Source organism: Aeromicrobium sp. SORGH_AS_0981 (genome assembly GCF_031453195.1).
GTDB lineage: Bacteria > Actinomycetota > Actinomycetes > Propionibacteriales > Nocardioidaceae > Aeromicrobium.
On the sequence record NZ_JAVIZD010000001.1, the window covers coordinates 501,775 to 615,133 of the forward strand.

Annotated in this window: 107 protein-coding genes, 3 pseudogenes and 5 riboswitches (2 of these 115 running past the window's edge); of the genes and pseudogenes, 52 read left to right on the top strand and 58 right to left on the bottom strand. The window is 73.8% G+C overall.

Annotated elements, in window-relative coordinates:
* The 6 genes and pseudogenes from QE370_RS02720 to QE370_RS02740 form a co-directional block, all read right to left on the bottom strand.
* On the bottom strand, positions 1-104 hold the start of the coding sequence (locus QE370_RS02720) for a histidine phosphatase family protein (protein WP_309633334.1). The gene continues 328 nt to the left of window position 1, outside the view; the window shows 104 of its 432 coding nt (coding positions 1-104); its start codon is at positions 102-104; its stop codon lies off the left edge, out of view.
* Positions 101-880, bottom strand: coding sequence for a uroporphyrinogen-III C-methyltransferase (gene cobA / locus QE370_RS02725; protein WP_309635224.1), 780 nt, complete (start codon positions 878-880; stop codon positions 101-103). Before cobA ends, QE370_RS02720 begins: the two co-directional genes overlap by 4 nt.
* 3 nt (positions 881-883) lie before the next feature.
* Positions 884-1,081: pseudogene (locus QE370_RS18130) on the bottom strand (NAD(P)-dependent oxidoreductase); the annotation flags it as partial.
* The gene (locus QE370_RS02730) at positions 1,078-3,561 is read right to left on the bottom strand and encodes a cobyrinate a,c-diamide synthase (protein ID WP_309633335.1); all 2,484 of its coding nucleotides are present in this window, start codon (positions 3,559-3,561) and stop codon (positions 1,078-1,080) included. The gene QE370_RS02730 and the pseudogene QE370_RS18130, both read right to left, overlap by 4 nt.
* A 79-nt stretch (positions 3,562-3,640) precedes the next feature.
* Positions 3,641-4,255, bottom strand: a complete 615-nt coding sequence (cobO, locus tag QE370_RS02735) for a cob(I)yrinic acid a,c-diamide adenosyltransferase (protein ID WP_253027303.1) — start codon at positions 4,253-4,255, stop codon at positions 3,641-3,643.
* Positions 4,255-6,309: a VWA domain-containing protein gene (locus QE370_RS02740; protein WP_309633336.1), complete on the bottom strand. Its 2,055-nt coding sequence runs from the start codon at positions 6,307-6,309 to the stop codon at positions 4,255-4,257. The genes cobO and QE370_RS02740 overlap by 1 nt, the downstream gene beginning before the upstream one ends.
* 21 nt (positions 6,310-6,330) lie before the next feature.
* Positions 6,331-6,464: riboswitch (cobalamin riboswitch) on the bottom strand.
* A 58-nt stretch (positions 6,465-6,522) separates the two neighbouring features.
* On the opposite strand from QE370_RS02740, the gene cbiE reads away from it, so the two are divergent.
* A complete protein-coding gene (cbiE, locus tag QE370_RS02745; protein WP_309633337.1) occupies positions 6,523-7,782 on the top strand; it encodes a precorrin-6y C5,15-methyltransferase (decarboxylating) subunit CbiE in 1,260 nt (419 codons plus the stop codon).
* Positions 7,779-8,531, top strand: coding sequence for an SAM-dependent methyltransferase (locus QE370_RS02750; protein ID WP_309633338.1), 753 nt, complete (start codon positions 7,779-7,781; stop codon positions 8,529-8,531). Before cbiE ends, QE370_RS02750 begins: the two co-directional genes overlap by 4 nt.
* An 88-nt stretch (positions 8,532-8,619) precedes the next feature.
* On the opposite strand, the gene QE370_RS02755 is transcribed toward QE370_RS02750, so the two are convergent.
* The 8 genes from QE370_RS02755 to QE370_RS02790 form a co-directional block, all read right to left on the bottom strand.
* Entirely contained in the window at positions 8,620-9,627 is a 1,008-nt protein-coding gene (locus QE370_RS02755; RefSeq protein ID WP_309633339.1) for a hemolysin family protein, read from the bottom strand.
* Positions 9,624-11,036 carry a hemolysin family protein gene (locus QE370_RS02760; RefSeq protein ID WP_309633340.1) on the bottom strand — a complete coding sequence of 471 codons (1,413 nt, stop codon included), beginning with the start codon at positions 11,034-11,036 and terminating at the stop codon, positions 9,624-9,626. Before QE370_RS02760 ends, QE370_RS02755 begins: the two co-directional genes overlap by 4 nt.
* 234 nt (positions 11,037-11,270) lie before the next feature.
* Positions 11,271-12,836: a precorrin-2 C(20)-methyltransferase gene (locus tag QE370_RS02765; RefSeq protein WP_309633341.1), complete on the bottom strand. Its 1,566-nt coding sequence runs from the start codon at positions 12,834-12,836 to the stop codon at positions 11,271-11,273.
* Complete coding sequence (locus QE370_RS02770; RefSeq protein ID WP_253024334.1) at positions 12,833-13,489, bottom strand: precorrin-8X methylmutase; 657 nt, start codon at positions 13,487-13,489, stop codon at positions 12,833-12,835. Before QE370_RS02770 ends, QE370_RS02765 begins: the two co-directional genes overlap by 4 nt.
* Positions 13,486-14,382: a nitrite reductase gene (locus QE370_RS02775; RefSeq protein ID WP_309633342.1), complete on the bottom strand. Its 897-nt coding sequence runs from the start codon at positions 14,380-14,382 to the stop codon at positions 13,486-13,488. Before QE370_RS02775 ends, QE370_RS02770 begins: the two co-directional genes overlap by 4 nt.
* Positions 14,383-14,506: 124 nt before the next feature.
* Positions 14,507-15,271: an ABC transporter ATP-binding protein gene (locus tag QE370_RS02780; protein ID WP_253024330.1), complete on the bottom strand. Its 765-nt coding sequence runs from the start codon at positions 15,269-15,271 to the stop codon at positions 14,507-14,509.
* A 12-nt stretch (positions 15,272-15,283) separates the two neighbouring features.
* Positions 15,284-16,363, bottom strand: a complete 1,080-nt coding sequence (locus tag QE370_RS02785; protein ID WP_253024328.1) for an iron ABC transporter permease — start codon at positions 16,361-16,363, stop codon at positions 15,284-15,286.
* A complete protein-coding gene (locus QE370_RS02790; protein ID WP_309633343.1) occupies positions 16,360-17,394 on the bottom strand; it encodes an ABC transporter substrate-binding protein in 1,035 nt (344 codons plus the stop codon). Before QE370_RS02790 ends, QE370_RS02785 begins: the two co-directional genes overlap by 4 nt.
* A gap of 75 nt (positions 17,395-17,469) precedes the next feature.
* Positions 17,470-17,533, bottom strand: a riboswitch (cobalamin riboswitch).
* Between the two features lie 200 nt (positions 17,534-17,733).
* Positions 17,734-17,916, top strand: a riboswitch (cobalamin riboswitch).
* A 60-nt stretch (positions 17,917-17,976) separates the two neighbouring features.
* On the opposite strand from QE370_RS02790, the gene QE370_RS02795 reads away from it, so the two are divergent.
* Entirely contained in the window at positions 17,977-19,017 is a 1,041-nt protein-coding gene (locus QE370_RS02795) for an ABC transporter substrate-binding protein (protein WP_309633344.1), read from the top strand.
* Here QE370_RS02795 and cobT read toward each other — a convergent pair.
* Positions 19,014-20,066, bottom strand: coding sequence for a nicotinate-nucleotide--dimethylbenzimidazole phosphoribosyltransferase (cobT, locus tag QE370_RS02800; protein ID WP_309633345.1), 1,053 nt, complete (start codon positions 20,064-20,066; stop codon positions 19,014-19,016). The genes QE370_RS02795 and cobT overlap by 4 nt on opposite strands.
* Positions 20,067-20,331: 265 nt before the next feature.
* Between cobT and QE370_RS02805 the strand changes: the two genes are divergently transcribed.
* From QE370_RS02805 to cobF, 9 genes are all read left to right on the top strand, one after another.
* Positions 20,332-20,550, top strand: coding sequence for a CbtB domain-containing protein (locus tag QE370_RS02805; protein ID WP_253024320.1), 219 nt, complete (start codon positions 20,332-20,334; stop codon positions 20,548-20,550).
* Between the two features lie 180 nt (positions 20,551-20,730).
* Positions 20,731-21,561, top strand: a complete 831-nt coding sequence (locus QE370_RS02810) for a CbtA family protein (protein ID WP_253024318.1) — start codon at positions 20,731-20,733, stop codon at positions 21,559-21,561.
* Between the two features lie 94 nt (positions 21,562-21,655).
* Positions 21,656-21,875: riboswitch (cobalamin riboswitch) on the top strand.
* A 129-nt stretch (positions 21,876-22,004) separates the two neighbouring features.
* The gene (locus tag QE370_RS02815) at positions 22,005-24,557 is read left to right on the top strand and encodes a ribonucleoside-diphosphate reductase subunit alpha (RefSeq protein WP_309633346.1); all 2,553 of its coding nucleotides are present in this window, start codon (positions 22,005-22,007) and stop codon (positions 24,555-24,557) included.
* Between the two features lie 140 nt (positions 24,558-24,697).
* Positions 24,698-25,681 carry a ribonucleotide-diphosphate reductase subunit beta gene (locus tag QE370_RS02820; RefSeq protein ID WP_253024314.1) on the top strand — a complete coding sequence of 328 codons (984 nt, stop codon included), beginning with the start codon at positions 24,698-24,700 and terminating at the stop codon, positions 25,679-25,681.
* Positions 25,682-25,705: 24 nt separating this feature from the next.
* Positions 25,706-26,119 (top strand): HEAT repeat domain-containing protein, encoded by a 414-nt coding sequence (locus tag QE370_RS02825; protein WP_309633347.1) that lies wholly within the window; start codon positions 25,706-25,708, stop codon positions 26,117-26,119.
* An 89-nt stretch (positions 26,120-26,208) separates the two neighbouring features.
* Entirely contained in the window at positions 26,209-26,754 is a 546-nt protein-coding gene (locus QE370_RS02830; RefSeq protein ID WP_253024310.1) for an SRPBCC family protein, read from the top strand.
* A gap of 9 nt (positions 26,755-26,763) precedes the next feature.
* Positions 26,764-27,426, top strand: coding sequence for a (2Fe-2S)-binding protein (locus tag QE370_RS02835; RefSeq protein ID WP_309633348.1), 663 nt, complete (start codon positions 26,764-26,766; stop codon positions 27,424-27,426).
* Between the two features lie 167 nt (positions 27,427-27,593).
* Positions 27,594-27,663, top strand: a riboswitch (cobalamin riboswitch).
* Positions 27,664-27,713: 50 nt separating this feature from the next.
* Positions 27,714-31,334, top strand: a complete 3,621-nt coding sequence (cobN, locus tag QE370_RS02840; protein WP_309633349.1) for a cobaltochelatase subunit CobN — start codon at positions 27,714-27,716, stop codon at positions 31,332-31,334.
* Positions 31,331-32,131, top strand: coding sequence for a precorrin-6A synthase (deacetylating) (gene cobF, locus QE370_RS02845; protein ID WP_309633350.1), 801 nt, complete (start codon positions 31,331-31,333; stop codon positions 32,129-32,131). Before cobN ends, cobF begins: the two co-directional genes overlap by 4 nt.
* A 72-nt stretch (positions 32,132-32,203) precedes the next feature.
* Here the strand turns inward: cobF and QE370_RS02850 are convergent, their stop codons facing one another.
* On the bottom strand, positions 32,204-33,655 hold the full coding sequence (locus QE370_RS02850) for an MFS transporter (RefSeq protein ID WP_309633351.1): 1,452 nt from the start codon (positions 33,653-33,655) through the stop codon (positions 32,204-32,206).
* A gap of 83 nt (positions 33,656-33,738) precedes the next feature.
* Between QE370_RS02850 and QE370_RS02855 the strand changes: the two genes are divergently transcribed.
* Genes QE370_RS02855 through QE370_RS02865 form a run of 3 tightly spaced genes read left to right on the top strand, consistent with a single transcriptional unit; the run spans position 33,739 to position 35,626 of the window.
* Positions 33,739-34,500, top strand: a complete 762-nt coding sequence (locus QE370_RS02855; RefSeq protein WP_309633352.1) for a TetR/AcrR family transcriptional regulator — start codon at positions 33,739-33,741, stop codon at positions 34,498-34,500.
* A gap of 50 nt (positions 34,501-34,550) precedes the next feature.
* Entirely contained in the window at positions 34,551-35,108 is a 558-nt protein-coding gene (locus QE370_RS02860) for a hypothetical protein (protein WP_309633353.1), read from the top strand.
* Positions 35,105-35,626 (top strand): hypothetical protein, encoded by a 522-nt coding sequence (locus tag QE370_RS02865; protein ID WP_309633354.1) that lies wholly within the window; start codon positions 35,105-35,107, stop codon positions 35,624-35,626. The genes QE370_RS02860 and QE370_RS02865 overlap by 4 nt, the downstream gene beginning before the upstream one ends.
* A 15-nt stretch (positions 35,627-35,641) precedes the next feature.
* Here QE370_RS02865 and QE370_RS02870 read toward each other — a convergent pair whose 3' ends face one another.
* On the bottom strand, positions 35,642-36,073 hold the full coding sequence (locus QE370_RS02870) for an Rrf2 family transcriptional regulator (protein WP_253024297.1): 432 nt from the start codon (positions 36,071-36,073) through the stop codon (positions 35,642-35,644).
* A gap of 80 nt (positions 36,074-36,153) precedes the next feature.
* Here QE370_RS02870 and QE370_RS02875 point away from each other — a divergent pair, with 80 nt between their 5' ends.
* Positions 36,154-36,993, top strand: coding sequence for an NAD(P)H-binding protein (locus tag QE370_RS02875; protein WP_309633355.1), 840 nt, complete (start codon positions 36,154-36,156; stop codon positions 36,991-36,993).
* Between the two features lie 54 nt (positions 36,994-37,047).
* On the opposite strand, the gene QE370_RS02880 is transcribed toward QE370_RS02875, so the two are convergent.
* Positions 37,048-37,629 (bottom strand): M23 family metallopeptidase, encoded by a 582-nt coding sequence (locus QE370_RS02880; RefSeq protein ID WP_309633356.1) that lies wholly within the window; start codon positions 37,627-37,629, stop codon positions 37,048-37,050.
* Positions 37,630-37,799: 170 nt separating this feature from the next.
* Between QE370_RS02880 and QE370_RS02885 the strand changes: the two genes are divergently transcribed.
* Positions 37,800-38,465, top strand: a complete 666-nt coding sequence (locus QE370_RS02885; protein WP_309633357.1) for a CHAP domain-containing protein — start codon at positions 37,800-37,802, stop codon at positions 38,463-38,465.
* On the opposite strand, the gene QE370_RS02890 is transcribed toward QE370_RS02885, so the two are convergent.
* Complete coding sequence (locus QE370_RS02890) at positions 38,449-41,487, bottom strand: BTAD domain-containing putative transcriptional regulator (protein ID WP_309633358.1); 3,039 nt, start codon at positions 41,485-41,487, stop codon at positions 38,449-38,451. The genes QE370_RS02885 and QE370_RS02890 overlap by 17 nt on opposite strands.
* 135 nt (positions 41,488-41,622) lie before the next feature.
* Here QE370_RS02890 and QE370_RS02895 point away from each other — a divergent pair, with 135 nt between their 5' ends.
* Positions 41,623-42,201, top strand: coding sequence for a TetR/AcrR family transcriptional regulator (locus QE370_RS02895; protein WP_253026804.1), 579 nt, complete (start codon positions 41,623-41,625; stop codon positions 42,199-42,201).
* A 104-nt stretch (positions 42,202-42,305) separates the two neighbouring features.
* Here QE370_RS02895 and QE370_RS02900 read toward each other — a convergent pair whose 3' ends face one another.
* Complete coding sequence (locus tag QE370_RS02900; RefSeq protein ID WP_309633359.1) at positions 42,306-42,974, bottom strand: hypothetical protein; 669 nt, start codon at positions 42,972-42,974, stop codon at positions 42,306-42,308.
* A 64-nt stretch (positions 42,975-43,038) separates the two neighbouring features.
* Between QE370_RS02900 and QE370_RS02905 the strand changes: the two genes are divergently transcribed.
* Positions 43,039-43,674, top strand: coding sequence for a TetR/AcrR family transcriptional regulator (locus QE370_RS02905; RefSeq protein WP_253026808.1), 636 nt, complete (start codon positions 43,039-43,041; stop codon positions 43,672-43,674).
* A gap of 16 nt (positions 43,675-43,690) precedes the next feature.
* Here QE370_RS02905 and QE370_RS02910 read toward each other — a convergent pair whose 3' ends face one another.
* The 3 genes from QE370_RS02910 to QE370_RS02920 are packed head-to-tail and all read right to left on the bottom strand — an operon-like array spanning position 43,691 to position 46,406.
* Positions 43,691-44,458 (bottom strand): enoyl-CoA hydratase-related protein, encoded by a 768-nt coding sequence (locus QE370_RS02910; RefSeq protein WP_309633360.1) that lies wholly within the window; start codon positions 44,456-44,458, stop codon positions 43,691-43,693.
* A gap of 33 nt (positions 44,459-44,491) precedes the next feature.
* Complete coding sequence (locus QE370_RS02915) at positions 44,492-45,253, bottom strand: SDR family NAD(P)-dependent oxidoreductase (RefSeq protein WP_253026822.1); 762 nt, start codon at positions 45,251-45,253, stop codon at positions 44,492-44,494.
* A gap of 13 nt (positions 45,254-45,266) precedes the next feature.
* Positions 45,267-46,406 carry an acyl-CoA dehydrogenase family protein gene (locus QE370_RS02920; RefSeq protein WP_309633361.1) on the bottom strand — a complete coding sequence of 380 codons (1,140 nt, stop codon included), beginning with the start codon at positions 46,404-46,406 and terminating at the stop codon, positions 45,267-45,269.
* 125 nt (positions 46,407-46,531) lie between these two features.
* Between QE370_RS02920 and QE370_RS02925 the strand changes: the two genes are divergently transcribed.
* The 4 genes from QE370_RS02925 (at position 46,532) to QE370_RS02940 (ending at position 49,943) form a co-directional block, all read left to right on the top strand.
* Positions 46,532-47,497 (top strand): sensor domain-containing diguanylate cyclase, encoded by a 966-nt coding sequence (locus QE370_RS02925; protein ID WP_309633362.1) that lies wholly within the window; start codon positions 46,532-46,534, stop codon positions 47,495-47,497.
* A 12-nt stretch (positions 47,498-47,509) separates the two neighbouring features.
* Positions 47,510-48,214 carry a lysoplasmalogenase family protein gene (locus QE370_RS02930; protein WP_309633363.1) on the top strand — a complete coding sequence of 235 codons (705 nt, stop codon included), beginning with the start codon at positions 47,510-47,512 and terminating at the stop codon, positions 48,212-48,214.
* Entirely contained in the window at positions 48,211-49,023 is an 813-nt protein-coding gene (locus QE370_RS02935; RefSeq protein WP_253026830.1) for a 1-acyl-sn-glycerol-3-phosphate acyltransferase, read from the top strand. Before QE370_RS02930 ends, QE370_RS02935 begins: the two co-directional genes overlap by 4 nt.
* Before the next feature lie 71 nt (positions 49,024-49,094).
* The gene (locus QE370_RS02940; protein WP_309633364.1) at positions 49,095-49,943 is read left to right on the top strand and encodes an alpha/beta hydrolase; all 849 of its coding nucleotides are present in this window, start codon (positions 49,095-49,097) and stop codon (positions 49,941-49,943) included.
* Positions 49,944-49,973: 30 nt separating this feature from the next.
* Here the strand turns inward: QE370_RS02940 and QE370_RS02945 are convergent, their stop codons facing one another.
* From QE370_RS02945 to dacB, 7 genes are all read right to left on the bottom strand, one after another.
* Positions 49,974-50,789 (bottom strand): exonuclease domain-containing protein, encoded by an 816-nt coding sequence (locus QE370_RS02945; RefSeq protein ID WP_309633365.1) that lies wholly within the window; start codon positions 50,787-50,789, stop codon positions 49,974-49,976.
* 41 nt (positions 50,790-50,830) lie between these two features.
* The gene (locus tag QE370_RS02950; protein ID WP_309633366.1) at positions 50,831-51,736 is read right to left on the bottom strand and encodes a sucrase ferredoxin; all 906 of its coding nucleotides are present in this window, start codon (positions 51,734-51,736) and stop codon (positions 50,831-50,833) included.
* A gap of 7 nt (positions 51,737-51,743) precedes the next feature.
* Positions 51,744-52,982, bottom strand: coding sequence for a JmjC domain-containing protein (locus QE370_RS02955; RefSeq protein ID WP_309633367.1), 1,239 nt, complete (start codon positions 52,980-52,982; stop codon positions 51,744-51,746).
* 3 nt (positions 52,983-52,985) lie between these two features.
* Complete coding sequence (locus QE370_RS02960) at positions 52,986-53,228, bottom strand: BatC protein (RefSeq protein WP_067860303.1); 243 nt, start codon at positions 53,226-53,228, stop codon at positions 52,986-52,988.
* Positions 53,229-53,308: 80 nt separating this feature from the next.
* A complete protein-coding gene (locus QE370_RS02965) occupies positions 53,309-53,926 on the bottom strand; it encodes a hypothetical protein (protein WP_309633368.1) in 618 nt (205 codons plus the stop codon).
* 62 nt (positions 53,927-53,988) lie between these two features.
* Positions 53,989-55,200, bottom strand: a complete 1,212-nt coding sequence (locus QE370_RS02970) for a peptidoglycan-binding domain-containing protein (RefSeq protein WP_309633369.1) — start codon at positions 55,198-55,200, stop codon at positions 53,989-53,991.
* A 42-nt stretch (positions 55,201-55,242) separates the two neighbouring features.
* Positions 55,243-56,646, bottom strand: a complete 1,404-nt coding sequence (dacB, locus tag QE370_RS02975; protein WP_309633370.1) for a D-alanyl-D-alanine carboxypeptidase/D-alanyl-D-alanine-endopeptidase — start codon at positions 56,644-56,646, stop codon at positions 55,243-55,245.
* 98 nt (positions 56,647-56,744) lie between these two features.
* Between dacB and QE370_RS02980 the strand changes: the two genes are divergently transcribed.
* Complete coding sequence (locus tag QE370_RS02980) at positions 56,745-57,236, top strand: inorganic diphosphatase (protein WP_067860312.1); 492 nt, start codon at positions 56,745-56,747, stop codon at positions 57,234-57,236.
* A 299-nt stretch (positions 57,237-57,535) separates the two neighbouring features.
* On the opposite strand, the gene QE370_RS02985 is transcribed toward QE370_RS02980, so the two are convergent.
* Positions 57,536-58,150, bottom strand: a complete 615-nt coding sequence (locus QE370_RS02985; RefSeq protein WP_253026231.1) for a TetR/AcrR family transcriptional regulator — start codon at positions 58,148-58,150, stop codon at positions 57,536-57,538.
* 67 nt (positions 58,151-58,217) lie between these two features.
* Between QE370_RS02985 and QE370_RS02990 the strand changes: the two genes are divergently transcribed.
* The 4 genes from QE370_RS02990 to QE370_RS03005 all read left to right on the top strand — a co-directional run bounded on the left by QE370_RS02990 (position 58,218) and on the right by QE370_RS03005 (position 62,801).
* The gene (locus QE370_RS02990) at positions 58,218-59,684 is read left to right on the top strand and encodes an NAD(P)/FAD-dependent oxidoreductase (RefSeq protein WP_309633371.1); all 1,467 of its coding nucleotides are present in this window, start codon (positions 58,218-58,220) and stop codon (positions 59,682-59,684) included.
* 1 nt (position 59,685) lies between these two features.
* Entirely contained in the window at positions 59,686-61,065 is a 1,380-nt protein-coding gene (locus QE370_RS02995) for a cytochrome P450 (RefSeq protein WP_309633372.1), read from the top strand.
* 174 nt (positions 61,066-61,239) lie between these two features.
* A complete protein-coding gene (locus QE370_RS03000) occupies positions 61,240-62,199 on the top strand; it encodes an NADPH:quinone oxidoreductase family protein (RefSeq protein WP_253026228.1) in 960 nt (319 codons plus the stop codon).
* Positions 62,196-62,801, top strand: a complete 606-nt coding sequence (locus QE370_RS03005; RefSeq protein ID WP_309633373.1) for a hypothetical protein — start codon at positions 62,196-62,198, stop codon at positions 62,799-62,801. Before QE370_RS03000 ends, QE370_RS03005 begins: the two co-directional genes overlap by 4 nt.
* A 104-nt stretch (positions 62,802-62,905) precedes the next feature.
* Here QE370_RS03005 and QE370_RS03010 read toward each other — a convergent pair whose 3' ends face one another.
* The 6 genes from QE370_RS03010 to QE370_RS03035 all read right to left on the bottom strand — a co-directional run bounded on the left by QE370_RS03010 (position 62,906) and on the right by QE370_RS03035 (position 70,576).
* The gene (locus QE370_RS03010; RefSeq protein WP_309633374.1) at positions 62,906-63,424 is read right to left on the bottom strand and encodes a GNAT family N-acetyltransferase; all 519 of its coding nucleotides are present in this window, start codon (positions 63,422-63,424) and stop codon (positions 62,906-62,908) included.
* Positions 63,421-65,223 carry a penicillin acylase family protein gene (locus QE370_RS03015; protein ID WP_309633375.1) on the bottom strand — a complete coding sequence of 601 codons (1,803 nt, stop codon included), beginning with the start codon at positions 65,221-65,223 and terminating at the stop codon, positions 63,421-63,423. Before QE370_RS03015 ends, QE370_RS03010 begins: the two co-directional genes overlap by 4 nt.
* Positions 65,224-65,314: 91 nt before the next feature.
* Complete coding sequence (locus QE370_RS03020) at positions 65,315-67,144, bottom strand: IucA/IucC family protein (protein WP_309633376.1); 1,830 nt, start codon at positions 67,142-67,144, stop codon at positions 65,315-65,317.
* A complete protein-coding gene (locus tag QE370_RS03025; protein WP_309633377.1) occupies positions 67,141-67,755 on the bottom strand; it encodes a GNAT family N-acetyltransferase in 615 nt (204 codons plus the stop codon). Before QE370_RS03025 ends, QE370_RS03020 begins: the two co-directional genes overlap by 4 nt.
* On the bottom strand, positions 67,752-69,116 hold the full coding sequence (locus QE370_RS03030; RefSeq protein WP_309633378.1) for a SidA/IucD/PvdA family monooxygenase: 1,365 nt from the start codon (positions 69,114-69,116) through the stop codon (positions 67,752-67,754). Before QE370_RS03030 ends, QE370_RS03025 begins: the two co-directional genes overlap by 4 nt.
* Entirely contained in the window at positions 69,113-70,576 is a 1,464-nt protein-coding gene (locus QE370_RS03035) for an aspartate aminotransferase family protein (protein ID WP_309633379.1), read from the bottom strand. Before QE370_RS03035 ends, QE370_RS03030 begins: the two co-directional genes overlap by 4 nt.
* Before the next feature lie 180 nt (positions 70,577-70,756).
* Here QE370_RS03035 and QE370_RS03040 point away from each other — a divergent pair, with 180 nt between their 5' ends.
* Entirely contained in the window at positions 70,757-71,593 is an 837-nt protein-coding gene (locus QE370_RS03040) for an SCO6745 family protein (protein ID WP_309633380.1), read from the top strand.
* 89 nt (positions 71,594-71,682) lie between these two features.
* Here the strand turns inward: QE370_RS03040 and eccCa are convergent, their stop codons facing one another.
* Positions 71,683-75,651, bottom strand: a complete 3,969-nt coding sequence (gene eccCa, locus QE370_RS03045; RefSeq protein WP_309633381.1) for a type VII secretion protein EccCa — start codon at positions 75,649-75,651, stop codon at positions 71,683-71,685.
* Between the two features lie 115 nt (positions 75,652-75,766).
* Between eccCa and QE370_RS03050 the strand changes: the two genes are divergently transcribed.
* The 12 genes from QE370_RS03050 (at position 75,767) to QE370_RS03105 (ending at position 86,850) form a co-directional block, all read left to right on the top strand.
* Positions 75,767-77,209, top strand: coding sequence for a hypothetical protein (locus QE370_RS03050; protein WP_309633382.1), 1,443 nt, complete (start codon positions 75,767-75,769; stop codon positions 77,207-77,209).
* A gap of 147 nt (positions 77,210-77,356) precedes the next feature.
* Positions 77,357-77,665, top strand: coding sequence for a WXG100 family type VII secretion target (locus QE370_RS03055; protein ID WP_067860351.1), 309 nt, complete (start codon positions 77,357-77,359; stop codon positions 77,663-77,665).
* A 41-nt stretch (positions 77,666-77,706) separates the two neighbouring features.
* Entirely contained in the window at positions 77,707-78,006 is a 300-nt protein-coding gene (locus QE370_RS03060) for a WXG100 family type VII secretion target (RefSeq protein ID WP_253027290.1), read from the top strand.
* Positions 78,006-78,569 (top strand): hypothetical protein, encoded by a 564-nt coding sequence (locus QE370_RS03065; protein ID WP_253027289.1) that lies wholly within the window; start codon positions 78,006-78,008, stop codon positions 78,567-78,569. The genes QE370_RS03060 and QE370_RS03065 overlap by 1 nt, the downstream gene beginning before the upstream one ends.
* Positions 78,566-79,825: a S8 family serine peptidase gene (locus QE370_RS03070; RefSeq protein ID WP_309633383.1), complete on the top strand. Its 1,260-nt coding sequence runs from the start codon at positions 78,566-78,568 to the stop codon at positions 79,823-79,825. The genes QE370_RS03065 and QE370_RS03070 overlap by 4 nt, the downstream gene beginning before the upstream one ends.
* A gap of 3 nt (positions 79,826-79,828) precedes the next feature.
* Complete coding sequence (locus tag QE370_RS03075) at positions 79,829-81,259, top strand: hypothetical protein (RefSeq protein WP_309633384.1); 1,431 nt, start codon at positions 79,829-79,831, stop codon at positions 81,257-81,259.
* A gap of 200 nt (positions 81,260-81,459) precedes the next feature.
* Positions 81,460-81,768 (top strand): WXG100 family type VII secretion target, encoded by a 309-nt coding sequence (locus QE370_RS03080; protein ID WP_067860351.1) that lies wholly within the window; start codon positions 81,460-81,462, stop codon positions 81,766-81,768.
* Between the two features lie 41 nt (positions 81,769-81,809).
* Positions 81,810-82,109: a WXG100 family type VII secretion target gene (locus QE370_RS03085; RefSeq protein WP_253027290.1), complete on the top strand. Its 300-nt coding sequence runs from the start codon at positions 81,810-81,812 to the stop codon at positions 82,107-82,109.
* A 109-nt stretch (positions 82,110-82,218) separates the two neighbouring features.
* Entirely contained in the window at positions 82,219-83,568 is a 1,350-nt protein-coding gene (gene eccD / locus QE370_RS03090; protein ID WP_309633385.1) for a type VII secretion integral membrane protein EccD, read from the top strand.
* 19 nt (positions 83,569-83,587) lie between these two features.
* Positions 83,588-84,289 carry an LPXTG cell wall anchor domain-containing protein gene (locus QE370_RS03095; RefSeq protein WP_309633386.1) on the top strand — a complete coding sequence of 234 codons (702 nt, stop codon included), beginning with the start codon at positions 83,588-83,590 and terminating at the stop codon, positions 84,287-84,289.
* A 3-nt stretch (positions 84,290-84,292) separates the two neighbouring features.
* A complete protein-coding gene (eccB, locus tag QE370_RS03100) occupies positions 84,293-85,654 on the top strand; it encodes a type VII secretion protein EccB (protein ID WP_309633387.1) in 1,362 nt (453 codons plus the stop codon).
* Entirely contained in the window at positions 85,651-86,850 is a 1,200-nt protein-coding gene (locus tag QE370_RS03105; protein ID WP_309633388.1) for a S8 family serine peptidase, read from the top strand. The genes eccB and QE370_RS03105 overlap by 4 nt, the downstream gene beginning before the upstream one ends.
* On the opposite strand, the gene QE370_RS03110 is transcribed toward QE370_RS03105, so the two are convergent.
* The 4 genes from QE370_RS03110 to QE370_RS03125 all read right to left on the bottom strand — a co-directional run bounded on the left by QE370_RS03110 (position 86,837) and on the right by QE370_RS03125 (position 90,811).
* Positions 86,837-88,303, bottom strand: a complete 1,467-nt coding sequence (locus QE370_RS03110; protein ID WP_309633389.1) for an MFS transporter — start codon at positions 88,301-88,303, stop codon at positions 86,837-86,839. The genes QE370_RS03105 and QE370_RS03110 overlap by 14 nt on opposite strands.
* 1 nt (position 88,304) lies before the next feature.
* On the bottom strand, positions 88,305-89,657 hold the full coding sequence (locus QE370_RS03115; RefSeq protein WP_309633390.1) for a M20/M25/M40 family metallo-hydrolase: 1,353 nt from the start codon (positions 89,655-89,657) through the stop codon (positions 88,305-88,307).
* Positions 89,658-89,799: 142 nt separating this feature from the next.
* Positions 89,800-90,348 carry a bifunctional adenosylcobinamide kinase/adenosylcobinamide-phosphate guanylyltransferase gene (gene cobU, locus QE370_RS03120; RefSeq protein ID WP_309633391.1) on the bottom strand — a complete coding sequence of 183 codons (549 nt, stop codon included), beginning with the start codon at positions 90,346-90,348 and terminating at the stop codon, positions 89,800-89,802.
* Positions 90,349-90,433: 85 nt separating this feature from the next.
* Complete coding sequence (locus QE370_RS03125; protein ID WP_253026276.1) at positions 90,434-90,811, bottom strand: hypothetical protein; 378 nt, start codon at positions 90,809-90,811, stop codon at positions 90,434-90,436.
* 338 nt (positions 90,812-91,149) lie between these two features.
* Between QE370_RS03125 and QE370_RS03130 the strand changes: the two are divergent.
* The 6 genes and pseudogenes from QE370_RS03130 to QE370_RS03155 form a co-directional block, all read left to right on the top strand.
* A pseudogene (locus QE370_RS03130) lies at positions 91,150-92,652 on the top strand (carbon starvation CstA family protein); the annotation flags it as partial.
* Between the two features lie 106 nt (positions 92,653-92,758).
* Positions 92,759-93,352: a carbon starvation CstA family protein gene (locus tag QE370_RS03135; protein WP_309635225.1), complete on the top strand. Its 594-nt coding sequence runs from the start codon at positions 92,759-92,761 to the stop codon at positions 93,350-93,352.
* Positions 93,349-93,522, top strand: coding sequence for a CstA-like transporter-associated (seleno)protein (locus tag QE370_RS03140; RefSeq protein WP_253026280.1), 174 nt, complete (start codon positions 93,349-93,351; stop codon positions 93,520-93,522). Before QE370_RS03135 ends, QE370_RS03140 begins: the two co-directional genes overlap by 4 nt.
* 175 nt (positions 93,523-93,697) lie before the next feature.
* A complete protein-coding gene (locus QE370_RS03145) occupies positions 93,698-94,189 on the top strand; it encodes an SRPBCC family protein (RefSeq protein ID WP_309633392.1) in 492 nt (163 codons plus the stop codon).
* A gap of 80 nt (positions 94,190-94,269) precedes the next feature.
* Positions 94,270-95,649, top strand: a complete 1,380-nt coding sequence (locus tag QE370_RS03150; protein ID WP_253026284.1) for an APC family permease — start codon at positions 94,270-94,272, stop codon at positions 95,647-95,649.
* A gap of 33 nt (positions 95,650-95,682) precedes the next feature.
* Positions 95,683-96,156, top strand: a complete 474-nt coding sequence (locus tag QE370_RS03155; RefSeq protein WP_309633393.1) for a universal stress protein — start codon at positions 95,683-95,685, stop codon at positions 96,154-96,156.
* A 29-nt stretch (positions 96,157-96,185) separates the two neighbouring features.
* Here QE370_RS03155 and QE370_RS03160 read toward each other — a convergent pair whose 3' ends face one another.
* The 3 genes from QE370_RS03160 to QE370_RS03170 form a co-directional block, all read right to left on the bottom strand.
* Positions 96,186-96,773, bottom strand: a complete 588-nt coding sequence (locus QE370_RS03160) for an antibiotic biosynthesis monooxygenase (protein WP_309633394.1) — start codon at positions 96,771-96,773, stop codon at positions 96,186-96,188.
* A gap of 9 nt (positions 96,774-96,782) precedes the next feature.
* Positions 96,783-97,553, bottom strand: a complete 771-nt coding sequence (locus QE370_RS03165) for a phosphatase PAP2 family protein (protein WP_309633395.1) — start codon at positions 97,551-97,553, stop codon at positions 96,783-96,785.
* Positions 97,554-97,679: 126 nt separating this feature from the next.
* Positions 97,680-99,464 (bottom strand): helicase HerA-like domain-containing protein, encoded by a 1,785-nt coding sequence (locus QE370_RS03170; protein ID WP_309633396.1) that lies wholly within the window; start codon positions 99,462-99,464, stop codon positions 97,680-97,682.
* Positions 99,465-99,513: 49 nt separating this feature from the next.
* On the opposite strand from QE370_RS03170, the gene QE370_RS03175 reads away from it, so the two are divergent.
* Both QE370_RS03175 and QE370_RS03180 read left to right on the top strand, forming a co-directional pair.
* Entirely contained in the window at positions 99,514-99,816 is a 303-nt protein-coding gene (locus tag QE370_RS03175) for a type II toxin-antitoxin system VapB family antitoxin (RefSeq protein WP_067861882.1), read from the top strand.
* Positions 99,813-100,337: a LytR C-terminal domain-containing protein gene (locus QE370_RS03180; protein ID WP_253025683.1), complete on the top strand. Its 525-nt coding sequence runs from the start codon at positions 99,813-99,815 to the stop codon at positions 100,335-100,337. Before QE370_RS03175 ends, QE370_RS03180 begins: the two co-directional genes overlap by 4 nt.
* Before the next feature lie 30 nt (positions 100,338-100,367).
* Here the strand turns inward: QE370_RS03180 and QE370_RS03185 are convergent, their stop codons facing one another.
* Positions 100,368-100,694: a TrkA C-terminal domain-containing protein gene (locus QE370_RS03185; protein WP_309635226.1), complete on the bottom strand. Its 327-nt coding sequence runs from the start codon at positions 100,692-100,694 to the stop codon at positions 100,368-100,370.
* A gap of 91 nt (positions 100,695-100,785) precedes the next feature.
* A pseudogene (locus QE370_RS03190) lies at positions 100,786-101,862 on the bottom strand (potassium/proton antiporter); the annotation flags it as partial.
* A 94-nt stretch (positions 101,863-101,956) separates the two neighbouring features.
* On the opposite strand from QE370_RS03190, the gene QE370_RS03195 reads away from it, so the two are divergent.
* A complete protein-coding gene (locus tag QE370_RS03195) occupies positions 101,957-102,781 on the top strand; it encodes an alpha/beta hydrolase (protein WP_309633397.1) in 825 nt (274 codons plus the stop codon).
* On the opposite strand, the gene QE370_RS03200 is transcribed toward QE370_RS03195, so the two are convergent.
* The 4 genes from QE370_RS03200 to QE370_RS03215 all read right to left on the bottom strand — a co-directional run bounded on the left by QE370_RS03200 (position 102,723) and on the right by QE370_RS03215 (position 105,708).
* Positions 102,723-103,319, bottom strand: coding sequence for a hypothetical protein (locus QE370_RS03200; protein ID WP_309633398.1), 597 nt, complete (start codon positions 103,317-103,319; stop codon positions 102,723-102,725). The two genes, QE370_RS03195 and QE370_RS03200, sit on opposite strands and share 59 nt — an antisense overlap.
* An 809-nt stretch (positions 103,320-104,128) precedes the next feature.
* Entirely contained in the window at positions 104,129-104,509 is a 381-nt protein-coding gene (locus tag QE370_RS03205; protein WP_309633399.1) for a hypothetical protein, read from the bottom strand.
* Positions 104,506-104,973 carry a type II 3-dehydroquinate dehydratase gene (gene aroQ / locus QE370_RS03210; RefSeq protein WP_309633400.1) on the bottom strand — a complete coding sequence of 156 codons (468 nt, stop codon included), beginning with the start codon at positions 104,971-104,973 and terminating at the stop codon, positions 104,506-104,508. The genes QE370_RS03205 and aroQ overlap by 4 nt, the downstream gene beginning before the upstream one ends.
* A gap of 66 nt (positions 104,974-105,039) precedes the next feature.
* Positions 105,040-105,708: a hypothetical protein gene (locus tag QE370_RS03215; protein WP_309633401.1), complete on the bottom strand. Its 669-nt coding sequence runs from the start codon at positions 105,706-105,708 to the stop codon at positions 105,040-105,042.
* Positions 105,709-105,759: 51 nt separating this feature from the next.
* Here QE370_RS03215 and QE370_RS03220 point away from each other — a divergent pair, with 51 nt between their 5' ends.
* Complete coding sequence (locus tag QE370_RS03220) at positions 105,760-106,911, top strand: hypothetical protein (protein WP_309633402.1); 1,152 nt, start codon at positions 105,760-105,762, stop codon at positions 106,909-106,911.
* Positions 106,912-106,919: 8 nt separating this feature from the next.
* On the opposite strand, the gene QE370_RS03225 is transcribed toward QE370_RS03220, so the two are convergent.
* Positions 106,920-108,353 carry a family 16 glycosylhydrolase gene (locus QE370_RS03225; protein ID WP_309633403.1) on the bottom strand — a complete coding sequence of 478 codons (1,434 nt, stop codon included), beginning with the start codon at positions 108,351-108,353 and terminating at the stop codon, positions 106,920-106,922.
* A 249-nt stretch (positions 108,354-108,602) separates the two neighbouring features.
* Here QE370_RS03225 and QE370_RS03230 point away from each other — a divergent pair, with 249 nt between their 5' ends.
* Positions 108,603-108,989, top strand: a complete 387-nt coding sequence (locus QE370_RS03230; protein ID WP_253027277.1) for a universal stress protein — start codon at positions 108,603-108,605, stop codon at positions 108,987-108,989.
* Between the two features lie 43 nt (positions 108,990-109,032).
* Here the strand turns inward: QE370_RS03230 and QE370_RS03235 are convergent, their stop codons facing one another.
* The 6 genes in view from QE370_RS03235 to QE370_RS03260 are tightly spaced (at most 53 nt apart) and all read right to left on the bottom strand, a layout consistent with a single transcriptional unit that may run on beyond the window.
* Positions 109,033-109,488 (bottom strand): DUF2231 domain-containing protein, encoded by a 456-nt coding sequence (locus tag QE370_RS03235; protein WP_253027276.1) that lies wholly within the window; start codon positions 109,486-109,488, stop codon positions 109,033-109,035.
* Positions 109,489-109,541: 53 nt separating this feature from the next.
* On the bottom strand, positions 109,542-110,927 hold the full coding sequence (locus QE370_RS03240; protein ID WP_309633404.1) for a HAMP domain-containing sensor histidine kinase: 1,386 nt from the start codon (positions 110,925-110,927) through the stop codon (positions 109,542-109,544).
* On the bottom strand, positions 110,924-111,628 hold the full coding sequence (locus tag QE370_RS03245; RefSeq protein ID WP_309633405.1) for a response regulator transcription factor: 705 nt from the start codon (positions 111,626-111,628) through the stop codon (positions 110,924-110,926). Before QE370_RS03245 ends, QE370_RS03240 begins: the two co-directional genes overlap by 4 nt.
* A 50-nt stretch (positions 111,629-111,678) precedes the next feature.
* On the bottom strand, positions 111,679-111,888 hold the full coding sequence (locus QE370_RS03250; RefSeq protein WP_309633406.1) for a ferredoxin: 210 nt from the start codon (positions 111,886-111,888) through the stop codon (positions 111,679-111,681).
* Positions 111,885-113,120 (bottom strand): NADH-ubiquinone oxidoreductase-F iron-sulfur binding region domain-containing protein, encoded by a 1,236-nt coding sequence (locus tag QE370_RS03255; protein WP_309633407.1) that lies wholly within the window; start codon positions 113,118-113,120, stop codon positions 111,885-111,887. The genes QE370_RS03250 and QE370_RS03255 overlap by 4 nt, the downstream gene beginning before the upstream one ends.
* Positions 113,117-113,359 carry the final stretch of a hypothetical protein gene (locus QE370_RS03260; RefSeq protein ID WP_309633408.1) on the bottom strand. 360 nt of this gene lie beyond the right edge of the window, so the window shows 243 of its 603 coding nt (coding positions 361-603); its start codon lies beyond the right edge, outside the window; its stop codon occupies positions 113,117-113,119. The genes QE370_RS03255 and QE370_RS03260 overlap by 4 nt, the downstream gene beginning before the upstream one ends.

The window sequence follows — 113,359 nt, forward strand, 5'->3', positions numbered from 1 at the left end:
GCGCGGCCCCGCTCGGTGAGCGGCGGGTGCGCGGTCCGGCCCTGCTCGCGACCGGCGACGTTCCAGGTGGACTCGCCGTGACGCATCCAGAACAGGCGGATCACGAGAGGACGTCCACGACGTGGCCGACCACGGTGACGGCCGGCGCGCCGATGCCGCTCTCGGCCACGACGTCGGCGATGGTGGCGACGGTGCCGTCGACGCGACGCTGGCTCGGCAGGCCCGCGTCGGCCACGACCGCGGCCGGGGTGCGCGGGTCGAGGCCGCCCTGCACCAGCGCCTCGGCGATGGCGGGGAGCGTGCGCACCCCCATGAGCACCACGAGGGTCGTGCCGGTGGAGGCGAGCGCCTTCCAGTCGACGGTGCAGTCGGGGTGCCCGGGCGGCACGTGTCCCGAGACCACGGTGAACCCCTGGGTGGTGCCGCGGTGGGTCACGGGGATGTTGGCGAGCGCGGGCGCGGACACCGACGACGTGACACCGGGGAGCACCCGCACGGGCACGCCGGCCGCGGCGCAGGCCAGCGCCTCCTCGCCACCACGACCGAACACGAACGGGTCGCCGCCCTTGAGCCGGACCACGCGACGACCGGCCAGGGCGTGCTCGACCAGCAGGTCGTTGATGGTCTCCTGCGGCGTGGAGCGGCCGCCGGGCACCTTGGCCACGTCGATGACGAGCGCGTCGGCGCGGACGGCGTCGAGCGCCGCCAGGGGCACGAGCCGGTCGGTGACGACGACGTCGGCCTCGGCGAGCGCGCGCTGGCCGCCCACGGTCATGAGGTCGGGGTCGCCCGGGCCGGCGCCGACGAGCACGACCTCGCCCGGCTGCGGACGAGGGACACCCGTGGGCTCGGCGGCGGGGGTGTCCTCGCCGTCGGGCAGCCGGACCACCACGTCGGACTCGAGGACGTCGTCGAGGACGAGGTCGCGGGCGTGCCAGGACACCAGGCCCCGGTCGGCGAGGTCCTCGAGGGTGGCGACGAGCTCCTCGGCCACCACCGTGACGGTGTGGCCCTGCGCGAGGTGCGCGGAGACGGCCGCCGCGGCGCGCAGGCCACCGCCCACGACGAGCACACGACTCACGGGCGTGCCTCCTGCAGGACGACCTCGAGCGCCGCGAGGAAGCGGCGGGCGACGTCGGGCGCGCGGACGGCGAGGCGCACCCAGCGGTCGTCGAGGCCCGGGAACGTGTCGGCGCGGCGCACGGCCCAGCCGGCGGAGCGCAGCGCGCCGTGCACGCCCGTGCCGACCTCGGCGAGCACGAACGGCGCGGCGGACGGCAGGTGTCGCACCCCGAGGGCGTCGAGGCCGTCGGTGAGCACGGCGCGGTGCTGGGCGACCTGCGAGGCCCGACGGGCGGCCTCCGCGCGGGCGTCGTCGGAGGTGCAGGCGACGATCGCGGCGGTGGCGTGCGCCGACACCGACCACGGCGGCTGCTGCGCGCGCAGGTCGGCGACCAGGTCGGCGTCGCCGAGGACGTACCCGGCACGGACGCCGGGGATGCTCCACAGCTTCGTCAGGCTGCGCAGCACCAGCACGCCCGGCAGGCGCGCGTCGGCGAGCGACGCCGACTCCCCGGGCACGGCGTCCATGAACGCCTCGTCGACCACGACGACGCGTCCCGGACGCACCAGCGCACGCAGCGCCCAGGCCGGGTGCAGCACGCCGGTCGGGTTGGTCGGGTTGCCGACGACCACGATGTCGGCGGCGTCGGGAACGGCATCGGGCTCGAGCGCGAAGTCGTGCCCGAGGAGCACGTGGCGCGGCGTGTGCCCGGCCTGGCGCAGGGCGACGTCGGGCTCGGTGAACTGCGGGTGCACGACCACGGGGTGCTGCCAGGGTCGGGCCCGCGCGAGCAAGGTGAACGCCTCGGCGGCACCGGCCGTGGCCAGCACCTCCTCGACGGGCCGGGTGTGCCGGTGCGCCACGGCCGCCTCGGCCTCCCGCGCGTCGGGGTAGCGGCCGACGTGGTCGAGCGCGCCGCGCAGCGCGTCGTCGAGCCAGGCGGGCCGCGGGCCGTCGTGCACGTTGACGGCGAGGTCGACGAGCCCGTCCGTGGCCTCCACGTCGCCGTGGTGGCGGAGGGGGTCCACTGCACTGGTCGACACCTCGGGGCCCCTCCGGGCCGTCGCTGGGTGTCGGCGCTCACTGGGCCGTTGCCGGGTGGTCTCGACAGGCCCAGCGAGAGCCTCCACGCCACACGGGAGGGCGCGCACGGCGGCGGCGAAGCGGGCGGCCATGCGGGGGTGACCGGCCCAGTGCGTGTGCAGGTAGGAGGCGTGCAGCGTGGGGCTCGCGAAGCCGGCGGGACCGTGGGCGCTCGTCCACGCGACGGTGAGGCCGGCCTCGGGATGGGCGGGCGTCACGTGCGTGCGGTGGAACTCGTGACCCGTGACCCGGCCGCCGGTCGGCGCGAGGAGGTGCTCCTCGGGCGCGACGGCGGTGCGGTAGCCGAGCGTCAGCCGCGGCGTCATGGCGGCGTCCGCGGGCAGGGCACCGACCATCGGGGCGCCGTCGAGCGTGCGGCACAGGTACAGCAGGCCGGCGCACTCGGCGACCGTCGGCACGCCCGCGGCGACGGCGTCGGCGATGGCGTGCCGCAGCGGCTCGTTGGCCGAGATGGTGGCGGCGTGCACCTCGGGGAAACCTCCCCCGAGGTACAGGCCCGACGTGCCCTCCGGCAGCGTCTCGTCGTGCAGCGGGTCGAAGACCCGCACGTCGCAGCCGAGCGCGTCGAGCAGCTCGGCCGTCTCGGCGTACCGGAACGTGAACGACCGGCCGCCCGCCACCGCGACGACCCGGCGCTGCGCCGGCACGTCGGTCGTGTGCGGTGCCGTCTCGGCGACCGGGTCCCACGCCTCGCCGGTGAGCGGCGGCGCGGACTGCGCGATGCGCACGACCTCCTCGAGGTCGACGGCCTTGGCCACCCGCGCGGCGAGCCGGTCGAGCGCGGCCTTGGCGTCGTCGCGCTCCTCCGCCGGCACGAGGCCGAGGTGGCGCGAGGGTGCCACCACCCCGTCGTCGCGGTGCACGATGCCGAGCACCGGCACGCCCGTGCCCTCCAGGGCGCGGACGACCTCGTCGGCGTGGCGGGTGGAGCCCACCTTGTTGAGGATGACGCCGGCCACCCGCACCGACGTGTCGAAGGTGACCATGCCGTGCACGAGCGCGGCGATGGACCGCGACGCCGACGACACGTCGACCACCAGCACCACCGGGCTGTGCGTGACGCGGGCGACGTGCGCCGTCGACGCGTACCCGTCGGTGCCGAGCATGCCGTCGTGCAGCCCCATCACGCCCTCGACGACCGCGAGGTCGGAGCCGGCGGCGCCGTGCAGCAGCAGCGGCAGCAGCCGCTCCTCCCCCGCCAGGTGCGGGTCGAGGTTGCGGCCCGGCAGGCCCGTGGCCAGCTCGTGGTAGCCGGGGTCGATGTAGTCGGGGCCGACCTTGTGGCCCGACACGCGGTGGCCCGACCGCGACAGTGCGGCCATGAGGCCGGTCGCGATGGTCGTCTTCCCGTGGCCCGACGCCGGCGCGGCGACCACGAGGCGGGGCAGGTTCACCACTCGATGCCTCGCTCTGCCGTCTGCCGCCCGGAGCCCGGCACCCCCGCCGGACGTGGGGTCGATCGCTGCTGGATGCTCACCACTCGATGCCTCGCTGGCCCTTCTGGCCGACGTCCATGGGGTGCTTGACCTTCGTCATCTCGGTGACGAGGTCGGCGACCTCCAGGAGCCGGGGGGCGGCGTCGCGGCCGGTGATCACGACGTGCTGGCGGCCGGGGCGCGACGCGAGCGTGTCGGCGACGTCGTCGACGTCGACCCAGCCCCACGTCATCGGGTAGGTGAACTCGTCGAGCACGTACAGGTCGTGCGTCTCGGTGGCGAGGCGGCGCTTGATCTCGGCCCAGCCCTCGGCCGCGGCGACGGCGTGGTCGTCGTCGGTGCCCGACTTGCGCGACCACGACCAGCCGGAGCCCATCTTGTGCCACTCGACGGGCCCGCCGAGGCCCTCCGTCTCGTGCAGGCGACCGAGGTGCTCCAGCACGCTCTGCTCGCCGACGCGCCACTTGGCGGACTTGACGAACTGGAACACCCCGACCTTCCAGCCCTGGTTCCAGGCACGCATGGCCAGGCCGAACGCAGCGGTCGACTTCCCCTTGCCCGGCCCGGTGTGGACCATGACGAGCGGACGGTTGCGACGCTGGCGGGTGGTGAGGCCGTCGTCGGGGACGACCAGCGGCTGACCCTGGGGCATCAGGCGGCCTCCTTCACGGCACGGGTGAGGGACTCCGCGCTCACCTCGCCGAGCGGGAGGTGCTGGGCGCCGAGCCGGTCGGCCAGCACGGCGGCGAGGCCGAGCCGGAAGCCACCGGTCTCGCAGTCGACCACGACGGAGGCCACGCGGGTGGCGCGCACGTGGTCGGCGGCGCGGTGGGCGCGGGCGAGCGCGTCGGGGCCCGACGTCGCGCGGCCGTCGGTGACGACGACGAGGAGCGGTCGGCGCAGCGGGTCGCGGATGGCCTCGAGACGCAGGGCGTCGGCAGCCGTGGCCAGGCCCTCGGCGAGCGGCGTGCGGCCTCCGGCGGGCAGCTCCTCGAGCCGGCGCGCGGCGACGTCGACCGACGACGTCGGGGGGAGGTCGAGGGACGCGGACGCACCCCGGAACGTCACGAGCCCGACCTTGTCGCGACGCTGATAGGCGTCGAGCAGCAGCGACAGCACGGCCGTCTTGACCTGCTCCATCCGGCGCCGCGCGGCCATCGAGCCGGAGGCGTCGACGCACAGCAGCACGAGGTTGGACTCGCGTCCCTCGCGCACGGCCACGCGCAGGTCGGCGGGGCGCAGCAGCACCCGGCCGCCGTCGGCCCGGCCGCGGGCGTGCTGGTGCGGTGCCGCGGCGCGCACGGTCTCGACGAGGTGCAGCGAGCCCGACCGACCGGCGGGCGTGCGCGCGCCGATGCGGCGGCCGTCGTCGGTGATGGCGCGCGAGCGACGTCCGGAGACCCCGGCGCCGACGCCGTCGACCTGCAGCAGCCGCGCCCGCACGGGCTCGCCGGCGCCGACGGTCGACTCGGGCGCCGGGCCGGAGCCCTCGCCGTCGCCGGCGTCACTGCGGGACTCGCCGCCCGTCGGGGGCGTGGCGGGAGCGTCGGTGCTGCGGTCGGGCGCGCCGCCGGGGCCGCCGTCCGGTCCGCCGTCGGGTCCGTCGTCGGGCCCCCCGTCGTCAGGACCGCCCTCGGGACCACCGTCGCCGGGCCCGTCCTCGGGTCCACCGGCGGGCGGCTCGTCGGGGCCGAGCAGGTCGTCGAGCTGCGACTCGTCGAGGCCCGTCTCGTCGAAGGGGTTGCGCCGGCGCCGGTGCGGCAGTGCCAGTCGTGCGGCGGCGCGGACGTCGTCGCGCGTGATCGTGGTGCGACCGTGCCAGGCGGCGTGGGCGGCCGCGGTGCGGGCGGTGACGATGTCGGCGCGCAGCCCGTCGACCTCGAACGCCGCGCACAGCTCGGCGATCGACACGAGCGTCGCGTCGTCGAGCTCGACCTCGGCCACCAGCTCCTGCGCCCGGCGGATGCGCGTCGTCAGCGCGGCGTCCTGCTCGGCGAAGCGTGCGGCGAACCCGGCGGGGTCGGCGTCGAACGCGAGCCGGCGGCGCACCACCTCGGCACGGGCCTGCGGGTCGCGCGGTGCGGCCACCTCGACCGCGAGGCCGAAGCGGTCGAGCAGCTGCGGGCGCAGCTCCCCCTCCTCGGGGTTCATGGTGCCGATCAGCACGAACCGGGCGGCGTGCTCGACGGAGACGCCGTCGCGCTCGACCGTCGAGCGGCCCATCGCGGCGGCGTCGAGGAGGAGGTCGACGAGGTGGTCGTGGAGCAGGTTGACCTCGTCGACGTACAGCACGCCCCGGTGGGCGCGGGCGAGCAGACCGGGCTCGTAGCGGGTGACGCCGCTGCCGAGCGCCTGCTCGAGGTCGAGGGAGCCGAGCACACGGTCCTCGGTGGCACCGACGGGCAGCTCGACGAGCCGCACGGGCCGCGTCTCGGCCTCGGGGTCGGGACCGAACGGACCGTCGGGCGAGAGCGGCGCGGGGTCGGCCGGGTCGCTGGAGAACCGGTCGCCCTTCACCACGTCGATGGGGGGCAGCACCGCGGCGAGCGCCCGCACCAGCGTCGACTTCGCCGTGCCCTTCTCGCCGCGCACGAGGACCCCGCCGATCGCGGGCGAGATCGTCGTGAGGACGAGGGCGAGCGCCATGTCGTCGAGCTGGTCGGGCTCGGCGCCGACGACGGCGGTGAAGGGGTAGTGCTGTGGCATGAGGGCTCCCGCTCGATCGCCATGGCTGGTGCGGCGCGAGGCCGGTCTTCGGACTTCCACCTCCAGGTGGTCACCGCAGCGGACCCTGTGCCGGACTTCCACCGGCTTCCCGATTCTCCCCAACCGTCTGGGGCACCTCGCGCGTGTGCAGTTTGTCCGAGCCAGGCTACCGGGGCGCGCCGCGTCCGTGTGCAGGCACTAGCCTCGCCGGACATGAGCACCCCCCGTCGCGCCTCCGGCACCGTCGTCGTCGTGGGCGTCGGCGCCGACGGCTGGGCCGGCCTCGACGCCGCCCGACGCGCCGCGGTCGAGGCCGCCGACGTGCTCCTCGGCGGCGAGCGGCACCTCGCGCTCGTGCCCGCCGACGTCACCGCGACCCGCGTGCCGTGGCCGTCGCCGCTGCGCGAGGGGCTGCGCGCGCTCCTGGAGGAGCACGCGGGACGCCGGGTCGTGGCGCTGGCGTCGGGCGACCCGCTCGTGTCGGGCATCGGCACCACCCTCGTCTCGCTGCTCGGCGCCGACGCCGTGGAGGTGCTGCCGGGCCTCTCGTCGGTGTCGCTCGCGCGGGCGCGCATGCGCTGGTCGGCCGAGACGTCGGAGACGGTCACGCTGGTCGGGCGCGACGTGCACCGGCTCGTCACGCGCCTGCACCCCGGCGCACGGCTGCTGGTGCTCTGCTCGGACGCCTCCACCCCGGCACAGGTGGCGGCCCTGCTCGCTCTGCAGGGCTACGGCACCAGCACCCTCACCGCGCTCGGCGACCTCGGCTCCGACCACGAGAGTCGCGTCGACGGCGTGGCCGCCACGTGGTCGGCCGACGTCGGCCCGCTCACCGTGCTCGCGGTGCAGGTCGACGAGGGGGCGCGCGTGCTGCCGCTGGTCCCGGGCCTGCCCGACGACGCCTTCGAGCACGACGGGCAGGTGACCAAGCGCGACGTCCGCGCGAGCGCGCTCGCCCGCCTCGCACCCACGCCGGGAGCGCTGCTGTGGGACGTCGGAGCGGGCGCAGGGTCCGTCGCCGTCGAGTGGTCGCGCACGCACCCGTCGTGCCGGGCGGTCGCGGTCGAGCGCGACCCGGAGCGCGCCGAGCGGATCGACCGGAACGCACGGACGCTCGGCGTCCCCGACCTGCGCGTCGTCACCGGTCGCGCGCCCGAGGCGCTCGCCGGGCTCGACGCCCCCGACGCGGTGTTCGTCGGCGGTGGCGCCACGGTCGACGGCGTGCTCGACGCCTGCTGGGCGGCGCTGCGACCGGGCGGCCGGCTCGTCGTCCACGGCGTGACGCTGGAGACCGAGCAGCTGCTGGTCGCGTGGCGTGCCCGGGTCGGCGGCGAGCTGGTCCGCCTGCTCGTCGAGACCGCCGCGCCGCTCGGCACGTTCACGTCGTGGACGCCCGCGCGGGCGGTCACGCAGCTGTCCGTCGTCAAGGGGTCAGTCGTCGAGGGGTCCGTCGTCGAGGAGGCGCAGGCATGACCGTGCACGTGGTGGGCGCCGGACCGGGTGCCGCCGACCTGCTCACCGTCCGCGCGGCCCGGCTGCTGGAGCGGGCCGACGTCGTCGTCTACGCCGGCACCTACGTCGAGGCCGTGCTGGAGCACTGCCGGCCCGACGCGCGGCTCGTCGACACGCAGGACCTCGACCTCGACCAGATCACCGAGGTCGTGGTCGACGCCCACCGTGCGGGGCTGGAGGTCGTGCGGCTGTCGTCGGGCGACCCGTCGCTGTACTCGGCGCTGCACGAGCTGACCCGTCGTCTCGACGCGGCGCAGGTGCCGTGGGACGTGACGCCCGGGGTGCCCGCCTACGCCGCGGCGGCCGCGCGGCTCGGCGTCGAGCTGACCGTGCCCGAGGTGGTGCAGTCGGTCGTGCTGACGCGCAACCAGGCCCGCTCGACGGCGATGCCGTCGAGCGAGGAGCTGGAGGCGTTCGCCGCCACCGGCGCGACGCTGGCCCTGCACCTCGCGATCACCCGCACGCGCCCGCTGGCCGAGCGGCTCGCCGCCGTGCTCGGGGCCGACACCCCCGTCGCCGTGGTCGCGAACGCGTCGCAGGAGGCCGAGGTCGTGCTGCGCGGCACCCTCGCCGACGTCGCCGACCAGGTCGAGGCCGCCGGTCTGCGCCAGGCCGCCGTGATCCTCGTCGGCCCCGCCGTGGCCCGCCCCGACGGCGCGGAGTCCTACCTCTACTCCCCCACCCGCGACCGCTCCTCCAAGCGCCGCTGAGCTCCCCCCGGATTCGGAACGTCATCGCCTGTTCTGGCGACGAGAACGGGCGGTGACGTTCCGAAACGGGGGCTGACCGTGCGTGGGGTCAGGCGGGGACCTCGTCGAGGAGGCGGCGGAGGACGTCGGCGAGGGTCACGACGCCGATGCCGCGCTCGGTGCGGACGACGGCGAGGTGCTGGCTGGTCTCGCGCATGACCGCGAGGGCCTCGTGCACCGGCGTCGCCGGGTCGAGGTGGAACGGCTCGCGCACCAGGTCGGCCACGCCCTCCTCGGCGTCGCGCACCAGGGTCTCGCGCACGTGCACGACGCCGGAGACCTGCCCGCCGTCGACGACGAGGATCCGCAGGTGCCCGCTGCGCTCCGCCGCGGCCTGCACGTCGGCGACCGTGCTGCCGGGCGGGACCGAGGTGGGCACCGCGCCCGGCTTCAGCAGGTCCGCGACCGTCAGGTCGCGCAGGCCGAGCGCCCGCGACAGCGACGCCGAGTAGCCCGCGTCGAGCGCGCCCACCTCGGCGGAGTGCTTGACCAGGTGGCGCAGGTCGTCGGGCGTGGAGCCGCCCGCGACCGTCTCGACCGGCTGGACGCCGACGACGACGAGGCACCGGTTGGCGGCCTCGTTCAGCAGCGTCAGCACCGGGCGGGTGAACCACATGAAGCCCCGCATCGGGATGGCGAGCATCGTCGCCGACTTCTCCGGATGGGCGATCGCCCACGACTTGGGCATCATCTCGCCGACCACCAGGTGCAGGAAGGTCATGACGACCAGCGCGATGACGAACCCGGCGGCGTCGGCCACCCAGTACGGCATGCCCCAGCCCTCGAAGAGGGGCGTGAGCGCGTAGTGCACGGCGGGCTTGGCGGTCGCGCCGAGCGCCAGGACGCACAACGTGATGCCGAGCTGCGCGCCGGCGAGCAGCACCGTGAGCTCGGACGAGGAGCGCAGCGCTGCGCGGGCAGCGCGGCTGTGCGGGGCGGCGTCCTCGAGCCGGTGGCGCTTGGCCGCCAGCAGCGCGAACTCGATCGCGACGAAGAACGCGCTCGCCGCGATGATCACGACGGTGACCGCGAGGACCACCCAGGGGTTGCTCATCATCGGGACACCTCGGTCTCGTCGGCGGGCTGGGGCGCGACGTCGTCGGGGTCGTCGGACGGCTCCACGTAGGGCCGGACGACCCAGCTGACCCGCACCGACGACGGCACGTAGTGCTCGACCTCGAGCACGTCGAAGCGCAGGCGCGGCGCGGCGGGCTGGTCGTCGAGGACGAGGGTGGCGGCGTCGGGCGGCAGGTCGAGCTCGACGGCGTCGCCGGCCTCGGGCAGGGCACCGGCCTGCGCGATGACGAGGCCGGACACGGTCTCGACGTCGTCGAGCTCGGGCAGGTCGTGGTCGATGACCCGCTCGACCTCGTCGAGCGGGGCGTCGCCGGAGAACAGCCACGCGTCGTCGCCGTCGACCACCGCGAGGGGTCGCTCGTCGTCGTGCTCGTCGGTGATCTCGCCGACCAGCTCCTCCGCGAGGTCCTCGATCGTGAGCACGCCGGAGAGCCCGCCGTACTCGTCGATCACGCAGGCCAGCTGCTGCTTGGCGCGCTCGAGCGTGCGGCGCGCGACGGGCAGCAGCATGACCTCGGGCACGACGACGGGCTCGCGGGCGAGGTCGGCGGCGGTGCCCTCGCGGGCGGTCATGACGTCGACCAGGTGGACGACGCCGACGAGCCGGTCGTCGTCGTCGAGGACGGGGTAGCGCGAGTGGCCGGTCGACATCTGCTCGCGCACGGCGTCGACGGTGTCGTCGGGTCGCACGACGTCGACGCGCGAGCGCGGGATCATGGCGTGCTCGACGTCGCGGCGCGGGAAGTCGATCACGCGGTCGAGGAGCAGGGAGAGGTCGCGCGGGAGGTCGCCGCTCTCCCGGGACTCGGCGACGATGTGCTCGAGGTCGCGCGCGGTCGCGGTGCTGTCGACGTCGTGCACGGGCTCGATCCGCAGCGCCCGCAGGAGGACGTTCGAGGCCTGGTCGAAGAACCAGATCAGCCAGCCGAAGACCGCGAGGTAGAGGTTGGTGGAGCGCGCCAGCCAGCGGGCGACGGGCTCGGGTCGGGCGATCGCCAGGTTCTTCGGGAACAGCTCGCCGAAGAGCATCTGCACGAACGTCGCGAAGACCAGCGCCAGCACCGTGCCGATGCCGATGCCGACCGCGGTGGGCACGCCGACGCCGCCGAGGATGTCGCCGAACGCGCGGCCGATGAGCGGCTCGGCGACGTAGCCGACGAGCAGGCCCGTGACGGTGATGCCGAGCTGGGCGCCGGACAGCATGAACGAGGTGCGGTTCGTGACCGCGAGGGCGCGTTGGGCGCCCTTGTCGCCCTGCGCCGCGAGGGAGTTGAGCCGCGACCGGTCGACCGCCATGTAGGCGAACTCCTGGGCGACGAAGTAGCCCGTCGCGGCGGTGATGGCGAGCACGACCAGCAGGCCGAGCAGCAGGAGGAGGACCGTGATCACCGCACGCGCCTCTCCGGGTCGCGGGTGGTCACGGTCTGGGGACTTCGACTGGGGTCCATGGCTCTCTCTGTGGAGGGTCGGGATCAGTGGGGGAACGAGCCGACGGGCCGGCGAGTTCCCGACTCGCCGATCGTCTCAGCGCTCGACCTCCCGCGCACATCCATGCGTCGTGGACAGTTTTGGGGCACTGGCGGCGCCTGCGGCGCCCCGGACGTGTCCAGATGTCGGGGCTGGTCAGGCCTCGACCGACCGCGACGTCCAGACGGCGCCGGTGGGGCTGACGCGGGTGCGGGAGGAGCCGACGACGAGCAGGCACTTCATGTCGATGGACTCGGGGTCGAGGTCGGCGAGGGTGGTCACGTGCAGCGACTCCTCGGCGCGGCCGACGTCGCGGCCCACGACGACGACGGTGGACGGGTCGCGGTGCTCGAGCAGGATCCGCCGCATGTCGGCCACCTGCGTGGTGCGCGAGCGCGAGCGCGGGTTGTAGACGGCGAGGACGAGGTCGGCGTCGGCCACGGCGCGCAGCCGCCTCTCGACGACCGACCACGGCTTGAGCCGGTCCGACAGGCTCATGACCGCGAAGTCGCCGCCGATCGGCGCGCCGGCGCGGGCGGCGACAGCCTGCACCGCCGAGACGCCGGGCACCACGCGGACGGTGACGTCGTGCAGGTGCGGCTGAGCCTCCTGCGCCTCCAGCACCGCGGTGGCCATGCCGAAGACGCCGGCGTCGCCGCCGGACACGACGGCCACCCGCTCGCCCGACCTCGCCAGCTCGAGCGCGTGCGTGGCGCGGTCGATCTCGACCGTGTTGCCCGACGCGTGACGCTGCAGCCCCACCCGCTGCGGCACGCGGGCGACGTACGGCGCGTACCCGACGACGTGCCCGACCTGCGCCAGCTCGTCGGAGGCCTCGGGGGTGAGCCAGGCGTCGGGGCCCGGCCCGAGCCCGACGACCACCACCTCCCCCTGTTTCGGAACGTCATCGCCCGTTCCGGGCGAGGAAAGGGGCGATGACGTTCCGAATCGTGGGGACTGCTCGTCGTAGCGGGTGCCGTGGCCGTCGCCGGGGACCACGACGAGGGAGAAGTAGGGGACCGACGTCGGGTCGACGTCGGCGACCGGCAGCCAGCGCTGCTCGGGCATCGAGGCACGCTCGACGTAGAGCGCGGTGTCGAGCCGGCCGGCCTGCTCCAGGGCCGAGCGGACGGCCGGGAACGTGCGGCCGAGCTTCATGATGATGGCGCCGTCGGTGTCGGCGAGGCGTCGCGCCAGCTCCGCCTCCGGCAGCGTGCCCGGCAGCACCGTGAGCACGTCGGTCTGGCGCACCAGGGGCGTCGCGGCCAGTGCCGTGGCCGCCGCGAAGGCCGGCACCCCCGCCACGACCTCGGTCTCGAACTCCTCGGACAACCGGTCGTGCAGGTACATGAACGATCCGTAGAACATCGGGTCGCCCTCGGCCAGCACCACGACGTCGCGACCCGCCGCGAGGTGCTCGCGCAGGCGCTGCGCGCACTCCTCGTAGAAGTCGGCCATCGCCCCCGCGTAGCCGCCGGGGTGCTCCGCCGTGCCGGTGGTCACCGGGTACTGCAGCACCTCCTCCACGACGTCCGCCGGCACGAGGCCGTCGACGATGCGCCGCGCGTTCGAGCGCTTGCCGACGCCCTGGTGGTACGCCACGACGTCGGCCTCGCGGATGAGCCGCGCGGTCTTCAGCGTCACCAGCTCGGGGTCTCCGGGCCCGACGCCCACGCCCCACAGCCGGCCGGTGCTGTCCTGCCGCGGGCCCGCGCCGCTCACTCCTTCTCCTGCGCGAGCGCGTTGAGCGCCGACGCCGCCATGGCGGAGCCGCCGCGACGTCCGCGCACGGTCACGAACGGGACGTCGATGCCGTGCGTCTGCGCGAACGCGGCGAGCGCGTCCTTCGACTCGGCCGCACCGATGAACCCCACCGGCACGCCGACGACCGCGGCCGGGCGGGGCGCGCCGTCGGCGAGCAGCTCGAGCAGGTGGAACAGGGCGGTGGGCGCGTTGCCGATCGCGACGACGGCGCCGTCGAGCCGGTCGCCCCAGAGCGACACGGCGGCCGCGGAGCGGGTCGTGCGCCACTCCCGCGCGAGGTCGGGCACCCGCTCGTCGCGCAGCAGGCAGAGCACGTCGTTGTCCTTCGGCAGCCGTGCGCGCGTGACGCCCGACGCCACCATCGTCGCGTCGCACAGGATCGGCGCGCCGGCCTGCAACGCCTCGCGCGCCGCCGACACGAGCCGCGGGTGCACCACCATGTCGTCGACCAGGTCGGTCTGGCCCGTGCCGTGGATCATCCGCACGGCCACCTTCTCCGCATCGGCCGGGATGCCCGTCAGGTCGGTCTCGCGCCGGATGGTCGCGAAGGAGTCGACGTAGATGGCAGCGCCGCTGCCCTCGTACTCGAAGCGCCGGGTAGGGGGTCTCATGCGGTCTCCCTCGACAGGTCGGAGGTCACGGTCAGGTCGGGCACGACCACGCTGCGCCACGGGGTCACGAGCACCTCGCCCTCGGCCAGGGCGAGCAGCCGGTCGACGTCGGGCCGACGCAGCACGCCTCCCTCGACCGGCACGTGGACGAACCGACGTCCGTCGTCCTGCAGCCCGGGCCCCTCCGGCAGCGGGAGGGCCCGGACCTGGGTGCGCAGGTCGCGGGCGTGCAGGTCGCCCAGCACGGCCGCGCCCCCACGCGGCAGGTCGTCGACGTGCCACGTGCCCACGTCGGGACGCATGCGCCGGAAGCGGTGGGCCAGCGCGCCCAGCACCTCGGGCAGCGCCTCGAGCGGCACGACCTCGCCCCAGTGCCGACCAGCGCGCACCTGCGCATGACCGTCGTCGACCGCGACGGCGCCGACGTCGAGCGAGCGGTCGACGAGGTCGCCGCGCCCGTCGTCGAGGACCACGAGGAAGCGTGCCGAGAGATCGGCGAGGTCCGGGTCGGCACACACGAGCGCGTCGTAGCGCTCGGCCACGGGCCGCAGGTCGGCCCGACCGCCCAGCCGGCCCGAGAGCGGCGAGACCATCACGTTGCGCACGAGCTCGTGGCTGCGGCTCGGCAGCAGGCCGGTCGACGCGAGGTCGGCCACGACCGGCTCCGGCAGCCTGCCGTCGACCGAGGCGATGCCGCGCACCTGCAGGTTGGCGCGACGCGTGAGCCCGACCGTGCCGTCACCGTGCCGCTCCGCGACGTCGAGCAGACGCGCGAGGGCCACCGTGGGCAGCCGGCCGCCGACCAGACGCAGGCGCACCAGCGCACCGTCGTCGGCGATCCACGGCCGGCACACGCCGGGGCACCGGTCGGCGCGCTCACGTGAGCTCGTCACGCCGCCTCCTCACCTGTCCCTCGGGCACGGACGGGGGTCCGGCGGCCTGCCGGACCGCTCCAGGACGGCGTCGATCCTGTCACACCGCTCCCGCTTGACGGGGCCGCCGTCCAGGAGAGGAGGGTCACGCGAGCACCCCGGTGAACCTGACGTGCGGCGCACCGTCGACGCTCTGCACCTGCGCGGCGACGCCGTAGACGTCGGCGACGAGGTCGGTCGTGAGCACGTCCGCCGGGCGCCCCGCCGCCCGCACCCGCCCGTCCGCGAGCACCACCAGCGCGTCGCAGTAGCGCGCCGCCAGGTTCAGGTCGTGCAGCGCCATCACCGTCGTGGTCGAGGCGGCCCGCACCAGCTCCAGCAGCTCCAGCTGGTGCCGGACGTCGAGGTGGTTGGTCGGCTCGTCGAGCAGCAGCTCGGTCGGCTCCTGCGCGAGCGCGCGGGCGATCTGCACCCGCTGGCGCTCCCCGCCCGACAACGTCGAGTAGGGGCGCTCCAGCAGGTGCGCGGTGCGCGTGGTCGCCGCGGACGCCTCCACGACGGCGCGGTCGGTGGCGCTCAGCGGCGCCCACGACGGCCGGTGCGGGAGCCGGCCGAGGCCCACGACGTCGCGCACGGTCGGGTCGGTGTCGGTCACGACCTCCTGGTCGACCATCGCGAGCCGGCGCGCCACCTGGCGACGACCCAGGGCAGAGAGGTCGTCGTCGCCCAGCCGCACCACGCCCGACGACGCCGGGCGCAGCCCCGCGAGCAGCCGCAGCAGCGACGACTTGCCCGACCCGTTCGGGCCCAGCAGCCCCACCGTGCTGCCCGGCGCGACGTCGAGGCTCACGCCGTCGACCACGACCTTGCCGCGCACGCCCCACCGCACGTCGACCGCGAGGATGCTCATGCCCGTCCCGCCTCAGCCACGACGCCGCCTCCGCACCAGGATCACGACGAACGCCGGCACGCCCACGAGTGCCGTCGCGACGCCCACCGGCAGCTCCTGCGGTGCGATGACCGTCCGCGCGCCGACGTCGACCCACACCAGGAACACCGCGCCGAGCACCGCCGACACCGGCAGCAGCACACGGTGCCGCGAGCCGACCACCGCGCGGGCGGCGTGCGGCAGCACGAGCCCGACGAAGCCGATCGCCCCCGAGGTCGACACGATGACGGCCGTCATGAGCGCGGTGACCACCAGCAGCAGCAGCCGGGTGCGCTGCACGGAGACGCCCAGCGCCGAGGCGGCGTCCTCGCCGAACGTGAACGCGTCGAGCGAGCCCGCCGCGAGCCAGCACAGCAGCAGCCCGACGAGCACGACGCTCCCGCACACCACGACGTCGCGCCACGACGCCGTGCCGAGCGAGCCGAGCAGCCAGAACAGCACCCCGCGGGTCTGCTCCGCGTCGGCCGCGGTGAAGACGATGAACGACGTCAGCGCCGAGAACAGCTGCGTGGCTGCGACGCCTGCGAGGATCATCCGGTCGGTCGTGCCGCCGGCCAGCGTGCCGAGCAGCAGCACCAGGCCGAAGGCCAGCAGCGCCCCGACGAACGCACCGGAGGCGAGCGTCGCGGCCCCGGCACCCACCCCGAGCACCACGATCGCGACCGCACCGGCCGAGGCCCCCGAGGAGATCCCGAGCACGAACGGGTCGGCCAGCGGGTTGCGCAGCAGCGACTGCAGCACCACGCCGCAGAGCGCCAGCCCCGCACCACAGGCAGCCGCCAGCACGGCCCGCGGCAGGCGCAGGTCCCAGATGATCGCCTCCTGGATGCCCGTGAGGCCCGACGGCGCGACGCCCAGCCGCGACAGCGCGACCGCGAACGCGTCGCCCGGCCCGAGACCCGACGGCCCGATCGTCGTCGCGACCGCGATCGAGACCAGCAGGCCCACGAGCGCCGCCGACCACAGGACGGCCGCGCGTCCGGCACGCGCCGGACGCGCGGATCCTGAGGTCGAGGGCGCCGTCCTGCGCAGCGCCGGCGGCAGCAGGGTCACGACGGCTCGTACCCCAGGCCGCGCAGACCCTCGGCCACCGCCTCGACGGCGTCGACCGTGCGGATCGACGGGTTCAGGGCGGCGCCCGGCAGCAGCACGTAGCGCTTCTCCTGCACCGCGGTCATGCGCCGGGTGACGGGGTTGGACTCGAGGAACGCGATCTTCGCGCGCGCCGACTCCGCGGTCTGGCTCTTGCGCGTCAGGTCGCCGACCACCAGCACGTCGGGGTCGGCGGCGGCGATCGACTCCCAGCCGATCTGCGGCCACTCCGCCCGCTGGTCCTCGAAGACGTTGGTCAGGCCGAGCGCGCGCGTCACGATGCCGGGACCGCCGCAGCAGCCCGCACCATAGGGCGCCTCGGCGTTGGCGAACCAGTAGAAGACCGACACGCCGTCGAACTGCGTCCGCGACGCCGCCTCGAGCCGCTCCTGGAGCGACGACACGACCTCCTCGCCACGCTCCTCGGTGCCCGTCAGCGCGGCGAGGTCGCGCACCTCGGCGTAGATCGTCGACATCTCCAGCGGCCGGTCGCGCGCACCGTCGCCGCCACCGAAGTCGGACTTCTCGCACTCCGCGGCCGACAGGTACGCCGGCACGCCGACGTCGGCCAGCTGCTGCGGCGTCGCGACACCGCCCTCGCTCAGGGTGTTCGCGAACGACGCCGTCACGAGGTCGGGCTCGGTGGCCAGCAGCTCCTCGAACGACGGCGCCTGGTCGGCCAACCGGTCGACCTTCTCGTTCTCGTCGGCCAGCGACGGCAGGATCGGGTCGGTCCAGCCGGCGGCGCCCACCATCCGGTCGGCGAGGCCGAGGCTCAGCAGGATCTCCGTGCTGCCCTGGTTCAGCGACGCGATGCGCTGCGGCGGCGCGTCGACCGTGGTCCGACGGTCGCAGCGCTCGACGCTGGCGGGGAACCCGGCGGCCTCGGCGCCGCCGGCCGACGAGGCCGACGTCGAGGAGCCGCAGCCGGCGAGCAGCGGCGCCGCCAAGGCGGCCGACGCGAGGAGGGAGAGGGGGCGGCGTGGTCGCATCGCGATCCTTCGCTCAGGGGTCCGTGTCGCGAGACCCGTCGGGAGCCCCGCGGCGGACGCCGCGGGTCGCCACCGGGTGTCGGACTCGGGCCGTGGCCCCTACCGTTGCGCGTCAGTCCCGGACTTCGACCGGGTTCCCTCACGTGGCAGCCGCACCGTAGCACCCGGCCCGCCGGGGCCCCGGTCCTGTTCGCCGCGCTCCCTCCTGCCCGGGGCCCGGCACCCCCGCCGGGCCCGTTCGCCGCCCACGGCCCGGCACCCCCGCCGGGCCCGTTCGCCGCCCACGGCCCGGCACCCCCGCCGCGCCGCTCGCCGCCCACGGCCCGGCACCCCCGCCGCTGCTACGGTGAGCGCGCCAGTCACCCTCGCAGAGGGTCAGGGAACCCGGTGCGACTCCGGGACTGACGCGCAGCGGTGTGGGAGACGTGGCGGGCCACGACGCCACTGGGAGCTCGCTCCTGGGAAGGCGGTCCGTCACCGCGACCCCGAGTCCGAAGACCTGCTGGCCGCCACCCCGCCGGGGCGGCGTCACCCGACACGGGGCTCTCGCGCACGGGGCCCCCGGACCCGAGACGAGACCCCATGCCCTCCCCCGTCGGCGCACGCCTGCGTCGCCCCGCCGCCCTCCTGGCCACCCTCTGCCTCACCGCACCGCTCGCTGCCTGCGGCTCCCCGTCCTCGCGGCCCGCGAACGACGCCGCCGCGACAGCCGGCTTCCCCGTCACCGTCGAGAACTGCGGGCACGACGTCACCGAGGCGGCACCGCCCCAGCGCATCGTCGCCATCAACCAGCCCGCCACCGAGCTGCTGCTGAGCCTCGGCCTCGCCGACCGGATGGCCGGCTACGGCGTCAGCGACCACGACTTCCTGCCGGGGCTGGAGGCACAGGCCCGCAGGACGAAGGCCCTCGACGCCGAGTTCCCCGGCTTCGAGGCGATGCTCTCGCTCGAGCCCGACCTCGTCTACGCCACCTTCGCCTACGCCTTCACCGGCGAGGGCGTCGCGCCCCGCGCAAAGTTCGACGAGGTCGGCATCCCCACCTACCAGTCCCCCAGCGAGTGCGGCGGCCAGGACGCCCCGCACGAGGAGCCGCTCACCCTCGACGACCTGTACGCCGAGATCGGCGACGTGTCGCGCCTGACCGGTGTCGAGGAGCGCGGCGAGCAGCTCGTCGCCGAGCTGAGGGAGCGCGCGCGGACGGTGACGGTCGACCTCGACGCCGACGACGTGACGCTCGGCTGGTGGTACGCGTCGACGAAGAGCCCCTACATGGCCGGGTGCTGCGGCGCCCCGGGGCTGATGACGCGCGCCGTCGGCGCCACGAACGCGTTCGGCGACAACGAGCGGCTCTGGCCCGAGACGAGCTGGGAGTCGATCCTCGACGCCGACCCGACCGTCCTCGTGCTCGCCGACCTCGAGCGCGGTGGCGACGGCGACAGCGCGGAGGCCAAGATCCGCTTCCTCGAGTCCGACCCCGTCGCGCGTCAGCTCACCGCCGTCAAGAAGCGGCGCTACGTCGTCCTCGGCGGCACGACGATGGACCCGTCGATCCGCAACGTCGACGGGATCGAGCAGCTCGCCCAGGGTCTGCGCGACCTGGGCGTCGTGCCCGACGGGCGCTAGCCGAGGACCTCCGACAGCAGCGCGACGTCGCGCAGCAGGAGGGCGGCGGAGCGCACGAGCGGGACGGCCGCGAGCGCGCCGCTGCCCTCCCCGAGACGCAGGCCGAGGTCGAGCAGGGGCTCGAGGCCGAGCTTCTCCAGCGCGAGCGACTGTGCCGGCTCGGTCGAGCGGTGCCCGGCGGCGAACCACGCCGACGCGCCCGGCGCGAGGTCGTCGGCGGTGAGCGCGCACGCGACGGAGATCAACCCGTCGAGCAGCACCGGCACACCGGCCTCTGCCGCCGCGACCAGGAAGCCGACCGTCGCGGCGAGGTCGGCGCTGCCGAGCGCCGCGAGACGCTCCACGGGGTCGGCCACGCGGTCGCCCGCCCGGTCCAGGGCCGCCTGCACGACCTCGCCCTTGCGCACGAGCGACGCGTCGTCGATGCCCGTGCCGCGACCGACGACCTCCGACCCCGGCAGGCCGAGCGACGCGGCCACCAGCGCGGCCGTCGGCGTCGTGTTGCCGATGCCCATGTCGCCCGTGACGAGCAGCTGCGCACCGGCGGCGATCTCCTCCGCCGCGATCGTCCTGCCAGCGGCCAGCGCTCGAGCCGTCTCGTCGGCGGTCAGAGCGTCCTCGACGTCGATCGACCCGCTGCCCCGCCGCACCTTGTGGGCGCGCACCGCGTCGGGCAGGTCGGCGAGGTCGTCGTCGACGCCGAGGTCGAGCACGCGCAGGCTCACGCCGTGCTGGGCGGCGAGGACGCTCGCGCCGGCGCGGCCGGCGGCGAACGTGCGGACCATCGCGGGCGTGACGGCGCTCGGGAAGGCGGAGACGCCCGACGCGGTCACGCCGTGGTCGCCGGCGAGCACCACGGCGCGCACGTCATCGATCGGACGCGGCGGCACCTCGCCCTGCGTCGCCGCCACCCAGCAGGCGAGGTCGCCCAACCGACCCAGCGCCCCGGGAGGCGTGGCGAGGCTCGCGAGCCGCTCGCGTGCCGCGGCGTGCACCGCCGGGTCAGGAGGACGGACGGCGGACGGGGTGCTCACGGGCTCGACGGTCACGGGTGAACGGTACGACGTCGTCCCGACGAGCCGCCGGAGCAGGAGGCACCCGCGCTCGCACGATGAGACGCGCACCACACCCCGGTGGCGCGGACCGCCCCATGCCCTACGCTCGGCACGTCGACCACCACGGAAGCCGGTGGGAGTCCGGCGCAGTAGCGCTACTGTGACGTCACCCCAGCAGCACCGGGGCGACGGAGCCAGACCCTGGTCGTCGACAGCCCTCCATCCACGGGACGCACTCATCCCTCAGGAAAGGCCTGCCATGTCGCAGCTGAACCCCTCCGTCGACACCTCCGCGGTGCCGGTCGTCTCCATCCCGGTCCGCGAGCTCGCCCCCTGGGCGCTGTTCATCGCGCTCCTCGCCCTCGTGGCGCTCTACTTCGTCGGCGCCGAGCAGGGCGCGACCTCCCTCATCTCCGGCACCGGCGTGCACGAGTGGGTCCACGACGGACGCCACCTGCTGGGCTTCCCCTGCCACTGACGGGCACCGCGACCGACCGGGCCTGAGCCTGGCCGGCCCTGCCCGCGGGACCCGCCCTCCGGGTCACCGCCCCGAGCCCGCGACGACACCGCGGGCTCCCTGTCGTCGAACCGCGGCCCGAGCGACCCGTCACCACGACGGGCCGTGTCGCGCTGCTCCCGCTCGGGAAGGACCCGACCCATGAGCACCACCCGCACACCGCACCTCACCGCCCGCACCTTCCTCGTCCACGGCCTGCTCGCCGGGCTGCTCGGCGGCGTGCTGGCCTTCGCCGCCGCCTCCGTGGTCGGCGAGCCGCCCATCGACCGCGCGATCGCCCTCGAGGAGTCGGGCGGCGCCGCCGCCGACACGGGCCACTCCCACGAGGAGGGCGCGCACTCCCACGAGGAGTCCGGCGGTCACTCCCACGGCGACGACGACGCCGCGATCAGCCGCGGGGAGCAGGCCGGGCCCGGCCTCGCGACCGCCACGATCATCGTGGGCCTCGTCGCCGGCGGGGTCGTCGGCATCGCCTCCGCCTTCGCCGTCGGACGCCTGGGCGGTCTCGGCCCCGTGGCCTCCACCGCCGTCGTGGTGCTGCTCGCGTACCTGGCGTACACGGTCGTGCCCTGGCTGAAGTACCCGCCGAACCCGCCGGCGGTCGGCTCGGCCGACACGATCGGCGAGCGCACCGCCCTGTACTTCAGCTTCGTCGCCGTGTCGTTGCTGGCGGTGGTCGCCGCCGTCCTCCTCGCACGCGCCCTCCTGGCCCGCGGCCCGTGGGTCGCGGTCGTCGCCGGGGCCGCCCTGTACCTCGCCGTGGTCGGCGTCGCCGGCCTCGTCCTCGCCCCGATCGACGAGGTCCCGGACAGCTTCCCGGCCACCACCCTCTACGCCTTCCGCATCGGCTCGCTCGCCACGAGCACGGCCCTCTGGGCCGGCGTCGCCCTGGCCCTCACCGGGCTCACCGCCCGCACCTGGCGTGCCCACCAGGCCGACGTCGAGCGCCGGGCGGCCGCCGCCGCGCTCTGACCTCGTCCGCGAACGCCGCCTCCCCACGACCCCGGGGAGGCGGCGTTCTCATGAACCCAAGATGTAGGGGTTACATTCGTGTAGTTCCCCGTATATGGTGGCTCGTGCAGCTGGTTCGGCCCGTCAGCCAGACGGGTCGTCGCAAGAGGGAATCCGGTGAGAGACCGGAACTGCCCCGCAGCGGTGAGTGGGAACGAACGGTGTCATCAGCACTGGGTCCCTGCAGCGATGCAGGCCTGGGAAGCGACACCCAGTAGGCGGCAGCGATGCCTGGCCCGCGAGTCCGAAGACCTGCCAGTGCTCCACCGCCACCGGTGGAGGTCCGCGACCTCGTGGGAAGGTCCAAGGATCAGACGACGTCGTGGCACCTAGACGACCCGTCCTCCTCTCCCCGCGTGCCCGCGGACTGCGTCAGTCACGACGAGTTCACGAGGGGTGAACCGATGACCATCACCGTCATCAAGCGCGACGGCAGCCGAGCGGACTACGACGGCTACGAGATCGCGAAGTCCATCGAGGAGGCCGCCACCGGCCTGCCCGACCAGGTCTCCCGGGCGACGCAGCTGCGCGCCGAGCTGGAGATCACGCTGTTCGACGGGATCAGCAGCGAGCAGCTCGACGAGGCCGTCATCGGCGTCGCGCTGCAGAACGTCAAGGACGACCCGGCCTTCGACACGATCGCCTCGCGGCTGCTCGTCAAGACGCTCTACAAGAAGATCTTCGGCGAGGGCGTCACGCGCGAGGAGGTGTACGCCTTCCACGGGCCGGCGTTCGTCCGCGCGATCCTGCGCGGCGTCGAGCTGGGGCTGCTCGACGAGCGGCTCGCCGAGGTCTTCGACCTCGAGCGGCTCGGGTCCGCGCTCGACCCCGACCGCGACGACCTGCTGCGCTACGTCGGCGCGCAGACCATGCGCAACCGCTACATGATCACCGAGCCCGACGGCACGCCGCTGGAGGTGCCGCAGTTCTTCTGGATGCGCGTGGCGATGGGCCTCGCGCTGAACGAGGAGGACGCCACGTCGGCCGCGCTGTCGTTCTACGACAAGATGTCGCGGCTGGAGTACCTCGCCGCCGGCTCCACGCTGGTCAACGCGGGCACGTCGTACAGCCAGCTCTCCAACTGCTTCGTCATGCAGATGGAGGACGACATCGAGCACATCGCCAAGAGCGTCCGCGACGTCATGTGGCTGACGAAGGGCACCGGCGGGATCGGTCTCTCGGTCACGCAGCTGCGCGCCGAGGGCTCCCCCATCCGCTCGAACAACACGACCTCGACCGGTCCCATCCCGTTCATGCACACCATCGACTCGACGTTGCGCGCCGTGAGCCGGGGCGGCAAGAAGTTCGGCGCCCTGTGCTTCTACATGGAGAACTGGCACCTCGACTTCGGCCAGTTCCTCGACCTGCGGCAGAACTCCGGCGACCCCTACCGACGCACGCGCACGGCCAACACCGCCGTCTGGATCTCCGACGAGTTCATGAAGCGGGTCGAGGCCGACGCCGACTGGTACCTGTTCGACCCGCTCGAGGTCGGCGACCTGCCGGAGCTGTTCGGCCAGGCGTTCAGCCGCCGCTACGCCGAGTACGCGGCGCAGGCCGAGCGCGGCGAGATCCGGCACAAGAAGCTGAAGGCCCGCGAGCAGTTCCGCGCCATCCTCACGACGTTGCAGACGACGTCGCACCCGTGGCTCACCTGGAAGGACACGGTCAACACCCGTGCCCTCAACCAGAACACCGGCACGATCCACCTGTCGAACCTGTGCACCGAGATCTGCCTGCCGCAGGACCGCGAGAACATCAGCGTCTGCAACCTGGCGTCGATCAACCTCTCCCGGCACGTGGTCGGACGCCGCGGCGACGCACGCGTCGACTGGGACCGGCTCGCGGAGTCCACGCGGCTCGCCGTCCGCCAGCTCGACAACCTCATCGACATCACGATCAGCTCGGTGCCGGAGTCGGAGCGCTCGAACGAGGAGAACCGCGCCCTCGGTCTCGGCGTCATGGGCTTCACCGACGTCGTGGAGCGGTTCGGCTGGTCCTACGAGAGCGAGCGCGCCTACGACCTCATGGACGAGGTCATGGAGTTCGTCAGCTGGCACGCGATCGACGCCTCCGCCGACCTCGCCCGCGAGCGCGGCGCCTACCCGAACTTCGCCGGGTCGCGCTGGAGCCAGGGCATGGTGCCGTTCGACTCCCTCGACCTGCTCGAGGCCGACCGCGGCGTGCCCGTCGACGTCACGCGACGCTCCCGTCTGGACTGGGACGCGCTGCGCGCCAAGGTCGCGGGCGGGGTCCGCAACTCCACCCTGATGGCCATCGCGCCCACCGCCTCGATCGGCCTCGTCGCCGGCACCACCCCCGGGCTGGACCCGCAGTTCAGCCAGATCTTCAGCCGGGCGACCGCGGCGGGCAAGTTCCTCGAGGTCAACCGCAACCTCGTCGAGGACCTGCGCGAGCGGGGCCTGTGGGAGACGCTGCGCGAGGACCTGCTGCGCCACCAGGGCGACCTGTCCAAGGTCGAGGGGGCGCCCGCCGACCTGGTCGAGATCTACCGGACCAGCTTCCAGCTGTCGCCGTACGCGTTCCTCGAGGTGGCGGCCCGCGCGCAGAAGTGGATCGACCAGGCGATCAGCCGCAACATCTACCTCGCCAGCCGCGACGTCGGCGACATGGTCGACCTCTACGCGGCCGCGTGGCGCAGGGGCGTCAAGACGACCTACTACCTGCACATGATGCCGCGGCACACTGCCGAGCAGAGCACCGTCAAGGTCAACAAGGCCGAGGCCGTCGCCCCGCAGGGTGCGACGACGTCGGGCGGCCGGGGCTTCGGCGCCCGGCGCGGGTTCGGCGCCGCGACCGCCGCCCCGGCCCCGGCCACAGCCGTCGAGGAGCCGACGCCCGTCGTCCCCGACGCGGTCCAGGAGCTCGACGTCGTCGACGGGTCCGCCTGCCCGATCGACCCGCAGGAGCGCCTGCAGTGCGAGTCCTGCCAGTAACGACGGACCCGCTGGTCGAGTAGTCCGTCCCGTGAGGCACGAACAGGGACGGACGTATCGAGACCACTCGGCGGCCGTCGCGCGAGCCAGCTCCGCGACGGCCGCCTCACCACCCCGACCCCAGAGAGCGAGAACCCCCCATGCCCATCCTCGGCACCGGCATCCAGGAAGGCCTGCTGCTCAAGCCCGTCACCTACCCGTGGGCGATGGAGCTGTACGACCAGGCCGTCGCCAACACGTGGTTCCCCAACGAGGTCCAGCTCGGTGAGGACCTCGCCGACTTCGAGCGCATGAGCGACGACGAGCGCCACGCGCTCACCTTCCTCATGAGCTACTTCAACCCCAACGAGCTGCTCGTGAACAAGGCGCTCGCGTTCGGCGTGTACCCCTACGTCAACGCGGCCGAGTGCCACCTCTACCTCGCCAAGCAGATGTGGGAGGAGGCCAACCACTGCATGAGCTTCGAGTACGTGCTCGAGACGTTCCCCATCGACCGGGTCGCGGCCTACGAGTCGCACGTGAACGTCCCGTCGATGGCCGCCAAGGAGGCCTTCGAGGTGCGCTTCATCCAGCGGATGACCGAGCAGACCCTCGACATCACGACCACCACGGGCAAGCAGGACTTCGTCCGCAACCTCGTGGCGTACAACGTGATCCTCGAGGGGATCTGGTTCTACTCCGGCTTCATGGTGGCGCTGAGCTTCCGGCAGCGGAACCTGCTGCGCAACTTCGGCTCCCTCGTCGACTGGATCGTGCGCGACGAGAGCCTGCACCTGAAGTTCGGCATCAACCTGATCCTCACGGTGCTCGACGAGAACCCCGAGATCGCCACCGAGGAGTTCGCGGCGGAGATCCGGCAGATGGTCCTCGACGCGGTGGCCATGGAGGAGGCCTACAACCGCGACCTGCTGCCGCACGGGATCCTCGGGCTCAACGCCGACTACATCAACACCTACGTCCGCTACCTCGCCGACCGCCGCCTGGAGGAGCTCGGCTTCGAGCCGCACTACGGCGTGGCGAACCCGGCCAAGTGGATGGCGACGGCCAACGACACCCTGCAGCTCGTCAACTTCTTCGAGTCGATCAACACCTCCTACGAGGTCAACGCCCGCGCGGGCTCCTGAGCAGGGAGGGCGAGCATGTCGTGCGTGGGGTTCTTCACCGCCGAGCAGCTGGCACGGGTGCGCGCCGCGGGCGACGACCCCCGCCCGGTGTCGACGTTCCGGTCGCCCGAGGCGTCGGCGTCGAAGCGGCGGCGGGTGGCCGAGATGGCCACGTCGCCCGACCCGCTGGTGCGGGCCGCGGCGGCGGGTTCGTCGCTGGCGTCGACGGAGGTGCTGCAGCGGCTGTCGGTCGACCCCGACCTGGGCGTGCGCAGCGCCGTCGCGCGTCAGCCCGCGACGCCGCCGGACCTGCTCGACCGGCTCGCGACCGACGCGCACGAGACGGTCCGCGGATGGGTGGCCGCGAACCCGGCCGCCTCGCCCGACCTGCTCGCTCGGCTCTGCGACGACTCCTCCCCGACGGTGCGGTCGGTGGCGGCCTGGGCCCAGCACTGGTGAGGGTGGTGCGGGTGACGGTCGCGGCGACCCTGCTCCGTGGGCGCCCCTCGCGTCGGCGCGACCACGGCACCGCGGGTAGCCTCCCGTGCATGTCCCGAGCCCTCACCGTCAGCGACACCGTCGTGGTCGGCGTCGAGCCCGACGTCGTCTACGCCGCCCTCAGCGACGTGCGGCAGATGGGCCGCTGGAGCCCGGAGAACACGGGCGCGGAGCTGGCGGAGCCGGGCGCGCCGATCGGGGTCGGCACCGTGTTCGTGGGCACCAACCGCCGCGGCCGCGCCCGCTGGAGCACCCGCTGCGTCGTGACGGCGGCCGACCCGGGCCGACGCTTCGCGTTCGACGTGCGCGCCTGGGGTCCGGGCCGACGTCTGCTGCCGGTGCGGGTGGCGTCGTGGGAGTACACGTTCGAGCCCGCCGTGGGCGGCACGCTCGTGACCGAGACGTGGCTCGACGGTCGCACCGGCTGGCCCGACTGGACGGCGTCGGTGTTCGACCGGGTGGCCACGGGGCGCGACTCCTTCGCGACCTTCCAGCGGGGCAACATCCGTCGCACGCTCGACCGGCTCAAGCGTGAGCTCGAGTGGGAACGCGCCCGGGACCAGGCCCCCCAGGACCGCACCGACGACGCGTCATGAGCCGTCGCCATGCCTGAGCTCGACCGCCTCGGCGAGTTCTTCGCCGTCGAGCGGACCGTCGAGGGCGACGGCTGGCGGCCGCTGGCCGACCTCGTCGAGGGCACCTACCTGCACACCCGCGTGGTGGCGACGCACCTCGCGCTGGCGTCGCGGGTCGACGCCGCGACCCCGCCGGGGGTGCCGGACGACGGGCGGTCGACGGTGGAGCCGCGCGTGGCAGCCTCCGTCGCCTCGCTCGGTCTCTTCGCGCGCCTGCTGTCGCCGACCGTGGGTGCGATGCTCCTCGACGTCGACGCACCGGCCGACGTGCACTGGCGCGAGCAGCCGACCGGCACCCTCCCGCTCGCCGCCGGTGCGTGGTCGCCGCCCGACCTCGACACCGTGCTGTCCGAGGTCGTGGCGCCGCTCACCGCTCGCCTGCGCACGGAGCACTCGGTCTCGGAGCGGGTGCTGGCCGGCAACGCGGCCTCGGCCGTGTTCGGGGCGCTGCGCATGGCCACCCTCGCCCGGCCCGACCTCGCCGACCGGGCACTCGACGTCGGCGCCCAGGCGCTCGCTCACCCCTACCTCGTGGGCACGGGCGAGCCCGACCTGCCGTTCCGGCGCCGCTCCTGCTGCCTCTTCTACCGGATCCCCGGCGGCGGCACCTGCGGCGACTGCGTCCTCGCCTGACCCCCTCCCACCGCAGACCCCCATCGGTGGATCAGCAACCTCGGTGACGACGATCCCGGCGATCGGTGGATCATCAACCGCAGGGGGCGTCCTGAGGTTGCTGATCCACCGATAGGGGGTTCGGGCGGTCGGCCGACTAGGCTGACCGGGACCCGTCGCCGCGGGTCGGGGAAGCCGGTGCGAGTCCGGCGCGGTTCCGCCACTGTGACGCCTGCGCGCAGGTACAGCCAGACACCCTTCGCGGCGACTCCCGCCGTACGGGGCGAGAACCCCGAGGAGGAACCCCGATGACCCGCATCGCGCTGCTCTCGACGTCCGACACCGACCTGCTCTCGGCCCGCGCCAGCGGCGCCGACTACGTGTACGCGAACCCCGCCAAGCCGGGCCACACCGACATGGCCGCGGCCATCGAGGCGGCCGACCTCGTCGTCGCCCGCATCCTCGGATCGCCGCAGGACCTGTGCTCCGGCTTCGCGCGGATCCGCGCCACCGGCAAGCCGATGGTCGTGCTCGGTGGCGAGCAGTCGCCCAGCGCCGAGCTGATGGAGCAGTCGACCGTGCCGATCGGCGTGTGCGCCGACGCCCACGTGTACCTCGCGGAGGGCGGGCCGGAGAACCTCGCCCAGCTGCACGCCTTCCTCTCCGACACCGTCCTGCTGACGGGCGAGGGCTTCGAGCCGCCGAAGGTGCTGCCGGAGTGGGGCCTGGCGCCCCGCCCGCAGGGCGCCGACGCCGCGGAGAACGCGGGCAAGGCCCGCATCGGCGTCCTCTACTACCGCGCCCACGAGGCGAGCGGCAACAGCGGCTTCGCGCACGCGCTGGCCGACGCCGTCGACGCCACGGGCGACGCCGTCGGCGTCCCGATCTTCAGCTCGTCGCTGCGCGCCGCGCCCGACGCGCTCTTCGAGGAGATGGCGAGCCTCGACGCGCTGATCGTCACCGTCCTCGCAGCCGGCGGCACCAAGCCCGGCACCGTGAGCGCCGGCGGCGACGACGAGTCGTGGGACGTCGCGCGGCTCAAGGCCCTCGACATCCCGATCCTGCAGGGCCTCAGCCTCACGTCGAGCCGCGCCGAGTGGGAGGCCTCCGACGACGGCGTCTCGCCGCTGGACTCCGCCAACCAGATCGCGATCCCCGAGTTCGACGGGCGCATCATCACCGCCCCGTTCTCGTTCAAGGAGGTCGACGAGGACGGCCTGCCGCGCTACGTCGCCGACCCCGAGCGCAGCGCCCGCGTGGCCGGCATCGCCGCCGCCCACGCCCGCCTGCGCCACACGCCGCCCGCCGAGCGCAAGGTCGTGCTCATGCTGTCGGCGTACCCCACGAAGCACAGCCGGGTGGGCAATGCCGTCGGCCTCGACACCCCCGCATCGACCATCCGCCTGCTGCGCGCCATGCGCGACGCCGGCTACGACCTCGGCGCCCCGGGCGAGATCCCCGGCCTCGAGCACGACGACCTCACCGAGGCCGGCGACGCCCTCATCCACGCGCTCATCGACGCCGGCGGCCAGGACGAGGAGTGGCTCACCCACACGCAGCTCACCGAGAGCCACGTGCGCATCCCTGCCGCCCGCTACACCGAGTGGTTCGAGCGCTTCCACCCCGACCTGCGCGACGCGATGCTCGAGGCGTGGGGTCCCGCGCCCGGCAGGCTCTTCGTGAACGACGACAGCGAGATCGTCCTCGCCACCATCCGCGCCGGGAACGTCGTGCTGATGATCCAGCCGCCCCGCGGCTACGGCGAGAACCCCGTCGCGATCTACCACGACCCCGACATGGCGCCCTCGCACCACTACCTCGCCGCCTACCGCTGGGTGGAAGAGGAGTTCGGTGCACACGCCGTCGTCCACCTCGGCAAGCACGGCTCGATGGAGTGGCTGCCGGGCAAGAACGCGGCGCTGTCGGCGTCGTGCGGCACCGACGCCGCCATCGGCAACCTGCCGCTGATCTACCCGTTCCTCGTCAACGACCCGGGCGAGGGCGCGCAGGCCAAGCGTCGCGCGCACGCGACCATCGTCGACCACCTGATCCCGCCGATGGCGCGCGCCGAGAGCTACGGCGACATCGCCAAGCTCGAGCAGCTGCTCGACGAGTACGCGAACATCGGCGCGATGGACCCGGCCAAGCTGCCCGCGATCCGCGAGCAGATCTGGACCCACATGCGGGCCGCCGAGATGCACCGCGACCTCGGCCTCGACGACCAGCCCGACGACGAGGGCTTCGACGACTTCATCTTCCACGTCGACGGCTGGCTCTGCGAGATCAAGGACGCCCAGATCCGCGACGGCCTCCACGTGCTCGGGCAGGCGCCGGGCGGCGAGGCGCGCGTGAACCTCGTGCTCTCGATCCTGCGGGCCGCGCAGATCTGGGGCGGCGAGACCGGCGCCGTGCCCGGCCTGCGCGCCGCGCTCGGGCTCAAGGGCGACACCGACGACGGCGAGGACCGCGAGTCGCTGCAGCGCATCGACGCCGTCGAGGAGCAGGCCCGCGCCCTCGTGCAGGGCATGGAGGACGCCGGCTGGGACACCGCCGCCGTCGAGGGCCTGCACGACGACCCGGTGGTGCGCGACGTGCTGCGCTTCGCCGCCGAGCAGGTCGTGCCGCGCCTCGCGCAGACCACCGACGAGCTCGACCACGTGCTCCACGCGCTCGAGGGCGGGTTCATCCCCGCCGGCCCGTCGGGCTCGCCGCTGCGCGGCCTGGTCAACGTGCTGCCCACCGGCCGCAACTTCTACACCGTCGACCCGAAGGCCGTGCCGTCGCGGCTGGCCTGGGAGACCGGCCGCGCGATGGCCGACTCCCTGCTCGACAAGCACCTGTCCGACACCGGCGAGTACCCGCGCTCCGTCGGCCTGTCGGTGTGGGGCACCTCGGCCATGCGCACGTCGGGCGACGACGTCGCCGAGGTGCTGGCGCTCATCGGCGTCGAGCCCGAGTGGGACCCTGCCTCGCGCCGCGTCAACGGCCTGCGCGTCGTGCCGCTGGAGGAGCTCGGGCGCCCCCGCATCGACGTCACGGTCCGCATCTCCGGCTTCTTCCGCGACGCGTTCCCGCACGTCATCGGCATCCTCGACGACGCCATCCGCCAGGTGGCCGAGCTCGAGGAGCCCCTGGAGCAGAACTACGTCCGCGCGCACACCGAGGCCGACCTCGCCGAGCACGGCGACCAGCGTCGCGCCACCACCCGCATCTACGGCTCCAAGCCGGGCTCCTACGGCGCGGGCATCCTGCAGGTCATCGAGGCCGGCAACTGGAAGACCGACGACGACCTCGCCGAGGTCTACACGGCGTGGGGCGGCTTCGCCTACGGCCGCGACCTCGACGGCCGTCCGGCGGCGGAGGACATGCGCGCCAACTACCGGCGCATCGCGGTGGCGGCGAAGAACATCGACACCCGCGAGCACGACATCGCCGACTCCGACGACTACTTCCAGTACCACGGCGGCATGGTCGCGACGGTCCGTGCGCTCACCGGCGCCGAGCCGAAGGCCTACGTCGGCGACTCGACCACGCCCGACGCGGTGCGCACCCGCACGCTGCAGGAGGAGACGACGCGCGTCTTCCGCGCCCGCGTGGTGAACCCGCGCTGGATCTCGGCCATGCAGCGCCACGGCTACAAGGGCGCGTTCGAGCTGGCGGCCACCGTCGACTACCTGTTCGGCTTCGACGCGACCGCGGGCGTCGTGCACGACTGGATGTACGAGAAGCTCGCCACCGAGTACGTCCTCGACGAGACCAACCAGGAGTTCATGCGCACGTCGAACCCGTGGGCGCTGCGCGGCATCGTCGAGCGGCTCGGCGAGGCGGCCGAGCGTGGCCTGTGGGCCGAGCCCGACCCGGAGGTCGTCGCGGCCATGCAGCAGGTGTACCTCGACCTCGAGGGCGACCTGGAGGACCGGCACGCGTGACCCGGCGGCTGACCCCGGCGGGGGTGCCGGGCCGTGGGCGGCGATTGACGCTCGTCGGGATCGGCCTCGGCCATCCCGACCACCTGACGCTGGAGGCGGTCCACGCACTGCAGTCGGCGTCGGTGGCGCTGGTGACGGTGAAGCGGACGGGGGACCCGCTCGCCGCGCTGCGCCGCGAGCTGCTCGCGGTCCACGCCCCCGACCTGGAGGTCGTGGAGGTCGTCGACCCCGAGCGTGACCGGTCGGCAGCGTCGACGTCGACCACGTCGGGGTACGAGGGCGTCGTCGGCGACTGGCACGGGGCGCGGGCGCAGGCGTGGGAGCGGGCGCTGCTGGAGCACCCGGACGGAGACGTCGTGGTGCTCGTGTGGGGCGACCCGGCGTTCTACGACTCGACCATCCGGGTGGTGGAGCGGGTGCTCGCGCGGGGCGCGGTCGCGGTCGACTGGTCGGTGCTGCCGGGCATCTCGGCGCTGCAGCTGCTCGCCGCGCGGCACCGGGTCGTGCTGCACGAGGTCGGGCAGCCGGTGCACGTGACGACGGAGCGGCGTCTGCGCGAGGCGGTGGAGCAGGGGCAGCGCAACGTCGCCGTGTTCCTCACGTCCGGCACCGACCTGACCGGGCTCGACGACTGGCACGTCTGGTGGGGCGCCAACCTCGGCTCCCCGTCGGAACGGCTCGTCGCGGGCCGGGTCGGCGACGTCGCCGAGGAGGTCGCGTCGGCGCGTGCGGCCGCGAAGGCCGAGGCCGGCTGGGTCATGGACCTCTTCCTCCTCCGCCTCCCCCCTCCCCGCTGAGTGTGACGTTTGCGGGCCGGATCGCGTCGATCTGGCCCGCAAACGTCACACTCAGCGGGGAGGGGGGAGGGGTCAGGCCTCCTCGGTGTCGCGGGAGTCGGTGAGGGTGCTCGCGCCGTAGGCGGCGATCGACCCGGACACGACCGCGAGCACGAGGAAGACGATCCGCTCGCCGTGGAAGAACGAGGCGACGAGGTCCGGCGTCCAGGCTCCGGTCGGCAGCACCTGCACCACGAGCGTGGCGAGCAGCGTGCCCACGAGCGCCGTGCCGACGCTGGTGCCGAGCTCCTGCGCCGTGTCGTTCAGGGCTGCTCCGAGCGACGTCCGGTTGCCGGGCATCGCGCCGATCAGCGCGACCGCGCAGGTCATCATGACGGTGCGCAGGCCGACGACCATGACGACCATCGCGACGACGATCGCGGGGTACCCGTGCTCGACCGCGTACGCCATCGTGACCAGGCCGACCGCGAGCAGACCCGCGCCGACGAGGCAGGCGACGCGGTGCCCGAGGCGCGTGACCATCGACTCCGTGAGCGGGTTCGACAGCAGCATCGTGACGATCATCGGCAGGCTCGCCAGGCCAGCACGGACCGGGCTCCAGCCGTAGGCGTACTGGAAGTGCAGGACGAGCGAGAACATCACGCCGGTCATCGCGACGGACGTGCCGAGCTGCGCGATCGTGGCCCCGCGGACGGTGCCGCGCCTGAAGACGTCGAGGTCGAGCATGGGCGACGCGGTGCGGCGCTCGTGGCGGACGAAGAGGACCGCGGCGGCCACCGACCCGAGCACGCAGGCGAGGGTGACGGCCGACAGCCAGCCGCGCTCGACGCCGCTGGTGAGGGCGTACGCGCCGAGGCCGATGGCGGCGACGCTGAGCGCCGCTCCGGGCAGGTCGAGCGTGTCGTCGGTGAGGTCGTCGGCGTGGTCCGCGGCGACGCCGACGCGCACGCCGATCCAGGCCACCAGCGCGATCGGGGCGTTCACGGCGAGCAGCCACTCCCAGCCCACGTGCTCCAGCGCGGTGCCGCCGAGCACCGGTCCGAGCACGAAGCCCGCCATGCCGACCATCATCATGATCGGGAAGGCTCGACGTCGCAGGGCCTCGTCGTCGAAGAGGCGGAAGACGAGCGAGTTGGTGATGGGCGCCATCGCGGCGGCGCAGAGCCCGAGTGCGGCGCGCAGGGCGATGAGCTCGGCCGTCGAGCCGACGAGCAGTGCGCCCAGGCTGATGGTGCCGAACGCGGCGAGGCCCACGAGGAGCACCCGGCGGCGCCCGAAGCGGTCGGCCACCGAGCCGGCGGTGAGCATGAGGCCGCCGAAGGTCAGGGCGTAGGCGCCCGTGACCCACTGCAGCGACGTCGTGGTGCCGTGCAGGTCGCGGCCGATGGTGGGCAGGGCGATCGACAGCAGCGTGTTGTCGACCATCTCGACGAAGAACGCGAGGCAGAGGGCGGTGAGGGGGATCCAGGCGGCGCGCAGCGAGGGGTAGGTGCGGGTCGTCGGAGTCGTGGTCGTGGTCGTCATGAGCCACCTCCGGAAGTCTCGAACAGCGTTCGACCATCGAACGCTGTTCGAGACGATAGAACATCGTTCGATACGATGCAAGCGTGAGCCCTCGACGACCTGCTGCCGGCACGCCCCGCCAGCCGCGCCCACCGCGCCCGCCCGGTCCGCCGCGACGTCAGCCGCCCCCGCGCAGCCGGACCACCCACTCCATGGAGTCGGTCCTCACCGAGGCGGTCAGGCTCCTCGACGAGGCGGGCGAGCCCGCGCTGACCTTCCGCGCCCTCGCGGCACGGCTGGGCGGCGGCGTGGCCAGCATCTACTGGTACGTCTCCAGCAAGGACGAGCTGCTCGAGCGCGCCGCCGACTTCGTCCTCGAGGGCGTCCTGGACGCCACGGACGGCTTCGTCGACGGCGACCCGGTCGACGACCTGCGCAGCACCGCGGTCGCCCTCTTCGACGCCGTGGCCGACCGCCCGTGGCTCGGCGCCTACTTCATGCGCAACACCGGGTCGCAGCCCAACTCGCTGCGCTACTACGAGCGGGTCGGCCAGCACGTGCTCCGCCTGGGCCTGGACCCGCTCGAGACGTTCAACGCCGCGTCGGCCGTCGTCGGCTACGTCATCGGCATCGCGGCCGACCTCGGCCAGCAGCCGCCCGAGGAGGTCGTCGACGGCAGCACCACACGCTCGGACTACCTGGCCCGGACCGTGGCCGAGTGGCGCGAGCTCGACCCCGACGAGTGGCCGTTCCTGCACACGATCGTCGACGTCTTCGCCGACCACGACGACTCCGACCAGTTCCAGGCCGGCCTCGACCTCCTCCTCGCGGGCCTGCGCCTGCGAGCGGGCCGTGCGCAGGACTGAGGTTCGGCGAAACCCCGGACAGCGGCGCGCGGACCTGAGAGGCTCCGGGCATGACCGCCACCACCACGGCGCAGCGGACCCGCCGACGCACCGTCGTCGCGTCCGCTGCGGTCGCCGTCGTCGTCATCGCCCTGCTCGCCGCCGCCTCCCTGTCCTGGTGGTCGCGACCGGACGCGTTCGGCAGGTGGGACGAGTCGTACAGCTGGTCGGGCGAGACGCGGGTCGGCCGGACCATGAACGTCGGCCTGACGGCCGGGGCGGAGCCCGACGGGCCGATCACCACCCGTCGCATCCGCCCCGTGGTCCCGGTGAACACGGCCGACGCCGACATCGAGCTCGTCGTCTGCACCCGGGGCGCCGGAGGCACCACGCTCGGCTCCAGCTCCGAACCCCTTCCCGACGCCGAGACCTGCCCCGAGGTCCGACCCCTCGACGATGCCGGTGACGTCGACTGGTCGTCCGAGACCGTCGTGGCGAGGGTGACACCGCGCCGGGCCGGCGTGGTGCAGCTGGCCGGCGTCGAGGTCACCTACACGCGCGACGCGAAGCATCTCTGGCAGTCCGGGTCCGAGCGCGCCGGTGGCGGATCGCGGCTGACGGTGCCATGAGCCGAGCACGACTCACCTGGCTGACGTGCGGCGTCCTCACGGTCGCGGTCGGCCTCCTCGCCGTCCATCTGCTCTGGTGGTCGCGGCCGACGGCCTACGCCCCCTACGGCAGCAGCATCCGCGGCCCGGCCCAGGTCGAGGAGACCCGGCTCGTCAGCCTGCTGCTCTCGGACCCGACGCGGGACGTCACCGTCCACGCCCTCCGTCCCGTCGTCACCGAGAACACCTCCGACGCGACGATCGGCTTCGTCGTCTGCACCAACGGCGACCGGGCCGGCATCGGCGGCGGCTCGGGGTCGCTGCCGAACGCCGAGTGCCCCTCCTTCCAGCCCCTGGCCGACCTCGACCTCGACGACGTCGACTGGACCGACGAGAGCCTGGTCGCACGGATCACTCCCCGACGACCGGGCGTGGTGCGCATCGAGGGTGTCGACGTCACGTACACGGACGACTGGAAGCACCTGTGGCGGACGGGCACCCAGCGCTTCGGCACCGACGTGGTCGTCCGCACGGGTTGATCGTCGAGGTCACGCTCAGCGGGGGACGAGGTCGGCGACGGTCGTGCGCGCGAGGGTCGCCTCGGTGGCTCGCGCGACCTCGGCGTCGACCTGGGTGAGCCCGTCCTGGATGCTGCGCCCCACCGGGCAGCGGGGGCTGGGCAGGTGGATCGCCAGCACGGGCTCCTCCCCGCGCACCAGGCGCCAGACCGTGTCCAGACGGATGTCGGCGGGGTCGACCAGCAGCTGCCAGCCGCCGTGGGCGCCGGGCGTCGAGGCCAGGAGCCCCGCCTCGCGCAACGGCGCGAGCACGCGTCGGACGTGGACGGCCGTCACCTGCGTGCTGGCGGCCAGCTCGGTGGCGCCGACGAGACGGCCGGGCTGCGACCCGGGTCCGGCGCCAGCGCCGGCCAGGTACGTGAGCACGTGCACCGCGACGGCGAACTGGGTGCTCTGCGGACTGGCCATGACCCCAGTCTGGCACATCCGTCATCAGCGTGGTTATAGTTGTGGCAACCGCAATCACTCTGCACACGAATGAGGACGCCATGACCACCTACGCCATCACCGGAGCCTCCGGCCAGCTCGGCTCGCTCGCCGCCGACCTCCTGCTCCAGCAGGCCGACCCGTCCGACGTCGTCCTGCTCACCCGCTCCCCCGAGAAGCTCGACCGCCCCGGAGTCACGGTGCGCGCCGCCGACTTCGACGACCCGACCACGCTCGCCACCGCGTTCGAGGGCGTCGACGAGCTGCTCCTCGTCTCGACCGACGCCGTCGGCAGCCGCGTCGAGGGCCAGCGCCGCGCCGTCGAGGCCGCGAAGGCCGCCGGCGTGCGCCGCGTGCTCTACACCTCGGTCGTCGACCCCTCCGACGACAACCCCGCCGCCGTGACCCCCGACCACGTGGCCACCGAGCGCGACCTGCGCGAGAGCGGTCTGCGGTGGACGTTCCTGCGCAACAACCTCTACGCCGACATGCAGGCCGACACGATCGCGCAGGCCGCCGCGTCGGGCCAGCACGTCACCAACACCGGCGACGGCGGTGCCGCCTACGTGACCCGCGCCGACTGCGCCGCCGCCGCGGTCGCCGCGCTGCTGAGCACCGAGCTCGACGACGTCGCGCTCGACGTCACGGGGCCGCGCGCGATCACGGCCGACGACGTCGCGGCGCTCGCCTCGCAGCGTCGTGGCGAGCCGGTCGAGGTCGTCCAGGTCGACGACGCCGCCTACGTGGCCGGGCTCGAGCAGGCCGGGCTGCCGACGCCGGTCGCCCACCTGCTCGCGTCGTTCGGCACGGCCATCCGCGAGGGTCGGCTCGCCGCCGTCTCCTCGGCCGTGGAGGACCTCACCGGGCGCCCCGCCACCCCGGTCGAGGACGTCGTCGCCTGACGCGCGACCGTGCGGCGCCGGGCTCAGGGGTCCACGGCGCCGCACGGCGGCGGGTCAGCAGGGCCGCGTGAACGTCTGCGTGCCCGTCTTCTCGTAGTTGAACGCGTGCCCGTTGAGGATGACGGGGCGCAGGACCGACCGCCCGTCCACCACCTGACGCTGCTCGTAGTGCAGGTGAGGTCCGGTGCTCTTGCCGGTGCTGCCGACGCGACCGACCTGCGTGATCGGCGAGACCTGCTGCCCCACGGAGACGGCGATGCTGTCCTTCTGCAGGTGGGCGTAGAAGCTGCGCCAGCCGTTCCCGTGGTCGATCTCCACCGCGTGGCCGTAGCTCGTGGACTTCTTCGAGACGCCGATGACCTTGCCAGAGGCGCTCGCCAGCACGGGACGCCCGGCGTCGGACGACCCGGCGATGTTGAAGTCCACCGCCAGACGGTTGGGCGTGTGGTCGCTGTACGTCTTCACCGGCCAGGCCTCGCCGCAGCGGAAGGGCACCTGCAGCGGTGGCCGGGCCTGCGACGCGGTCGCCTCGCTCGCCGTGGGTGCCGCGTGGGCGGCAGCCGCGAGCGAGCCGGCGAGCAGGGTCGCGGGCGCAGCTGCTGCGACCGTCAGGGCGATCGTGCGTCGTCGGTCCATCAGTCCTCCTGGTGTCGTGGCGCGACCCCCGTCGCGCCGATGCCGAGAGCCTGCCGACGCGCCCTGCGATCACGCTCCGAGCCGTTCGCAGCGAGTTCGCAGCGGCCCTCGGCAGGCTGAGGCACGGCGCCGCCCGGCGTCGCCAGGCACCCACGAACCGAGGACACCTCATGAAGCGCACCCGTCTCGCCGCCGCTGCCCTCACCGCAGCGGCCCTCCTCGCCGGACCGGCCGTCGCCGGGTCCGCACAGGCCGACACCGCCGGCACCAGCTCGACGTCGTCCACCACGGCGATCTCCGCGAACCGTCAGGCCGTGGTGGAGCGTGCGATGTGGGCGCTCGGCAAGCCCCTGCCGTACATCGACCGCTACGGCACGAAGCGCAACAGCACGCCGGTGGAGAACCGCAACCTGTTCGAGTACGGCGGCAGCAACACCAACAAGAACCTGTTCAACAACTACAACGGCGACGAGTGGTGCGGCTACTTCGCCGCCTGGGCCTGGACCAACCGCCTCGTCCCGTCGAAGGACGACTTCCCCGCCATCCCGCGGTCCTACCCCGCGTCGCAGAGCTGGGCGGACCAGACCGGATCGCGGTTCAAGCCGTTCTCTGCGTCATCGACGGCACGACCCCTGCCCGGCGACGTCCTGGTGTGGAAGAACAACAACGAGGGCGGCGGTCACGTCGGCGTGGTCGTCCAGGTCAACGGCAACAAGATCTACACCGTCGAGGGCAACGTCGGCGGCGACGAGATCGGCTACAAGTACTACCTCTGGGACGGCGACGGACCGACGATCAACAACAAGACGTTCCGCGGCTTCACGTCGGCGGAGTGAGGACGGGGGACGCGCCAGGGGGCGCTCCCCCAGCCTGAGCAGCCGCGGAGGCCTCCCGTTCCAGCCGGAGGGCCTCCGCGGCCTCCTCGCTGCGCCCGGCCTCGTCCAGCAGGACCGCGAGAGCGCGCCAGGCCGCGGCCGCGCTGAGCTGGCGGCCCAGGGCCGTCAGCTCGGTCACCGCGAGACGCAGCTCCGCCTCGGCCTCCGCCGCGCGACCCTCCAGACGCAGCGCCCCGGCCAGCGTGCGGCGGGCGCGGGCGGCGACGAAGGCGTCGCGCGACCGGACGGCCCACGCCCGCGCGCTGCGGGCGAGCTCGACACCGTCGGCCCCCCGTCCGAGCGCGACCGCGACCTCGGCCTGGGCGTCCAGCACGTACCCGCGGTCGTAATCGTCCCCGTCGTCCTCGAGCAGGCCGACCACCTCGAGGATGAGCTTCTGCGCCTCACCGAGCACGCCGAGGCGCCGGTACGACCGTGAGAGCTCCAGCGTCGCCTGGCGGTACCCGGCCCGAGCGGCCGTCGGCTCCAGGAGCGCCCGCGCCTGCGCGAAGGCCACGGCCGCAGCCTCGTTCTCGTCGTAGTCGTTGTGCACGGTGCCGCGGCCGTTCGCCACCCAGCCGGCGAGGACCGGGTCGTGGACGCCGTCGAGCGCCCCCGTCGCCGCGTCGAGCGCCGCCACCGCCGCGTCCCGACGCCCGAGCGCGAGCGCCGCCGAGGCCGCCACCACCTGGGCGGCGGCCGCGGCCTGTGCGTGACCGGCGTCGACCAGCCGGGCCGCCGCGGACTCCGCCAGCCGTCCGGCCTGCTCCGACGACGAGGCGCGGGCCTGCAGGTGCCAGGCCCGGCAGAGGTCGAGGTAGGCGCGGCCCGTCGCCGCGTCGACGTCGTCGGACGCGGCACCCTCGAGGACGCCGCCCACGAGGTCGAGGCACGCCACCCAGTCCTCCTCGGCCGGCGCGCCGTGGTGCGCGGGGGCGACCAGGACCAGGAGCCGCCACGCGAGGTCGGGCCGACGTGGCGCCAACGAGGAGGCCAGCGCCCGAGCGGTCGCGTTCTCCGTCGCGAAGAACCGCACCGCCGACGTCCGGTCCCACGCCTGCATCCCCTGCTGGGACGCCGCGGCCGGCGCGCCCGGGCGAGCAGGGTCCGGGGGCTCGGGGACCAGCTGCGTCGGGTGGGCCCGGTGCGCCGGACGTCCCCGCTCGAGCAGCAGCTCCGCCACGCGCTCGGCCGGCGAGGTGTCGTCGTCGTGCGTGTCGGCGCCGCGCAGGAACCGTGCGACGACGCTGTGCAGCCTGAACTGCGTCGCCTGGCCGAGGTGCCGCACCGGCTCGACGAGGTGCAGCGCGCTCAGGGCGTCGATCGCCCGCTCCCCCGCGTGGTCGTCGCCGAGCAGCGCCCCGAGCACCCAGGCGCTGAACGCGGGCAGCCGCAGCCGGGCGACCCGGTGCGCCGCCTCCTGCACCTCCTCGGGCAGCTGCTCCCACACCTCCGCGAGGCTCGCCGCGATCGAGGCCATGGTGCCGTCGTCGCCGGTGGAGAGCCGGTCGGCCAGGCGACCCAGCGCGACGTCGGGCCGCTGCCGTGCCCGACCGGCCGCGAGCCGCAGGGCGAGGGGTGCGGCACCGAGCGCGACCACCAGCCGGTCGGCGTCGGCCTGGTCGCGCTCGACCCGCTCCGTCCCGAGCTCGCGGACGAGCAGCTCCCGCGCGGCGCCCGCGGAGAGCGAGCCCACCGGCACGCGCACGTCGGCGTCGAGCCACGGCAGGTCCCGACGCGACACGACGAGGGCCATCGAGCCCGCGGACGCCGGCAGCAGGTCGAGCAGGGCCGGCGCGGCGACGTCCGCCCCCACGTCGTCGAGCACGACGAGCACCCGCCGCTCGTGCAGCAGGCTGCGGTAGAGGGCGGCTCGCTCGGCGACGTCGGCCGGGACGGCCTCGGGGTGGGTGCCCAGCAGGCGCAGGAAGGTCCCGAGGGCCGCTCCGGTGTCCGGACCCGTCGGCGTGCGGCCGGCGTCGAGGTGCAGCGAGCCGTCGGGGAAGCGGTCGCGCAGCCGGTGGCCCGCCTCGACGGCGAGCGTCGACTTCCCCATCCCCGGCAGCCCCGTGAGGTGCACGACGACCGGGCCGTCGTCGACCTGCCGTGCGGCGTCGAGCACCGCCTCCAGCTCGTGCGTGCGCCCGACGAAGCCGGGCGAGCGCCGCGGCAGCGTGCGGGGCGCGGTGGGTCGGCGCAGCGCGTCGGCGCCGGGCACGGTCGTGACGTCGGACGCCCGCACCGGCACCACGTCGCCCTCCAGCACCCGGGCGTGCGCGGAGCGCAGCAGGTCCGACGGCTCGACCCCCAGCTCGACGTCGAGCCGCTCGAACGCCTCGCGGTAGACCCGCAGCGCCTGCTCGCGACGCCCCACCGACGCGAGCGCCAGCACGGAGTGGGCGAGCAGGCCCTCGTGGAACGGGTGCAGGGCGGTCAGCAGGGCCAGGTCGGCGACGACCGTGTCGGCCCGGCCGAGCGCGACCGCCGCCGCGACGTGCTCCTCCCAGAGACCGAGCCGCTCGGCCGCGAGACGCGTGCGTTCGAGCTCGACGGCCGACGTCGGGCGGACGTCGAGCAGGACCTCCTCGGGCACGAGGTCGAGCGCGGCCCGGAAGTCGTCGAGGCACCCCACCTCGGAGCGCTGCGCCCGGGCCCGCGCGCGGTCGCGGCACGCCCGCAGCCGTCCGACGTCCGTCGTGACGTCGTCGTCGAGGAGGTAGCCGTCGGCGGCCGTGCGCACGAGAGGTGCGTCGCACTTGCGACGCAGGCCGGAGACGAGCGCCTGCACCCGGTTGCGCGCCGAGGTCGGTGGGGCGTCGTCGTAGAGCCAGCGGACGAGCGTGTCGCTGGAGGACCCGGCCCCCACGGCGAGCCCGGCGAGCAGCGCGCGTTCGAGGCTCGACAGCGCGACGGGTGCACCGTCGCACTGCAGCGTGACCCCAGCGAGCACGGTCAGCACGACCCTGTCCCCCGAGGAGTCCACGTCAGGACCCTAGCCGCACGACGCCCCGTCTCCCCAGCGCAGATCCGCTCCCTGGGACGCACGGTCGCCTGACGCGGGCCGCGAGCAGGGTACTGAGCGGGCATCTCGGGTACTCGCCCACGGTAGGGTCGGAGCATGGTCCGTCCGACGAGCGTCGCCGCCCGCGACGACGCGCGCCGCCGGGCGCTGCTCGACGAGCTGATCCCGCTGTTCCACGCGGAGGGCTTCCTCGCGTTCAGCCTCGAGGACCTCGCCCGGCGGCTCGGCTGCTCGAAGTCGACGCTCTACGTCGTCGCGCCGAGCAAGGAGCAGATCATCCAGGCCACGGTGCGCGAGTCGTTCCGTCGCTCGACCGACGCCGTGGAGCGTCGGGTGGCTGCCGAGCCCGACCGCGGACGGCGGATCAGCGTCTACCTCGACGCGATCGCCGAGGAGCTCGCGCCCGCCGGGCCGACCTACTTCGCCGACCTCGATGCCTACGAGCCGGCCCGCGAGGTCTACCGCAACAACGTCCGTCTGGCGGCCCAGCGGGTCAAGGAGCTGGTGGAGGCGTCGGGCCGACGGCGGCTCGACCCGCGCTTCGTCGGCTCGGTCGCCGGGCTCGTGCTGGAGGCCATCCATCGCGGCGCCGTGGAGGCCGACACCGGCCTCGACGACGCCGCCGCGTTCCACCAGCTGGCCGTCCTCGTCGACCACGCCACCCGCACCACCTGACCCCACTCCCCTCCTCCTCCCCCGCGTTCTGTGGAGCTGGTGACGGAATCTCCGCGGAGGACCGTCGCCATCTCCACAGAACGCGGGGAGGGCCAGGGGTAGGGCTAGGGGGAGTTAAGGTCCGGGAGCAGGACCGGGCCGGTCTTGCGGTCGAGGTTCGCGACGTGCTGCTCCATGCGGCCGATCGAGCCGACCAGCTGGTCGAGCACGTCGGCGACGGTCGCGATGGCGGTGGCGGCTGCGGTGAGCTGCTCCAGCTGGCCGGGGAGGGGCCGGGCCGACGTGGCGAGGGAGTCGATCGGCTCCTGCAGGCCCTGCAGCGACGCGAGCTGGGACTCCAGCCCGTCGATCTGCTCGCGCAGGGCCCGGATGTCGCCACCCACGGAGCCGAGCGGCTCGGCCGCCCCCGCCACACGATCGGCCGCCGACACCACCCCGTCGGCCGTCGCACCGAGGGAGCGGGCGACCTCGAGCAGCTGCGTCAGCTGGTCGCCGACCTCGGGCAGCACCGCGACGGCCTCGAGCACCGGCGGGACCACGCGGGCGACGTTGCCGTCGATGCGCTCGACCTGGTCGAGCGTGCGCGGCGACCGCTCGGCGGACTCGGTGAGCTCGGGCAGCGCGACCCCGGCAGCGGCGAGGCGCGGGAGGAACGGGAGCAGGATCACCAGGCCGATGATCAGCATCGTCAGCAGGGCGATGAGCTGCACGGCGACGACGCGGGCGGCCCAGGCGGGCATGGACGCGAACGGGTTCATCAGGACCTCCAGCACGATGGTGACTGCTACGCACTGTAACGGTTACACGCTGTCACAGCATCGTCGATACGCTGTGGCCATGACCACGACGGGGGACGGCCGCGCGAGCCGCTGGGCGGGGCACCGCGAGCGACGCCGCGAGGAGATCGTCGAGCGGGCCGTCGCGGTGATCGACGGCGAGGGCGCCGACGCGCCGGTCGAGTCGATCGCCCGCGCCTGCGGCGTGACCCGGCAGGTGCTCTACCGCCAGTTCGACCACCGCCACGACCTCGACGTCGCGGTCGCCGACCGGATCGTCTCGATGCTGCTCGACCACGTGATCGTGCGCATGACCACCGACGACGGCGTGGAGGCGGGCCTGCGCGGCACCATCGACGCCTACCTCGACTTCGTGCTCGAGCACCGACCGCTGTACGACTTCGTGCGGGCGCTCCCCGCCGCACCCGGTTCCGGCAGCCCGGTCGACCGCATCACCGACGTCGTCGTGACGGTCGTGGCGACGCTCGCGGGCGAGCTGATCGGCTCCGACGCCGCCGCCCGGCTCCCGCTCCGCGACGTCTACGCGACGGGCCTGGTGGGCCTGGCCGACGCCGTCGTGTCGCGCTGGCTGGCCGACCCCGGCGCCCGTTCGCGCGAGGAGCTCGTCGACACGCTGGTCGACGTGCTCCAGCTGTGCATCCAGCCCGTCCTGGCCCAGGCCGCCGGCCGCGCCTGAGGGCGCCTCGCGACGTCTAGCGCCCCCGGGAGAGGAAACGTCCGATCAGCTCGGCGCTCTCGGGCTCCGCGACCGACGTGGCGATGCTGCGCGCCTCGCGGTCGAGCTGGTCCGACAGCGGCGTCTCGAAGGAGCCGCGCACGAGCCGACGCGCCCGGCCGAACGCCCGTGCAGGACCGTCGGCCAGACGGCGGGCCAGCGCGAACGCCTCGTCGGCCACGGCCTCGTCGTCGACGACGCGCGTGACGATCCCCCACTCCCGCGCCTCCTCGGCGGAGAGCCGGCGTGGCGTCAGCGTGAGCTCCAGCGCGCGCTGCAGTCCCACGACGCGCGGCAGCAGCCACGACTGTCCGCCGTCGGGCGTCAGGCCGACCGACGTGTAGGCGGTGACGAACGCCGCCGACCGGCCGGCCACCACGAGGTCGCCGCCGAGCACCAGCGACAGACCGGCGCCCGCCGCCGCACCCTGCACCCCGACCACGACCGGCTTCTCGAGCCCATCGAGCAGCCGGACGCCGTCGTGCAGCGCGTCGGCGAGCTCCTGCAGGAACGCCGACCGGTCGGGCGCCGCGTCCATCGCGCCGAGGTCGCCGCCGGCGCAGAACATCCGACCCCGACCGGTGAGGAGCACCACCCGCACGGCGTCGTCGTCGCGCACCTGCGTGAGCACGTCGGCGAACGCCGCCGTGAAGGGCAGGTCGATCGTGTTGGAGGCGTCCGGACGGTTCAGCTCGACGTGGGCGACGCCGGCGTCGACCGTGAGCAGGACGGGGGCGTCAGTCATGGACCCAGTGTCCCGGTGCGTCCGGCGTCCCGCTCATCGCGGGGCCATGCGCAGCGAGCCGTCCATGCGGATGGTCTCGCCGTTGAGGTAGTCGTGCTCGACGATCATCCGGACGAGCTGGGCGTACTCGTCGGGGCGGCCCAGCCGCTGCGGGAACGGCACGCCCTTCGCGAGCGCGGCGCGGATCTCCTCGCCGACCGTGGCGAGCATCGGGGTGTCGATGATGCCCGGCGCGATCGTGTTCACGCGGATGCCGTACTGCGCGAGGTCGCGGGCGGTGGGCAGGGTCATGCCGACGACACCGCCCTTGCTCGCCGAGTACGCGGCCTGGCCGATCTGCCCGTCGAACGCGGCGATGGACGCGGTGTTGACGACGACGCCGCGCTGGCCGTGCTCGAGCGGCTCCGTGGCGGCCATCGCCTCGGCCGCGACCGCGAGCACGGTGAAGGTGCCCACGAGGTTGACGTTGACGATGCGCGCGAAGAGGCCGAGGTCGTGGATGCCCTGACCACCCTTGCCGAGCACGCGACCGGCCGTGCCGATGCCGGCGCAGCTCACCGCGACGCGCAGCGGCGCCTGCTCGGACGCGGCGGCGACGGCGTTGCGCACCTGCGCCTCGTCGGTCACGTCGGCCTCGACGTACGTGACACCGTCGACGTCGGGCGCCTTCTCGATGGACTGCGCCAGGTCGACCGCCACGACGGCCGCTCCGGCGGCGGCCAGCTCGGCCGCGGTCGCCGCGCCGAGTCCCGAGGCGCCACCCGTGACGACGGCGGAGGTTCCGGTGAGCTGCATGGGTTCCTTCTTCCTACTTCAGGTGCCGGCTGATGACGAGCCGCTGGATCTGGTTGGTGCCCTCGAAGATCTGCATGACCTTGGTCTCGCGCATGTAGCGCTCGACGGGGAAGTCCTTGGTGTAGCCGGCGCCGCCGAGCACCTGGACGGCGTCGGTGGTCACCTTCATGGCGTTGTCGGTGGCGACGAGCTTGGCGACCGATGCGGCCCGCCCGTACGGGCGTCCGGCATCCTTCAGCCGGGCGGCATGCAGGTAGGTGGCCCGCGCGGAGTCGACAGCCGCTGCCATGTCGGCCAGCAGGAAGCCGAGGCCCTGGTGGTCGATGATCGCCCTGCCGAACGCCTCGCGCTCCTTCGCGTACGCGACGGCGGCGTCCAGTGCGCCCTGGGCGACTCCCACGGCGACCGCGGCGATGCCGAGCCGTCCGGCGTCGAGACCGGCGAGCGCGACGGCCAGGCCCTGGCCCTCGGCACCCAGCCGCCGCTCCGCAGGGACCCGGACGCCGTCGAACAGCATCGTGGCCGTCGTCGAGGACATGAGCCCCATCTTCTGCTCGGGCACGTCGGCCGTGAGGCCCTCGGCGTCGGCCGGGACGAGGAAGCAGGAGATGCCCCGCCCCTTCTCGTCGGAGGTGCGCGCCATGACCTTGTAGAAGTCGGCCTGCCCGCCGTGGGTGGTCCAGGCCTTCGCGCCGGTGATGACGTAGTCGTCACCCTGGCGGACCGCCTTCGTCCGCATGGCAGCCGGGTCGGAGCCGGCGTGCGCCTCGGAGAGGCAGTAGGCGCCCAGCAGGTCTCCCCCGAGCATGTCGGGCAGCCAGCGCTGCCTCTGCTCGTCGGTGCCGGCCTCGAAGAGCCCGAAGCAGGAGAGCGCGTGGACGCTCACCCCGACGCCGACGGCTGCCCAGGCCGAGGCGATCTCCTCGACGACCTGCAGGTAGACCTCGTACGGCTGGCCTCCGCCGCCGAGCTCCTCGGGGTAGGGCAGACCCAGGAGGCCGGCCCGGCCGAGCAGCGTGAAGACGTCGCGCGGGAAGGTCGCGGTGCGCTCGGCCTCGTCGACGCACGGGCGCAGCTTGTCGTCGACGAGCTCGCGCGTGAGGGCGATGAGGTCGGCCGACTCGGGCGTCGGCATCAGACGATCGGCGGGCATGATGACCTTTCCGGCGACGGGGACGACGGCGCCAGCGTACCAGGACGGATACTGTCGCTCCCATCCTGGTACTGAGCAGATCGACTCGTCCAGCGGGCGGACAGAATCTTGGCAGGATGGAGGCCATGGAGCCGCTCGCCCCCGCCACGGGGACCGACACCTTCAGCGCCGTCGCGAACCGCGTCGTGGAGTACCTGAGGCGCAGGACGCCCATCAGCGACTGGTCGGTCAACCGGCGGATCGAGGGCGAGCAGGTCTTCCTGCACGCCACCCCCGGGACCCTCGTGAAGGTCGGGGACCGTCGGCCGTGGGACCAGTCGTACTGCCATCGCGCCTTCGACCTCGGGGCCGACGCGATCGTCGACGACGTGACCACGCACCCGCAGTACAGCGACCTGCGCATCGGGGCCACCCGCAGCTACGCCGGCGCGCCGATCCGCGACGCGGAGGGCGAGATGTTCGGCATGCTCTGCGGCCTGGGCGTCGACCCGCTCGACGGGGCCGAGGTCGACGCCGAGCTCCTCGCCGTCCTCGGCGACCTGCTCGGCGCCCACCTGTCGCTCGCCCGCCGGGCCGAGAGCGGCGACCGCGAGCGGCGCACTGCGGAGGCGCTGTCCCAGACCGACGCGCTCACCGGCCTCGTCAACCGACGGGGCTGGGACTCCGTGCTCGCCGACGCCGCGGTCCGCGCGAGCGCGTACGGCGACCTCGCCGCGGTGGTGCTGTGCGACCTCGACCGGATGAAGGAGGTCAACGACCGGGAGGGCCACGCCGCCGGCGACGCCCTCCTGCAGCGCACCGCGCACGCCCTCACCGGTGCCCGCGGCGTGCACGACACCATCGCGCGGTACGGCGGCGACGAGTTCGTCGTCCTGGTCGAGGACGTGTCACCGAGGCTGCTCAGCCGGACGCTGCAGCGCTACCGCGACGCGCTCGCGCACGAGGGCGTGGAGGCCTCGTTCGGGTGGTCGCTCGTGTTCCCCGGCGACGAGCCGGTCGACCTCGCGTTCCAGCGCGCCGACCGGTCGATGTACGAGGACAAGCGGGCCCGCCGAGCCGCACGACGCGAGCCCGACGCCGCCGCCGGGTAGTAGCCTGCCCCGATGCACGCTCGGCACGGCAGCACCGGACCCGTCGCACGCCCGTACGTGGTCGCGTTCGTCGCCGTGCTGGCGGTGCACCTGGTGCTCCTGGCCGCCGACCTGGCCCCGTGGGACAGCGTCACGAAGTGCCTGCTGGCACCCGTGCTCGTGGTGTCGGTGGTCGCCGAGCGCGGTCCGAGGCTGCTCGTGGCCGCGCTCGTCCTGTGCCTCGGCGGCGACCTCCTGCTCGAGGTCGACGGGCTGTTCGTCGCCGGCATGGCCTCGTTCGCGGCGGCCCACGTCTGCCTCGTCACGCTGTTCGTGCGCGCCGGGGCGGTGCGGGAGCGTCGCCCGAACCCCCTCCTGCTGGTCACGTACCTGCTGGCCGGTGTCGCCCTCGTCGCCTGGGCGTGGGGCGGCCTCGCAGCCGACCTGCGTCCGGTCGTGCCGGTCTACGCCGTGCTGCTGCTCGCGACCGCCGTCACGTGGTCGTGCGTCGACGTGCTGGCGGGCGTCGGCGGAGCCCTCTTCCTCGTCTCCGACGGGCTGATCGCCCTGGGCGAGGCAGGCCGCGTCGACCCGGGGTCGGCCACGGTGTCGGTGGCCGTCATGGCCCTCTACGGCGCGGCGATCGCGCTGCTCACGGCCGGCGCGCTGCGCGTGTCGGCCGACCGCCCGGCGAGCAGCCCCGTCCTCCAGCAGCCCAGCGCCGAACCTCTGACGTGAGACCCGACCCGACCCGGCCCGCACGGGTGACCCGCGGCACCGACCGGACCTACCGCTGGGTGAACCGCGCCGGCGCCCTGCTGCTCCGCGCGTGGGGCGTGCGCCTGCGGGCTCGTGGGCTCGAGCACCTGCCACGTAGCGGTGCCGCGGTGCTGGCCGCCAACCACACCGGCTACCTCGACTTCGTCCTGCTGGAGTGGGCAGCGCGCCAGCGAGGACGACTGGTGCGCTTCATGAGCAAGGCCTCGGTCTTCGACGCCCCGGTCGTCGGCCGGCTCATGCGCGCGATGGGGCACGTGCGGGTCGAGCGCTGGACCGGCGCCAGTGCCTACCGCCACGCCCGGCGCCTCGTGACGTCGGGCGAGGTCGTGGGGGTCTTCCCCGAGGCCACCATCTCGCGCTCCTTCCGCGTCAAGCGGCTGAAGCCGGGGGCCGCAGCACTCGCCCTGCACGCCACCCGGACGACCGGGGCCGTCGTCCCGCTCGTGCCCTGCGTCGTGTGGGGCGGCCACCGGCTGCTCACGGTCGACGGACGCCGCACGCTGCGCCGCGGGGTGGCGGTCGACGTCGTGGTCGGCGAGCCGCTCCTGCCCCGGGAGGGCGAGTCGGTGGCGGAGCTGACGTCGCGACTCAGGGAGGCCCTGGAGCGGCTGCTCGACGACGCCGTCGCGCACTACCCGCAGCAGCCGCGGTCCGACGCCGACCGGTGGTGGGTCCACGCCGACCGGGGCGGCACCGCCCCCGACGTGGCCACCGGAGCCGCGCTCGACCGCGCGGCGCTGGAGCGGGCGGGCGCCCCGTCGGACTGAGGCGGCGACCGGTCGGCGCGTCCTGGGGACGACGAGGCGCCGTGGCCCCTCTCGTGCGCCACGATGTGCTCATGGCGTTCTCCGAGACCACCGCCGTCGCCGTCGGCGACCTCACCTTCGACGTCCGGCTCGCCGGACCGGAGGACGGCCCGCCGGTGGTGCTGCTGCACGGCTTCCCGGCGTCCTCGCTGTCGTGGTCGCACGTGGCTCCCGCGCTCGCCGACGCCGGCCTGCGCGTCATCGCCCCCGACCAACGGGGCTACTCCCCCGGCGCCCGGCCGACCGACGTCGCCGCGTACGCCACCGACCGCCTGGCGCAGGACGTCGTGAGCCTCGCCGACGCGTTCGGGCTCGAGCGCTTCCACCTCGTCGGGCACGACTGGGGCGCGGCCGTCGCCTGGTACGTCGCCGCGCACCACGGCCACCGTCTCGAGACCCTGACCACGTTCTCGGTGCCGCACCTGGCCGCCTACAACGCGGCGCTCGCGCACGACGCGGACGCCCGCGAGCGCGGCTCCTACATCGGGCTGTTCCGCCAGGAGGGGACGGCCGAGGACCTCCTGCTCGCCGACGACGCGCGTCGGCTCCGCGCCATGTACCAGGGGGCCGTGCCGGCGCACCTCGTCGACGCCTTCGTCGCGCTGCTCCAGGAGCCGGGGGCGCTGACCGCGGCCCTCGGCTGGTACCGAGCCATGACGCCGGAGCTGGCGGGGCTGCCGTCGGTCGACGTGCCGACCACCTTCGTCTGGAGCGACGACGACCTCGCCATCGGTCGGGCCGGGGCTGACGCGTGCGGCGCGCACGTGAGCGCCGACTACCGCTACGAGGTGCTCGAGGGCGTGACGCACTGGATCCCCGAGCAGGCGCCGGACGCCGCCGCGGCGGCGATCCTGGCCCGCGTCCGGGGCGTGGAGGCGTAGGCCGGACCGACCACCCGACCGTCCGTCGGCTCAGCCGACGAGCGGCCACCCGGCGGGGTCGTCGAGGTCGCGCCCGACCCGCCGGGCGTAGGCGTTCCAGTCCTCCGCGCGCTCGGCGTACCAGCCGCGCTGGGCGTGCATGAGCTGCTCCAGGTCGAGCGTGCCGACGTCGACGTGCCGGGCCGCCAGCTCGACCGCCACCTGCCGCGCGGCGACCGCGTCGCACGTGGCGTCGTGCGCACCGTCGAGCGCGACCCCGTAGTAGGCGGCGACGTCGCCGAGGCGACGCCGGCCCAGCGCGCCCCGCTCGATCCCCCAGTCGACGACGTAGGGGTCGACGACGAGCAGCCGCTCCCAGTCGGGCTCGGCGAGTCCGTGCCGGCGCGCCTCGGCGCGCAGCATCGACAGGTCGTAGCAGGCGTTGAACACCACGAGCCCCACCCGGCGCTCGGCGACCGTCGCGAGCCAGTCGAGCACGACCGGCAGCGCCTCGGCCGACGTCGGGGCGTCCTGCAGCATCGCGTCCGTGATGCCGTGGACGGCCGCGGCCGCCTCGGGCACGGGGACGTCGGGCCGGACGAGGCCGGTGATCTCGAAGCCTGGCTCGTCGAGCAGCGCGAAGCTCACGACGCGGTCGTGCAGCGCGTCGGTGCCGGTGGTCTCGAGGTCGAGCGAGGCGAGCGGCAGCCGGTGCCAGCCGTCGTGCCCGCCCCGTGCCGGCGGCCGGGGTGCGCAGGCGACGCACCACGTGCGCCAGGCGCCTGGCGTGCCGGTGAGCCGACCGGCACCCGCGAGCACGTGGAGGGTGCAGGCGGCGCAGAAGCCCTCGAACCGGTTGGTGCGCACGCCCCGACGCTAGGCGGCGGGACGGACAACTCCGGGGAGGCTCACCGTCCGTCGGGCTCCAGCGCGTCGACCACGAACGCCCGGGCCGACGTCGCCCGAGGTGCCTGGCAGGTGAGCACGGCGGCCTCGCGCTGCACCGCGCGCACGTCGGCCACCACCTGTGCCGGGAGCGGCCCGGCGCACGCCAGTCGCACGCGCCAGCGGTCGTCGGCCAGCGCGGTGACCTCGACGCACTGCACGTCGCGCGGGCCCGCCGGACCCCACCGCTCGTGCACGGCGACCGCGGCCGCCTGCGCCACGGGCGGCATCGCGCTGCTGCCGCGCAGCGCCCAGGGGGTCACGCGCCCCGCGAGGTGCTCGGCGACGACGTCGAGCGACGTGCCCTCGTCGAGCCCGCCGTAGTAGGTCGTGTCGGGCACCACCACGACGTTCGCCGCGAACCGGTCGCCACCGACGTGGCTGCACTCCCACACCGCGTCGCCGAACCGGTCGGCGAGCGCGGCGGCCACCGGCCGGCCCCGCACGGCGCAGCAGGTGTCGTGGCGCCCGTGCGCACACACCAGCACGGCCGGCTCGTCGGTCCAGCCGTCGTGGTCGGCGGGCTCGCGCAGCACGGGGCACGAGTCGAGCAGGTCGGCCGGCTCGGTCCAGGTGCCCCACCGCAGCCGGCCGGCGGGGACGTCGACGACGGCCCACGCACGGGGACCGTCGTTGTCGGTCCGGCGCCCGGGCCGGCGGACCAGGACCGTCCGACCGCCCGCCTCGCGGGTGGCCTCGACGAGCCGGGCCACCACGTCGGGGTCGAGCCCCTCGGACTCGAGCGCGTGGAACGGCCACGGGCCCTGGTGCTCGACGAGCAGCAGCCGCCGCACGTGCAGCGCCGTGCCCGGGAGGGGATCGGCGCGCACGCGGGCGCGCGCGGCGCAGAGGTCGTCGAGGTCGGCCACGGGCGACTCAGGCTGCCACGAGCACGCCCGCGGCGACGAGCCGACGCGCGGTCTCGTGGCCGAGGCGGGCGACGGTGACCACCTGGCCGTCGAGCAGCCCGTCGAGGACGTCGGCCTCGACGTCGGCGACGTCGACGTCGACGCCCCGGCCGCGCAGGTGCCCGCCGTCCAGGCGTGCCGCGAGGCTGCCGCGCAGCACGAGCGCGGTGTCGTCGGTGAGCTCCTGGGCGAGGCGCAGCTGCGCGAGCGGGCCCACGGGTGCGGCACGGCCCGAGGTGTCGTCGCGCCCCCCGAGCGCGGCGGCGAGCGTGGCGGTGGGCACGGCGCGGATGGCGGCCAGCAGCCGGTCGCGCACCAGCTCGGCGTGGGCGTGGAGGTCGTCGGGGTCGGCGACGTCGACGCCCAGGGGCAGCGACGTGCGGACGTCGGGGTCGTCGGCGACGGCGGCCAGCGCCGCGGCCACGACCTCCTCGGCGAGGTGGTGGCGGTTCCAGGTGTGGACGCCGAAGGTGAGGTGCGTGCTGACGTCTCCGAGCGCCGTCGCGGCGTGGAGGGTGCCGCGCGGGAGGTAGAGGACGTCGCCGGGCTCGAGCACCTCGTCGATGAGGCACTCGCGCTCCGCCTCGGCGCGCACGGCCTCGCGGCGGTCGGTCCAGGGCTGGTCGCGCAGGGGCGCCTCGTGCACGGGGGCGTGGATGCGCCAGCGCTTGGCACCGGAGATCTGCAGGACGAACACGTCGTGCACGTCGTAGTGGTCGTCGAAGCCGCGCGACTGCGGCGGCGTGACGTACGCATTGACCTGGACGGGGTGGCCCAGGTCGGCGACGAGCTGCTGGGCGAAGCGCACGACCGGGGGCCAGGTGCGGTGCAGCGCCTGGAGCACGAGCGTGGCGCCGTCGGCGAACAACGCCGTGAGACGGGTGTCGTCGACCTGGTCGGCGATGCCGGCACCCACGCCGCCGCCGGACGTGAAGGCGCGGGCGGGGAGGGTGCTGCCGTCCTTCGCGACCCGCAGGAAGGGGGTGCGCAGGCCGTGGGTGGACACGAGGTCGTCGACGGCGGTCTCGCCGAAGAGGTCGTCGAAGGCGCCGGGCAGGTCGGCCGCGCGGGTCAGCAGCGGGGCCCGACCCCAGGTGTCGGCGGCGAAGCCGACGGGGTCGACGACCAGCCGACGCAGGGCCGGACGACCGGGGGCGACGTCAGGTGACGTCGTCCCGGTCGGCCCGCCCTGCTCGGTGGTGGTCACGACTCAGTGCGCCGAGCCGTCGGCGCCACCGTCGGCGCCACCGTCCTGCACGCCCGGGGTGCCCTCGGCGCCACCGTCAGCGGGGCCCTCGGCGCCACCGTCGGCGCCACCGTCCTGCACGCCCGGGGTGCCCTCGGCGCCACCGTCAGCGGGGCCCTCGGCGCCACCGTCGGCGCCACCGTCCTGGACACCCGGGGTGCCCTCGGCGCCACCGTCAGCGGGTCCTTCAAGGTTCTGCTCGCTCATGAGGTTCCTCCTCGAGTCGGGTACGCGGCGGGTGCCGCGAGACCCAGCCTGGCACCGTGCGCGGACGTCGCAACTCGGCGTCAGGCGCCCGTCCCGGGACGCTCGTCGCGCTCGTGCAGCTGCCCCTTGAGGTCACGCACCTGCCGCTTGCGACGGTGGGCCAGCGCACCCGTGACGGTGAGGATGACGACGAGTGCCACGGCGCCCACCACGCCGATCGCGGTGGCCACCCGGAAGCCCGGCGCGTCGACGTCGAGGATCCGCTCGCCGGCGTGCGCGGCGCTGCCGGCGCCGACGACGATCGAGAGCGTGAACCAGTTCGGCGCGGCCAGCAGGACGGCCACGACGAGCAGGATCCCACGCCAGGTCCAGCTGAAGAACCTGCGCCGGAGCTGCAGGACCAGCAGCAGCGGCACGATGGTGAACACGAACCCGTAGAAGAGCCCCCACAGGACGCCGCTCGTGATGTCGCCGTTGACCTGGTCGGCCACGCGCTGGGCCCACCAGCGCGGGAAGAACGCCCCCGCCACGAGGGCCAGCAGGTAGACCACGGCCACGCCCACGAGCACGGCCGCGAGGCGCTTGACCCAGCGATGGGGGTCGACCTCGGAGGGCACGTAGCGTCGTTCGTCCTTGCCGTGGCTGCGGTCGACGTCGTGGTCGTCGCGGGCCGGTCGCTGCACCTGGTCGTCGCTCATGGTCCCATCGTGGCGCGCCGCACCTCCGGGCACCAGTCCAACGGGACCGTCGTCGCCGCAGGTCAGGAGGCTGCTGCCAGCGCCGCCCAGTCCGCCTTCGACCAGCGACCCGTGACCGGGCGTCCGAGCGCCTGCTGACGTGCCTTGACGGCGGCGACGGTCCGCGGCCCGAGGTAGCCGTTGCGGTCGGCGCGCGGCACCGCGAGCGCGACCTGCAGCACCAGCACCGACTTGCCCGTCGCCCACGGACCGAGCGTGGTCGGGTAGTTCTTCGCGCCGTAGCGCGCCGCCTCGGCCGACGTCATCGAGCCGGCAGCGTCCCACGTCGTGCTGGCCGGGACGAGCGAGGACCACGTCGGCTGGTCGAGGGTCGCCGTGGGCGGCAGGTCGTGCGCCCTCTGGTAGCGCGCGAGCGCGGACCGCGTGGTGGTGTCGAGCGTGCCGGTGACCTTCACGCCCAGTGCGGTCTGCGCCGAGCGCACGGTCGACGCGCGCGAGCCGAGCTCCTCGATGCTGCGCGACGTCTTGCGCACGAGGGCGGTGAGCGCGGGACAGGGAGTCGTGCGTGCCTGGCCGTTCACGACGCCGGGCTGGCCGCTGTACCGGGCACACGGACCGTGGTCGACCGGGTGGACCTTGCCCGTCCAGAAGCTGGTGGTGCCCCGGGCGCCGTTCCAGCTGAACGAGACGTGCACGTGGTCGCGGTGGCCCGAGCTGGGCCGCCAGCCCTCCTTGGCCCGGTAGACGGCCCAGATCTTCTCGTTGTAGATGACGTACATGACGCCCAGTCGCCGGGCGTTCGTGCCGCCGTCCTTCGTGAGCCAGGCCAGGAAGTCCGCGGCCGCGGCGCGCTCGGACGGCTTCGTGACGTCGACCATCCAGTCCCACGCGCGACCGTCGGCGTGCTCGGAGACCCCCTCGGTGCAGCTGCGGGCCGTGTTCCCCGCACCGCCGACGCCGTAGGTGCGCATGACCAGGTCCCGCGTCAGCGCGACGCCGCGCGGCGTGCCCGGCTGGCAGGCCACCTGCGGGACGTACGCCGAGGCCGGGTCGACCTCCTTCGGCAGCGTCACGGGCGCCTTGAGCCCCTTCGGCTTCGACGGGAACGCCACCGGGGTCGACGACGCTGCCGTCGACGTGGTGCCGCTGATGACGGTGAGCGTGGTCGCGCACAGCAGTGCGGCGACACACGCGAGCCCGAGCCTGCGCATGATGATCTCCCTCGACCCGTCGGGCTTCCCCACCCGGCGGAACCACCATCCTGCGTCCCACACGTCACTCCTGCCACGAGAACGCGTGAACTACAGGCCTGTTCTTCAGCGGCCGCAGGAGCAGCCGGCGAGCGCGGCCGCGACGTCGTCGACCGCGGCCTGCGTGACGAAGGGGTTCACGTCCTCGGTGTCGTCGGTCATGACGGCGAAGACGAGGGGCGTGCCGTCGCGGTCGGTGACGTAGCCGGCGAGGGAGTGCACGCCGGTCAGCGTGCCGGTCTTCGCCCGGACCAGGCCGCGACCGGCGGAGTCGGTCCCGAACCGGTTCGCGAGCGTGCCGGTGAACCCGCCGACCGGGAGGTCGGCGAGCAGCGGCGCGGTGGCCGCCCGCGCCGACGCCGCGCGCAGCACGCCCGCCAGGGTCACCGGCGCGATCCGGTTGGCGCGTGACAGCCCGCTGCCGTCGCGCAGCCGCAGACCCGGGACCGGGACGTCGTTCTCGCGCAGCGTGGCCACGACGGCGCGGGTCCCGTCAGCCACGCTGCCCGCGCCGCCGGCGGCGATGCCCACGTGCCGCAGCAGCACCTCGGCTGCCTCGTTGTCGCTGCGCACGAGCATCGCGTCGACGACCTGCGCGACCGTGGCGCTGCGCACGACGGCCAGGGGCTGGGCGCTCGCGCCGGGGTCGGCGCGGGTCGCGTCGCCGCGCACGCGGATGCCGGCGTCGCGCAGGTAGCCGACGAAGCGCTCCGTGGCGTCCTGCGCGGGCGTGGTGCTGCGGACGCCGTCGCGCTCCCCCTGGTCGGCCCACAGGGCGCTGACGGGCGTGACCACCTGGTCGGCGACGTAGGAGGACTCCCACGTCGGGTTGACGGCGGGCCCCGTGAACAGGCCGGCGTCGTAGCCGATCCGCACGCTCGTGCGGCCCTCGGCCCGCAGAGCCTCGGCGGTGCGCCCCGCGAGGGTGCGCAGGTCGGCGCGGTCGACGCGCGTGGGTCGGCTGGGCCGGGTCGAGGCGAGGTACGGGTCGCCCCCGCCGACCAGCACCACCCGCTCGCCGTCCAGCACGGTCGACGTCGAGAACCGCGCGGTCGGGTCGAGCCTGGACAGCGCGGCGTACGCCGTCAGCAGCTTCGTCGTCGACGCGGGCACGAACGTCGCCGACGCCTCGCGGTCGAGCAGCGACGTGCCGTCGAGCGCCGAGACGCTGACGCCGCTGCGCCCGCCGAGGTCGGGGTCGTCGAGCAGGCCCCCGACGGCGGCGCGGACCGCGTCGGGGTCGGGACGTCGGGTGACGACGGGGTCGGGGGCGGTGCGCTCGGGCACCGTGTCGAGGGTGAGCCCGGCCGGGGTGGCGACCGCCTCGGGCCCGCAGGCGCCGCCGCAGACGAGCGGGTTGAGGCGTCCGGTGGTCCAGCCGAACGCGACCGCGGCGACGAGCGCGCCCACGAGCACCAGGGTGCCCAGCAGCCACGGCAGCCCGACCCTGCCTCGGTCACGTCGCGTCACATGGGCCAGACTATGCACCCAGAGCGCAGGCCCGGTGGTCCGTCCGGCCCCGGCGACACCTCGCTCGGACGATCAGCAACCCACGAGAGGCCCGGCCCGTGATCTTCGATGTGACCGTGGAAATCCCCAAGGGGGAGCGCAACAAGTACGAGGTCGACCACAAGGACCACCGGATCCGCCTCGACCGCACGCTCTTCACCGCCACGCAGTACCCGGCCGACTACGGCTTCATCGACGACACCCTGGGCCTCGACGGCGACCCGCTCGACGCGCTCGTGCTGCTGCCGTCGCCCACCTTCCCCGGCTGCGTGATCACGTGCCGCGCGATCGGCATGTTCCGCATGACCGACGAGGCCGGTGGCGACGACAAGGTCCTGTGCGTCCCCGCGACCGACCCGCGCCAGGAGCACCTGCGCGACATCCACCACGTGGCCGAGTTCGACCGCCTGGAGATCCAGCACTTCTTCACGGTCTACAAGGACCTCGAGCCCGGCAAGTCCGTCGAGGGCTCCAACTGGACCGGCCGCGTCGAGGCCGAGGCCGAGATCGAGCGCAGCTTCCAGCGCTTCAAGGACAACGGGGGCTACTGATCACCGAACCCGAGGGCGCTCAGCGCCCGAGCGGTTCGGGATGTGGAGCCGTCGCAGCAGGGGCGTAGCCGCGACGGACGAGTGGTGCACGCCGAAGGCGTCTCTCTGGAGCCGCCGCACGAGGGGCGTAGCCGCGGTGGAGATCGAGACCCGGTGAGAATTCAGTCCCGAGCAGGCCGAGGCAGCCACGCTGAGCCGTTGCCGGGTGGTCTCGATACGCCAGGACGAGCTCGCTGGCGCTCGCCGTCCTGACGACTCGACCAACGGAAGCCGGGCGCGCGTCCAGACCCAGCCTGACCTCAGGCCGACGTCGAGCTGCGCAGCAGCGCGCGCATGGTCTCGGCGAAGACGTCGACGTCGAGCTCGGCGTCGAGCGAGCGCATGGCGCCCAGGCCGATGCCGAGGCTGAGGAGCGCGACGGCGGCCTTGTGCGCACTGATGTCGAGCCGCAGGCCGGCGTCGGCGACGACGCGGTCGATCAGGTCGGCGCTCGACGCGACGAGCATCCGGTGGCGCTTGACGAGCTCGCCGGCGACCCAGGGGCTCTGGCGCGCGACGGCCGCGAACTCGACCTCGAGCGCCGTCCAGCGCGGCTTGCCGAGCTTCTCGCGCACCCAGGCGGCGAAGGCGTCGATCCGTCCGTCGAGGTCGGTGTCGGCCGTGAACGCGGCGACGACGCCCTCGATCTGCTCCTCGTGGATGGTGTCGAGCACGGCCATGCAGAGCTCCTCCTTGCCGGAGAAGTTGGAGTACACGGCGCCCTTGGAGAAGCCGGCCGCGACGGCGACCTTGTCGAGCGAGGTGCCGGCGTAGCCGTCGGCGAGGAAGAGCTCCCGCGCGACCTCGACGAGTCGTTCACGGGTCTGGGCCTGGCGTTCCGCGCGCGTGGTGCTGCGCTCGCTGTCGACGCTCACCGCTGCCTCCCTGTGACGTGGTCCGCGACACTGGTCACGGAACTCGGATACCGATAGTATCCGAAACATGATCACCACCGACACCCTGGTCATCGGTACCGGTTTCAGCGGCATGGGCATGGCGATGAAGCTGCGCGAGGCGGGCCGCACCGACTTCGTCGTCATCGAGAAGGCCGACGACGTCGGCGGCACCTGGCGCGACAACACCTACCCCGGCGCCGAGTGCGACATCCAGTCCCACATGTACTCCTTCTCCTACGAGCTGAACAAGGACTGGAGCCGCGAGTACTCCGGCCAGCAGGAGATCTGGGAGTACATGCGCTCGGTGGCGCGCAAGCACGACCTCTACGACGTCATCCACTTCGGCACCGAGGTCACCGGCGCCGTGTGGGACGAGGACCGGCTGCGGTGGACGGTCAGCACGAGCAAGGAGACCTACGACGCCCGCGTCGTCGTGTCCGGCATCGGCGGCCTGCACATCCCGAACATCCCCGACCTGCCCGGGGCCGAGAGCTTCAGCGGCCCGCGCTTCCACTCCGCGCAGTGGCGGCACGACGTCGACCTCACCGGCAAGAAGGTCGCCGTGGTCGGCACCGGCGCGAGCGCCATCCAGTTCATCCCGCAGATCGTCGGCGACGTCGCGCAGCTCGACGTCTACCAGCGCACCGCGCCGTGGGTCGTGCCGAAGCACAACCACGACATCGAGGGCCGCAAGAGCGCGTTCATCAAGCGGCTGCCCGGCGGCACCCGCGCCTACCGCAACGCCATGTACTGGCTGAACGAGGCGCAGCAGCTGGCCTTCACCGGTCCGCTGCAGAACGTCTCGAAGGTGATGGAGAACAAGGTCTCCGACTACATCCGCCGCACCGTGAAGGACCCCGAGGTCGCGGAGAAGCTGATCCCCGACTACCGCCTCGGCTGCAAGCGCATCCTCAAGACCGACAACTACGTCCCGGTGTACAACCGCGACAACGTCGAGCTCGTCACCGACGGGATCGAGGAGATCACGGCCGACGGCATCCGGGCCAAGGACGGCACGTTCCGCGAGGCCGACGTCATCATCTACGGCACCGGCTTCCACGTGACCGACGCGTTCGAGTGGGTGCACGTGACCGGCAAGGGTGGCCGCGACCTGTCGAAGACGTTCAAGGAGAAGGGCATCGAGACCTACCTGGGCATCTCGGTCGCCGACTTCCCGAACTTCTTCTTCCTGCTGGGCCCGAACACGGCACTGGGGCACAACTCCGTCGTGTTCATGATCGAGCAGCAGACGAAGTGGATCATCGCGATGCTCGACGAGATGGACGAGCGTGGTGCGCAGGCCGTCGAGCCGACGTCGCAGGCGCAGCGCGAGTTCAACGACGCGCTGCAGGAGAAGGTCAGCAAGGGCGTGTGGAGCCAGGGTGGCTGCACGAGCTGGTACCTCGACAGCCAGGGCAAGAACCGCACGATCTGGCCCGGCTTCACGTTCCGCTACTGGTGGGCGACGCGCAAGGTCGAGGCGCAGGACTTCGCGTGGGAGAAGGCGGCCTGACGTGACGGGCCCGGGCCAGGTCGGCGGCGTCGGCGACGAGCACGGCTACGACGTGCCGCCGGGCCCGCGGGGGAACCCGCTGCTCATGACCATGCGCTTCATGCGGAAGCGGGGTCCGCTCATCCGCGACGCGCACGCCCGGTACGGGGACACGTTCTCCGTGCAGATCCTGCCGGGGCCGCGGACGATCGTCGTCCACGCCGACCCGGCCGACGTGAAGGAGATCTTCGCGGCCGACCCGTCGCAGTTCCACGCGGGCGAGGGCAACGCGATCCTGCGTCCGGTCATGGGCGACCACTCGCTGCTGCTCACGGACGACGCGGAGCACCAGCGCGGACGCAAGCTGCTGATGCCGGCGTTCACGGGTCCGGCGATGCGCAGCTACCGGCCGCTCGTGGAGGGCCTGGCGAAGGAGGCCGTCCAGGGCTGGCACGACGGCCAGCGGCTCGTGACGCTCGACGCGATGAACGCGCTGACGCTCGAGGTCATCCTGCAGGTGGTCTTCGGCGTCACCGACGAGGAGCGGCTGGCGGTGCTGCGCCCGAAGGTCACGCGCATCGTCGACATCGACGCCGGCATCCTGCTGTCGTGGATCTTCCCGCGGCTGCGGAAGGTGCCGCCGTGGCGCGGGTTCTTCACGAACCTGCGCGAGGTCGACGCGCTGCTGTACGCGGAGATCGCCGACCGTCGGGCCGAGCACGCGCGCGACGGGCTGGAGGGTCGCGACGACGTGCTGTCGCGGCTGCTGCGCGCGGGGGGCGGCGACGGCGAGGAGCCGTTGTCGGACCAGGAGCTGCGCGACCAGCTGGTCACGCTGCTGCTCGCGGGTCACGAGACGACGGCGTCGGCGCTGTCGTGGACGTTGCACGAGCTGGGCAAGGACCCGGCGCTGCTGGAGCGGGCCCTTCGTGCCGCCGACGGGACCGGCGGGGGTGCCGGGCCGGGGGCGGCAGAGGTGACCGGCGAGGCATTCCTGGAGGCGTGCCTCAAGGAGGCCATGCGGCTGCACCCGATCATCGACTTCGTCGCGCGCAGCCTGCAGAGCGACCAGGTGGTCGCGGGGCGTCGTCTGCCGCGGGGCACCACGGTCGCACCGTCGATCATGCTGTCGCACAGCCGGGAGTCGTCGTTCGCCGACGCGCACCTGTTCCGGCCCGACCGGTTCCTCGGCGGCGAGGTGTCGGCGGGCACGTGGATCCCCTTCGGCGGGGGCGTGCGGCGCTGCATCGGCGCGGCGTTCTCGCTGATGGAGGGCACGGTCGTCCTCCGTGAGGTCCTGCAGCGCTTCGCGGTGCACACCGAGCAGCCCACCGGCCCGCGGCTGCGCAACATCACCAACGTCCCCGACGACAAGGCCCCGGTGATCCTGCGCGCCCGCTGATTCCCAGGACGACCTGGGAATCAGCAGCCCACCACGGTTCTCGCGCACTCACCTGCGGATGCTTCCCAGGGTGAGCGGAGGACGTCCATGGTGGGTGCCCGACGCGGGCAGGGTCGCGCCCTCGTCGTCACTAAGCGCTTGCTTAGGACCCGTCGGCGGCCCTAGGGTCGGGCCATGCGTGCCGTGCAGATCACGACGCTCGACGGGCCCTCGGCCGTCGAGGTCACCGAGCTCCCCGACCCGACGCCCGCGGAGGGCCAGGTGCTCGTGCGGGTCCGGGCCGCCGGCGTCTCCTTCCCGGAGGTGCTGCAGACCCGCGGGCTGTACCAGCTCAAGCCGGAGCTGCCGTTCGTCCCCGGCTCGGAGGTCGCGGGCGAGGTCGTGTCGGCGCCGGAGGGCTCGGGCTTCGCGCCGGGCGACCGCGTCGCCGGGTTCTGCATGCTCGGCGGGTTCGCCGAGTACGCCGTCACCCAGCCCGACATGACGTTCCCGCTGCCGGACTCCGTCTCCTTCGAGCAAGGCGCCTCGGTGCCGCTGAACTACCTCACCGCCTACTTCGCGCTCGTCGAGCGCGGCCGGCTCGCGGAGGGCGAGCGGGTGCTCGTCCACGGCGCGGCCGGCGGCGTCGGCACCGCGTCGATCCAGGTCGCCAAGGCCTTCGGTGCGGGTCACGTCGTCGCCGTCACGTCGACCGCCGAGAAGGGTGCCGTCGCGATCGACGCGGGCGCCGACGAGTTCGTGCTCGCCGACGGCTTCCTCGACGCGGTCAAGGCGTCGGGCAAGGTCGACCTCGTCGTCGACCCCGTCGGCGGCGACCGGTTCACCGACTCGCTGCGCAGCCTGCGCGAGGACGGCCGCCTGCTGGTCGTCGGCTTCACCGCGGGCGACATCCCCGAGGTCAAGGTGAACCGGCTGCTGCTCAACAACCTGAGCGTCGTCGGCGTCGGCTGGGGTGCCTACGCGCTCGCCCGCCCTGGGCACGTGGCGCAGGAGTGGGCCGCGATCGCCCCGCACCTCGCCTCAGGTGCGCTGACGCCGCCGATCGGCGCCACGTTCGGCCTTGACGACGCCGCGCAGGCGCTCGCCGAGATCGACGAGCGTCGCGCGACCGGCAAGGTCCTGCTCGTCCCGTGACCCCCACCGTGCGGCGGCACTGGTTCGCGCTGCTCACCCCGGCGCAGACCACGGGCGTCGTGCTCGAGGGGCTCGACGTCGTCGGCGGTCCGGTCGTGCCGCTCGAGCAGGCGACCTACGCGGACGCCGACGCGGCGCGCGCGGCGTTCGGGCATCCGGACCCTGCCCCGTCGGCGGGTCGCTTTGTCGACTTTCTCGTGCTCCCTGAGCTCCCGGGCGTCGAGGTCGTCGACGGCGTGCTGCGCGAGACGCGGGCACCGTCCGGCGCGGAGCTCTGGCGGCTCGAGGCCGACGGTCGGCGTCGCGTCATCTCCTTCTACGACACCCCTGCCTACGGCTGGCGCAACGGTCGCGGCCCGGTGCGCCCGGCGCCCCACGTCGGCCTCCGCGCCCGGTACCTCCCGCCCGGCGGGGGTGCCGCAGACTACGTCGCCGCGTTCGAGGAGGGCGTCGACGGTGTGCACCTCGTCGCGGTGACCGCCGTCGGCGAGGACCCGCCCGAGGGGTTCACGTGGACCAAGGTCGGCGTCTCCCGCCGCACCGTCCCCCTCACCGACGTCGAGCTGTACGACGCGGCCACCGGCCACCCCGTCACCGCCTGACCGTTTGCGTGGGACCCCACGCAAACACGCTCCCCCCAACGCAAAAACACGTCCCCGACGCACGTTTAGGTGGGGCCCCACGCAAACGTGCCTCGAGGCGGGGGTCAGGAGGGGCGGGGGAGGAAGGCGAGCTGGGCGGTCTTGTGGCCCAGGTCGACGACGGGGCCGCGCTCGAAGCCCTCGCGCAGGAAGCGCGACACGGAGCGTTCGTTGCGGACGTCGGGCTCGACCACGAGCCGACGGACGGCGGGGTCGGCCAGCAGGACGCGCCGCACGTAGGCGACCAGCGAGCCCGTGAACCCCGACCGCGGCTCACCGGGGCCGACGAAGAGGTGCACGCCGAGGTCGCCCTCCTGCACCGCGTACGCCTCCCCCACCGGGTCGTGCTGCGGCTCGTAGGTCTGGAAGATCGCGACCGGCACCGCATCGTGAGGCGCCGCGGCCACCTCGTGGACGAGGTACGCGTGGTGCGTCGACAGGGAGTCGAGGTAGGCGTACACCTCCCCGACCTCCTCGCGCGTGTGGTCGGTCATCCCCCAGAACTCGGCGCGCTCCTGCGTCACCCAGCCGTGGACCAGGTCGAGGTCGGCCACCGGGTCGAGCGGGCGGTGCGTGAACGTCATGCCAGGTCCTCCTCCAGGGGCGAGGTCGAGCCCGCCGCCCACACGTCCGTCTCGTCGGGCACGGTCCAGCGGCTGCGCGAGCGGTCCCCGAGGCTCCACACCAGTCGCGCGACCGGGCCGCGCCACACCCGGTCGTCCAGGCCGGGCAGCGACGACGTCGACAGCACGCAGCCGTCGTCGCCGCCGAGCCGCAGCACCTCGCCGTCGGGGGTCGTGAAGGTGTGCACGTCGCCCCAGGGCCCCACGTCGCCCACCGACGGCGCGACCTCGCGCAGCGCGGCGAGCAGCGTGCAGTCGAGGTCGAACGACGTGAGCAGCGGTGACGCCGCCGTCGGGTCCTCGAGCCAGCGGTCGAGCGCGAGCGCCACGCGCGGCTCGGGGCGCACCCAGGGCGCGAACAGCTCCTCGGGGCCCGTCCACGGGTCGTCGGACGGCTCGTGCAACGGGGCGAGCGCTGGGTGCGCGACCAGACGCCGGACGACGGCGGACCGCACCAGCGCGAACAGGGCCGCATCCGTCGACGCGGCGTCCATGTGGCCGTCCCAGGCGAGCAGCCGGTCGCGCACCTGGCGGACCTCGGCCGGCTCCGACGACATCGCCAGCTCCCCCAGCCTGCGCTGCCAGTGCGCGGCCGGCAGCAGCAGCGTGTCGGCGTGCAGCGCCGCGCCGGTCTCGGCGTCGAGCGTCGGCGACGACGCCAGCAGCTGGTGCAGCCGACGACCGCGGTGCGGCGGCGCGAGCTCGTCCGCCAGCGCCGCGCTGTGCCCACCCTGCCGGTGGTTGGCGACCACGGCGTGCTCGGACGGCCCCACCCGTCGGCGGTGCGGCACCACCCACCCCGACCACTCGCCCGACGTCTCGCGCCACGGCACGCGTCCGGCCACCCGGTGCAGCACGGCACCGTCGACGTCGGCCACGAGCACGTCGTTGACGGGCTCGACCCAGTGGTCGAGGGCGGCGTCGACGTCGGCGGTGGTGCGGGCCCGCAGCAGCGGCAGCAGCGCGGCGAACCCGAGGTCGTCCAGCAGCCACGGCACGCTGCGCACCGCCACGCCGGAGCCGTCCGGACGCTCGAGGACGACCGGGCCGTCGGCCGTCACCGACACGCCCTCGACGACGTCGCGCGGCGTGTCGGCCTCGACGTCGACGAGCCGCTGGGTGTCGGCCATCGCGTTGGTGATGGCCCACGCGACCGTGCCGGTGTGCCCGAAGTGCTGCACCCCCGGCACGCCCGGGAACGTCAGCCCGACGACGTCGACGTCGGCGTCGCCGGCCACGAGGTGGACCCGCTGGTAGACGCTGGGCACGGTGACGACGCGGTGCGGGTCGGCGCCGATCAGCGGCGCGCCGTCGGCCGACCTGCGGCCTCCCACGACCCAGGCGTTGCTGCCCGAGAGGGCCGGCACCTCCTGCGCGAGCGCGCGCGCCGCGTCCGGGCCGAGCGTGCGCGCGGCGTGGCGCCGCCACAGGTGGTGACCGAGGGATCCGAAGAGCGCGTGGTGGACGGCGAAGACGCCGAGCGAGGTCCAGTCCTGCCAGTCCTCGATCCCGGCGGCCCGCACCCCTGCCGCGTAGGCGTCGACGAAGCCGCGGGTCTCGTCGTCGAGCCGCTCGTGAGCGCGGCGCGCGGTGCGCACGAGCAGCGAACGGCTCCAGAACTCGTCCCAGACGGTGCCCGTGACGGCCTGGACGTGGGCGAGGTCCTCCAGCAGACGGTCCTCGGCGACCTCGACGGTCCTGCGACCCTGCTCGAAGGCGAGCGCCTCGAGCGAGGCGGCGCGCACGGTGAGCACGCTCATGGCCGCCCCCTCACGTCCCGCGCCCGGGAGGGCCCCCGGCGTGTCCCGCCCGAGAGATGCGCCGGGAGCCCACCCGGGTGCGGGACAGCCGTCATCGGCCGTGCAGGGGGTTGGTGAGCCGGCCGACCAGCTGCAGCGACGTGGCCTGGTCGGCGAGGTCGACCATCTCCAGCGTGTTGCGCAGCTGCAGCCGGTTCAGGCAGGAGTGCTCGAAGTCCGGCGCGAGCAGGTCGTACCGCGCGTGCTGGTCGGCCAGCTCCGGGTGGTCGGCCTGCAGGTCGCGCAGGCACTCCGCGGCCACCGCCCAGAAGTCGGAGCCCGGGAGCACCCCGTCGTCGGCGAGGATCGCCGCGAGGAACCGCAGGAACCCGTCGAGCACGTCGGTGAGCACCGCCAGCGACTGCTGACCTTCCGGCACCGTGGCCCGGATGCGGCGCACCGCCTCGGGGAGCTCGTGCTCGGGGTGCGCCTCGGGGCCGTCGCCGACGAGCAGCGCGACCTCCTCGCCGACGTCCTTCATGTAGGCGCGCACGGGCACGTGGTCGCGCAGCACCAGGATCAGGTTCTCCCCGTGCGGCATGAAGGCGAGGTCGTGCGCCCACAGGCAGTGCGCGACCGGACGCAGGTAGACGTCGAGGTAGCGCCGCACCCAGTCGGCCGGGTCGAGACCCGACGCGCGCACTGTCGCCGCGACCAGGCTGCGACCGTCGCGGTCGCGGTGCAGCAGCGACGCCATCGTCGCGGCGCGCTCGCCCGCCGCGAGGGTGGGCGTCTCACGCCACAGGGCGGCGAACATCTTCTGGTACGGACCCCGCCGCACGCCGGCGACCTGCTGGTAGACGCCGCCGGTGTAGCCCACGGCGGCGCGCTCGCGCAGCACCTCGAAGCCGCAGCGACGCAGCTCGGCGTCGTCGGCGACGAGCCGGTGCACCCAGTCGTTGATGGCCGGCGTGCCGCGCATGTAGTGCGGCGACAGCCCCCGCATGAAGCCCATGTTCTGCACCGACAGCGCCGTCTTGACGTAGAACCGCGACGGGTCGGAGACGTTGAGGAACGTGCGCACCGACTGCTGCGCCCGGTAGGCGTCGCGCCCCGGGCCGAGCGGCACGACGTCACGGCGTGCCACGTCGGCGGCGAACGTGATGGCCAGCTTGTTGGTCCACTGCCACGGGTGGGCCGGCACGAGCAGGTAGTCGCGGGGCTCGAGCCCCAGCGACCGCAGCCGCAGCTCGAACCCCGCGCGCTCGTCCGCGTCGAGCTCGCCGGCGTAGAGGGTCTCCTCGTCGAGCCCGTCGCCGACGGCCAGCACCGTGTGCTCGCGGCGGACGGCGAGCCACACGAGGTGCACCTCGCTGCCGGTCTCCGGTGCGTAGGCGCGGTAGTCGTCGAGTCCGTAGCCGATGCGGCCGTTCGTGGCGATGAACGCCGGGTGGCCCTCGTGCATGGCCGCCTCGGTCGTGGCCAGGTCGGCGTCGAGGAGGTCCTCGACGCTGTGGTCGTGGTGCACGTCGGACCAGCACGCCGCGGCGAGGGTCGCGCTGAGCTCCTCCAGGTACACGGCGACCAGGTGCTCGGGGATGCCGAGCTCGTCGTGCAGCTCGGCCACCAGCTCGAGCACGTCGACAGGACGCGTCACGTCCTGCTCGACGTCGGCGCGCAGCAGCGACGCCGGGTCGACCGACCAGTGCTCCGGCTCGTGCACGTGCGCGTGGAAGCGCCAGACGGACGCGACCGTCCGCACCTCCCACCAGCCGGCGGCGTCGGGGACGGGCGTGGGCGACAGCAGACGCTCGTGCGTCAGCTCGCCGAGGGCCTTGGCCGCGAGCCGACGCTGCGCGCGCTCCAGCGTCGCCGGCTCCAGGTGGTCGGCTGCGTCGAACGCCTGCTGCGACGTCGCGTGCAGGTCGACGACGGTGCTCATCGGGCCACCACCGCCGCACCGAGCTCGCTGCGCTCCCACTGCTCGCGCGTGCAGGTGCTCAGCAGCGCCCGCTTGTCGGGCAGCTGCACCTCCCCCTCGACGACGAACCCGGCCCGCGCGTTCAGCGCGTGGATGGCCGTGTTGGCGGCGTCGGGCTCGACCACGACCCGCGCGGTCGGCTCGTCGCCGTGACCGAGCAGGGCGAAGCAGTGCCGCATGACCGCGGCGAAGACCTCGGTCGTGAAGCCGTGCACCGGCGTGTCCGTGGGCGCCACCAGCACGTGCATCCCGAGGTCGCCGGGTCGCACGTCCAGCACCGCGCTCAGCGCGGAGTGGGCGGGGTCGTAGGTCTCCGCCAGGAACGCTGCATTGTTCGCCGCCCACGGCCCGGCACCCCCGCCGGGGCCGTCGTCCGCCGCCCCCGGGCCGTCGCCGACCCGACCCAGCCACGCGTCGTGGTGCGGGCTGGCGACGATGTCGGCGTACTCGCGGCGCACGTCGTCGACGCTCGCGCCCTGCATCATCCAGAACCGCGACCGCGGGTGCGTGACCCAGGCGTGCAGCAGGTCGACGTCGCGCTCGACGTCCAGCGGCGCGAGCTCGATCCTCATCGGTCCACCCCCGTCAGGCTGCGGGCACCGTCGGCGCGGGCTCCCCCGTCCCGGTCGGGCCTCGGCGCGCCGAACGTCTGGAAGGCGATCCGCTCCTCGACGGCGTACACCTCCCGTCCCGCCATGGCGTTGACGATGATCGACGACCGGAACGCACCCATGCCGAGGTCGGGGGCGACGAAGCCGTGGGTGTGCTCCTCGGCGTTCTGCACGAACACGCGGTGCTCGGCGTCGATCGTGTAGTCGGCCGCGACGGCGTAGCGGCCCCGCTCGTCCCAGTGCAGCCCCTCGCGCAAGGGCTCGACGAGGTCGGGAAGCTGGGCCCGGTAGCCCGTGGCGAGCACGAGCGACGCGGTGTCGAGGGTGAACGCCTGGTCCGTCTCGTCGTGGCGCAGCTCCAGCGCGAAGCGCCCCGCACCCTCGTCCCAGCGGGAGGCCGTCAGGGTCGTGCCGGCCAGCAGGTCGGTGGGCACCGGACCGTCGAGGCCCAGGCGGTAGAGCGTGTCGTAGATGTCGTCCACGAGGTCGCCGCTGATCCCCTTGTAGAGCGGCTTGTGCTCGACGACGAGCCGGTCGCGGGTGGCGGTGGGCAACGACTGGAAGTACGCGGTGTACTCCGGCGACGTCATCTCCAGCGTGAGCTTCGTGTACTCCATCGGGAAGAACCGCGGCGACCGCGTCACCCACGTCAGCCGGTAGTCGCGGTCCCGCGCGTCGTCCAGCAGGTCGCGGTAGACCTCGGCGGCGCTCTGGCCACTGCCGACGACGGTGATCGACCCGCTCGCCTGCAGCTGCTCCTTGCGCTGGAGGTACTCGGCGGAGTGGATCGCGAGACCTCCGTCGGCGTCGCAGGCCGCGCGCGCCGCGTCGGGCACGTGCGGCGTCGTGCCCACGCCCAGCACGACGTGCCGGGCCAGCAGCGTCGTCGGGCCGTCGGCGGTGAGGGCGGTGACGGCGAAGAGGTCGCCGTCGCGGCGCACCGACTGCACGTGGTGCCCGAGCCGCACCGGGAGCCGGTCGGCCGCCCAGCGCAGGTAGCGGTCGTACTCGCGACGCAGGGGGTAGAAGCTCTCGCGGATGTAGAACGGGTAGAGCCGGCCGGTCTCCTTGAGGAAGGCCAGGAACGAGTACGGCGAGGTCGGGTCGGCCATGGTGACGAGGTCGGCCATGAACGGCACCTGGAGGGTCGCCTCGGGCAGCATCATGCCGCCGTGCCAGGTGGTCTCCTCGCGCGACTCGAGCACCACGCCCTGCAGGCCCGCGGGCTCGGCGAGCGCGGCCAGGCCGAGGTTGAACGGTCCGGCACCGACGGCGACGAAGTCCAGCACGTCCCCCGCCGCGCTGCGGCCGAGCGCCGTCACGAGGCCACCCCCTGGCGGTCGTGCTCGAGCAGGTCGTCGCCGGCGGCCCGCACGCGCTCGAGGACCCGCACGACGTCGTCGAGCGTCGTCGCCGGGTTGAGCAGCGTGAGCTTGAGCCAGGACCGGCCCTCGACCTTGGTGCCCGCCACGATCGACCGCCCGTCGCGCCAGAGGGCCTGACGGATCCGCGGGTTGAGCTCGTCGGCGTGGTCGTCGTCGACACCGTCGGGCTGGTAGCGCAGCACGACGGTGCTCAGCTCGGGCTCGGCGCGCAGCAGGAGGTCGTCCTGCTCACGGACCCAGTCGGCGGCCGCGTGCGCGAGGTCGATGACGCTGTCGAAGCCGTCGCCGACGGCGTCGGCGCCCATGGTGCGCAGCGTCATCCAGAGCTTGAGGGCGTCGAAGCGACGGGTCGTCTGCATGCTCTTGTCGACCTGGTTGGGCAGGTTCGCCGTGCGGGGGTTGAGGTACTCGGCGTGGTAGGTCACGTGCCGCAGCGCCCCGGCGTCGCGCACGAGCACCGCGCTCGCGCTGACCGGCTGGAAGAAGGTCTTGTGGAAGTCGACGGTGACGGAGTCGGCGCACTCGATGCCGTCGAGCCGGTGGCGGCGACGTCGCGACGCGAGCAGGCCGCCCCCGTAGGCGGCGTCGACGTGCATCCACACGCCGTGCTCGGCGCAGAGGTCGGCCACCGGCCCGAGCGGGTCGATCGCGCCGAGGTCCGTGGTGCCGGCGGTCGCGACGACGGCCATCGGCACGAGCCCGTGCGCGAGGCAGTCGTGCAGCGCACGCTCGAGGGCGACGGGGTCCATCCGGTGCCGTGCGTCGACGTCGACGGGCACGACCGCGGCGGCGTCGAGGCCCAGGATCGTGGCCGACTTCTGGACGCTGAAGTGGGCGTCGCGGGAGCAGAACACGCGGAAGCGCGACAGGCTCTCGTTGTAGGCGAGGCCCGGGTCGACGTGGCCGCGCAGGAACGTCTCGCCGCGCGCCATGAGCAGCGCCTGCAGGTTCGACTGCGTGCCGCCGGACGTGAACACGCCGTCGGCGCCCTCCTCGAAGCCGATGCGGCCGGTGGTCCAGTCGACGAGGCGGCGCTCGATGAGCGTGCCGCCGGCGCTCTGGTCCCAGGTGTCGAGCGAGGAGTTGACCGCCGAGACGAACAGCTCGGCGAGCAGGGCCGGCACGACGACGGGGCAGTTGAGGTGCGCCGCGTACCCGGCGTCGTGGAACCAGACGGCGTCGTCGAGGTAGACGTCGCGCAGCTCGGCGAGCGCGCTCTCGACGTCGACCGGCTGGTCGAGGTCGACGGCGTCGACGGTGCGGGCGACGTCGGCGACGCTGCGTCCGCTGAAGGGCTGCTCGACCGAGGCGAGGTGGTCGGTCAGGACGTCGATCCCGCGTCGCATGGTCGTGGCATAGTGCTCGGCGTTGGCCGGGCTGAACACGTGGCTGTCCACCGTGCTCCTTCCCCGAGATGTGGTGAGGTGCCCTCTGAAGGCAAGCCTTACCTAATCATCGTGAGGACGGGCCGGGCAACCTCAGGTGACACCCCTCACACGCCCGCTCCTCGATCGACCGTCGTGGTCGGACGACCGCCCTCTGTGGCACCTCCTCGCCCACCCGGCACACTGGCGTCCATGCACCCCCTCATCGACTTCTGGCGCTCCGTCGAGGCGCTGCACTCGGTCGTCTACTTCGCCCCCGACGCGCGCGAGCGCTACGAGGCCGTGGGGCTGAAGGGGTGGTGGATGGGCTACGCCGCGTCGAGGTCCGCGGCGCTGGGCGCACCCGCGGCGCCCGTCGTCGTGGCGACGTTCCACGGCTTCGCGCCGCGGCTCGTCGAGCGGGCGATCCCCGACGCGTGGCGCCTGGCCGACGGCGACGCCGTGCTCGACACCCGCCTCGCCCTGGCGCGCGAGGCGCTGACCCCCGGGCTCGACGGCCACGACGTCGCGGCCCTGGCGCAACGCCTGGCCGGCGTGACGGAGCGGGTCGACCTCGCGGGCAAGCCGCTCGCCGCCGCGGAGCGCTCGCTGCCAGTGCCCGACGACGCGGTCGGTGCGCTGTGGCGGCACGCCAGCGTGCTGCGCGAGCTGCGCGGCGACGCGCACGTGTCCGTGCTCGTGACCGCCGGGCTCGGCGGCGCGGCGGCGAACGCCCTGCAGGTGGCGCTCGGTCGAGCGCCCGTGCGACAGCGCGAGTCGCGCGGCTGGACCGAGGAGGAGTGGGCCGAGGCGCTGGAGGACCTGCGCCGACGCGGGTGGGTCGACGCCGACGGGCACGGCACCGACACCGGACGCGCCGCGCGCGAGCGCCTCGAGGACGCCACGGACCGGGCCGTCGACGCCGCGCTCGACACCGAGGCCACGGCGCACGCCGTGGCCGTCGAGCCCGCCCTCGCCGCCGCGGCCCGGGCGGTCGTCGCCTCCGGCGCGATCACCTACCCCAACCCGATCGGCGCGACCGCCCCCTAGCCCCGTCCCGTCCCCCAGATGTGGAACGTGATCGCCCGTTTTTCCGACGAGAACGGGCGATCACGTTCCGCAGCGGGGGGACTGCGGGGTCAGGCGGTGGGCTCGGCCCAGGCCAGCTGGACGATCTCGAGGCCGCGGTCGCGGGTGACGAGCTGGGCGCGACCCGCCTGCGCCGGCTTCGGCCGTGCGCCGCCGATGAGCGGACCCTCCTCGGGGGGACCCGACAGCAGCAGACCGGGCTGGGCGAGGTCGCGCAGGGTCTGCAGCACGGGGTCGTAGGCCGCGCGCGCCGCACCGCCGGCGCGCCGCGCGACCACGACGTGCAGGCCGACGTCGCGTGCCTGCGCCAGCAGCGGCACGAGCGGGGCGAGCGGCGACTGCGACTGCGGCGCCACCAGGTCGTAGTCGTCGACGAGGACGAACGCCTCGGGCCCGCTCCACCACGACCGCTCGCGCAGCTGCTCGGCCGTCACGTCGGGGCCGGGGATCCGGCCCTGCAGGAACTGCGCCAGCCCGTTGACGACGGGCTCGAGCTGCGCCGCGCTCGACACGTACTCCATCCGCCACTCGTCCGGCACCTCGCCGAGCAGGGAACGTCGGTAGTCGACGACCACGAGCTGCGCCTCGCGCGGCCCGCGCGTGCGCATGACCTCACGGGCGTAGGCGCGCAGGAAGGCGCTCTTGCCGGAGCGGCCGTCGCCGTAGAGCAGCGCGTGCGGCTCGGCGTCGAGGTCGAGGCCGACGGGTGCCAGGTCGCGCTCGTCGACGCCGACGAGCACCCGACGGTCACCCTCGCCGAGCCTGGCCAGCTCACGCACCCGCTCCAGCGAGATCCGGTCCGGCAGCAGGCGCAGCTTCGGGCCGCCCTCGCCCCAGGAGTCCCTGACGCGGGTGACCAGGTCGACGACGGCGGGGCCGAGGTCGCGCGCCTCGCCCCGGCCGTCGAGCCGCGGCAGCGCCGCGAGGAAGTGGTGCTTGGTCGTCACGAGACCGCGACCGGGGCGCTCGGCGGGCACCAGCTGCGCGACCTTGCGGTCGACCTCGGAGTCCGTCGGGTCACCGAGGCGCAGCTCCAGCCGCGTGCCGAAGACGTCGCGCATGGCGGCCCGGAAGTCGCCCCACCGACCCGCCGAGGCGAGCACGTGCACGCCGAAGGTCAGACCACGCTGCGCGAGCGACTGCAGCTCCATCTCGAGCATGTCGAAGTCCGAGCGCAACGTGCCCCAGCCGTCGACGACGAGGTACACGTCGCCGTAGCCGTCGTCGGCCTGGCCCTCGCGCCGACGGGCCCGGTACGTCTCCACCGAGTCGATGCCGTGGCGCCGGAAGTACGCCTCGCGACGGTCGATGATGCCGCTGACCTCCGCGTGCACGCGACGCACGACGTCGGGCTCGGCCCGCGTGGCCACGCCCGAGACGTGCGGCAGGTCGGTGAGGCCGGCGAACGTGCCACCGCCGAAGTCGAGCACGTACACCTGGCTGTCGCGCGGCGACGACGACAGCGCGATGCTGGCGACGATCGTGCGCAGCAGCGTGCTCTTGCCGCTGCGCGGACCGCCGACGACGGCGGCGTGGCCGCCGGCACCCGAGAGGTCGATGACGAGCTGGTCGCGACGCTGCTCGCGTGGCCGGTCGACGGTGCCGATCGGGACGCGCAGACCACCGTGGGCGCGCCACGTGGCCGAGAGCATGCCGCCGCCGTCCGTGGGCGTGAGGTCGCCGAGGAGCCCGTCGAGGGTGTCGGGCACGTCGAGCGGCGGCAGCCACACCTGGTGCGCGAGCGGCCCGCGACCGTGCATGGCGTCGACGGCGATGTCGAGCACCGAGGCCGACGACGTCGAGGCGGGCACCGGGGCGGGCGCAGGACCGTCGTCGGCGGGTGCCAGCTCGGTCGGGGCGAGCACGTGGGAGGCGGTGAACGGGAGGATCGCCCGCGCCTGCGAGCGCGACTCGTCCTCGCCGATGCTGGCGCGCCGCGGCGGCGGCCCGGAGACGTACGCGGCCTTGAACCGGACCATCTCGCCGTCGGCCTTGAGGTACCCCAGGCCCGGCACCGACGGCAGCTCGTAGGCGTCGGGGACGCCGAGCACCGTCCGCGACTCCGCGGCGGAGAACGTGCGCAGGCCGATCCGGTAGGACAGGTGGCTCTCGAGCCCGCGCAGGCGGCCCTCCTCGAGGCGCTGCGAGGCGAGCAGGAGGTGGATGCCGAGCGAGCGGCCGAGGCGACCGATGGCGACGAAGAGGTCGATGAACTCCGGCTTCGCCGCGAGCATCTCGCTGAACTCGTCGACGACGATGAACAGCGACGGGAGCGGGTCGAGCGGCTCGCCGGCGGCGCGCGCCTTCTCGTAGTCGCGCAGCGAGGCGTAGTTGCCCGCGCGGCGCAGCAGCTCCTGGCGGCGGACCATCTCGCCGGAGATCGCGTCCTGCATGCGGTCGACGAGGTCGAGCTCCTCCTCGAGGTTCGTGATCACCGCCGCGACGTGCGGCATGTCGGTGAGTCCGGCGAACGTCGCACCGCCCTTGAAGTCGACGAGGACCATGTTGAGCTGCTCGCTGGAGTGCGTGAGCGCGAGTCCGAGCACGAGCGTGCGCAGCAGCTCGGACTTGCCCGAGCCCGTCGCGCCGATGACGAGCCCGTGAGGACCCATGCCCTGCTGGGCGGACTCCTTCAGGTCGAGGTGCACGGGAGCGCCCGTGGGTCCCACCCCGATCGGCACGCGGAGCTGGTCGCGCGCCGGCCGGGACCGCCACCCGTCGGCGACGTCGAGCGTGCGGACGTCGCCGAGCCCGAGCAGGTCGGTGAGGTCGGGCGTGGTCGACGTCGCGTCCTCGCGGACGGGACCCTCGGTGCTCGCCAGCGGCGCGAGGCGGCGCGCGAAAGCCTCGGCGCTCTCCCGGTCGAGCTGGTCGGCGTGACCCTTGACGGGCTCGTCGTGGCGCCGCCAGGCCGTGACGCCGACGGCGCCACGGACGGCCTGCACGAGCTCCAGCCGCAGCCGGGTCGGGTCCTCGAGCTCGCCCCAGGACTCGGGGAGCTCGATCACGGTCATGCCGTGGACACCCTCCTCGGGCACGAGGTGGTTGCCCGGCGGCAGCGCCGGACCGTCGACCACGAGCAGGACGTGCGGACCCTCGACCGGCTGGTCGGCGCCGAAGCGCGGCCGGTCGACGACCTCCTGCGGCAGCATCGCGGCGAGGTCGTCGAGGGAGGAGGCGATCATCCGGGCGGGGCCGACCGCGTCGCTCTCGCGCTCGCTGTGCGCGTGCGGGAGCCACTTGACCCAGTCCCAGTCGCGTGCGGCGTCGTCGTCGGCCAGGACCGCGACGACCAGGCCCTGCGGGGCGTGGAACGCCGTGGCCTCGCAGACGAGGGACCGGGCGAGCGCGCGCACGTGCTCGACGGAGCCGAGCAGCTCCACGCGGCTGAACGCCGAGAGGTCGATGGCGGCGGGCAGGTCGGGCTGCGCGCGGTGCACGGACAGCAGCCGGTGCAGCGCGGACGCGCACACCGGGTCGACCTGGTCGATCGACGTCGTGGTGGGCGGCACGAGCTCCAGCGCGAGCGGCTGGGTCGAGGTGCCGTAGCGGACGTGGAGGGCGTGCGGGTCGTCGGCCGGACGCTCCCACAGACGGCTGCCCTCCTCGGCCACGGCGGCCAGGGCCGACGGCGAGGGGTGCAGCCAGGTGAGGCCGTCGCGCTGCGCGTCGGCAGCTGCCCGCACGCGGGCCCGCACGGTCGAGAGGTACTGCAGGTACTCGCGGCGCGACCCGCCGACCTGCGTCCGGCGCTGCTTGAGCTGGCGCTCGACGCTGACGGCCACGAAGCCGAGGGTCGCGAGGAGGAACATGCCGGCGGCGATGAAACCGCGCGCACCGCCGCCGCTGGAGGCCACGAAGACGATCGAGCCGACGCTCGCCAGCATCGGCAGCGCCATCATGAGCGCGCCGCCGATGCCCTCGTGCGGCGCCAGCTCCGGGGGCGGGTCGAGCTCCAGGGCACCCTCGGGCACCCGGGGCGGCTCGACTCGACGTCCGCGCTGCAGCGTGGTGGCCACACGACCTCCTGGTGGGTCTCGGGGAGGGGCACGGCGCCCCCGCCGCACGATCGTAGCCGCGCCCGACCCCCCGGACGGGCCGTTGATCGGTCACACTGTCCCCGAAGGGGGTCGCATGAGCGAGAGCACCGCGCTGGCCACGATCCGGCTGAGCGTCGTCGGAGACGCGGGTCGGGTCGACCTCGCCGTGCCCCGGTGGGCCGATGTCGGCGCCGTGGCGGCAGGGTTCCGCGACCAGACGGGCAGCGGTCCGGTGCTGCTGAGCACCGCCACCGGACGCGTCCTCGACCCGACGACGTCGGTGCACGCCGCGCGTCTCGAGCACGGCGACCTGCTGGTCGCGGTCGACGCCGACGCCGCTCCCGTGAGCACTGCCCCGACGGGTCGCGGGTCGCGCGGCCGACGCGCCCAGCCCGTCCCCCACACCCCCGCCCAGCCCGTCGTCGCTGCACCGACCGCCCGAGCCGCGAGGTCCACGACGGGCTCCGTCGTCGCCCGGCTCGCCCCGGCCGCCGTGGCCGTGGCCGGTCTGCTCGCCGCCGCGGCCGGCGCCCTGGCAGGTGGCCCCGCCGCGGACGCCGCCTCCGGCGCGCTCGCGCTCGTCGTCCTCGCCGTCGCGGGGGTCGTCGCCCTCCGCGTGCCGGCCGGTGCGCACGACCGCGCCTGGCTCTCCGTCGTGCCGCTGCTCCTCGCCGCGGCCGTCGTCCTGCAGCTCCCGCCCGGCCAGGCCGGCGCGACGACGCTGGCCGTGACGGTGGCCGGCCTGGCCGTGGCGTGCGGCAGCGCCGCCCTGCGCGCGGCGGTGCCGGGCGTCGCGGACGAGGAGCTGGCGGTCCAGCTCGTCGCCGGCGTCGGTGTCGCGCTCGTCGCAACCGTGTCGTTGCTGCCGGACTGGTCGACGACCACCCTCGCCGCCCTCGTCCTGCTGGCGGCCGTGCTGGGCGCGCGCCTGCTTCCGTCGTTCGTCGTGGACGTCCCGGACCACGTGCTCGTGGACCTGCAGCGGCTCGCCGTCACGGCGTGGACCGCGCGCGAGCAGCCGCGCCGCTCCTTCCGCGGCGTCGTCCGGGAGGACGACGTGCGCGCGGTCGCGCTGCGTGCGCTGCGGCTCGTCGGCGCCGCCACGGTCGTGTGCTCCCTGCTGGTCGCGGCCAGCGGTGCCTGGCTGCTCCTCGCCCCGGCCGACGGCGCCCGCGACGTCGGCGCCACCCTGGTCTGCGCCGCCACCGGCGCCGCCCTGGTGCTGAGCGGTCGCACCCTGCGCGCCACGCAGGCGCGCCGCTGGCAGCGCACCACCGGCACCGCGCTCCTCCTGGCGACCGCCGCGTCGTTGCTGCTCGAGGTGGGCGACGACGCCCGCGTCGCCGGCGCGACCGTGGCCGTCCTGCTCGGGCTCGTCCTCGCGCTCGTGGCCCGCTCGGCCGGTCGGGGTTGGACCTCCGTGTGGTGGTCGCGCAGCGCCGAGATCGCCGAGGGCCTGGCGTTCGTCGCCGTCGTCGGCGCGTTTCCGCTGGTCAGCGGCCTGTTCGACTGGATGCGCGTCCTCACGTCGTCCTGACGGGCGGCGGCTCACGACGGCCTGGCGGCGGCTCTCCCGTCCTCGAGAACGGGATAGTCAGAACTGACCAGATGTCCTAGTCTTGTCGTACCAGCATCGACGAGCCCGTGCCACGACCGTGCCCACGGGGAACCGGGAGGACGAACGATGAGCGAGCTCAGCCGCGAAGAAGGCGCGATCACCCGCGCCGCCGAGATGGTCCGCAGCGCCCACGGCGACCTGACCCGCGAGGTCAACTCCATGCCCCAGCGCCTCTCCACCAAGGGCGCCTGGGAAGGCGGCGGAGCCGCCGGGTTCACCAACCTCATCACCGTCTGGAACACCGAGACCGACAAGATCGTGCGCGCCCTCAACGACTTCGAGGCCAACCTCACCGGCGCCGACGTCACCTACACCCAGACCGACGACGTCCAGGTCGACACCTACTCCCAGATCTCCTCGCGCCTCGGCGGCTGAGACCACCCCACACCCACCCACCTGAGAGTCAGGAGCACCCCATGAGCAGCACCGGACGCCTCGCCGTCAACTTCGGCGGCCTCGACGGCATCTCCGGCGAGATCTCCGCCGCCGTCTCCGCCCTGCGCGGCCGACTCGACCGCCTCGAGTCCGAGCTCGCCCCCCTCAAGGCCGACTGGACCGGTGAGGCATCCGCCGCCTACCAGAGCGCCAAGGCCAAGTGGGACCAGGCCATCAACGACCTCAACGCCACCCTCGCCCAGACCGGCACCGCCGTCTCGGACTCCGCAGCCGACTACCGCCGCGCCGAGAACGCCAACCGCGCCTCCTTCGGCGGCTGATGGGCACGCCGGACGGGTCCGGCGGCGGCAGCGCCGTCGAGCTCGACATCGAGGGACTGCGCCAGGTCGGCAAGAACACCTCCGAGCTGGCTGCCGAGGCGCTCGCGGCGCAGCAGACCGTCGAGAGCACGAAGGGCGAGGCGTCCATGTACGGCCAGTACCCGGCCGCGCAGGCGCTCGCCCAGCACCACGACAGCGTCGCGACCGTCTTCGCGACGACGCTCGGCGCCCTCCAGCAGGAGATGGACGAGTTCGGTCTCGCGCTCACGACGGCGGCCGACAACTACGCCGACACCGACGACGGGGTGCAGGGCGCGATGGCCTCCATCGCGACCCGCTTCGCGGGAAGCGCATCGTCGACGACAGACTCCTTCAACAACGCGCTCGCCGACCAGGGGACGGACCTCCTCGACCCCGACGCGGTGGACGTCGACCTCGACACCCTGGCCCAGAGTGACTCGGAGATCCTCCAGGACGTGGCCGCCGAGCTCGGCGGCGACACCGGCGCGACGGTCGACGAACAGATCGCCACCTCGAGCGGATCGGACACCGGCGACCTGTGAGACGTCTGGCGCGGGTCCTGGCAGCGTCGGCACTCCTGGTGCCGACGCTGCTGGCGCCTGCCCCGGCCACCGCGGCACTCGCCCGCTTCTCGGCGGACGACGCCTGGTGGTTCAAGGCCATGCACGTCGGCGAGGTCCACCAGAAGTACACCGGCAAGGGCGTCAAGATCGCCGTCATCGACGCATCGATCGACCTCTCCGTGCCCGAGCTCCGCGGTGCCGACGTGCGGCTCGGGCCGTCGATCACCGGCAGGAAGTCGGTGTCCGTGCCCCGCGCCGGGGAGGCGAACCACGGCACCGCCATGACCGTGCTCATCGCCGGCCAGGGCAACGGCGGCGTGACCGGCGTCGCCCCCGATGCGCAGGTCACCTTCTACCAGGCGAACCGCGATCCCTACGAGGACAGCATCGGCACCCCTGCGGCCCTGATCAGCCAGGCCGCTCGCGACGGTGCCGACATCATCAGCATCTCGCTCGCCGGCGGCAGCACCGAGAACGACGCGGCCGTCGAGGACGCCATCGACGCCGGCGCCGTCGTCGTCGCCGGTGCCGGACGCGCGGGACGTCCCAGCGTCAGCTATCCCGCAGCGTCCCCCGGTGTCGTATCGGTGGGTGCTCTCAGCTCCGCCGTCGAGCCGTGGGCCGAGCAGCCCGGGCAGAGCGAGAACGCCACCGGCAGCCTCTCGATCGTCGCGCCGGGCGTCGAGGTGCCGGCCGGCGGCATGACCCCCGAGAAGCGCGGTGCCACGTGGGTGCCGGGCTACGCGCGCACGGGAACCTCGCCTGCGACGGCCATCACCGCCGGGGCGCTGGCGCTGGTCAAGCAGAAGTATCCCGACGCCACCGGCAACCAGCTGGTCCAGCACCTCATCCACACCACCGGACGCGCCGACGGCAAGCCGTTCTACGGCTGGCGTCGCGCTTGGGGCTTCGGCACCGTCGGGCTGCGCAACATGCTCGCGAAGGACCCCACCGGCTGGCCCGACGAGAATCCCCTCATGAAGGGTCCCGTCAACGCCATCGAGACCTATCCGCTGTCCGTCTACCGCGACCCCGACGACCCGACGTCACCCACCGAGACCACCCCGTCCGCAAGCCCGACGACCGCCGACAGCAGCCCGGCCGCCGCCGAGCCGAGCACCAGCGACTCCTCTTCCCCGGTCCCGTGGGCCGTGGGCGCGGCGGCGTTGCTGGTAGTCGTCACGGCCGGCGTGCTGGTGGCCCGTCGACGCACCCGATCCTCCGAGGAGGCCTGAACCATGGGACCGAACGAGAGCAAGCTGCGCCAGGTCGAGAGCGCCATCCCCGGCGCCCTCACCGGCAAGGCCATCGACTGGGACGCCGCCAAGACCAAGCTCGACGCACTCCGCACCGAGCTCACCACGGCGCAGCAGCGCGCCCGAGAGACCTGGACCGAGGGGTCCGACGCCGAGGCCGCCGACGCCGCGTTCACGCAGAAGCTGCAGACCCTCGAGACGATGCAGACCAAGCTCGAGCAGACCGCCGCAGGGATGCGCGCCGGTGCCGAGGCCCTCTCGACCGCGCGCTCGGACCTGCAGAACCTGCCCGAGATCTCCCCCGCCCCCGGTGCGAGCCCCACGAGGCCGGGTGCCGACGCGAGCGACGCGGACGTCGAGGCCTACAACACCGCCAAGAGCGAGCACGACAGCGCCGCCTCGAGCCACGCCACCTCGATGGAGCGACGCGAGAACGACGCCGCCGCTGCCCTCACGCGGCTCGACGCCGGCCTGGCCGCCGCCCAGAAGATGCTGGCGATCGCCGCCCCCCTCGACACCGACACCATCGACGCCTCAGGACCGAGCGGCCCGTCGTCGACACCGCCCCGTGGCGCCGGCCCCCTGTCGGGCACGCCGGTCGTGGGCGGCACGACCGCGGTCAGCGCGATGGCCTCGGCGGCGACGATCGGTCGTGGGCCGCGTGGCACCAACCCCACGCTCGTCTCGCCCGTCAAGAACGGCAGCACCGGCGACGGTGACGGCCGCGGCGACGGTGACGGCGACGGTCTGACCGACCTCGACAACGGGCTCACCGACGGCGGCTCGTCCCTCGGCCAGGCCGGCGGCATGGGTGCCGGCGGGATCGGCGGTGCCGCGGGAGCCGCGGGTCTGCTGGGTGCCGGCAAGGGCATCCTCGCCAAGGCCGCCGGTGCGGCCAAGGGTGCCGCGTCGTCCGCTGGCGGAGGATCGGGCCGCACTGCCGGCATGGCGAAGGGCTCCACTCTCGGGTCCTCCTCCTCGCAGTCGAACGCCCGCGTCGCGAACCCGGCCAGCCAGTCCAGCGCCCGCCCGTCGGCCTCCCAGGCCGGCCGCGCCGGCGCCCAGCCGTCACGCTCGGCCACGGGCACCGGCAGCCGCTCGGGCGCAGGCACCCGCGCCGGGCAGTCCGAAGGGGCCGGTGCCGGGCGGGGTGGCGCCGCCAACCAGGCAGGACGCGCCGGCAACACCGCCGGACGCAGCGCCAGTGGCGCGGGACGCGGTGCGAACGGCGCGGGACGCGGTGCGAACGGCGCGGGCCGTGGCGCCAACGGCTCGGCCAGCCGCTCCGGCGCAGGCGCCGGCGGCCAGGGCCGACGCAACCGCGACGAGGACGAGACGACGCAGGACCACCTCGCGTTCGACGACGACCAGTGGCTGGACGACGACGAGACGTCACCCGGCGTGCTGTCCTGACGTCGACGAACCACACGGTCCAGGCTCCGGAAGGCTACGGAGCAGGGACGGCGACGATCGTCACACGTCCCGACGACCGTGATGTGGGACGTTCCCCCCGATCTGACTAGTCGAATCGGACCAGGTGACCTAGTCTTTTGCCACCAGCATCGACGAGCCCGTGCCACGACCGTGCCCACGGGGAACCGGGAGGACGAACGATGAGCGAGCTCAGCCGCGAAGAAGGCGCGATCACCCGCGCCGCCGAGATGGTCCGCAGCGCCCACGGCGACCTGACCCGCGAGGTCAACTCCATGCCCCAGCGCCTCTCCACCAAGGGCGCCTGGGAAGGCGGCGGAGCCGCCGGGTTCACCAACCTCATCACCGTCTGGAACACCGAGACCGACAAGATCGTGCGCGCCCTCAACGACTTCGAGGCCAACCTCACCGGCGCCGACGTCACCTACACCCAGACCGACGACGTCCAGGTCGACACCTACTCCCAGATCTCCTCGCGCCTCGGCGGCTGAGACCACCCCACACCCACCCACCTGAGAGTCAGGAGCACCCCATGAGCAGCACCGGACGCCTCGCCGTCAACTTCGGCGGCCTCGACGGCATCTCCGGCGAGATCTCCGCCGCCGTCTCCGCCCTGCGCGGCCGACTCGACCGCCTCGAGTCCGAGCTCGCCCCCCTCAAGGCCGACTGGACCGGTGAGGCATCCGCCGCCTACCAGAGCGCCAAGGCCAAGTGGGACCAGGCCATCAACGACCTCAACGCCACCCTCGCCCAGACCGGCACCGCCGTCTCGGACTCCGCAGCCGACTACCGCCGCGCCGAGAACGCCAACCGCGCCTCCTTCGGCGGCTGACCCACCACCTCCTCCCCGCCAGGTCGCGTCCGCGGCCTGGCGGGAACTCCTGTCCGACCGACCGCACGAGAGCCGAGACCATGCACCCGCAGCGCCCCCGGAGTCGCCCATGACCACGACCGAGGCCGGACCCACCGGCCTGGTCCGCGTCACGGTGCGCACTGACGAGCGCAGCGCCGACCTCGCCCTGCCGTCGGCCGTGCCCGTGGCCGAGCTCGTGCCGGAGATCGCCCGCACGCTCGGTGCCCTCGACCCCACCACGTCGCACCGCGGCTTCGTGCTGCACCTGAGCGACGGCCGTGAGCTCTCCTCGACGAGCGGCCTGACCTTCCAGCACGTGCACGACGGCGCGGTGCTCGTGCTCGCTCCCGCGCCCGACGGCCGCCGTCGCGTCTACGACGACGTCGTCGAGGCGATGGCCGACGTCGTCGAGTCCACGACCTCCCCCTGGGCGCCGACCGCAGCCCGCCGCACGGCCCTCGTCGCCGCCACGGCGCTGCTCGCCCTCGGGGCCCTGACCATCAGCCTCGAGCGACCCAGCGTCGTCGCCGGCGCCCTCGCGGGCGTGGTCGCACTCGTGCTCGTCACCGCCGCGATCGTGCTCGCCCGGCTGGAGGGCGAGCCCGAGGTCGCCCTGGTCCTGGGCTGGAGCGCCACCGTGTTCGCCGCCGTGGGTGGCTTCACCGCGCTCGACGAGCCCGGCCTGCTGGGCTGGCCGCTCGCCGCCGCCGGCGGCGGGGCCGCGGTCGCCGCGGCCCTGGCGCTCGTCGGGACCGTGGAGCGACGGGTGCTGCTCGCGCCCGGCCTGGTCGTCGGCGCGCTGGTGGCGATGACCAGCTCCATCGTCGCGTCCACCGACATCGGGGCCGCGGAGGCGTACCTGACGCTGCTCGCCGTGCTGACCATCCTCTCCAGCCTGCTGCCCGCGCTGTCGCTGACGCTCGTCGGCGGCTCGGCCACCCAGCCGCAGGACCCGACCGTGGAGGTCGAGGACCCCGACGAGGTCTCGATCGACCAGGTGCGGTCCAGCGCCGCCACCGGCCACAGCATCTTCCTGGCCCTCACCGCGTCCATCGGCGTGCTGCTCCTGCTCGTCGCCCCCCTCGCCGTCACCCTCGGGGTCACCGGTGCGCTGGCCACGGTGTGCGTCAGCGTCGTCCTGCTCGCCCGCACGCGTCAGCTGCGCTCCGGCACCGAGGTCGGCGTCGGGCTCGCCGGCGCCGGCGCCGGGCTGCTCGCCGTCGCGCTCAGCGTGCTCGTGCTCCAGCCCGAGTGGCGCCTGGAGCTCGTCATCGTCCTCGTCGTCGCTGCCGCGGCCACCCTCGTGGCCACGCTGGTCCGCTCCGAGGAGTCGGTCGTGCGCGGCCGTCTCGTCGAGGTGGTCGAGCTCGCGTCACTCGTCGCCCTCCTCCCACTCCTCGTCATCGCGGTCGGCATCGTCGCCGCCGTCCGGTCCTGAACTACCAAGGAGACACCTCATGAAGCTGCGCCAGGCCACCTCCGGGGCCGCCCTCACCGTGGGCGCCGTCCTGCTGTCCTTCTCGCTGCCCCAGCTGGCGTTCGCCGCGGACACCGACACCACGGCCGACGCGACCGCCCGCGCGGCCACCGCGGACGCGGCCGCCCTCGCCGACGGCGACTGCGACCTGCTCGTGAACCCGCTCGACCCGGACTGCTTCCCCATCCTCGACCCGGACCCCGAGCCCACCATCCCGGTGCCCACGATCCCGGTGCCGACCATCCCCACCCCGGACCCGGAGCCCACGACGCCCGAGCCGACCATCCCCACGCCGGACCCTGAGCCGACGACCCCGCAGCCCACCACGCCCACGCCCACCATCCCGACGCCCGGCGGTGGCAACGGTGGCAACGGCGGTGGCAACGGGGGCGGCAACGGCGGTGGAGTCGGCAACGGCGGCGGCGGCAACGTCTCCGACGGCGGCGCGGTTGCCCCGGGCCTCGGCAACTCCGTGCCGCAGGGCCTGAGCGGCCTCGACTCCTCGCTCGGCGGACTCGTCGCGTCGGGCTCCGGCGCTGCGGCCACGCCCCGCGGCGAGGAGCTGCCCGCCACGGGTGTGGAGGACGGGCTCAACCTGCTCGCCGCTCTGGGCGCCGTCTTCCTGCTGATCGGTGGCGTGCTCCTGCGTCGGCCGTACTCGGCCCGCCACCGTCTCGTCTGACGGATGGCGAGCAAGCGTGACCTGGTCGAGGCGCACTCCTTCAACCGCCGTCGCCTCGTCACGGCGTTCCTGAGCGGTGCCCCGGGCGGACGGGAGGTCGAACCCGTCCGCTACGGGCGCACGCTCGCCGGCGGCATCGTGCTGGCAGCCCTGCTGGTGGCCGGTGCCGCCGTCGCCGGCGTGCTCAAGCCCGCCGTCGGCGACGGCTGGCGCGAGAACGGCCTGGTCATCGCGAAGGACAGCGGCTCGCGGTTCGTGCAGTACGAGGGGACGCTGTTCCCCGTCATCAACATCACCTCGGCCCGGCTCGCCCTGGCGGGCCAGGACCAGGTGAAGGTCTCCTACGTCCCCGACGACGTGCTCGTCGACGAGCCGAAGTCGCAGCCCGTCGGCATCCCCGGCGCCCCCGACTACCTGACCCCCGCGTCGCTGCTCGTGCAGGACCGGTGGAGCGCGTGCACCAACGAGCAGGGTGGGCTGACGGTCGACGTCAGCGACACCCCGGGGACCCAGCGTTCGAGCCAGGACTCGCTGCTCGCCCGCGACACGAAGGACCGGCTCTGGCTCGTGTCGGGGTCCCGGCGCTACGCCGTGCCGGCCGGCCGGCTCGGCCAGTCGGTGCTGCGCGGCGTCGGGGTCGGGCAGGACGACCCGTTCCCGGCGTCGGACGCGTGGCTGCAGCTCGTGCCCGAGGGCACGTCGCTCGCCCCGTTCACCGTGCCCGGTTCAGGCAGCCGCTTCAGCGGGAGCACGGGGGTGTCCGGTCTCGACGTCGTCGGCACCCCGGTCTCCGTCGACGGCACGGGCTACGTGCTCGGCCGCCGCGGCCTCGTGCAGCTCAGCGACTTCGCCTACGCCGTCTACACCGCGACGAGCCGGCTCCCCGAGCAGCAGGTCGACGTCGGCGACGTGCAGTCCGTCCCGGCGCAGAGCGCGTCGGGCGTCGTGCCCGGCGACTGGCCCACCGAGCTGCCCGCCCAGAGCGACGACCGACGGCCGTGCCTGCAGCTCGTGGCCGGCGAGGACGGCGCCACCAGCACGCCGGTGCTGGCCGAGGCCACCCGCGACGAGGCGCGCGCCACGGGCGCCCAGCGTCTGGTCCGCGTCGAGCAGGGGCGCGGGGCGCTGGTGCGCTCGACGACCCGCTCGCGTGCGAGCACGAACGACACCACCTTCCTCGTCGACTCCCGCGGGACCCGGTTCGCCATCGGGCCGAAGGACCAGGTGCCCACCGTCCTGCGGGCGCTCGGCTACGAGTCGGTCGAGCCGATCGCCACGCCGCGCGCGTGGGTCGAGCTGTTCGCCAGCGGCCCCGAGCTCTCGCTCGCCGCGGCCGTGCAGGCGGCCGACGGGGCGAAGCAGTGACGCTGCGCCTCCCGCACGTCGTCGCCGGCGCGGCCCTGCTGCTGACCACCCTGACGCCGCTCGCACCGGCCGCGGCCGTCGACCAGCCGCCCGACGCGCAGGAGGGACGCTGCGAGGTGGGTCGCACCCAGCTCGTCTCCGACCCGACCGCGATGACGAACGTGCGCGACGCCGGCTTCCCCGACGCCTGGCGCGAGGGCACCGGCAAGGGCGTCCGGGTCGCCGTGGTCGACACCGGGGTCGACACCCGCAACCAGCACCTGGGCTCGGGCGTGGAGCCCGGTCGCTCCTTCATCGGCGGCCGCGCCACCGAGGACCCCTACGCCCACGGCACGGCCCTCGCCGGCATCATCGCGGCCCGCCGCGCGTCGGGGTCGGTGCTCATCGGGGCCGCGCCCGAGGCCACGATCGTGCCGGTCCGCGTGCTCGGCGAGGGCAGCACCACGGCCGACGTCGCCGCCGGCATCCGGTGGGCGGCCCAGCAGGGCGTCGACGTCATCAACGTCTCGCTCACGACGGGCTCGTCCGACAAGGACCTTCCGGCCCTGCGTCGAGCCACCGAGCTCGCCCTGCGCAGCGGCGCCATCGTGGTCGCGGCGTCGGGCAACACGCAGGAGGACGCCCCCTTCACCCAGGTGCAGTACCCGGCCGGCTTCGACGGCGTGGTCGGCGTCGCGGCGACGAACGCCGCCGGCGCCGTCGACGACTGGAGCGTGCACGGCCCGCACGTCGACGTCGCCGCCCCGGGAGCCAACGTGCTCACCGCGTTCCGCTCCAACGGCGACTGCCTCGTGGGCCTCGACCACCCGTACACGAGCTACGCCACGGGCTACGTGAGCGCCCTGGCCGCGATGCTCGTCCAGCGCTTCCCCGACGACTCGCCCCGCCAGGTGGTCAACCGGCTTCTGGCCACGGCGGACCGACCGGTCGAGGACCAGCGCGACGACACCCGCGGCTGGGGCACGATCCAGCCCGTCGCCGCCATGACGAGCACCTCGAACGCCGCCCCAGGCACGGCTCGGGCGGCGTCGGCTCCGCAGGACACGAAGATCCTGCCGACGGTCGCCGGACGCGACCCGCTCGACGACACGCGCCACCAGCTGGCCTGGTGGCTGCTCGGCGCCGCCGGTGCGACCGCCGTGGCACTCGTCCTGGCCCCGTGGGCCCGACGTCGACGCCGCCTCACCTCGCGCTGAGCCCACCCTCGGACGTCGCGCCGGCACCGCGACGGGTGACCAGCAGCACCACCGCCGCCGCGAGCGCCGACAGCGAGCACACCGCCCACACCGTCAGGTAGCCCGACAGCGGCGCGTGCCCGAGCGCAGGATCGTCGATCGAGCCGGTCGAGGCGAGAGCGATGGCGAACACCGCGGAGGCGATCGCGCCGCCCACCGTCTTCGTCGCGTTGGTCATGCCGGTGGCGAAGCCCGTCGCGTGCGCCGGTGCTGCTGCCGCCGCGGCGGCCGGGAGCGCGGCCACCAGCAGGCCCGACCCGACCCCGGCGACGCCCATGTTCGTGAGCGTCTGCCCCGCGCTGTCGTGCAGGGGGAGGAACAGGCCGTAGCCGACACCGACGAGCGTGCAGCCCACGACCATCGCGACGCGCGGGCCGAGCAGGCGGGCGAGCAGCGGCAGCGACAGCGCGCCGACCACCATGGTGACGACGTAGACGCCGATGAGCGTCGAGACGAACGCCGCCGAGGCGCCGAGGCCGAAGCCCGCGACGTCGGGGTCGGTCCGCGCGAACGTCGACAGCGGGATCTGCGCGCCGAGCACCGACATCCCGAACAGGAACGCCGTGAGCTGGACGGGCCACTGGGCGCGCAGGGCGAAGGTGCGCACGTCGATTAACGGCGCGACCGTGCCGTCGGCCTTCTCGCCCAGCGCCCGCTCGAACCGCACGAGCCCGGCGAGCGCCGCCAGCGAGAGCGCGACCAGGAGCCACGGGACGGGCGACCCGGCGCCGAGCAGCCGGATGGCGATGAGCCCGCCCATCAGCAGGCCGAGCGTGACCGTGAGCCAGCCCAGTCCCGCGTAGTCGTAGCCGCCCGAGGCCTGCCCGCGGTCGCGCTCGACCCCGAACCAGACGACGAGCAGGCAGGCCGTCACCGCGACGGCGGGGAGGCACAGCAGCACGGTCATCGACGTCGCCTCCACGAGGGCGCCTGAGGTGAGCGCGCCGACGATGACGCCGGCCTCGAGCGCGGCCACCAGGAACGCCGCGGCACGACGCGTCGTGCGGTGCTGGTCGACCCGGCCGGCGGTGCGACGGTGGATGATCGCCACCTCGACGGGCAGCCACACCACGTAGGCGCCCTGGAGCGCCCAGCCGACGAGGAACGTCGAGAAGCCCGGCGCGAGGGCGAGCGTCCACGACCCGACCGCGGTCACGGCCGTCGACAGCAGGAGCACGTTGCGGTGCCCCCAGAGGTCGCCCAGCCGCGCCAGCAGGGGCACGGCGAGCGCCGACAGCACGAGCTGCGCGGCCTCGAACCAGTTGACGTCGGCGTCGCGGATGCCGAGGTGACGGGCGATGTCGGAGAAGATCGGGGTGTAGAAGCCCTGCAGGACGCCGCTCACGACCTCGACGGCCACGAGGAAGCCGACGACGGACCAGAGCGAGCGGTGCAGCGTCGCGGTCGCGGTCACGTCACAGGCCCTTCAGGAGCGCCACGTACCAGTCGACGCCCTCCAACCAGGCCGCCACGTGCACGTGCTCGTCGTAGGAGTGGATCGACGCCCGCTGCTCCTTGCTCATCCGCAGCGGCGCGAAGCGGTACACACGGGGGCAGATCGCGGTGAAGGTGCGGCTGTCGGTGCCGGCCATCATCACGTAGGGCGTGACGACGGCGTCCGGGAACACGGCACCGACCGTCCGTTCGAGCAGGGCGAACGCCCCCTGCGCCTCAGGCTCGGTGGTGGGCGACAGCGGGCTGGGCTCGTTGGCCTCGACGACGTCGACGACCACCTCGCCGTCGTCCACCGCGGAGCGCACGTGCTCCAGCGCCGCGGCGACGCTCTCGCCGGGCATGATCCTCAGGTTGACCTCGGCGCGCGCCCGCGCCGGGATCACGTTGTGCGCGGGCGCACCCTCGAGCGTGGTCGCGACCATGGTGGTGCGCGCCATCGCCGCCGTCTCCGGACCGGCGGCCACGAGCGCGCGACCGAGCACGGCCGACGGGGTCCGCGTGGCGCCCGCGAGCAGCGCGCGCAGCGGGAGGGGCAGGTGCCCGGCGAGCCGGCGGAGCAGGTCGACGGTGGGACCGGGCACGTTGACCCCGAACTGCTGACGATCGAGCCGCCACAGGGCCCGACCGAGCCGCGCAGCGGGTGCGCGGGTCGGGGGCGTGGACGAGTGCCCGCCTCGTCCGGTGACCGTGAGCGAGAGGGTGGTCGTGCCCTTCTCGGTCGAGCCGATGACCGCGACGGGGGCCGACACGCCGGGGAACGCCTGCCCGGCGACCGCGCCCCCCTCGTCGAGCACGAACCACGGCTCCACCCCGCGACGGGCCAGCTCGGCGACGGCAGCCGGCGCCGACGGGCCCGACACCTCCTCGTCGGCCCCGAAGGACAGCCAGACGTCCTGCGCCGGCTCGAAGCCGTCGGCGAGGAGCCGTTCGACGGCCGTGCAGATCGCGACGAGCTGGCCCTTGTCGTCGAGCGTGCCGCGCCCCCAGACGGCCGGACCGTCGGGCGTCTCGACGACGTCGGCGGCGAACGCGTCGTGCGTCCACGGGTCGTCCGGGGTCACAGGGACGACGTCCTGGTGGGCCATGAGCACCACGGGACGGTCGGCCGAGGTGCCGGCCCAGCGCCACAGCAGCGCCCGCGGGGCGGCGTCGCCGAGGTCGACGCGCTCGAGCTGCGCGTGCAGGAGCGGGAAGTGCTCGGCGAGCAGCTCGTGCAGGCGCGCGAACGGCTCGGGGTCGGTGAGCGCCGGGTCGCGGTCGGCCACGGTGGGCACGCGGATCGCCGCGCGCAGGATCTCGACGTCGGGGTGCACTCCCCGACGCTAGCCCCTCCCCGGGTCCACCCCACTCCCCCGAACCCTCCCCACCCCGCTGAGCGTGACGTTCGCGGGGTCACGACGCCGGAATCACCCCGCGAACGTCACGCTCAGCGGGGAGGGGGCGGGAAGAAGAGGGTCAGAGGGCGAGGACGCGCCCGGCGACGACGAGGAGCACCTGGTCGCACTCGGCGGCGAACCGCTGGTTCACGACGCCGAGCAGGTCGCGGAACACGCGGCCCGACCGGTGCTCCGGCACCACGCCCATCCCGACCTCGTTGGTCACCAGCACGACGGTGCGCGGCGTCCGGGCGAGCGCCGACGCGGCGGCGTCGACCCTCGCCATCAGCACCGGCTCCCAGTCCTCGCGGATCGCGTCCCACGCGTCGAGCTCGTCGAGCTGGGCGGTGAGCCAGGTGCCCAGGCAGTCGACGAGCACGGCGGTCTCGTCCCCACCGGCGGCCCCGCCGTCCTCGATGGCCGCGACCAGGTCGGTGGTCTCGAGCGTGACCCAGTGCGACGGCCGCCGGTCCTGGTGCCGGACGACGCGCTCGGCCCACTCGGGGTCGTCGTCGGGGTCGGCCGGCGGTCCGGGTGCCACGTAGACGACCTGCTCGTGCGCCACCACCAGCGACTCCGCGTGGAACGACTTGCCCGACCTGACCCCGCCGGTGACCAACGCCTTCATGCTTCGACGATACGCCCGCCGCGAGACCGCCCGGAGCCACTGACGTCCACCCGCCGCGCGAGTGCGCGGCGGGTGGACGTCGCGGTCAGGAGCACCGGGGCGGCAGCACGCTGCCCGACGTGTAGACGGCGCTGTAGCTCGCCCAGCCCGCCTTCCCCGTGCTGGTGTTGCGGGCGTACACCCACCAGACGCCGTTGTCGTTCTGGCGGCTGCAGTGCACGTCGATCCCCTGGTTGGGGTACCCGCGGCCGACGATGGTGCAGTCGTTGTAGCCGGCGGTGCGGATGGCGGTGCCGTCGCCCCAGCTGAACGTGCCGGTGCTGATCAGGTCCGGGTGGACGTCCCACCGGGGTGCGGTGCAGTCGTTGGCGGCGGCCGCCGGTCCAGCCGTCGTCGGTCCGACGGCGACGAGTGCTCCCACCGCCATGGCCGCTGCGCCTGCAAGTCTCATCGATCGCTTCATGGTGAACCCCTTCTCCTGGGACGCCCACGGGCGACCCCCCGATGAGGCGGCCGGTGTGACCTGCCTCACAGCGCACCGTACGCCTGAACCGTCCGTCCGTCGAGAGCCTGAGCCGATGGGCGGGTGCAGGCGTCCGGCCCGCAGTCCGCGGCCCCCGACACACCTCCGGAGGACCGGTGCCGCGTGCACCGCTCGCCGACGGACCGGCACCGCTCGGCGCGACTCAACGTACGCAACTGGCGTGACCCGGGTCACGCATGGTCGGATGGATCGGCGCGCCGGCCCGTCCCGCCGACCGGCGCCCGAGTCCTGTCCTGCTGCACCTCCCCGGGAGACCCATGAGCACCCGCACCCCGACCGCCCCGCAGCCCACCGGCACCGGAGGTGGGGACAGTCGGATCCGCACCATCGTCGTCTGGTCGGCGGTCGCCCTCGTCGGCGCCGTCTGCTGGGCCGTCCTCGCGCTCTCGCGCGGCGAGGACGTGTCGGCGCTGTGGATCCTGTTCGCCGCGCTGTCGTCGTACGCCATCGCGTACCGCTTCTACTCGCGGTTCATCGCGCGCAAGGTCCTCGAGGTCGACGACACGCGCGCGACCCCGGCCGAGCGCCTGGAGAACGGCGTCGACTACGAGGTGACCGACCGCCGGGTGCTGTTCGGCCACCACTTCGCCGCCATCGCCGGCGCCGGTCCGCTCGTCGGTCCTGTCCTCGCGGCGCAGATGGGCTACCTGCCCGGCACCATCTGGATCATCGTCGGCGTCATCCTCGCCGGCGCCGTCCAGGACATGGTCGTGCTGTTCCTGTCGATGCGCCGCGACGGCAAGAGCCTCGGCCAGATGGTGCGCGACGAGATCGGCGTCGTCGGCGGCACGGCGGCGTTGATCGCCGTCTTCGCGATCATGATCATCATCCTCGCGGTGCTGGCGCTGGTGGTCGTGAACGCGCTCGCGGAGTCGCCGTGGGGCGTCTTCTCGATCGGCCTCACCATCCCCATCGCGCTCTTCATGGGCTTCTACCTGCGCTACCTGCGGCCCGGTCGCGTCCTCGAGACCACCGCCATCGGCGTCGTGCTCCTGCTGCTCGCGATCGTCGGCGGCGGGTACGTCGACCAGCTGGGCCTCGGCGACGCGCTCACGCTCAGCAAGGAGCACCTCGTCATCGCGCTCGTCGTCTACGGCTTCGTCGCGTCGATCCTGCCGGTCTGGATGCTGCTGACACCGCGCGACTACCTCTCGACGTTCATGAAGATCGGCGTCATCGTGCTGCTGGCCGTCGGCCTGGTCATCGCCGCGCCGACCCTGCAGGCCGACGCGGTCACGAGCTTCGCCGTCGACGGCGACGGTCCGGTGTTCGCGGGCAAGCTGTTCCCGTTCGTCTTCATCACCATCGCCTGCGGTGCGCTGTCGGGCTTCCACGCACTCATCGCGTCCGGCACGACGCCGAAGATGATCGCCAAGGAGAGCCACGTCCGGATGATCGGGTACGGCGGCATGCTGATGGAGTCGTTCGTGGCCATCAGCGCGCTCATCGCGGCCGTCGTCATCGACCAGGGCCTCTACTACGCGATGAACGCCCCCGCCGGCGCGACCGGCGGCACGCCCGAGGGCGCGGCGGCGTTCGTCAGCCAGCTCGGCTTCACGATCACGCCCGGCGACCTCACGGCGGCAGCGGCGTCGATCGAGGAGTCGACGCTGGTGTCGCGGACGGGCGGCGCGCCGACCCTCGCCTTCGGCCTCTCCCAGGTCTTCCACGAGGCGTTCGGCGGCAACCTGCGGGCCTTCTGGTACCACTTCGCGATCATGTTCGAGGCGCTGTTCATCCTCACCGCCGTCGACGCCGGCACCCGCGTCGGCCGGTTCATGCTGCAGGACACCATCGGCAACGTCTGGTCCCGCTTCGGCGACGTCTCGTGGCGCCCCCGCCGCGTGGGGTGCGAGTGCCGTCACGGTGGGCGCGTGGGGCTACTTCCTCTACATCGGCATCAGCGACCCGCTGGGTGGCATCAACCAGCTCTTCCCGCTGTTCGGCATCGCCAACCAGCTGCTCGCCGCCATCGCCCTGACGCTCTGCGTGACCCTGCTGCTCAAGCACGGCAAGCTGAGGTGGGTGTGGGTGCCCGGCATCCCGCTCGCGTGGGACCTGATCGTCACCATGACGGCGAGCTGGCAGAAGGTGTTCAGCGACAACCCCGCCATCGGCTACTTCGCCCAGGCCGACCGGTACCGCGAGGCACGGGACGCCGGCGACGTGCTGGCGCCCGCGGCCGACGCGGGCCAGATGGACCAGATCATCCGCAACTCCACGACGAACGGCGTCATCCAGGCGGTGTTCGCGCTGCTCGTGATCGTGGTCGTGGCGAACGCCGTGGTGATCTGGGTGCGCGCGGTCCGGGCCGGGTCGCTGCCCACCACCGAGGTGCCGCACGTGCCGTCGCAGATCGTCGCACCGGCCGACTTCGTCGCGACCCGCGAGGAGAAGGAGGCGGTCGCCGCGTGGGAGGCCGAGCGGGGCGAGCTGACGAGCCCGCGGGGTCACCGATGAGCCGGTTCGCCCGCTTCCGCCGTCTCGTGCGTGAGTTCACGGGCGAGGCGGCGTGGGACGACTACCTCGTGGCGTGCGAGCGCGACGGCGTCGAGCCCACCACCCGCCGCGCCTTCGAGCGCCACCGCGCCGACCGGGTCGAGCACGCGCCCATGGCGCGCTGCTGCTGACCCGCCCCACGCGCGCGTTGACGTGGGGCCCCACGCAGACGCGCAGATCGGGCGCACGTTCGCGGTGGGCGGAGCCTGTTCGCGTGGGGCCCCACGCAAACAGGCGGTCCGGGCGGGGGTGCTCGCCGGGCGCGGACGGGGTGCGCGACCGCGGGCGGCGGCCGACGATGGACGCATGAGCGAGCGCTACCCCGACGAACGCATCGAGACCAGCCGCGTGGTGAAGGCGTCCGCCGACACGATCTTCGCGGTGCTGCGCGACCCGTGGGGTCACGTCGCGATCGACGCCTCCGGCATGCTCCAGTCGGTCGAGGGCGACCTCGTCGCCGCGGTCGGCGACCGGTTCCTCGTGCACATGGACCGTGAGTCCTACGGCGACATCCCCGACCTCAAGGAGTACGACGTCACGGTCGTCATCGAGGAGTACGAGCCCGACCAGCTGGTCACCTGGTCGATCATCGGCCGGGTGCGCCCGCCGATCGGGCACCGCTGGGGATACCGGCTGGAGCCCGTCGACGGCGGCACGCGGGTCACGTCGGTCCTCGACTGGAGCCACGCGCGGGACGAGTGGAAGGACCGGTTCCCGATCGTCGACGAGGACGGCCTCAAGGCCACCCTCGGGATCCTGGAACGGGCGGCGCGGCTCGGGTACGTCCGCGGCTCGTAACCGCGCCGCAACCCCGCTGGGCTTGCGCCCACCCGCCCGTGCCACCACGATCGACGGAACACGCGATCGGGAGGGACCGCATGAGCGACCAGATCACGAACGCATCCGGGGGTTCCGGGCAGCAGGAGGAGCTGAAGCGCTCCATCACGGGACGTCTCCTGTTCTTCTACGTGCTGGGCGACGTGCTCGGCTCCGGCATCTACGCCCTCATCGGCGTCATGGCGTTCACGGTCGGGGGCGCGTTCTGGCTGTCCTTCGTCATCGGCGTCACCGTCGCCCTGCTCACCGGCTTCGCCTACGCCGAGCTCATCACCAAGTACCCCCAGGCGGCGGGGGCTGCGCTCTACACGCACAAGGCGTTCGGCAACCGGTTCCTCACGTTCATGGTGACGTTCTGCCTGCTGGCCGCGACGATCGCCGCCGCGGGCACGCTGGCGCGCGTCTTCGGTGGCACCTACTTCCAGTCCTTCGTCGAGGGCGCGTCGGTCACGCTCGTCGCGATCATCTTCATCGTCGCGCTGTCGCTGCTGAACTTCCGCGGCATCACCGAGTCGGTGTGGACCAACATGGTCATGACCCTGATCGAGACCACCGGGCTGCTCATCATCCTCGCGGTCGGGGTGGTCGTGCTGGCCGAGGGCGACGCGAACCTGCAGCAGCCGTTCGAGCTCAACGAGGGCAACCCGACGCTCGTCGTGCTGGGCGGGGTGGCACTCGCGTTCTTCGCGATGACGGGGTTCGAGAACGCCGCCAACATCGCCGAGGAGACGCAGGACCCGAGCCGGACCTTCCCTCGCGCGCTGCTCGGCGGCATGACCCTCGCGGGCGTGCTCTACATGGTCATCGCGTTCATCGCGTCGATGGTGGCGCCCCTCGACGAGCTCACCGCGAACAAGGGGGAGGACGGCAGCCTGCTGACCGTCGTGCAGAACGGCCCGATCCCGGTGCCCGAGCTCGTCTTCTCGGCGATCGCGCTCGTGGCCGTCACCAACACGACGCTCGTCTCGCTCGTGGCGCAGTCGCGCATCATGTACGGCATGGCGCGCCAGGGCATCGTGCCGCGGATCTTCGCCCGCACCCACGCCACCCGCCGCACCCCGTGGGTCTCGATCGTCTTCACGGCGGCCCTCGTGTGCGTGCTGCTGGCCGTGGCCGACGTCGACCGGCTGGCGACGGTGACCGTCCTGTTCCTCATCGTCGTGTACGGCATGGTCTGCCTCGCGGCCCTCAAGCTGCGCGGGACGCCCGTCGAGCACGAGCACTACTCCGCGCCGGTCGTCATCCTCGTCGTCGGCGTCGTCGCCAACGTGGCGATCCTCGTGCACACGATGATCGACGACCCGGGCTCGATCCTGTGGTGCGGCGCGATCGTCCTCATCGGCGTCGTCATGTACGGCGTCAACGCCTTCGCGATGCGTCACCAGCCGCAGGCCCTCGACCCCACCGACCTGTCCGGCTAGCCTCACCCGCAACGACACACCCAGGAGAAGCCCATGCACGTGCTCGTCGCCACGGACGGCTCGAAGCAGTCGCTCCAGTCCGCCACGTACCTGCGCCACGTCGTCGACGCCGACAGCGTCACGAAGGTCAGCGTCGTCGCCGTCGTCAGCCCGCTCGCCGCCGTGCCGTTCGCGGCCGAGGGCAGCGCCGACGGCGGCGTGGAGCTGTCGTTCCGCCGCGAGGCCGAGCAGGCCACGCTCAAGGTCGCCGAGGCGCTCGACGGCTGGGGACCGCCCGTCAGCACGCACGTCTACAGCGGCGCGCCGGCGAACGAGATCATCAAGGCGGCCAAGCGGTTCGACTCCGGCCTCATCGTGCTCGCCAGCCAGAGCACCCGCACCCAGGCGGTGCTCATGGGCTCGGTCTCGCACAAGGTCCTGAACCAGGCCACCTGCCCGGTGCTCGTGCACCGTCCGGGTCCGAAGCCGGCGCGCAAGCCGGTGCGCCGGGCCGCGAAGAAGGCCTGACCCTCGCTGAGCCGGGGGTCCCGCCCGGCTCAGCGCGACCGGGGCTGACGGTGCAGCCACGGCCCGAGCAGCCGGGTGACCCACGGCAGCAGCACGTACGTCATGAGCGGCGTCATGACGCAGACCGTGATGAGCACGCGGAGGGGCAGCCACACGTCGGCCAGGTAGTGCACGCCGATCTCGTTCGTCACGACGCTCAGCGGGAAGAAGACGATGAAGATCGAGACCATCTGCTTCCACCGCGGCGGCGCGACCGGGACCGAGCGCAGGTCCTCGAGGTCGACGCGGGACGGGTCGTCGAACCAGCCCTCGATGCCGGTGCGACGCTCGAGCCGGGTCTCGTCGGCGATGCCCTGGGCGCTGTCGAGCCACCACCGGCGCTGCCGCGACGACATCCAGACGTCGAGGTCGGCGTCGCTCGCGAAGCGGAACAGCATGTGCCACTCCCCCGACGTCGGCGACGTCCGCACCCAGCCCGATCCGAGGAAGCCGTCGAAGCGCTCCGCCAGCTCGGAGCCGGCCCGCAGCCACGCGACCATCTGGTCCTCGTGCGCTGGGTCGACGTGCCGCGTCACCGACACGGTCACGGGGACGGGAGAGGGGGCGTGCTCGCTCATGCCCCCAGACTAGGAAGTCGGTGCCGCCGCCGTCGCATCCGCCGGCGCCCGCCGCTGGGTGACGATCTCCACACCGGCCCACGCGACGGCCACGACCGCCCAGCCACCCACGACGTCGAGCAGCCAGTGGTTGCCCGTCCCGACCACGACGAAGGCCGTGACGAGGGCGTGCGCCCAGCCGAGGGTGCGCCAGACCCGACCGACCCCGGCCGCGGTGAGGGCGAGCGCGACCCACAGCGCCCAGCCCGCGTGCAGCGACGGGAAGGCCGCGAGCTCGTTGGTCAGGTCGCCCATGCCGCGCGGGGCGGACGCGTCGGACCCCCACCAGCCCGCGGCCGAGTGCAGGGCGAGCACGTCGGTGTAGCCCTCGACGAAGCGTGGCGGGGCCATCGGCACCGTCAGGTAGCAGGCCAGCCCGGCGAGCGAGGCCACGACGAGCGACGTCCGCGCACGGCCGTACAGCCAGCGGCGGCGGACGAACAACCACACGAGGACGACGGCGGTGACCACGTAGTGCGCCGTGGCGTACCAGTAGCTCGACGCGACCGCCACGAGGTCGTGGTGCACCACCCAGGTGTTGACGGCCTGCTCGACGTCCAGGTGCCAGGCCTTCTCGAGGCCCAGCAGGTCCTTCGCACGGTCGAGCGCCGCACCGCGGTCGTCGGAGGCGAGCATCCGCGAGGCGCTGTAGCCGACGTAGAGCACGGCGATCAGCGCCACCTCCAGCACCACGGCGCGGAACCCGAGGCGCGTACGGGTGCCGACGGGAGTGAGGCTCATGGCCCCACTATGGCGTGAACCGCCCCGCGTGCACCTCGGGGACGTCACCCATCGGTCACCCGTACGTCACCCTGAGGCCGCCCCGGCGACCTCGCCCGCCACCGTCGGCAGTCCCGCCGGGCGCGATCAGCGACGTCGGCGGAACAGGCTCTTCGCCAGCTCGCGCGCCAGCGTGCGCGACGCCTCGCCGACCGCACGGTCGAGCGTCGAGCGACCCGCGGACGTGCTGCGGGAGCGCGACCGACGCCGGGGTCCGCGCCCGAGACGGTCGGCCTCACGAGCCACCCGTCCGGCCTCGGCGGCGGCGTCGCGCGCCGCCCGGTCGGCCTCGGCGCGCGCCTCGGCAGCACCGCGGGCGGCCTCGACCGCCTCCGTCGCCGACGGCGGGTCGACGCGCGTGCCGTAGCGGGGCAGCAGCGGCGACGCCGCGACGAGTCCCGCGACGACGTCGGCCGGCGCGGGAGCCATCGACCCCTGCGGCGCCCGCAGCCGGGTCCACGCCACGGGGGTGGGGGCACCCCGCTCGTCCATCACCGTGACGACGGCCTCGCCGATCGCCAGCCGGGTGAGCAGCTCGCCCAGGTCGTACCCCGACGTCGGGTACGTCGAGACGGTCGCGCGGAGGGCCTTGGCGTCGTCGGGCGTGTGGGCGCGCAGCTGGTGCTGGATCCGTGACCCGAGCTGGGCGAGCACGTCCGACGGCACGTCCTTCGGCGTCTGCGTGACGAACACGATGCCGACGCCCTTGGAGCGGATGAGCCGCACGGTCTGGGTCACCTGCGCCAGGAAGTCCTTCGACGCGTCGGCGAACAGCAGGTGCGCCTCGTCGAAGAAGAACACGAGGCGCGGCTTCTCGACGTCGCCCACCTCCGGCAGGGTCGCGAACAGCGTGCGCAGCAGGTGCAGGAGGAACGTCGAGAACAGCGTCGGCCGGTCGACCACCGACGGCACCTCCAGCAGCGACACGACGCCACGGCCGTCGGGCGCCAGCCGGAGCAGGTCGGCGACGTCGAGCTCCGGCTCGCCGAAGAAGACGTCGGCGCCCTGGTCGGCGAAGGCGACGAGCTCGCGCAGGATCACGCCGACGGTCGCGGAGGAGAGCCCGCCGAGCTCCTTCAGCTCGGCCTTGCCGTCGCCGACGAGCCAGGTGAGCACCGAGCGCAGGTCGCCGAGGTCGACGAGCCGGTGTCCCTGCTCGCGCGCGTGGTGGAAGACGAGCCCCAGCGACGACTCCTGGGTCTCGTTCAGGCCCAGCACCTTCGCGAGCAGGAGCGGGCCGAACGACTCCAGGCTCGCGCGGACCGGCACGCCCGTGCCGAGTCCGCCGAGGGTCAGCAGCTCCGTCGGCGAGCCGAGCGGCTGCCAGGTCTGACCGACGTCGGCGCACCGCTCCGCGAGGCGCTCGCTCGGCGTACCGGGGACGGCGATGCCGGAGAGGTCGCCCTTCACGTCGGCCGCGAACGCGGGCACGCCGTGCGCCGAGACCTGCTCCGCGAGCAGCTGCAGCGTCCGCGTCTTGCCGGTGCCGGTCGCGCCCGCCACCAGACCGTGCCGGTTGAGCATGCCGAGCGGGAGGCGCACGGGCGCCGAGGGCACGGCCACGTCGTCGACGACGAGGGCGCCGATCTCCACCACCGGACCGTCGAACGCGTAGCCCGCGCGGACCTCCTCGACCACCGGGTCCTGGGGCCCACGGTCGTCCGGCACAGAGTCGTCCGGCACAGGGTCGTCCGGGACCGCGGCGCTCGCCTGCTGCTCGGCCGCAGCGGCGCGGGCCAGCTCGTCGGCGCGACGTCGGGCCTCGACGGCCGCCGCCTCCGCCGCAGCGGCAGCCTGCGCGGCCTCCGCAGCGAGGGCGGAGGCGCTCGCGTCGCCGTCGGTGGGTCGACCGTCCCCGTCAGCCGTGCTCATGGCGGTCAGGCTACCGCTGCGCGGCGGTCGTGCTGTCTACACTGACGTCGTGATCTTTCGGAGGGTGAGCGACGGTCGGCCGTACCCCGACCACGGACTGTCGCAGCGCGAGTGGGCCGACCTGTCGCCCACGCAGGTGCACCTCTCCGACCTCACGACCACCAAGACGCAGCTCGACCTCGCCAACCTGCTCGACGAGGACTCGACGTACTTCGGCGACCTGTTCGCGCACGTCGTCGCCTGGAACGGCGAGCTGTTCCTCGAGGACGGCCTGCACCGCGCCGTCCGCGCCGCCCTGCAGCAGCGGTCCATGCTGCACGCCCGCGTCCTGACGATCGGAGCCCGACGATGAACCCCCGCAGCGGAGCCGTCGGCCCCCTCGTCCTGCTCGGCTCTGCGCTGGTGCTCCTCCTGGGGCTGTTCGTCGGCTTCCGTCTCGTCACCGCCGAGGCCGACACCGGCGAGGCCGCGCCCACCTGCGAGCGCCGCGTGGTGGAGAAGGACGACCGCGTGACCAGCAGCCTCGTGAGCGTCGACGTCTACAACGCGAGCAGTCGGGCCGGCCTGGCGAACCGCGTCTCCATCAACCTGCAGCGTCGCGGCTTCCTCGCCGGCCAGATCGGCAACTCCGAGAGCAAGGTCCGCCCGCGGGTGGCCGCCGTGCTCACCGACGACCCGAAGGACCCGCGCGTGCGGCTCGTCGGCGCGCAGTTCGGCTCCCGCGTGCAGTACGTCGAGCCCGACATCCCCGTCGACGAGGGGTCGGTGACGGTCGTCGTCGGCGACGGGTTCCGCCAGCTCGGGCGCGACGTCCGCGACACCAGCAACGACCGTCGCTTCACGGTCTGCCTGCCCACGGTCCCGGCCGCCTGACGGAACCGGCACCACGACAGGTGGGGCGGGTCAGGCGGGGTCGGCAGCGTCCCAGCCGGCCAGTCGCCCGTGGCGGCCGACGTCGAGCAGCCGCTGCTCGGTGAGCTCGCGGACGTCGCGCGTGGCCACGACGAGCACGTCGTCGCCCCGCACGAGCCGCGTGGTGCGGTGGGGCACGAACGGCGTGCCGTCGCGCACGACGAGCGACACCGACGCCCCCGTGGGCAGTCGCAGCTCGCCCACCTCCACGCCCGCCAGCCGTGAGCCGCGCGGCACGTGGACCTGCAGCAGGTCGGCCGAGACGCGTTCGAGCGGCGCCGCCTCGACCTCGAGGTCGCGGACGTCGTCGCGCAGCACCCCGCACCAGCGCGCCAGGCGGGCGAGCGGCGCGGGCCTGCACGAGCGTGTACACGACCACCGCCACGAAGACGATGTCGAAGAGGTCGCGCGAGCCAGGCACGTCGGCGGCCAACGGGATCGTGGCGAGGATGATCGGCACGGCGCCCCGCAGCCCCGCCCAGCCGACGAACAGCTGCTCGCGCCAGCCGACCCTGAACCAGGTGGCGCAGACCAGGACCGACAACGGCCGGGCGACGAAGGTCAGCACGGCACCCGCGACCAGTCCCGTCCAGAGGTGCCAGAGCGTGAACTCCGACGGGCTCGCGAGCAGGCCCAGCATGACGAACAGCCCGATCTGCGCGAGCCAGCCGATCCCCTCCACGAACGAGCGGGTGGCGACGCGGTGCGGGAGCTCGGTGTTGCCGAGCACCAGCGCGCACAGGTAGACAGCCGCGAAGCCGCTGGCGTGGCCGAGGACGGCGAGGCCGTACGCGAGCACCGTGAACGCCAGCACGATGAGGGGGTACAGGCCCGACGCCGGGAGCGCGAGCTGGCGCAGCAGTCGCGCGGCGCCGAACCCGACCGCCAGGCCGACGAGCGCGCCGACGACGATCTCGAACACGATCAGCCCGACGAAGGAGAGGGCGCCGCTGTCGGCGATCTCACCGGCGCTCAGCGCGGTGACGAGCACGACGATCGGCGCGTCGTTGAGCCCTGACTCCGCCTCCAGCACGCCCTTCACCCGTGGGGCGATGGGGACGGCGCGCAGCACGGAGAACACCGCCGCCGCGTCGGTGGGCGTGAGCACCGCGGCGAGCAGGACCGCGATCTCCCACCGCAGGTCGAGCACGTAGTGCGCCGCGCCCGCGACGACCAGCACGCTGACCACCGAGCCGAGCGTCGCGAGCAGCAGGCCGAGGCCCATCGCCGGGCGCACGTGCTCCCAGCGGGTCGTCAGACCGCCCTCGGCCAGGATGAGCACGAGCGCGCCGAAGCCGACCGCGAGGGCGAGGTCGGCGTCGTCGAACTGCACGCCGAGGCCTTCCTCGCCGAGCGCGAGCCCGAGACCGAGGTAGACGAGCAGCGACGGCAGGCCCACGCTGACGGAGAGCCGGACCGCGAGGATCGCCGCGATGAGGACGCCAGAGCCGACCAGGAGGAACACGTCGAGGTCGTGGACGTCCATGCACCGACCTCCCACCCTCGCCGAGACCCGATCCTATCGAGCGCCGACCGCGCATCGACCTGCAGGGACGCACACCGTGCGGTGGGATGGAGCGGTGCACCGTCGTCGATTCCTCTCGCTCGGGGCCGCGGCGGTCGGCACGGCCGCGCTCGCCGCCTGCTCCGGCCCCCGCGCACCCACGTCGGGCGGTGGCAGCATGGGCGACGTGGAACGCATCGCCTACGGCTCCGACCCGTCGCAGTTCGCCGAGCTGACCCGTCCCTCGGGAGCCTCACGAGGGGTCGTCGTCGTCATCCACGGCGGCTTCTGGCGCGCGCAGTACGACCTCTCGCTCGGCCGTCCGCTCGCCGCGTCGCTCGCGGAGGAGGGCTGGACCGCCTGGAACCTCGAGTACCGCCGGGTCGGGAACGGTGGCGGGTGGCCGCAGACGCCTGACGACGTCAGCGCGGGCATCGACAAGCTCGCGGAGGTCGACGGCCTCGACCTCTCCCGCGTCGTGACGCTCGGCCACTCGGCCGGCGGCCACCTCGCGGTGTGGGCGGCGGGACGTCAGCGGCTGCAGCCGTGGAGGGATGCGAAGGTCCCGGTGACGGCGGCGATCTCCCAGGCGGGTGTGCTCGACCTTGCGGGGGCGGCCTCGTTGGGCGGCGGGGCCGTGGAGGCGTTCCTCGGCCGGCCGGTCGACCAGGTGCCCGACGCCGACCCGACCGGCCAGGTCCCGCTCGACGTGCCGGTGCGCTGCGTCCACGGACGCGACGACTCGACCGTGCCGATCAGCCAGTCGGAGGCCTACGTCGCGGCAGCCACCGACGCCGGCGCCGACGCGACGCTCACGCCCGTCGACGGCGACCACTTCGTCGTCATCGACCCACGGAGCGAGGCGTGGGCGTCGACGGTGCGGCTGCTCGCGGACCTGTAGCGACGACGAGCCAGGTCCAGCCCGCGGCGAGCAGGACCATCGAGAGCACGCCCCACGGCCGGTACACGTGCTCCTGCCAGAACATCACCGAGCCGACGAGCGTGAGCACGGCGCCGGGCAGCGCCCGCACCACCCCGGCGCGGCTCGCGACGCCGACGGCGAGCGCGGTCGCGGCGATGTAGGCGTAGGAGCCGATGGCGCCGAGGTCGCCCGCGACGGGGAAGACGATCCCGAGACCACCCGCCTCGGCGTCCTTGATCGCGCCGCCGGCGATCCCGGCGAGGATGTCGAGGCTCGTGTAGAAGCAGGCGTACACGTAGGCCAGCACCCCGACGACGACGCCGACGACGCGGTCGTGCCGGCGGGCGACGAGCCACGGGCCCAGCGCGAGGAGCGGGAAGACGGGCAGCAGGACGGTGTGCATCATCTGCCAGTGCGCGGCGTCCTCGACGGTCAGCACCGCCGGGTGCGTCAGCCCGAGCGCAGCGGTGAACAGCGGCGGGAGCGCCACAGCGCAGATCGTGAGGTAGCGGGTCATGGCCTCACGGTAGGCACGATCTCCCCTCCCCGCCGACGAGCACGAGCCGAGCCCTCCGCCTGCTCCTTCGTCACGAGGTCGACTACTCGACCAGCGATATCGCTGGTCGAGTAGCAGGGACGAGCTTGCGAGGTCCCTGCGATGGAGCCGTCGCACAGGGGCGTAGCCGCGGCGGAGCGAGACCACCCGGCAACGGATCAGCGCGACTCAATCTCCAGCGTCCGCTTGGAGTGGTCTCGATACGCCCGAAGCACGCTCGTGCCTCGCGGCTCCGCGCTACTCGACCAGCGAAACCGCTGGTCGAGTAGCAGCCGGGCGCGAGGAACGAGCGTCGCGGCTGCGTATCGAGACCACCCGGCAACGGCCCAGCGCGGACCAACCCCCAGCGAACGCCCACACTGGTCTCGATACGTCTCCGCCTGCTCCTTCGTCGCGGCGTCGACTACTCGACCAGCGGAACGCTCCACTGGTCGAGTAGCAGGGACGAGCTTGCGAGGTCCCTGCGTATCGAGACCACCCGGCAACGGATCAGCGCGACTCAATCTCCAGCGTCCGCTTGGAGTGGTCTCGATACGCCCGAAGCACGCTCGTGCCTCGCGGCTCCGCGCTACTCGACCAGCGGAACGCTCCGCTGGTCGAGTAGCAGGGACGAGCTTGCGAGGTCCCTGCGTATCGAGACCACCCGGCAACGGATCAGCGCGACTCAATCTCCAGCGTCCGCTTGGAGTGGTCTCGATACGCCCGAAGCACGCTCGTGCCTCGCGGCTCCGCGCTACTCGACCAGCGAAACCATCCGCTCGGCGGAGGGGTCAGGTGGCGTCCTCGACCCAGCCGTGGGTGCGGGTGTGCAGCTCCTCGCAGACGGTGCGGTAGAACCGCTCGACCTCGGGGCTGGAGAAGTCGGAGGCGCCGGCGAAGGTGTCGGACCTGGCCTGGAACCACAGGGCTGCGCGCAGCAGGGCGATGCCCAGGTCGCCACCCAGGTGCTCTCCGCGCTCGACGGCCTCGAAGGCGGGCCGGTAGGCGAGCTGCACGATCGTCGCCGTGGACGACGACAGGAAGAAGGCCGCGTCGAAGGTCCGCGCGAAGGCGTGCAGGGCCGCCCAGTCGGCGTCGGGCCCGGGCACGCGCACGCGTCGGGAGACGGCGAGCTGCTTCTTGTGCGGGACGTGGCGGGGTCCGTCACTCACGAGGCGTCCTCCTCGGTGGCCAGGACGGCGACGAGCTCGCGGACCGCGCGACCGTAGCCCGCGACCCCCTCGCCGACGACGGTGACCGCGGCGACGTCGCTCAGGTAGGAGAAGTGGCGAAACTCCTCGCGGGCGTGCACGTCGGACACGTGCACCTCCGCGAACGGCAGCGCCACGCCGGTGAGGGCGTCGCGCAGCGCGACCGACGTGTGCGTGAGCCCGCCCGGGTTGATGACGACCCCCGCACAGTCCTCGCGGGCCTCGTGGATCGCGTCGATGAGGACGCCCTCGTGGTTGCTCTGCAGCGCCCGCACCGCGTAGCCGAGCTCGTCGGCGGTCCGCTCGACGAGCGCGACGACGTCGTCCAGCGTCTCCTGCCCGTACACGCCGGGCTCGCGCGTGCCGAGCAGGTTCAGGTTGGGGCCGTTCACCAGCAGCAGCCGGCGCGGGGGCGAGTCGCTCACGGGAGCACGCTACCGACCGGAGCGCGGCCCCGTCGTCGTCCGGGGTGCGGACGACGCGATGCGCCCCTACGGTGACCTCACCGCCGGGCCGTCCCCCTCCTGGCGCCACTCGAGGTGGTCATCGTGCGCGTCCCTGTCATCGCCCTGCTCGTCACGGCTCTTGCCCTGGCACTCGGCAACTCGCCGTCCGTCGCTGCCGAGCGCAGCGGCACCTACGTCGGCCGCCTGGTCGACGAGGACGAACGACCGGTGGCCGGGATCGAGGTCTGGACCTGGTGCAGTGGCGAACCCTCTCCGCCACCCGAGGACCGATTCCGCACCGGGACCGATGGTCGATTCGAGCTCCCGTGGGTGAGCCAGCGTGGTTGTGACGTCATGATCCGCGACCCAGCAGCACGTCTGACGTCGTACAGGGAGGTGTGGGCGAGGCAATCGCCTGCAGACAGGGAACGTCCGGGAGTCCCCATCTACGTGGAGAGGCGCGCCGAGACAGGCACTCAGGACGTCGGCGACATCCAGCTGCGCGCACCCGTCACCATCCGCGGACGGATCGTGGATGGTGAGGGAAAGCCTTATCCCTCCGCAGAAGTCAGTCTCCTCGGCACCCAGGAACGTGAGGCCTTCGTCTACGCCGACAAGGACGGCTACTTCTCTCTCGACGACGATGTCGTCTTCGCGGGCGTGTACAGGTTCGTCATCGGGGTCGGTACGCGGCCGCTTGGAGGGGCGGATCACTATCCCGACCCGTCGCCCTTGCAGGGGTGGTGGGATCTCGAGCCCGGCGCGGTGGTGGACACCGGGACGGTCCGCGTCGAGATCCCCCGGCCGGGCCCGCAGGGACGGGTGAAGGTGCTGGGCGAGCGCCCGGCTGTCCTGCGACCTGTCGACGGCTCGCGCCCGGCGCAGGTCGTGGGGCCCGACGACCCGGACCCGCGCGTCGACGCCGGCCGTTACTTCTACGGTTGGATGAGGGGTTCGTCGTCTGTGTACGAAGTGCTCTGGGCAGGCACGAGCTACGGCTCCTACCGCGGGAGTCCCATCGTCGAGGTGCGCGAGGGGCAGACGCTCACCCTCCCTGCGATGCCGCGCCTGCAAAGTCCCAACGTCTCACCGTTCGACTCGAGCGGTGCGCCCCCGGACGGTCTCTCCATCGTCGCGCGCTCGGCGGACGAGCCGACCGAGGTGCTGCTGGCCCTGAACAACATCGACGAGTTCTACCCGATCAACCTGCCGACACGTCAAGGGCCCATCACGGTCACGGTCAGTGACCCGGCCGGGCGCTACCCGACGGTGCGACGCACACTTGCGTACCACGACAGCACGCAGATCGATCTCGGTCCCTCACGCAACGGCATCCCCGCTCGACCGGTGCCGCGGGCCTCGGGAGCCGAGCCTCCTGGACAATTCGTGCTTCTTCTCGACTTCGGACGCCGGGATCCCCTCGGGCTGATCGCCCAGTACTTCGACGCCGACGACGGGGATCGGCTCGTCCACACGGGAGCCTGGGACTCCAGACCGCTGGTCCCCAAGGGCAACTACAAGGTGCGGGGCGTCGACCCGACCGGTCAGACCGCGAACCTGTGGGTCGGCGGCGGCACGAGCCTCGCCACGGCCGCGATGCACCGGCCCTACATCGGCTACACGAAGGTGCTGCGGGCCCGTCTCGTGGAGCGACTCACGCCGATCGTCGCGCCACGGGTGTCCGGTCGGCGACTTCCCGGGAAGGTCCTGGCCACCGACCGCGGGGTGTGGAACGGCCACCCCACACGGTTCGCCTACCGCTGGTACCGCGACGGCAGGCCGATCGCCGGTGCTACCGGTCCGCGCTACCGGTTGCAGCGCGCGGACGCCGGACGCACGGTGCGGGTGCGTGTCGTCGCCAGCCGAGGGGCGGCGCGTGACGGTGTCCGCTCACGTCCGGTCGTCGTTCCTCGCTGACCGAGCCGTCACTGCCAGGCGCGCACCCAGTCGACCTGGAGGGTGGCGGGGAAGGTGGTGTCCGCGGTCGGCTTGTTGCCGTCGACACCGAGCATCTGGGTGAGGTTGATCGAGTAGTCCTGGTCGAACGGCTTGCCCTGCTCGACCGACGTGTCCGTCGGGCGGATGGCGTGGTCGAGGCAGACCTGCCCGTCGTACTCGACGCGGATGCGCTCGCTGTCCCACTCCAGCGCGTAGGTGTGCCAGGCGGTCGGGTCGTCGACCAGGCAGAAGTAGTTCGTGTAGTCGCGGGTCGACGTCGCGTAGTGGACGGTCGGGATCAGGCGGTCCGGGTACTGGGAGTAGAACTCCGCGATGTCCATCTCGCCGGTGCCGAGGCCGTCGCCCCAGTACTTCAGCGTCTGCGGGAACAGCCAGAGGGCGCTGTGGACGCCGGGGCCGGAGCTCGCGGGCATCTTCGCGCGGATCTCGACCCGTCCCCGGTTCATCGTGTAGTGGCCCCAGGTGGTCACGGACGCCGACGTGTAGGGCGTCGTGACGGTGGAGCCGTTGGCGGTGCAGGTGACGGGCTCGGACTCCTTGCGCGTCGTCAGGCGCAGGGCGCCGCCCTTCACCTCGAGGTTCTGCGGCCGGTCGACCCAGCAGTCCCCGTAGGTCAGGCCGGTGGCCTCGGTGGTCGCCGGGCTCCACCTGCTGCGGTCGAGGGCGTTGCCGTCGAAGTCGTCGGCGAAGGTGCACGTCCACGCGGAGCCGTCGTCCTTCGAGCGGACCTTCCCGCAGTCGTCGGAGGTCGCCGTCGGCTCAGGGGTCGGCGTCGGCTCGGGGGTCGGAGAGGCAGTGGGCTCCGGGCTCGGAGCGGTCGTCGCCTCGGGCGACGGAGCCACCGTCGGCTCGGGCGAGGGGGCGGCAGTGGGCTCGACCGACGGCGTCACCGTCGGCTCGGGCGTCGCGACGGGATCCGGGCTGGGCGCGACCGTGGGCTCGGGCGCCGGGGTGGCGGTCGGCGCCGGCGAGGGCGACGGGGTCACGGAGGGCGTCGGCGCGGGGGCCGGCTCGGCTGCGGCGGCGGCCTGCTCGGCGCGCGAGGTCGCGATCTTCGCCGCGGCGGCCGAGGCCGTCTTGAAGGCGCGCTGACGGGCCTGCACCACGGCCCGCTTCCGTGCCTTCGTCGCCGCCTGCGCGCGCGCCCGTTGCGGGGTGGCCGCCTTGACGGTCGCAGTGCCACGACCCGTCGCGCTGCGCCGCACCGTCGCCTCGCCGCGGTGACCGTCGACGTGCACCACGCGGGTCGCGGTCTTCGCGACGGTGGCGGTCTTGGTCACGGTCACGCGGTGGCTCCGCGCGGCGTCGGCCTGGGCCACGACCAGCGTCGACGCCGCCAGGGCGACCAGGACGAGCGCGACCACCTTCGCGGTCGCGCTCGACGGACGTGCAGACGTCACCCGTTCCATGGTGCTCTCTCCCTCGGTGAAGGGATCCACGACCGGCTGCACTGGTGCCCACCTGGTCCTTCGTGGTCTCCCCACCGCGAAGAACGGACGCTGGTCCCTAACTAGATGGGACTTTAGTCCTTTTGAGAGTCGTCTGCACCTCTTTGGTCCCGAATACTTCCGGGACGTCAGTCACTGTTCACCCGAGGCGACGACGACACGGGTGCCCGGTAGCGTGGTGCCGGGGAGAAGGAGAACCACATGAGCACGATCGTCGTGGGCTACGTCGCGAGTCCCGAGGGCGAGGCCGCCTGGGCCTGGGCCGTCGACCACGCCCGCAGCACGTCCGCCCGTCTCGTCGTCATCGCGTCCGACGCGCCGCACCCGGACGTCTCGCCCGAGACCGTCGTGGAGCAGCTCGAGTCGCGGCTCGGCGAGGCCGGCGTCGAGCACGAGGTGGTCCACTTCGTGGGCAGCGGTGGTGCTGCTGACGCGATCCTCGACCACGCCACCCGTCACGACGCGTCGCTCGTCGTCATCGGCCAGCGCCGGCGCTCGCCCGTCGGCAAGCTGGTGCTGGGCTCCACCTCGCAGCGCATCCTGCTCGAGGCCGACTGCCCGGTCGTCGCCGTCAAGGCCGCGCGCTGACCTCGTCGCCGGTCCCGGCACGTACCTCTCGGACGTCGGCTGCTCAGCTGCCGCCAGCCTCGCTGGTCGTGTCGCCCCACACCGCCTTCGCGCCCGAGTCGCCCACGCGGTAGACCTGCACGGCCGCCGCGACGGAGGCGATCAGGACGAGGACGGCCACCCCCCGCGCCGCCGCGGACACGACGCCCCGACGGTGCAGGACGAGCATCGCCACGAGCACCACCAGCAGGGCGATCTCGAACCAGATGAGCTGGTCGCCGAGCTCCGCGTGCCGGCCCGGGTCGCCGACCCTCTTCTCGAGCGCCTCGCCGCTCGAGGTCGCGACCGGGGTGAGCGCGGTCGCCACGACGAGCAGACTGGCCACGAGCCAGCCGTAGGTCTGGCGCCAGGCCGGGCGCAGCGCGACGACGATCGCACCGACCACCGACAGGGGCAGCAGCACGACCACCGCGTGCACGACGAGCGGGTGCAGCGGGAGGCCGTTGAACGTGTCCAGCATGGTGTTCTCCTTCGTGGGACGTCCCCGTGCGGCGAGCGCCGACGTGGAGGGGGTCAGGGTGCGCCGAGGACGAGCCGGACCAGGGACCACGGACCGTCGCGGTCGAGCTCGAGGCGGCCGCCACTCGCCTCCGCGCACGACCGCGCGATGTCGAGGCCGAGACCGCTGGAGCCCCGGTCGCTGGTCCCGCGCCGCAAGGCCGTCGGCGGCACGCCCGGCCCTTGGTCACGGACCTCGACGACGGTGCCGGTGCCGACGGACGACACGGTCACGGCCACCGGCACTCCCTCGGCCGTGTGCGCGACGGCGTTCTCGAGCAGCGCGTCCAGCGCGGCGGCGAGGTCCGCGTCGGCCAGGCGCACCTCCCGCCCCGCGGCGCCGTCCGGCAGCTCGAGCACGGCGTCTCGCCGCTGGTCCTCCAGCAGCGGAGCCCAGTACGCGAACCGGTCCTGCACCACGGCGACCACGTCGGTCCGGGGCACCGCCCCCTCGCGTTGTGGTCGGCGAGCAGCCTGGATCACCGCCGTCAGGGTCCGCTCGAGGTGGTCGAGGTGGTCCTCGAGCTCACGCTTCTGCGGCGACTCCGGCAGGGCCTCGACGTCGAGCCGCACCGCGGTGACCGGGGTGCGCAGCCGGTGCGACAGGTCGGCGACGGTCTCGCGCTCGGCCACGAGCAGCTCGTCGATGCGCCCGGCCAGGCGGTTCAGCGCCGCCGACACGCTGCGCACCTCGCGCGGGCCGTCCTGCGGGGCGCGAGCCTCGAGGTCGCCGTCGGCGAGACGTTCCGCCGTCGCGGCCGCGGCCGTCAGGTGGCCTGCGAGACGACGCCCCACCACCACGGCGAGCCCCGCCACCGCCGCGAGCGTGACCAGCCCGGCCAGGCCGAGCACGCCCACCTGCTCGAGCGTCTCCCTCCCCACCACGCTGCTCGGCACGAACGAGCACACGGCGACGTCGCGACCCCGCTGCTCGGCGACCACGCGCACGAGCCTGCCGCCGTCGACCGACGCCACCTCTGCCCCGTACACGCGCCCGACCCGGGCGTTGGGCGGGCCGTAGGAGTCGCCGTCGCTGGACCGTGCGTCGTCGTCGCGTCGCCCTGGGGGCGTGCCGGCGTCGGCGAGGGGACCGAAACGGGCGTCCGAGTCGACGCTGCAGTCGGGTCGGGCCGATCCCACGGGCGCGCCGTCTCCGGCGTCGACGGTCACTCGACCGCCGTCGCGGGCGTCGATGCGCTCGACGACCGCGACGAGGTCGTCGCGGTCGCCCCGTCCCGTGCTCACCAGGTCGGCCACGCCCTGCGCGACCGACGCAGCCCACTGCTCCTCGTCCTGCTGCACGTTGCGCTGCACGGTCAGCGTGACCGGCACGGCGAGGAGCAGCAACATCGCCGCAGCCGACCCGACGCCCAGCGCGAGGATGCGGGCGCGCAGGCTCACGCGTCGGCGCCGCTCGCCGGGTCGGGGGCGACGAGCTTGACGCCCACCCCTCGCACGCTGTGCAGGTACCGCGGTGCGGCGGCGCTCTCGCCGAGCTTGCGGCGCAGCCACGACAGGTGCACGTCGACGGTGCGGTCGGCGCCGCCCCACGGCATCTGCCAGACGTCCGCCAGCAGCTCGCGCTTGCTCACCACCTCGCCGGCACGGGTGGCGAGGGCGAGCAGCAGGTCGAACTCCTTGCGGTTCAGCGTGATGGCACGGCCCTCGACGGCGACCTCTCGCGACACGGGGTCGACGACCAGTCCACCCACCCTGACGGTGCGGTCGGCTGCACCGGCCGGCGCAGTGCGTCGGAGCACGGCCCGGACCCGCGCCATGGCCTGCGCGGCGGAGAACGGCTTGACGAGGTAGTCGTCGGCGCCGGCGTCGAGGAGGCGCACGATCTCCCGCTCGTCGTCGCGGGCCGTGGCCACGACCACCGGCACGTCGCTGGAGGAGCGCACGAGGGCGAGCACGTCGGCGCCGTCGAGGTCGGGCAGCCCGAGGTCGAGCATGACCACGTCCGGCTGCTCGGCGCCGACGCTGCGGATGGCCTCGACGGCCGTCCCGACGGCCGTGACGACGGCACCGTGGTCGGTGAGACCCCGCGTGAGGGTCGTGCGGATGGCGAGGTCGTCCTCGACCACCAGGATCCGGACCATGGGGTCACCGTAGTGCTCGACGACGCCGGACGGGGTCGACTCGCACACGCTCACGACCGGCCCGACCGGTCCCGTGCAGGCTCGACCCGCAGGGCGAGCGCCGGGCACACCTGCGCCAGCTGACGGGCCTGCCGCTCCGTGAGGTCGTCGCCCACGACGGGGAAGCCCCACTCGTCGAGGGTCACCTGCTCGGGCAGGAGCGCGGCGCACAGTCCGTGACCGTCGCAGCGGGTCCAGTCGACCAGCAGGCGCGCGCTCATCGGTCGGCACCCGTCGGGAGCACGCCGAGCGTCGGACGTCCGCACCCGCGGCCCGACGCATGGACGGCGACGTCGTCGGCGAAGGCGACCAGCGCGCTGGCCAGGAAGCCGACGGCACCGTCGGGGTGGGCGCACGCTCCGCGGCCGCGCACCAGACCGAGCCGTCGGGACAGGCGCGAGTGGTCGACGGGCGTGGTCGCCGCCAGCTCCTCGACGTCGGAGGCGAGCGAGTCGAGACCGAACACGCAGGGTCCGCACTGGCCGGCCGACTCCCCGGCGAGCCAGCGCACCACCCGGGCGACCTCGCCGACGGGACACGTGGCGTCGGGCAGCACGGCGACGACGCCAGCACCCCACGTCGTGCCCCGCGCGCGGAGGGCGGCGCGCTCCACGACCAGGTCGTCAGCCTTGGTCCAGCGGCCGTGGTACCCGCCGAGGAGGACGGTCCGGTCCGCACCGCCGACGAGGTCGGCGACCCGTCGGCCGTGCGGGACCTCGACCACGCCCGGGTGCGGCACGTGGCCCAGGAGCGTGGCGAGCGTGCTCCCCGGCTCGTCGAGGGTGCCGACGCTCGCGAACCCGGCCGGGCCGCGACGGCCCAGCAGCCCCAGCTGCGCGAAGGTCTCGACGTTCGACAGGAACGTCGGGTGCCCGTCGACCCCGTCGACCGACGGCAGCGTCCGCCGGCCACCCGGGACCGGCGCCGACCCCGACAGCCGGTTGACGAGCGACCGGGCCTCGCCACCGACGAACGTGCCCGCAGCGTCGACGACCCGCACGTGGCGTCCGTCGGCCCGCTCCGCGAGCGCGGCGCGCAGGGCCGCGGCCGCCTGGGCGTCGTGGACGGCGACCACGGCGTGCGTCGTGCGCAGGGCGGCCGCCACGACGACGACGCCGTCGAGCACCAGGTGCGGCACGCGGCGCATGAGCACCCGGTCCTTCCAGCTCGCGGGCTCGCCCTCGCTGCCGTTCACGACCACCCGCACGTCGGGACCGGGCGCGACGGCGGCGAGCTTGGTGGCGACGGGGAACGCCGCACCGCCGCGGCCCAGCAGCCGCACCGACGCCACGTCGGCGGCGAGCATGGGCGCGGCGTCGGCCCGGAGCGCGCCGTGGAGGAGCTCGTGCTCGACGAGGGGCACGTGGCCGGTGCCGCGCGCGCCGGCGAGCAGCGCGTCCGCTCCCCACGTGAGCACGGCGGGCGGACCGCTGGGACGGGTCAGGACAGTCATCGGAATCCTCCTCGGACGAGCACACGGTGGCCTGGGACGGAGTCGGTAGGGGCGGTGGTCCGCCGGGGACGGGCGAGGACGCGCAGCGCCACGGCCGCGGCGACGGCCAGGGCGCAGCCGGCGTAGACGATCGTCGTCCAGGCGCGACCGGTGTCGGTGCCCGCGAGGACGCCGTGCCCCATGCTCAGCACCCAGCCGACGTAGGCGGCGCCGTGCACCGTGCGCCACACGAGGGGCGA

Bases quoted from the DNA above. Each gene is read 5' to 3' on its own strand.
- cobO (WP_253027303.1), bottom strand. From the start codon at position 4,255: ATGCCCCAGGGTCAGCCGCTGGTCGTCCCCGACGACGGCCTCACCACC.
- QE370_RS02740 (WP_309633336.1), bottom strand. From the start codon at position 6,309: ATGCCACAGCACTACCCCTTCACCGCCGTCGTCGGCGCCGAGCCCGAC.
- cbiE (WP_309633337.1), top strand. From the start codon at position 6,523: ATGAGCACCCCCCGTCGCGCCTCCGGCACCGTCGTCGTCGTGGGCGTC.
- QE370_RS02750 (WP_309633338.1), top strand. From the start codon at position 7,779: ATGACCGTGCACGTGGTGGGCGCCGGACCGGGTGCCGCCGACCTGCTC.
- QE370_RS02755 (WP_309633339.1), bottom strand. From the start codon at position 9,627: ATGATGAGCAACCCCTGGGTGGTCCTCGCGGTCACCGTCGTGATCATC.
- QE370_RS02770 (WP_253024334.1), bottom strand. From the start codon at position 13,489: ATGAGACCCCCTACCCGGCGCTTCGAGTACGAGGGCAGCGGCGCTGCC.
- QE370_RS02780 (WP_253024330.1), bottom strand. From the start codon at position 15,271: ATGAGCATCCTCGCGGTCGACGTGCGGTGGGGCGTGCGCGGCAAGGTC.
- QE370_RS02790 (WP_309633343.1), bottom strand. From the start codon at position 17,394: ATGCGACCACGCCGCCCCCTCTCCCTCCTCGCGTCGGCCGCCTTGGCG.
- QE370_RS02795 (WP_309633344.1), top strand. From the start codon at position 17,977: ATGCCCTCCCCCGTCGGCGCACGCCTGCGTCGCCCCGCCGCCCTCCTG.
- QE370_RS02805 (WP_253024320.1), top strand. From the start codon at position 20,332: ATGTCGCAGCTGAACCCCTCCGTCGACACCTCCGCGGTGCCGGTCGTC.
- QE370_RS02810 (WP_253024318.1), top strand. From the start codon at position 20,731: ATGAGCACCACCCGCACACCGCACCTCACCGCCCGCACCTTCCTCGTC.
- QE370_RS02815 (WP_309633346.1), top strand. From the start codon at position 22,005: ATGACCATCACCGTCATCAAGCGCGACGGCAGCCGAGCGGACTACGAC.
- QE370_RS02820 (WP_253024314.1), top strand. From the start codon at position 24,698: ATGCCCATCCTCGGCACCGGCATCCAGGAAGGCCTGCTGCTCAAGCCC.
- QE370_RS02830 (WP_253024310.1), top strand. From the start codon at position 26,209: ATGTCCCGAGCCCTCACCGTCAGCGACACCGTCGTGGTCGGCGTCGAG.
- QE370_RS02835 (WP_309633348.1), top strand. From the start codon at position 26,764: ATGCCTGAGCTCGACCGCCTCGGCGAGTTCTTCGCCGTCGAGCGGACC.
- cobN (WP_309633349.1), top strand. From the start codon at position 27,714: ATGACCCGCATCGCGCTGCTCTCGACGTCCGACACCGACCTGCTCTCG.
- QE370_RS02850 (WP_309633351.1), bottom strand. From the start codon at position 33,655: ATGACGACCACGACCACGACTCCGACGACCCGCACCTACCCCTCGCTG.
- QE370_RS02860 (WP_309633353.1), top strand. From the start codon at position 34,551: ATGACCGCCACCACCACGGCGCAGCGGACCCGCCGACGCACCGTCGTC.
- QE370_RS02865 (WP_309633354.1), top strand. From the start codon at position 35,105: ATGAGCCGAGCACGACTCACCTGGCTGACGTGCGGCGTCCTCACGGTC.
- QE370_RS02870 (WP_253024297.1), bottom strand. From the start codon at position 36,073: ATGGCCAGTCCGCAGAGCACCCAGTTCGCCGTCGCGGTGCACGTGCTC.
- QE370_RS02875 (WP_309633355.1), top strand. From the start codon at position 36,154: ATGACCACCTACGCCATCACCGGAGCCTCCGGCCAGCTCGGCTCGCTC.
- QE370_RS02880 (WP_309633356.1), bottom strand. From the start codon at position 37,629: ATGGACCGACGACGCACGATCGCCCTGACGGTCGCAGCAGCTGCGCCC.
- QE370_RS02885 (WP_309633357.1), top strand. From the start codon at position 37,800: ATGAAGCGCACCCGTCTCGCCGCCGCTGCCCTCACCGCAGCGGCCCTC.
- QE370_RS02895 (WP_253026804.1), top strand. From the start codon at position 41,623: ATGGTCCGTCCGACGAGCGTCGCCGCCCGCGACGACGCGCGCCGCCGG.
- QE370_RS02905 (WP_253026808.1), top strand. From the start codon at position 43,039: ATGACCACGACGGGGGACGGCCGCGCGAGCCGCTGGGCGGGGCACCGC.
- QE370_RS02910 (WP_309633360.1), bottom strand. From the start codon at position 44,458: ATGACTGACGCCCCCGTCCTGCTCACGGTCGACGCCGGCGTCGCCCAC.
- QE370_RS02915 (WP_253026822.1), bottom strand. From the start codon at position 45,253: ATGCAGCTCACCGGAACCTCCGCCGTCGTCACGGGTGGCGCCTCGGGA.
- QE370_RS02920 (WP_309633361.1), bottom strand. From the start codon at position 46,406: ATGCCCGCCGATCGTCTGATGCCGACGCCCGAGTCGGCCGACCTCATC.
- QE370_RS02925 (WP_309633362.1), top strand. From the start codon at position 46,532: ATGGAGCCGCTCGCCCCCGCCACGGGGACCGACACCTTCAGCGCCGTC.
- QE370_RS02930 (WP_309633363.1), top strand. From the start codon at position 47,510: ATGCACGCTCGGCACGGCAGCACCGGACCCGTCGCACGCCCGTACGTG.
- QE370_RS02940 (WP_309633364.1), top strand. From the start codon at position 49,095: ATGGCGTTCTCCGAGACCACCGCCGTCGCCGTCGGCGACCTCACCTTC.
- QE370_RS02960 (WP_067860303.1), bottom strand. From the start codon at position 53,228: ATGAGCGAGCAGAACCTTGAAGGACCCGCTGACGGTGGCGCCGAGGGC.
- QE370_RS02965 (WP_309633368.1), bottom strand. From the start codon at position 53,926: ATGAGCGACGACCAGGTGCAGCGACCGGCCCGCGACGACCACGACGTC.
- QE370_RS02990 (WP_309633371.1), top strand. From the start codon at position 58,218: ATGATCACCACCGACACCCTGGTCATCGGTACCGGTTTCAGCGGCATG.
- QE370_RS03000 (WP_253026228.1), top strand. From the start codon at position 61,240: ATGCGTGCCGTGCAGATCACGACGCTCGACGGGCCCTCGGCCGTCGAG.
- QE370_RS03010 (WP_309633374.1), bottom strand. From the start codon at position 63,424: ATGACGTTCACGCACCGCCCGCTCGACCCGGTGGCCGACCTCGACCTG.
- QE370_RS03015 (WP_309633375.1), bottom strand. From the start codon at position 65,223: ATGAGCGTGCTCACCGTGCGCGCCGCCTCGCTCGAGGCGCTCGCCTTC.
- QE370_RS03020 (WP_309633376.1), bottom strand. From the start codon at position 67,144: ATGAGCACCGTCGTCGACCTGCACGCGACGTCGCAGCAGGCGTTCGAC.
- QE370_RS03025 (WP_309633377.1), bottom strand. From the start codon at position 67,755: ATGAGGATCGAGCTCGCGCCGCTGGACGTCGAGCGCGACGTCGACCTG.
- QE370_RS03040 (WP_309633380.1), top strand. From the start codon at position 70,757: ATGCACCCCCTCATCGACTTCTGGCGCTCCGTCGAGGCGCTGCACTCG.
- QE370_RS03050 (WP_309633382.1), top strand. From the start codon at position 75,767: ATGAGCGAGAGCACCGCGCTGGCCACGATCCGGCTGAGCGTCGTCGGA.
- QE370_RS03055 (WP_067860351.1), top strand. From the start codon at position 77,357: ATGAGCGAGCTCAGCCGCGAAGAAGGCGCGATCACCCGCGCCGCCGAG.
- QE370_RS03060 (WP_253027290.1), top strand. From the start codon at position 77,707: ATGAGCAGCACCGGACGCCTCGCCGTCAACTTCGGCGGCCTCGACGGC.
- QE370_RS03065 (WP_253027289.1), top strand. From the start codon at position 78,006: ATGGGCACGCCGGACGGGTCCGGCGGCGGCAGCGCCGTCGAGCTCGAC.
- QE370_RS03075 (WP_309633384.1), top strand. From the start codon at position 79,829: ATGGGACCGAACGAGAGCAAGCTGCGCCAGGTCGAGAGCGCCATCCCC.
- QE370_RS03080 (WP_067860351.1), top strand. From the start codon at position 81,460: ATGAGCGAGCTCAGCCGCGAAGAAGGCGCGATCACCCGCGCCGCCGAG.
- QE370_RS03085 (WP_253027290.1), top strand. From the start codon at position 81,810: ATGAGCAGCACCGGACGCCTCGCCGTCAACTTCGGCGGCCTCGACGGC.
- eccD (WP_309633385.1), top strand. From the start codon at position 82,219: ATGACCACGACCGAGGCCGGACCCACCGGCCTGGTCCGCGTCACGGTG.
- QE370_RS03095 (WP_309633386.1), top strand. From the start codon at position 83,588: ATGAAGCTGCGCCAGGCCACCTCCGGGGCCGCCCTCACCGTGGGCGCC.
- eccB (WP_309633387.1), top strand. From the start codon at position 84,293: ATGGCGAGCAAGCGTGACCTGGTCGAGGCGCACTCCTTCAACCGCCGT.
- cobU (WP_309633391.1), bottom strand. From the start codon at position 90,348: ATGAAGGCGTTGGTCACCGGCGGGGTCAGGTCGGGCAAGTCGTTCCAC.
- QE370_RS03125 (WP_253026276.1), bottom strand. From the start codon at position 90,811: ATGAAGCGATCGATGAGACTTGCAGGCGCAGCGGCCATGGCGGTGGGA.
- QE370_RS03140 (WP_253026280.1), top strand. From the start codon at position 93,349: ATGAGCCGGTTCGCCCGCTTCCGCCGTCTCGTGCGTGAGTTCACGGGC.
- QE370_RS03145 (WP_309633392.1), top strand. From the start codon at position 93,698: ATGAGCGAGCGCTACCCCGACGAACGCATCGAGACCAGCCGCGTGGTG.
- QE370_RS03150 (WP_253026284.1), top strand. From the start codon at position 94,270: ATGAGCGACCAGATCACGAACGCATCCGGGGGTTCCGGGCAGCAGGAG.
- QE370_RS03155 (WP_309633393.1), top strand. From the start codon at position 95,683: ATGCACGTGCTCGTCGCCACGGACGGCTCGAAGCAGTCGCTCCAGTCC.
- QE370_RS03160 (WP_309633394.1), bottom strand. From the start codon at position 96,773: ATGAGCGAGCACGCCCCCTCTCCCGTCCCCGTGACCGTGTCGGTGACG.
- QE370_RS03165 (WP_309633395.1), bottom strand. From the start codon at position 97,553: ATGAGCCTCACTCCCGTCGGCACCCGTACGCGCCTCGGGTTCCGCGCC.
- QE370_RS03170 (WP_309633396.1), bottom strand. From the start codon at position 99,464: ATGAGCACGGCTGACGGGGACGGTCGACCCACCGACGGCGACGCGAGC.
- QE370_RS03180 (WP_253025683.1), top strand. From the start codon at position 99,813: ATGAACCCCCGCAGCGGAGCCGTCGGCCCCCTCGTCCTGCTCGGCTCT.
- QE370_RS03200 (WP_309633398.1), bottom strand. From the start codon at position 103,319: ATGACCCGCTACCTCACGATCTGCGCTGTGGCGCTCCCGCCGCTGTTC.
- QE370_RS03230 (WP_253027277.1), top strand. From the start codon at position 108,603: ATGAGCACGATCGTCGTGGGCTACGTCGCGAGTCCCGAGGGCGAGGCC.
- QE370_RS03235 (WP_253027276.1), bottom strand. From the start codon at position 109,488: ATGCTGGACACGTTCAACGGCCTCCCGCTGCACCCGCTCGTCGTGCAC.
- QE370_RS03245 (WP_309633405.1), bottom strand. From the start codon at position 111,628: ATGGTCCGGATCCTGGTGGTCGAGGACGACCTCGCCATCCGCACGACC.
- QE370_RS03250 (WP_309633406.1), bottom strand. From the start codon at position 111,888: ATGAGCGCGCGCCTGCTGGTCGACTGGACCCGCTGCGACGGTCACGGA.
- QE370_RS03255 (WP_309633407.1), bottom strand. From the start codon at position 113,120: ATGACTGTCCTGACCCGTCCCAGCGGTCCGCCCGCCGTGCTCACGTGG.